At 42.6% G+C, this 84,459-nt stretch carries 81 protein-coding genes, 1 pseudogene and 1 other annotated feature; of the genes and pseudogenes, 79 read left to right on the forward strand and 3 right to left on the reverse strand.

Annotation, left to right across the window (positions count from 1 at the left end; all coding sequences use genetic code 11):
• The first annotated feature begins 173 nt into the window (after window positions 1-173).
• From PG766_RS10380 to PG766_RS10690, 64 genes and pseudogenes are all read left to right on the forward strand, one after another.
• Complete coding sequence (locus tag PG766_RS10380; RefSeq protein WP_243006402.1) at window positions 174-269, forward strand: DUF3791 domain-containing protein; 96 nt, start codon at window positions 174-176, stop codon at window positions 267-269.
• 52 nt (window positions 270-321) lie between these two features.
• The gene (locus PG766_RS10385; RefSeq protein ID WP_117823497.1) at window positions 322-3,303 is read left to right on the forward strand and encodes a type I restriction endonuclease subunit R, EcoR124 family; all 2,982 of its coding nucleotides are present in this window, start codon (window positions 322-324) and stop codon (window positions 3,301-3,303) included.
• A 62-nt stretch (window positions 3,304-3,365) separates the two neighbouring features.
• Entirely contained in the window at window positions 3,366-4,289 is a 924-nt protein-coding gene (locus PG766_RS10390) for a site-specific integrase (RefSeq protein WP_118199613.1), read from the forward strand.
• Between the two features lie 162 nt (window positions 4,290-4,451).
• Window positions 4,452-6,134, forward strand: a complete 1,683-nt coding sequence (locus PG766_RS10395) for a phospho-sugar mutase (protein ID WP_118199614.1) — start codon at window positions 4,452-4,454, stop codon at window positions 6,132-6,134.
• Between the two features lie 441 nt (window positions 6,135-6,575).
• On the forward strand, window positions 6,576-7,139 hold the full coding sequence (locus PG766_RS10400; RefSeq protein ID WP_117557718.1) for a manganese efflux pump MntP: 564 nt from the start codon (window positions 6,576-6,578) through the stop codon (window positions 7,137-7,139).
• A 112-nt stretch (window positions 7,140-7,251) separates the two neighbouring features.
• Complete coding sequence (locus tag PG766_RS10405) at window positions 7,252-7,932, forward strand: response regulator transcription factor (protein WP_022220129.1); 681 nt, start codon at window positions 7,252-7,254, stop codon at window positions 7,930-7,932.
• Window positions 7,929-9,389 carry a sensor histidine kinase gene (locus tag PG766_RS10410; RefSeq protein ID WP_117834948.1) on the forward strand — a complete coding sequence of 487 codons (1,461 nt, stop codon included), beginning with the start codon at window positions 7,929-7,931 and terminating at the stop codon, window positions 9,387-9,389. The genes PG766_RS10405 and PG766_RS10410 overlap by 4 nt, the downstream gene beginning before the upstream one ends.
• Window positions 9,390-9,532: 143 nt before the next feature.
• The gene (hisH, locus tag PG766_RS10415) at window positions 9,533-10,138 is read left to right on the forward strand and encodes an imidazole glycerol phosphate synthase subunit HisH (RefSeq protein ID WP_055249198.1); all 606 of its coding nucleotides are present in this window, start codon (window positions 9,533-9,535) and stop codon (window positions 10,136-10,138) included.
• 11 nt (window positions 10,139-10,149) lie between these two features.
• Entirely contained in the window at window positions 10,150-10,914 is a 765-nt protein-coding gene (hisF, locus tag PG766_RS10420) for an imidazole glycerol phosphate synthase subunit HisF (protein WP_118199615.1), read from the forward strand.
• Window positions 10,915-10,930: 16 nt separating this feature from the next.
• Entirely contained in the window at window positions 10,931-11,605 is a 675-nt protein-coding gene (locus tag PG766_RS10425; RefSeq protein WP_118199616.1) for a uracil-DNA glycosylase, read from the forward strand.
• Window positions 11,606-11,906: 301 nt separating this feature from the next.
• The gene (locus PG766_RS10430) at window positions 11,907-12,266 is read left to right on the forward strand and encodes an ArsR/SmtB family transcription factor (protein ID WP_022220999.1); all 360 of its coding nucleotides are present in this window, start codon (window positions 11,907-11,909) and stop codon (window positions 12,264-12,266) included.
• Window positions 12,267-12,305: 39 nt separating this feature from the next.
• A complete protein-coding gene (locus PG766_RS10435; protein WP_049938179.1) occupies window positions 12,306-12,860 on the forward strand; it encodes a tetratricopeptide repeat protein in 555 nt (184 codons plus the stop codon).
• Between the two features lie 60 nt (window positions 12,861-12,920).
• Window positions 12,921-14,162, forward strand: coding sequence for a GTPase HflX (gene hflX, locus PG766_RS10440; protein ID WP_022220997.1), 1,242 nt, complete (start codon window positions 12,921-12,923; stop codon window positions 14,160-14,162).
• A gap of 3 nt (window positions 14,163-14,165) precedes the next feature.
• Window positions 14,166-17,519, forward strand: a complete 3,354-nt coding sequence (locus tag PG766_RS10445) for a PD-(D/E)XK nuclease family protein (protein WP_118199617.1) — start codon at window positions 14,166-14,168, stop codon at window positions 17,517-17,519.
• Window positions 17,510-21,154: a helicase-exonuclease AddAB subunit AddA gene (gene addA / locus PG766_RS10450; protein ID WP_118199618.1), complete on the forward strand. Its 3,645-nt coding sequence runs from the start codon at window positions 17,510-17,512 to the stop codon at window positions 21,152-21,154. Before PG766_RS10445 ends, addA begins: the two co-directional genes overlap by 10 nt.
• Window positions 21,147-21,419 (forward strand): DUF1294 domain-containing protein, encoded by a 273-nt coding sequence (locus PG766_RS10455; protein ID WP_117557752.1) that lies wholly within the window; start codon window positions 21,147-21,149, stop codon window positions 21,417-21,419. The genes addA and PG766_RS10455 overlap by 8 nt, the downstream gene beginning before the upstream one ends.
• A gap of 545 nt (window positions 21,420-21,964) precedes the next feature.
• Complete coding sequence (locus tag PG766_RS10460; RefSeq protein ID WP_117557754.1) at window positions 21,965-22,288, forward strand: PadR family transcriptional regulator; 324 nt, start codon at window positions 21,965-21,967, stop codon at window positions 22,286-22,288.
• Entirely contained in the window at window positions 22,285-23,124 is an 840-nt protein-coding gene (locus tag PG766_RS10465) for a DUF1700 domain-containing protein (RefSeq protein ID WP_270590785.1), read from the forward strand. Before PG766_RS10460 ends, PG766_RS10465 begins: the two co-directional genes overlap by 4 nt.
• On the forward strand, window positions 23,121-23,993 hold the full coding sequence (locus PG766_RS10470; protein ID WP_182438655.1) for a DUF4097 family beta strand repeat-containing protein: 873 nt from the start codon (window positions 23,121-23,123) through the stop codon (window positions 23,991-23,993). The genes PG766_RS10465 and PG766_RS10470 overlap by 4 nt, the downstream gene beginning before the upstream one ends.
• Window positions 23,994-24,082: 89 nt before the next feature.
• Window positions 24,083-24,274, forward strand: coding sequence for a PspC domain-containing protein (locus PG766_RS10475; RefSeq protein WP_008372894.1), 192 nt, complete (start codon window positions 24,083-24,085; stop codon window positions 24,272-24,274).
• 142 nt (window positions 24,275-24,416) lie between these two features.
• Window positions 24,417-24,629 carry a small, acid-soluble spore protein, alpha/beta type gene (locus PG766_RS10480; RefSeq protein ID WP_022220993.1) on the forward strand — a complete coding sequence of 71 codons (213 nt, stop codon included), beginning with the start codon at window positions 24,417-24,419 and terminating at the stop codon, window positions 24,627-24,629.
• Between the two features lie 112 nt (window positions 24,630-24,741).
• Window positions 24,742-25,422 carry a WecB/TagA/CpsF family glycosyltransferase gene (locus tag PG766_RS10485; protein WP_182438656.1) on the forward strand — a complete coding sequence of 227 codons (681 nt, stop codon included), beginning with the start codon at window positions 24,742-24,744 and terminating at the stop codon, window positions 25,420-25,422.
• A gap of 228 nt (window positions 25,423-25,650) precedes the next feature.
• Entirely contained in the window at window positions 25,651-26,739 is a 1,089-nt protein-coding gene (locus tag PG766_RS10490; protein WP_055156356.1) for a PucR family transcriptional regulator, read from the forward strand.
• A 34-nt stretch (window positions 26,740-26,773) separates the two neighbouring features.
• Window positions 26,774-27,460, forward strand: a complete 687-nt coding sequence (gene ftsE / locus PG766_RS10495) for a cell division ATP-binding protein FtsE (protein ID WP_008372900.1) — start codon at window positions 26,774-26,776, stop codon at window positions 27,458-27,460.
• Window positions 27,450-28,358, forward strand: a complete 909-nt coding sequence (ftsX, locus tag PG766_RS10500) for a permease-like cell division protein FtsX (protein ID WP_118199623.1) — start codon at window positions 27,450-27,452, stop codon at window positions 28,356-28,358. Before ftsE ends, ftsX begins: the two co-directional genes overlap by 11 nt.
• 26 nt (window positions 28,359-28,384) lie before the next feature.
• Entirely contained in the window at window positions 28,385-29,557 is a 1,173-nt protein-coding gene (locus tag PG766_RS10505) for a murein hydrolase activator EnvC family protein (protein WP_270590786.1), read from the forward strand.
• Between the two features lie 29 nt (window positions 29,558-29,586).
• Window positions 29,587-30,795: a S41 family peptidase gene (locus PG766_RS10510; RefSeq protein ID WP_442872522.1), complete on the forward strand. Its 1,209-nt coding sequence runs from the start codon at window positions 29,587-29,589 to the stop codon at window positions 30,793-30,795.
• A 146-nt stretch (window positions 30,796-30,941) separates the two neighbouring features.
• The gene (gene pyrF / locus PG766_RS10515) at window positions 30,942-31,868 is read left to right on the forward strand and encodes an orotidine-5'-phosphate decarboxylase (protein WP_008372910.1); all 927 of its coding nucleotides are present in this window, start codon (window positions 30,942-30,944) and stop codon (window positions 31,866-31,868) included.
• A gap of 71 nt (window positions 31,869-31,939) precedes the next feature.
• Window positions 31,940-32,725, forward strand: a complete 786-nt coding sequence (locus tag PG766_RS10520) for a dihydroorotate dehydrogenase electron transfer subunit (protein ID WP_118199264.1) — start codon at window positions 31,940-31,942, stop codon at window positions 32,723-32,725.
• Entirely contained in the window at window positions 32,725-33,627 is a 903-nt protein-coding gene (locus PG766_RS10525; protein ID WP_118199265.1) for a dihydroorotate dehydrogenase, read from the forward strand. Before PG766_RS10520 ends, PG766_RS10525 begins: the two co-directional genes overlap by 1 nt.
• Before the next feature lie 30 nt (window positions 33,628-33,657).
• A complete protein-coding gene (gene pyrE, locus PG766_RS10530; RefSeq protein ID WP_008372917.1) occupies window positions 33,658-34,338 on the forward strand; it encodes an orotate phosphoribosyltransferase in 681 nt (226 codons plus the stop codon).
• A 12-nt stretch (window positions 34,339-34,350) separates the two neighbouring features.
• The gene (locus PG766_RS10535; protein WP_182438632.1) at window positions 34,351-34,503 is read left to right on the forward strand and encodes a hypothetical protein; all 153 of its coding nucleotides are present in this window, start codon (window positions 34,351-34,353) and stop codon (window positions 34,501-34,503) included.
• Between the two features lie 15 nt (window positions 34,504-34,518).
• The gene (locus PG766_RS10540; protein ID WP_008372920.1) at window positions 34,519-34,983 is read left to right on the forward strand and encodes a VanZ family protein; all 465 of its coding nucleotides are present in this window, start codon (window positions 34,519-34,521) and stop codon (window positions 34,981-34,983) included.
• Entirely contained in the window at window positions 34,964-35,326 is a 363-nt protein-coding gene (locus PG766_RS10545) for a DUF6142 family protein (protein WP_118199266.1), read from the forward strand. Before PG766_RS10540 ends, PG766_RS10545 begins: the two co-directional genes overlap by 20 nt.
• Window positions 35,327-37,363, forward strand: a complete 2,037-nt coding sequence (locus PG766_RS10550; protein ID WP_118199267.1) for an aminopeptidase — start codon at window positions 35,327-35,329, stop codon at window positions 37,361-37,363.
• Window positions 37,364-37,516: 153 nt separating this feature from the next.
• Window positions 37,517-38,029 (forward strand): 5-(carboxyamino)imidazole ribonucleotide mutase, encoded by a 513-nt coding sequence (gene purE / locus PG766_RS10555; protein ID WP_270590788.1) that lies wholly within the window; start codon window positions 37,517-37,519, stop codon window positions 38,027-38,029.
• A 43-nt stretch (window positions 38,030-38,072) separates the two neighbouring features.
• Entirely contained in the window at window positions 38,073-39,098 is a 1,026-nt protein-coding gene (gene purM, locus PG766_RS10560; protein ID WP_055156423.1) for a phosphoribosylformylglycinamidine cyclo-ligase, read from the forward strand.
• Window positions 39,092-39,718, forward strand: a complete 627-nt coding sequence (gene purN, locus PG766_RS10565) for a phosphoribosylglycinamide formyltransferase (RefSeq protein ID WP_022220988.1) — start codon at window positions 39,092-39,094, stop codon at window positions 39,716-39,718. The genes purM and purN overlap by 7 nt, the downstream gene beginning before the upstream one ends.
• Before the next feature lie 16 nt (window positions 39,719-39,734).
• Entirely contained in the window at window positions 39,735-41,006 is a 1,272-nt protein-coding gene (purD, locus tag PG766_RS10570; protein WP_118199268.1) for a phosphoribosylamine--glycine ligase, read from the forward strand.
• A 144-nt stretch (window positions 41,007-41,150) separates the two neighbouring features.
• Window positions 41,151-41,382: a binding site (T-box leader), on the forward strand.
• A 74-nt stretch (window positions 41,383-41,456) separates the two neighbouring features.
• Entirely contained in the window at window positions 41,457-44,111 is a 2,655-nt protein-coding gene (locus PG766_RS10575) for a valine--tRNA ligase (RefSeq protein WP_118199269.1), read from the forward strand.
• 182 nt (window positions 44,112-44,293) lie between these two features.
• Window positions 44,294-46,501, forward strand: a complete 2,208-nt coding sequence (locus PG766_RS10580) for an LTA synthase family protein (RefSeq protein WP_008372942.1) — start codon at window positions 44,294-44,296, stop codon at window positions 46,499-46,501.
• Between the two features lie 29 nt (window positions 46,502-46,530).
• Window positions 46,531-47,838 (forward strand): bifunctional folylpolyglutamate synthase/dihydrofolate synthase, encoded by a 1,308-nt coding sequence (locus tag PG766_RS10585; RefSeq protein WP_118199270.1) that lies wholly within the window; start codon window positions 46,531-46,533, stop codon window positions 47,836-47,838.
• On the forward strand, window positions 47,831-47,965 hold the full coding sequence (locus tag PG766_RS10590) for a hypothetical protein (RefSeq protein ID WP_022220983.1): 135 nt from the start codon (window positions 47,831-47,833) through the stop codon (window positions 47,963-47,965). Before PG766_RS10585 ends, PG766_RS10590 begins: the two co-directional genes overlap by 8 nt.
• An 11-nt stretch (window positions 47,966-47,976) precedes the next feature.
• Window positions 47,977-49,347 (forward strand): tetratricopeptide repeat protein, encoded by a 1,371-nt coding sequence (locus PG766_RS10595; protein WP_118199271.1) that lies wholly within the window; start codon window positions 47,977-47,979, stop codon window positions 49,345-49,347.
• Window positions 49,348-49,469: 122 nt separating this feature from the next.
• A complete protein-coding gene (locus PG766_RS10600; RefSeq protein ID WP_008372950.1) occupies window positions 49,470-49,784 on the forward strand; it encodes an STAS domain-containing protein in 315 nt (104 codons plus the stop codon).
• Window positions 49,784-50,254, forward strand: coding sequence for an anti-sigma F factor (gene spoIIAB, locus PG766_RS10605; protein WP_008372952.1), 471 nt, complete (start codon window positions 49,784-49,786; stop codon window positions 50,252-50,254). The genes PG766_RS10600 and spoIIAB overlap by 1 nt, the downstream gene beginning before the upstream one ends.
• A complete protein-coding gene (sigF, locus tag PG766_RS10610) occupies window positions 50,233-50,952 on the forward strand; it encodes an RNA polymerase sporulation sigma factor SigF (protein ID WP_008372953.1) in 720 nt (239 codons plus the stop codon). The genes spoIIAB and sigF overlap by 22 nt, the downstream gene beginning before the upstream one ends.
• Window positions 50,953-51,026: 74 nt before the next feature.
• Window positions 51,027-51,209 carry a hypothetical protein gene (locus PG766_RS10615; protein ID WP_044999057.1) on the forward strand — a complete coding sequence of 61 codons (183 nt, stop codon included), beginning with the start codon at window positions 51,027-51,029 and terminating at the stop codon, window positions 51,207-51,209.
• On the forward strand, window positions 51,193-51,828 hold the full coding sequence (locus PG766_RS10620; RefSeq protein ID WP_118199272.1) for a stage V sporulation protein AA: 636 nt from the start codon (window positions 51,193-51,195) through the stop codon (window positions 51,826-51,828). The genes PG766_RS10615 and PG766_RS10620 overlap by 17 nt, the downstream gene beginning before the upstream one ends.
• Window positions 51,818-52,234: a stage V sporulation protein AB gene (locus tag PG766_RS10625; protein WP_118199273.1), complete on the forward strand. Its 417-nt coding sequence runs from the start codon at window positions 51,818-51,820 to the stop codon at window positions 52,232-52,234. Before PG766_RS10620 ends, PG766_RS10625 begins: the two co-directional genes overlap by 11 nt.
• Before the next feature lie 12 nt (window positions 52,235-52,246).
• Window positions 52,247-52,705, forward strand: coding sequence for a SpoVA/SpoVAEb family sporulation membrane protein (locus PG766_RS10630; RefSeq protein ID WP_008372960.1), 459 nt, complete (start codon window positions 52,247-52,249; stop codon window positions 52,703-52,705).
• Window positions 52,706-52,721: 16 nt separating this feature from the next.
• Window positions 52,722-53,732, forward strand: a complete 1,011-nt coding sequence (gene spoVAD, locus PG766_RS10635; RefSeq protein WP_022220979.1) for a stage V sporulation protein AD — start codon at window positions 52,722-52,724, stop codon at window positions 53,730-53,732.
• A gap of 13 nt (window positions 53,733-53,745) precedes the next feature.
• A complete protein-coding gene (locus tag PG766_RS10640; protein ID WP_022220978.1) occupies window positions 53,746-54,102 on the forward strand; it encodes a SpoVA/SpoVAEb family sporulation membrane protein in 357 nt (118 codons plus the stop codon).
• 148 nt (window positions 54,103-54,250) lie between these two features.
• The gene (locus tag PG766_RS10645) at window positions 54,251-55,885 is read left to right on the forward strand and encodes a Na/Pi cotransporter family protein (RefSeq protein ID WP_118199275.1); all 1,635 of its coding nucleotides are present in this window, start codon (window positions 54,251-54,253) and stop codon (window positions 55,883-55,885) included.
• A 48-nt stretch (window positions 55,886-55,933) separates the two neighbouring features.
• A pseudogene (locus tag PG766_RS10650) lies at window positions 55,934-56,197 on the forward strand (ABC transporter substrate-binding protein); the annotation flags it as partial.
• A 13-nt stretch (window positions 56,198-56,210) separates the two neighbouring features.
• Window positions 56,211-57,677, forward strand: coding sequence for a glycoside hydrolase family 32 protein (locus tag PG766_RS10655; RefSeq protein ID WP_118199276.1), 1,467 nt, complete (start codon window positions 56,211-56,213; stop codon window positions 57,675-57,677).
• An 18-nt stretch (window positions 57,678-57,695) separates the two neighbouring features.
• Window positions 57,696-58,424 (forward strand): PfkB family carbohydrate kinase, encoded by a 729-nt coding sequence (locus PG766_RS10660; protein WP_270590789.1) that lies wholly within the window; start codon window positions 57,696-57,698, stop codon window positions 58,422-58,424.
• A 131-nt stretch (window positions 58,425-58,555) separates the two neighbouring features.
• Window positions 58,556-58,660 (forward strand): dockerin type I domain-containing protein, encoded by a 105-nt coding sequence (locus PG766_RS17245; RefSeq protein WP_082424237.1) that lies wholly within the window; start codon window positions 58,556-58,558, stop codon window positions 58,658-58,660.
• 120 nt (window positions 58,661-58,780) lie between these two features.
• On the forward strand, window positions 58,781-59,755 hold the full coding sequence (locus tag PG766_RS10665; protein ID WP_055248986.1) for an alpha/beta fold hydrolase: 975 nt from the start codon (window positions 58,781-58,783) through the stop codon (window positions 59,753-59,755).
• A gap of 98 nt (window positions 59,756-59,853) precedes the next feature.
• The gene (locus PG766_RS10670) at window positions 59,854-60,342 is read left to right on the forward strand and encodes a zinc ribbon domain-containing protein (RefSeq protein ID WP_182438630.1); all 489 of its coding nucleotides are present in this window, start codon (window positions 59,854-59,856) and stop codon (window positions 60,340-60,342) included.
• A 171-nt stretch (window positions 60,343-60,513) separates the two neighbouring features.
• Window positions 60,514-60,891: a sigma factor gene (locus PG766_RS10675; protein WP_182438631.1), complete on the forward strand. Its 378-nt coding sequence runs from the start codon at window positions 60,514-60,516 to the stop codon at window positions 60,889-60,891.
• 193 nt (window positions 60,892-61,084) lie between these two features.
• On the forward strand, window positions 61,085-61,405 hold the full coding sequence (locus PG766_RS10680; protein ID WP_118199279.1) for a zinc-ribbon domain-containing protein: 321 nt from the start codon (window positions 61,085-61,087) through the stop codon (window positions 61,403-61,405).
• A complete protein-coding gene (locus PG766_RS10685) occupies window positions 61,336-62,484 on the forward strand; it encodes a hypothetical protein (protein WP_118199280.1) in 1,149 nt (382 codons plus the stop codon). The genes PG766_RS10680 and PG766_RS10685 overlap by 70 nt, the downstream gene beginning before the upstream one ends.
• A gap of 264 nt (window positions 62,485-62,748) precedes the next feature.
• Window positions 62,749-63,516 (forward strand): pseudouridine-5'-phosphate glycosidase, encoded by a 768-nt coding sequence (locus tag PG766_RS10690; RefSeq protein ID WP_118199281.1) that lies wholly within the window; start codon window positions 62,749-62,751, stop codon window positions 63,514-63,516.
• A 171-nt stretch (window positions 63,517-63,687) separates the two neighbouring features.
• Here PG766_RS10690 and PG766_RS10695 read toward each other — a convergent pair whose 3' ends face one another.
• The gene (locus tag PG766_RS10695) at window positions 63,688-64,107 is read right to left on the reverse strand and encodes a DUF4418 family protein (RefSeq protein ID WP_118199282.1); all 420 of its coding nucleotides are present in this window, start codon (window positions 64,105-64,107) and stop codon (window positions 63,688-63,690) included.
• Between the two features lie 207 nt (window positions 64,108-64,314).
• Here PG766_RS10695 and PG766_RS10700 point away from each other — a divergent pair, with 207 nt between their 5' ends.
• The 14 genes from PG766_RS10700 (at window position 64,315) to PG766_RS10765 (ending at window position 78,175) form a co-directional block, all read left to right on the forward strand.
• Window positions 64,315-65,331 carry an ABC transporter permease gene (locus tag PG766_RS10700; RefSeq protein ID WP_118199283.1) on the forward strand — a complete coding sequence of 339 codons (1,017 nt, stop codon included), beginning with the start codon at window positions 64,315-64,317 and terminating at the stop codon, window positions 65,329-65,331.
• Between the two features lies 1 nt (window position 65,332).
• Window positions 65,333-66,121 carry an ABC transporter ATP-binding protein gene (locus tag PG766_RS10705; protein ID WP_117823543.1) on the forward strand — a complete coding sequence of 263 codons (789 nt, stop codon included), beginning with the start codon at window positions 65,333-65,335 and terminating at the stop codon, window positions 66,119-66,121.
• 66 nt (window positions 66,122-66,187) lie between these two features.
• Window positions 66,188-67,288 carry an ABC transporter substrate-binding protein gene (locus PG766_RS10710; RefSeq protein ID WP_243002820.1) on the forward strand — a complete coding sequence of 367 codons (1,101 nt, stop codon included), beginning with the start codon at window positions 66,188-66,190 and terminating at the stop codon, window positions 67,286-67,288.
• Window positions 67,289-67,452: 164 nt separating this feature from the next.
• Complete coding sequence (locus PG766_RS10715; RefSeq protein WP_118199284.1) at window positions 67,453-68,667, forward strand: ABC transporter permease; 1,215 nt, start codon at window positions 67,453-67,455, stop codon at window positions 68,665-68,667.
• Window positions 68,664-69,338: an ABC transporter ATP-binding protein gene (locus PG766_RS10720; protein WP_118199285.1), complete on the forward strand. Its 675-nt coding sequence runs from the start codon at window positions 68,664-68,666 to the stop codon at window positions 69,336-69,338. Before PG766_RS10715 ends, PG766_RS10720 begins: the two co-directional genes overlap by 4 nt.
• A 4-nt stretch (window positions 69,339-69,342) precedes the next feature.
• Window positions 69,343-70,563: a DUF401 family protein gene (locus PG766_RS10725; RefSeq protein WP_117557807.1), complete on the forward strand. Its 1,221-nt coding sequence runs from the start codon at window positions 69,343-69,345 to the stop codon at window positions 70,561-70,563.
• 288 nt (window positions 70,564-70,851) lie between these two features.
• Window positions 70,852-71,583, forward strand: a complete 732-nt coding sequence (locus tag PG766_RS10730; protein WP_117823547.1) for a GntR family transcriptional regulator — start codon at window positions 70,852-70,854, stop codon at window positions 71,581-71,583.
• Window positions 71,584-71,786: 203 nt separating this feature from the next.
• Window positions 71,787-72,671 (forward strand): PfkB family carbohydrate kinase, encoded by an 885-nt coding sequence (locus PG766_RS10735; protein WP_173700069.1) that lies wholly within the window; start codon window positions 71,787-71,789, stop codon window positions 72,669-72,671.
• A gap of 14 nt (window positions 72,672-72,685) precedes the next feature.
• Window positions 72,686-73,981, forward strand: coding sequence for an ABC transporter substrate-binding protein (locus PG766_RS10740; RefSeq protein ID WP_117823551.1), 1,296 nt, complete (start codon window positions 72,686-72,688; stop codon window positions 73,979-73,981).
• 38 nt (window positions 73,982-74,019) lie between these two features.
• The gene (locus tag PG766_RS10745) at window positions 74,020-74,895 is read left to right on the forward strand and encodes a carbohydrate ABC transporter permease (RefSeq protein ID WP_118199286.1); all 876 of its coding nucleotides are present in this window, start codon (window positions 74,020-74,022) and stop codon (window positions 74,893-74,895) included.
• A gap of 11 nt (window positions 74,896-74,906) precedes the next feature.
• A complete protein-coding gene (locus tag PG766_RS10750) occupies window positions 74,907-75,728 on the forward strand; it encodes a carbohydrate ABC transporter permease (RefSeq protein WP_117823555.1) in 822 nt (273 codons plus the stop codon).
• Window positions 75,729-75,733: 5 nt separating this feature from the next.
• Window positions 75,734-76,567 (forward strand): sugar phosphate isomerase/epimerase family protein, encoded by an 834-nt coding sequence (locus PG766_RS10755; protein ID WP_055297502.1) that lies wholly within the window; start codon window positions 75,734-75,736, stop codon window positions 76,565-76,567.
• Between the two features lie 12 nt (window positions 76,568-76,579).
• On the forward strand, window positions 76,580-77,560 hold the full coding sequence (locus PG766_RS10760) for a sugar isomerase (RefSeq protein ID WP_117823557.1): 981 nt from the start codon (window positions 76,580-76,582) through the stop codon (window positions 77,558-77,560).
• 63 nt (window positions 77,561-77,623) lie between these two features.
• The gene (locus PG766_RS10765) at window positions 77,624-78,175 is read left to right on the forward strand and encodes a YesL family protein (protein WP_173700067.1); all 552 of its coding nucleotides are present in this window, start codon (window positions 77,624-77,626) and stop codon (window positions 78,173-78,175) included.
• A gap of 81 nt (window positions 78,176-78,256) precedes the next feature.
• Here the strand turns inward: PG766_RS10765 and PG766_RS10770 are convergent, their stop codons facing one another.
• Together PG766_RS10770 and PG766_RS10775 are read right to left on the reverse strand one after the other, a co-directional pair.
• On the reverse strand, window positions 78,257-80,437 hold the full coding sequence (locus PG766_RS10770; protein WP_270590790.1) for a YhgE/Pip domain-containing protein: 2,181 nt from the start codon (window positions 80,435-80,437) through the stop codon (window positions 78,257-78,259).
• Complete coding sequence (locus PG766_RS10775) at window positions 80,434-82,974, reverse strand: YhgE/Pip domain-containing protein (RefSeq protein WP_118199287.1); 2,541 nt, start codon at window positions 82,972-82,974, stop codon at window positions 80,434-80,436. The genes PG766_RS10770 and PG766_RS10775 overlap by 4 nt, the downstream gene beginning before the upstream one ends.
• Window positions 82,975-83,178: 204 nt before the next feature.
• On the opposite strand from PG766_RS10775, the gene PG766_RS10780 reads away from it, so the two are divergent.
• On the forward strand, window positions 83,179-84,402 hold the full coding sequence (locus tag PG766_RS10780) for a PucR family transcriptional regulator (protein ID WP_118199288.1): 1,224 nt from the start codon (window positions 83,179-83,181) through the stop codon (window positions 84,400-84,402).
• Window positions 84,403-84,459: the final 57 nt, after the last annotated feature.

Consider the following 84,459-nt stretch of genomic DNA (forward strand, 5'->3'; position numbering starts at 1 on the left):
GCCAACCTCGACCACCTCATCACTCTTCACCAGCGTAAGTGTGATGAATTGCAAAGCATTAAGAAATTTATGTTACAAAATATGTTTATATAGAAAATAAGTCGTCATATTATGATTAGAACAATAATAGGTGACAGATAGACCTGGTTTTATGCCGAAAGGAAGTGGTTTTGATGAGTGAGCAGAAAAGAAAAATTGGTTTTACTATTGCATGTGTAAATGAATTTGCCCGTAAGTATCAGATAAGTAGCAAAGAGGCATTTCAGTAGGAAGAACCAGAAAGTATAATTTCCAATAACAATCATAAAGGAGAAGAAAATCATGCCAGAGTTGGAGTCAATGATAGAACAAAAACTGATCGATCAGCTGATTTACGGTGAGTCACAGTGGACATACAGGGAGGATTTGAAAACAGAGGCAGATTTATGGGCGAATTTCAGATATATCCTTGAACAGAATAACAAAGACAGGCTGAATGGGGAACCTTTGTCAGACTCAGAATTTGAGCAGGTAAAGAACCAGTTGCAGTTTTCTTCATTTTATAAAGCAGGTGAATGGCTGGTTGGAGAGAATGGGAAAGTGCAGGTTCATGTTCAAAGAGATACGGAAAGACTTCACCTGGTAGTGATGAATCATGAACATATTGCCGGTGGCAGCAGTGTTTATGAAGTAATCAATCAGTACAGTGCGTTAAAAACAGATGATGAAAATACCAGTTTGACAAGAGACCGGCGTTTTGATGTAACGCTGATGATTAATGGACTTCCAATGATACATATTGAATTGAAGAATAAGCAGCATTCTTACATGGAAGCGTTTAATCAAATTAAAAAATACATCAGCGAAGGAAAATTTGCTGGAATTTTTTCGGCTGTTCAGATGTTCGTTGTAAGTAATGGTGCTGATACCAGATATTTTGCAGCAGCCAGTGATACAGAGTTAAATCCGAAGTTTATGAGTGGCTGGGTGGATAAAGACAATAATCAGGTGGCAAATTATCTTGATTTTGCAAAAAGTGTTCTTCGGATTCCGGAAGCGCATGAAATGATTGCGAGATATACAGTGCTGGATGAGGATGCAAAACGTCTGATTTTGCTTCGCCCATATCAGATTCATGCAATTGAGTCGATCCGAGAGGCATCGAAGACGGGAAAATCCGGTTATGTATGGCACACAACCGGTTCTGGAAAGACATTGACTTCCTATAAAGCAACAAGAAATCTTTTGATGGATATTCCGGCAATTGATAAAGCGATTTTCCTGATTGATAGAAAAGATCTGGATACGCAGACTACAATGGCATTTCAGGCGTATGCAAATAATGACCTTGTAGATGTTGATGAGACAGATAATGTAAATGATCTTAAGAAAAAACTCAGGTCTGATGACAGACAGGTGATTGTTACAACGATTCAGAAGATGCAGATTCTTGTAAGCAAGAGACTTCAGGAAGGAACGCCAGAATATAATAAAATTAAAAATTTGAAAATTGCTTTTGTAGTAGATGAGTGCCATAGAGCAGTTACACCAAAAACAAAAAGAGAACTGGAACGATTTTTTGGCAAATCTTTATGGTATGGATTTACCGGCACACCGAGATTTGCTGAAAATCCTTATCCACAGATGGGAGATTTGCCGAGAACTACCGAAGAATTATATGGTGAACGTCTTCACCGTTATACAATACAGAATGCGATTCATGACAAAGCTGTCTTAGGATTCCAGGTAGAACATAATGGTCCGAAAAACATTGCAGATGAAACAGATAGTAGTGCATATGATAACGAAACACATATGTTAAGTGTATTAGATATCATTTTGAATAAATCTTATCACAAGCTTGGCTTTCAAAATGGAAAAGGTCAAACCTATGAAGGACTCCTTACTACGAGTTCTATTCAGATGGCACAGAAATATTATGATTTGCTGACAAAAGTAAAAAATGGAGACACTTCACTTGTGATTGATGAGAAAATCAAACAGGTATTACCGGATTTTCCTAAATTTGCAATTACTTATTCGGTAACAGAAAACGAAGAGGGATCACATGTAAACCAGGAGAAAATGCAGCAGTCTCTTGATGATTACAATGGAATGTTTGGCACTAAGTTTGAAATTTCACAGATTCAGGGATACAATAGCAATTTAAATAAACGGCTGGCAAGAAAAGATGCCAAATTCAAGAGCAGAAATGAACAACTGGATCTGGTTATTGTGGTTGATCGTCTTTTGACAGGATTCGATGCACCATGTATGTCGACTATTTTTATAGATCGTCAACCAATGGGACCACATGATTTGATTCAGGCATTTTCAAGGACAAATCGTATTTACGATAAAAACAAAACCTACGGACAGATTGTGACTTTTCAGGCACCACAGCTTTTTAAGAAATGTGTGGATGATGCGGTGAAGCTGTATTCAGCAGGAAGTACAGGAACAGCGCTTCTGGCAGAATGGGAAGAAATAGAACCGGCATTTCGTAAGGCGCTTGCAGCTTTAAAAGTATGTGCAGAAAATCCTTCAGACATTCCGAAAATGTCTATGAAGGAAAAGAAAGTATTTGCAAAAATGTTCCAGTCTTTTGACAGTCTGTTTGCACAGCTGAAATCATTTACCAAATATGATGACACCATGCTTGAAGAATATGGATTTACGGAAGAAGAATATGATGAGTATGTAGGTCATTATAAAAATGTTATGGAAGAAATTCATGAAGAAACTCCGGACGGTGGCGGCTCAGAAAAGGAATCAGGTGAAGAAATTGATCAGGACTATGAATTGATGGCGTACAGTAATACAAAGATTGATTACGAATATATTATCAATTTGATTCAGAATATTGTTACGCCAGTAGAAGAGGGAGAAGAAATATCGTCGGAGGAGAAACAAAGAAAAATTGCGGAAGTTCTGCAGTATGTTGAAGAACTGCGAAAGAGTAATGGCAAGGTAGCAGAAATCATGTGTGATCTGATTGGAGATATTGAAGAAGATGATACAAAGTACAGAGGAAAGTCAATCCTTAATATTGTAGAGAACATGAAAAGGAATTGTATAAATACGGTTATCGCAGATTTTTGCAGTACATGGTGTGCTTCAAAAGATGACGTTATGTATGCGGCAATGCATTATAGAAATGGTGAGATCCCGAATGAAAGTGCAATTAAAGCAACGGTTGATTACACAAAATATAAAGCGGGACAGGAAAAGCCACTTCCGAAGTTTAAATATTTTTCACAGATGATGGCAGATTTAAGGATGATTCTGGAAGAGGAAATTAAGCCATTGCTGATAACTGTATAGGTGTTTGGAAATTTATAGATGTTTGCATCAGCGTAAGTAATTTCAAGAAATGGAGGGAACTTATGCGAAGTGATACAAACAATCTGCTTTTTTGTGAATATTATGCTCAATGGATAGAAATCTATAAAAGAGGTGCGATCCGGGAAGCAACGATGGCGAAATATTTAATGACGCAAAAATGGGTAGAAAAATTGATACCAGAGTTGAAAGTTTCAGAATTGACAAGAACGGCATATCAGAAACTTTTGAATGATTATGCAAAAGATCATGAAAGGCAGACGACTTTAGACTTCCATCATCAGTTGAAAGGTGCGATTCTGGATGCTGTTGATGAAGGAATGATTGAAAGAGATCCAACCAGAAAAGCAATCATTAAAGGAAAAACACCAAGAGTAAAAAAGATAAAGTATCTGAATCAGTTTGAACTTCATACGCTGATTGATGATCTTGATATCGGAGAAGAACCAAACTGGGACTGGTTCATTCTTCTGGTAGCAAAGACTGGCATGCGTTTTTCAGAGGCACTTGCTATTACACCTGCGGATTTTGATTTTTCCAGACAGACATTATCGATAAACAAAACATGGGATTATAAAGGCAATGGTGGATTTTTACCTACCAAAAATAAATCCTCGGTAAGAAAAATTCAGATTGACTGGCAAATCGTAGTTAAATTTTCGGAGTTGACAAAAAGACTTCCTGAAGATAAACCTATTTTTGCAGGAAAATCAAAAATTTATAATTCTACTGTAAATGAAGCACTTACCAGACATTGCAAAAAATGTGGTATTTCTGAAATTTCAATTCATGGACTTCGCCATACACATGCGTCGTTATTGCTGTTTGCAGGTGTATCAATTGCCAGTGTTGCCCGTCGGTTAGGACATGCAAGTATGACGACAACACAGAAAACATATCTTCATATTATTCAGGAGCTGGAAAACAAAGATGTGGATCTGGTAATGAGAACTTTATCAGGATTGTAAAATGAAACAAATTATGAAAATACTTACGCTGAAATTTAGAGTGTTTTAACGGACTTTTCTCGCCCAAATCATTGCGGGTTAGTCAAAGATATGGTATATTTAAAGTATATTTTTGTCAAAATGTACAAAAATAAGAACAAATTATAGTAGGGAGTGGTCAAGATGTATCAGGAAGAGTACAAACGTTGGCTGGAAGCAGATCTGGAAGATGCCGATCTGAGTCCGGAATTAGCGAGAATTGAAGGAAATGACGAAGAGATAAAAGATCGTTTCGCTGTAGCTCTGAAGTTTGGAACAGCCGGACTTCGTGGAGTTCTCGGAGCAGGAACGAATCGTATGAATATTTATGTAGTACGTCAGGCAACACAGGGACTGGCGAACTGGGTTAAGACACAGGGTGGCACACAGACTGTGGCAATCAGCTACGACAGCCGTCTGAAGAGTGATGTATTTGCAAAGACAGCAGCAGGTGTTCTGGCAGCAAACGGAATCAATGTCAGAATCTATGACGCGCTGATGCCAGTGCCGGCACTTTCATTTGCGACACGTTATTATAACTGTAATGCAGGAGTTATGGTAACTGCATCCCACAACCCGGCAAAATACAATGGTTATAAAGCATATGGACCGGACGGATGCCAGATGACAGATGATGCAGCAGCAATCGTATATGCTGAAATCCAGAAGACAGATGTCCTCACAGGTGCAAAATACATATCCTTCGCAGAAGGTGTAGAAAAAGGGCTGATTCGTTTTGTAGGAGATGACTGCAAGAAGGCGCTTTATGAAGCAATCGAATCACGTCAGGTAAGACCGGGACTTTGCAAGACAGCAGGACTGAAGCTGGTATACAGCCCGCTCAATGGTTCAGGACTTGTTCCGGTAACACAGGTATTAAAAGACATCGGAATCACAGATATCACAATCGTTCCGGAACAGGAATATCCAAACGGATACTTCACGACCTGCAGTTATCCGAACCCGGAAATTTTTGCAGCTCTGGAGCTTGGACTTAACCTTGCAAAAGAGACAGATGCAGATCTGATGCTTGCAACAGACCCGGATGCAGACCGTGTAGGTATTGCAATGAAGTGTCCGGATGGTTCTTACGAACTGGTAAGTGGTAACGAAGTCGGTGTTCTGCTTCTCGATTACATCTGCGCAGGACGTATTGAAAAAGGAACCATGCCTGAGAAAGCAGTTGCTGTAAAATCAATCGTATCTACTCCGCTTGCAGATGCAGTTGCAGAGCATTACGGTGTAGAACTCAGAAGCGTACTTACCGGATTCAAGTGGATCGGTGACCAGATCGCACAGCTTGAAGAGGCCGGAGAAGTAGATCGTTTCATTTTCGGATTTGAAGAGAGCTACGGATACCTTGCAGGACCGTATGTACGTGATAAAGATGCTGTTATCGGATCTATGCTGATCTGCGAAATGGCAGCTTACTACAGAAGCATCGGAAGCTCACTGAAGCAGAGACTGGAAGAAATCTACGCGCAGTATGGACGTTATCTGAACAAAGTAGACAGCTTTGAATTCCCGGGACTTAGCGGAATGGACAAGATGGCAAGTATCATGGAAGACCTTCGTAAGAATCCGCTCACAGAAGTAGCCGGAATCAAGGTTGCATCTGTTACAGATTACACCAAACCGGAAGAAACCGGACTTCCTTCTGCGAATGTACTGATCTACAAACTGGAAGATGGCGAGACTGTTATTGTTCGTCCTTCAGGAACAGAGCCGAAGATTAAGATCTATTACACAACACTTGGAAAAGATCTGGAAGAAGCACAGGCAAAGAAAGACAAATTCGCAGAAGCATTAAAGCCGATCATGGCGTAGCAGTCAAAAGTTGATTTTGGAGAATGAGTCTGATCTGAATTTGGAGAGAATCAGGCTTGACAGAAAAGAACCTGCCCGATATAATAATTTTTATCGATAAGGGAGTAGTTGGCGCGATGACGTAGCTTTGTCAACATACTGACAGCAATGGCTGTCTGGCATAGCTTTAAATAATGAGACTTATTCGTAGTATTTTATGCTACGAATAAGTCTTTTTTTGTGCATACGATGAGCCAAGTGCAGATTTGTGCTTGCACAAGTATCTGCATTTGGCGAATGTACATCATCAAGCTGTTAAGCGAGATGGTGTACAAAGTATACAAATCGAGTAGGAGTCAGCCTGCTCGATTATATACGATGAGCCAAGTGCAGGCAAAGTACTGCCGCAGACAATTATTTTCACATTGGATAAGATGATTAGCTTTAAAAAGGAGAAAAATTATGGGTTTAATTGAATTGTTTTTGATTGCAGTAGGGTTGTCCATGGATGCATTTGCAGTTTCTGTCTGTAAAGGACTTGCTATGCCGAAGTGCACTTTCAAAAAGGCGGCTATTGTTGGCTTATGGTTTGGCGGATTTCAGGCATTGATGCCGGCAATTGGTTATATTTTAGGAGCGCAGTTCCAGGAAGCCATTGCTTCTATAGATCACTGGATCGCATTTGTATTACTTGCGCTGATTGGTGGAAATATGATTCACGAAGCATTGGACAATGACGAAGAGGAAGCCGATGCAAGCCTGGATGTGAAGACCATGTTCCTTCTCGCAGTAGCAACCAGCATTGATGCACTCGCTATAGGAATTACCTTTGCATTTCTTAAGGTAAGTATTATTCCGGCGGTCTGTTTTATCGGAATCGTGACCTTCATCATTTCCTTTGCCGGAGTAAAGATTGGTAACGTCTTTGGAGCCCGCTATAAGAACAAAGCCGAAATTGTCGGTGGGGTCATCCTTATTCTGCTTGGTCTGAAGATTTTGTTAGAGCATCTTGGCTTTTTAGGATAAAAATAAATACGAAACTACGATCCTGTTGTTCTTCTTTCACATAAAGAACACAATTATCTGCTATTCTGGTGTATAATTAGAAATAAAGTGATAAAAGGAGCCCGTGAGAGTTATGGATAAACTGAAAATTCTTGTAGTAGATGATGAAAGCCGTATGCGCAAATTGGTGCGCGATTTCCTGGAAAGAGAAGGATATGCGGTACTCGAAGCCGGAGACGGTATGGAAGCAATGGACATTTTTTATGAGGAAAAAGATATTGCACTGATCATCCTGGATGTCATGATGCCGCATATGGATGGCTGGCAGACCTGCCGTGAGATCCGTAAAGAATCAAAGGTTCCGATCATTATGCTGACCGCAAGAAGTGAAGAGAGGGACGAGCTTCAGGGGTTTGAACTCGGTGTGGATGAGTACATTTCCAAACCGTTCAGCCCGAAGATCCTGGTTGCAAGAGTTACTGCGATTCTGCGCAGAACCAATGCGCTTGCTTCGGATGATCTGCTTCATGCGGACGGGATCGAGATTGATAAAGCAGCACATATGGTGAAGATCGATGGAAAACCGATCGAACTCAGTTACAAAGAGTTTGAACTTCTGACATATTTTGTGGAGAATCAGGGGATCGCTTTATCGAGAGAGAAGATTCTTAACAATGTATGGAATTACGATTATTTCGGTGATGCCAGAACCATTGATACCCATGTAAAGAAGCTGAGAAGTAAACTTGGTGATAAAGGAGATTATATTAAGACTATCTGGGGTATGGGGTATAAATTCGAGGTACAGTCATGAAATATTCAATAAAAAGACAGATGATGACTGTTTTTGTAGGTCTGATTCTATTTATGATCGTTGTATTTATGATCGTCAACGGAAGCTTTCTGGAGAAGTATTATATTTCCAATAAGAAATCAGAATTTATAAAGGCCTATACAATGGTGCAGGAAGGTGTGGAGAACGGGACAATCGATTCTGAGACACCGGAAAAAGACCTGGGAAGATTTACAGAGAAAAATAATATTTCCATTGCAGTCATCGATTCAGAATACAATGTGGTTTATACTAATGTAAGAGAAAAACAGATGATGGTCGTACAGCTTTTCGGATATCTGTACGATAAGAATCATCAGGAGATTCTGGAAAAAACGGACAGTTATGATATCTGCAAGTCGGTTGATCCGCAAAATAATACAGAGTACCTGACCATGTGGGGAAACTTTGACAATGGTGATATCTTTATCATGCGAAGCCCGCTGGAGAGTATTCGTTCGGCAGTCATGATTTTTAACAGATTTATCGGAGTCGTCGGCGGATGTGTGATTCTTGTGAGTGTATTGCTTGCGTGGTATTTCTCAAAAAGGATCACGGAGCCGATCATGGAGCTCGCAACACTTTCACAGAAGATGGCCGATCTGGATTTTGATGCAAAATATACCAGCGGCGGAAGCAACGAAATCGGTGTACTGGGAGAGAACTTTAACCGGATGTCAGAAAGACTTGAGCAGACGATTTCCAATCTGAAAGAAGCCAACTATAAATTGCAGAAAGACATTGAGCAGAAAGAAAAACGAGAAAATATGCGAAGCGAATTCCTGGGGAATGTTTCCCATGAACTGAAGACGCCGATTGCCCTGATCCAGGGATATGCAGAAGGCCTGAAAGAAGGCGTCAATGATGATCCGGAGAGCCGGGAATTCTACTGTGAAGTCATTATGGACGAGGCAGGAAAGATGAACCGGATGGTGAAGAATCTACTTGCCCTGAACCAGCTGGAATTTGGTGAGGATGATGTACAGTTTGAACGGTTTGATATTACTTCATTGATTTCGGGTGTCCTGCAGAGTCTGGATATTCTGATTGAGCAGAAAGAAGCACAAGTGATTTTCCGCCACAAGAACCCTGTTTATGTCTGGGCAGATGAGTTTAAGGTTGAGCAGGTTGTCCGGAACTATGTCAACAATGCACTGAACCATGTCGATGGTGAGAAGGTGATCGAGATCAAGATCACCCAGGAAAATGATATGGCAAAAATTACCGTATTCAATACCGGAACGCCGATTCCGGAGGAAGATCTGCCACATATCTGGGAGAAATTCTATAAGGTTGATAAGGCAAGGACCAGAGAATACGGTGGAAATGGTATCGGGCTTTCCATTGTGAAGGCGATCATGGACTCCTTTGGAAAAGGATACGGTGCGATCAATCATACCAATGGTGTTGAGTTCTGGTTTGAACTGGACATGAAATAAACGCGAATCTTGCAATTCGCACTGTAACGTGGTACATTATAAAAGAGCTTATTACTGATTGACACAGGGAAGAAGATTGTGACATGAGCGGAAAAAGCTCTTTTGAATAACTACAAGAATATAAAAATCGTGAGGATATGCGGATGATAGCGATTATTGATTATGATGCAGGAAACATTAAAAGTGTAGAAAAAGCGTTAAAATATCTTGGTGAGGATGCGGTTATCACAAGGGACAGAGAAGAGATACTTTCTGCCGATAAAGTGATCCTTCCGGGAGTCGGTGCATTTGGCGATGCCATGTACAATCTGAAAAAATATGGATTGGATGAAGTGCTTCGCGAAGTAGCAAAGAGACAAATCCCGCTTCTTGGAATCTGTCTTGGGCTTCAGCTTTTGTTTGAAAGAAGTGACGAGACGCCAGGTGTGGAGGGGCTTGGTATTCTAAAAGGAGAGATCCTTAGAATTCCGGACTGTCCGGGACTTAAGATCCCGCATATGGGATGGAACTCTCTGAAGCTTCAGAATGACGGCAGATTGTTTAAAGATTTACCTGAAGAGCCGTATGTATATTTTGTTCATTCCTACTATTTGAAAGCAACAGATGAAAGTATTGTAAAAGCGACAACCGAGTACAGCACACATATTCATGCTTCGGTTGAACAGGGAAATGTATTTGCCTGCCAGTTCCATCCGGAAAAGAGCAGTGATACAGGACTTCAGATACTGAAAAATTTTGTAGAATTGTAGGAGGGCAGACAGTGTTTACAAAGAGAATTATCCCATGTCTTGATGTGAAGAATGGACGGGTTGTAAAAGGTGTGAATTTTGTGGATCTCAAAGATGCAGGAGATCCGGTTGAGATTGCGAAGGCTTATGATAAGGCAGGTGCGGATGAACTGGTATTTCTGGATATCACGGCATCTTCGGACGACAGAAGCACGGTGGTTGACATGGTGCGTAAAGTTGCTGAGTGTGTGTTTATTCCATTTACGGTAGGTGGTGGAATCCGGACCGTTGACGATTTTAAGGCATTGCTTCGGGAAGGTGCGGACAAGATTTCTATCAATTCTTCTGCAATCAATCGACCGGAACTGATCCGGGAAGCAGCGGAGAAGTTTGGAAGCCAGTGCGTGGTTGTCGCGATTGATGCGAAAAGAAGAGAAGACGGCAGTGGGTGGAATATCTATAAAAATGGCGGACGCATTGATATGGGGATTGATGCGGTCGAGTGGGCGAAAAAAGTAGAAGCACTTGGCGCAGGAGAGATTCTTTTGACCAGTATGGACTGTGACGGCACGAAGGCCGGATACGATCTGGAGCTGACAAGGATGATCGCGGAAAATGTATCAATTCCAGTAATCGCATCTGGAGGAGCAGGTAATCTGGAGCATTTCTACGAAGTACTCGGTGAAGCGGGGAAGGCAGACGCGGCGCTTGCGGCATCCTTGTTCCACTATAAAGAGCTGGAGATCAGAGAAGTAAAAGAATATTTGAGAGAAAAAGGCGTATCGGTACGTCTGTAGAGAAAAGGTGGGGAATATGGCAGCAATTAACAATGACTGGCTGGATGCACTGAAAGGTGAATTTTCCAAGCCATACTATAAGAAACTATTTGAGACAGTGAATCAGGAATACCGGACACACCGGGTATATCCTCCGGCAGATGACATTTTTAATGCATTTCATCTGACACCGCTTAAGGATGTCAAGGTTGTGATCCTTGGCCAGGATCCATATCATGGAGATGGACAGGCAGAAGGTTTAAGCTTTTCTGTGAAACCAGGGGTTGATATTCCACCGTCACTGGTGAATATTTATCAGGAACTGCATGATGATCTGGGATGTACAATCCCAAGCCACGGCAATCTGGTGAAATGGGCGAAGCAGGGAGTACTTCTTCTCAACACGGTTCTTACGGTAAGAGCGCATCAGGCTAATTCACATCGTGGAATTGGCTGGGAAGAATTTACAGATGCAGCAATCCGTGTACTCAATACCCAGGACAGGCCGATCGTATTTATCCTGTGGGGAAGACCTGCACAGATGAAAAAGAGAATGTTGACCAATCCAAACCATCTGATCCTGGAAGCACCACATCCGAGTCCACTTTCTGCGTATCGTGGATTTTTCGGAAGCAAACCGTTCAGCCAGACCAACAAATTCCTTGAGGCGCATGGTGTAGAGCCGATCGACTGGCAGATTGATGAACTGTAAAGAATAAAAAATAGAGATTTCGGGCAGACTGTGAAGATTTATTTGCAGTCTGTTTGTTTCTGTTCACTCCCGTGTCAATCACTACGCTGATTGGCACGGAGGATGCACTTTTATCTTGAATGGCATCTCGCCCATCGCCAAAGGCGATTTAAAATGGCGAGATGCGTTGCTGGTCACAGGTACTGTGAACAGTAACGTCTGTTTTTCCTTTGCATGCCAGAATCAATGGAAACAGTTGACCGTAAAGAGATCATTTGGCATAATAGATATATGAATACTTGTTCATATGAAAGGGGTAACTATGAAAAAGACAGAAGTAGAATGTTGTGATACATTTTGTATACACGAAGAACTTGTACATAAGGCAGAGGGGCATATACCGGATGAAGAGGTTTTGAAGGATCTTGCTGATTTTTTCAAGGTATTTGCAGATACCACGCGGATCCGGATTTTATGTGTTCTTTTTCAGTCTGAGATGTGTGTTTGTGATCTGGCGGAAGTTCTTGGAATGACGCAGTCCGCGATTTCCCATCAGCTCCGGATGCTCAAGCAGATGAAGCTTGTGAAGAACAGACGGGAAGGAAAAACGGTGTTCTATTCCCTTGCTGATGATCATATCCAGACCATCATGAACCAGGGAATGGAGCATATTCTGGAATAACAGATGATATATCAATATAGAAGGAAGGAAACGATAACAGTGACAGCAGGAAGAAAGAAAAAGGTAATCATAGGGATCCTTGTAGCGCTTTGTATGACAGTAACGGGATGCGCCGGTTCTGTAAAAAAAGGAACGAAGTATCTGGAAGAAAAAGACTATAAAAATGCAGAGGTGGAATTCCAGGATGCGGTAGACAAAAAGAAGAATCTGGGAGAGGCTTATCGCGGACTCGGACTCTGCTACTGGGAACAGAAAAAGTATGAAAAGGCAGAGAAGGCGTTGGAAAAAGCATTGAAGAATGGAACGGAAGAGACGGCAACTCTTTATAATATTCTGGGAATCTGCGATCTGGAACTGGATAAACCGGAAAAGGCAGTGTATTATTTTGAAAATGGGCAGGAGCTTTCAGGCGCAGGAAAAGAGCTGCTAAAAGAAATGGCATATAATCTGGTAGTTGCCTATGAAAAAGCAGGGGATTACCAGTCTGCAAAAGAGAAGCTGGACAGTTATCTGAAAGCAAATCCAGATGACAAAAAAGCGCTGAAAGAGCAGGAATTTTTAAATACACAGATTTCGGAAGGAGATCAGCAGTAGAGCGGATTGGATGAGCAGATTTGATCCGGGACGGAAAGAAATCTGGCAGGGGAGAATAATATGGCACTTTATGAAATAAAAGAAGAAAAGGAAAGGGTAATTCTGGTCGGTGTCAGTACAAGGGAGAACGATGACACGGAAGATTCTCTGGATGAGTTAAAGGATCTGGTGAAGACGGCAGGTGCGGAAGCGGTCGGACGGGTAATCCAGAAAAGAGAGCTTGTCCATCCGGGAACTTATGTCGGAAAAGGCAAGATTGAGGAGATCCGGGAGCTTTTGTGGGAGCTTGACGCAACCGGGATCGTCTGTGATGATGAGCTGTCTCCGGCACAGATGAACAATCTGACGGATATTCTGGATGTGAAGGTGATGGACCGGACGATGGTCATTCTGGATATTTTTGCAGGACGGGCTTCTACAAGTGAAGGAAAGATCCAGGTAGAACTGGCACAGCTTAAGTACCGGCAGTCACAGCTTACCGGGGCAGGAAGGGCGATGTCACGTCTGGGAGGCGGAATCGGAACCAGAGGACCGGGAGAAAAGAAGCTGGAGATGGACCGGAGACTCATCAAGAACCGGATCGCACAGCTGAACCGTGAACTCAGGGAGGTGAAGAGACACCGGGAACTGACACGTGAGCAGCGGACGAAGAACCGGATCCCTGTTGTGGCAATTGTCGGTTATACCAATGCCGGAAAGTCCACGCTTCTCAACACACTGACCGGAGCCGGTGTGCTGCAGGAGGATCAGCTTTTTGCAACTCTTGATCCGACGACAAGAAGCCGGAAGCTGCCAAGCGGACAGGAGATTCTTCTGACAGATACGGTAGGCTTTATCCGGAAGCTGCCTCATCATCTGATCGATGCATTTAAAAGTACGCTGGAAGAAGCGAAGTATGCGGATCTGATCCTGCATGTAGTCGATGCATCCAATCCACAGATGGACGAGCAGATGTATGTGGTGTATGAGACACTGCAGCGTCTGGAGGCAATGGACAAACCGGTGGTCACGGCATTTAACAAGATGGACAGGATCGGGGAAAGCCTGACGGTACGGGACTTTAAGGCAGACCGGATCGTACAGGTGTCTGCAAAGACCGGAGAAGGTCTGGAGGCGCTTCTTCAGGCAATAGAAGAGATCCTGCGGGAGCAGAAAATTTATATCGAACGAGTTTATTCCTATCAGGAATCCGGGAAAATCCAGCTCATCCGGAAGTATGGAGAACTGCTGGAGGAAGAATACAAAGAAGATGGAATCCATGTATCTGCATACGTGCCGAAAGAGCTTGACGGGAGGGTATAACAGATGGCTTTACAGTTTATTTTTGGAAATCCGGGTTCGGGCAAGTCACATTATCTATATGAACATATCATTCGGGAATCAATGAAACATCCTGATACTAATTATATTATTCTGGTGCCGGAACAGTTCACGATGCAGACGCAGAAGGAACTGGTCCTGCGGCATCCGAGACATGGAATTATGAACATAGACGTGCTGAGTTTTGCACGTCTTGCTTTTCGTGTTCTGGAAGAAACAGGGAATGGAAGCAGGGAGATTCTGGATGATGAAGGAAAGAATCTGATTCTCAGGCGACTCGCGGGGAAAAAAGAAGATTCGCTAAAGGTTTTAAAAGGAAATATCAAAAAGCCAGGTTACATCAGTGAGGTGAAATCCGTTATTTCCGAGCTGACGCAGTACAACATTTCCCCGGATGGCATGGATGATATGATCACGGAGGCAGATGAGTCTTCGTATCTTGCCTGGAAATTGAAGGATATCCAGGTGATGTATCAGGCATTTGAAGAATATCTTGCAGATAAATATATTACAAAAGAAGAAATTCTGGACATTCTCTGCAATGTGATGGACAAATCGAGAATGCTGAAGGACAGTGTGATCGCGCTGGATGGGTTTACCGGATTTACGCCGCTTCAGAACAAGGTGCTGGGGGAAATGCTGCATCATTGTCAGAAGGTGATGATTACTGTCACGATGGATAAGAGGGAAGATCCTTACGTGATGAAAGACAAGTATCAGCTGTTTGCGCTGAGTAAGCAGATGGTGACATCTCTTGTGAAGATTGCAGGGGAGGAAAAGGTGCTGGTCGAAGAGCCGGTCTGTCTGTATCAGGAGCCGATCTGGCGTTTTAGAAATGCACCGGCACTTGCATTTCTGGAGAAGGAACTGTTCCGTTACAGTGGCAGGACTTACAGGGAAAAGCAGTCAAATGTGCGAATTTATGCAGCGACAAATCCCAGGATGGAAGTAGAATGCGCTGCCCAGAGAATACGTTTTTTAATTCGTAAGAAAGAATATCGTTACCGGGAGATCGCGGTGATCGCAAGTGACATGAATCTCTATGCGGATGAGATCGAGAAGACCTTCCGGGAGTATGAGATTCCGGTTTTCATGGATTATAAGCGGAATGTACTTTTAAATTCTTTTGTGGAGTATATCCGGAGTCTTCTTGCGATGGCAGAACAGAATTTTTCGGCAGAAAGTGTGTTCCGGTTTTTAAGAACGGATCTGACCGGATTTACCGGTGAGGAACTGGATCTTCTGGAAAATTATGTACTTGCTCTGGGCATCCGTGGCTACAAAAAATGGCAGGAAAAATGGATCCGCAGAGCGAAGGATACGACCGAGGAAGATTTGGAGGTACTGAATCATCTTCGGGTACGCTTTGTGGAAAAAACAGAAGATCTGGTGTTTGTCTTAAAACAGCGTCAGAAGACAGTGCGGGATGTGACGCTTGCAATCTGTGAATTTCTGGAAAAAGAAGAAATCCAGAAGCAGGTAAAAGTATTGGAGAATCAATTTACAGAAGCAGGAGAGCTTGCACTTGCAAAAGAATATGCACAGATCTATCGTGTGGTGATGGAGCTGTTTGACAAGTTTGTAAGTCTTCTTGGAGATGAGCGGATTGCGCTCAAAGAGTACAGGGAGCTTCTGGATGCCGGAATGGAAGAGGCAAGGATCGGTGTAATTCCGCCAAGTCTGGATGAAGTGATGGCAGGAGATATTGAGCGAACGAGACTGAAAGATATCCGGGCGCTGATCCTTCTGGGAGTCAATGATTCTTTGATTCCGGGAAATGCATCCGCAGGTGGACTGATTTCAGACAGAGACCGGGAGCGTTTTGAAGAAAGAGGAATTGCGCTTGCACCGGGAACAAGAGAAAAAAGTTACATCCAGAAATTTTATCTGTATCTGCACATGACAAAGCCGACGGAAGAATTGATGCTGACCTACAGTAAAGTATCGGCCGATGGAAAGAGCAGGAGGGCGGCATATCTGATCGGGGATCTGAAGCGGATGTATACAAAGCTTCCTGTATTTAATATGGATCAGTATGGGATGGAGACAAAAGAAATGCTTCCACAGACCGGGATCGGGTCATTGATCGAAGGATTACAGAACCCGAAAAAGATGGAGGAAGGCAGCTGGCAGGAGCTGTACCGCTGGTATTGTGCGCAGGAGGACTGGAGCGAAAAGGTGCATGATCTGGCAAGGATCAGCAGATACCGCAGGCCAGAGGACGATCTGACTTTGCAGACCGCGCGGAAGCTTTATGGAGACTGGGCACCAAGCATTTCAAGACTGGAGAAATTTGCGGCCTGTGCCTGTGCGCATTTTCTGACCTATGGACTTCGCCTTAAGGAGAGAGAGGTATATGAATTTGCTGCTCTTGATTTTGGAAATATTTTCCATAAAGCACTGGAAAAATATGCCCGCCGGGTAGAACGGGAAGGTATGGAATGGACTGAGGTTACAAAGGAGCAGCAGGAACAGTTTGCGTCGGAAAGTGTGGATGAGAGTATCGTAGATTACAGCAATACCGTAATCTACAGCAGTGCGCGGAACGCGTATATCGTGCCACGTATGAAACGTATGATGAACCGGACGGTCTGGGCGATGACAAAGCAGCTTCGGAAGGGAAGCTTTAAACCGGAGGGCTATGAGGTAAGCTTTGGAAGCGGAAAGATTGACAGGATCGATACATGTGAGACGGAAGATCAGGTCTATGTGAAGATCCTGGATTATAAAACCGGGGCAAAGAGTTTTGATATGGCAGCTTTTTATCATGGTCTGCAGATGCAGCTGGTGGTGTATATGGAAGAAGCAGTCCGGCTGGAGGAAAGAAAGCATCCGGGTAAAAAGATCGTGCCGGCAGGCATTTTCTACTATCGGATGAAGGATCCGATCGTCGGGAAAGAGTTGGATGAAGAAAAACTGGAAGAGGCAATTTTAAAGGAGCTTCGGCTGGATGGAATCATCCGTCAGGAGGATGCAGTGATTCAGAGACTGGATGCGGATTTTTCGGGGAATTCGCTTGTGATTCCGGCAGGAAAGACGAAAAGCGGCTATTCCAAAGCATCTAAAATGCTCCTGCCGGAAGAGTTTGATGCAGTGCTGACTTATGCAGAGAAAAGACGGACGGATCTGCAGGGAGCAATGTACCGCGGAAAGGCGGAGGCACTGCCGTATGAGATGGGTACGCAAAATGGCTGTGCGTATTGCCCATACCGGGATATCTGCGGATTTGATGAGCAGATCGAAGGATATGAATACCGGAAGCTGGAGAAGCTTCCGAAGGAAATTGTAATGGAGAAAATTATGGCGAAGCTGGAAGAGGAGAATCAGACATGGGAGTAAAATGGACCGAAGAACAGCAGCAGGTGATCGACCTGCGTGATCATAATATTCTGGTGTCAGCAGCCGCTGGTTCCGGGAAAACTGCTGTTCTGGTGGAGCGGATTATTGCGAGGCTGACAAGGGATGCAAATCCGGTGGATGTCGACCATATGCTGATCGTGACCTACACTGAGGCGGCGGCTGCTGAGATGAAAGAAAGAATCGGTGCTGCGATTGAGAAGGAGCTGGAGGAGGATCCGTCAAGTGAACATCTGAAGCGGCAGTCTGCCCTGATCCATACAGCAAAGATTACAACGATCCACAGCTTCTGCCTGTCTGTGATCCGGGAGTATTTTCACACGATCGATCTGGATCCGGGATTCCGTATTGCGGAAGAAGGAGAATTAAAGCTTTTGAAGCAGGACGTGATGAAAGAGCTTCTGGAAGCAAAATATGAAGAAGGAAACGAGGATTTCCTGCGTTTTGTGGAGACTTTTGCAACCGGAAGGGAAGATCTGCAGGTGGAAGAAATCATCAGCAGACTGTATGAATTTGCCGGAAGTTATCCGGACCTGGAGGAGTGGCTGGATGGCTGTGCAAGGATGTACGAAGAGAGCGGGGAAAATGCCATCTATATTGAAAAGGTGATGGAGTATATCCGGAGAATAGTTGCGGATATGCAGATGCTGATGGAAAAAGCGGATCAGATCTGCATGGAACCGGACGGACCGTATATGTATGGAGAAATGCTGGAAGCAGATCAGAAAGTACTGAGAAAGCTTTTTGCGGCAAAGAGCTATGAAGAAATGTATGAGGCACTGAAAGAAAAGCCGGCATGGAAAACTCTGTCCAGAAAGAAAGATGACGCAGTAGATCCGACAAAAAGAGAGCAGGTAAGAACCTATCGGGATACCTGGAAGAAACTTATCGATGACATTCGAAACAATTATTTTTTCCAGCCGCCATCTGAGATGGAAGCAGACCGGAAAATCTGCATTCCGGTGATGCATGAGCTGGTCAGTCTGGTAAAAGAATACCAGAGGGTACTTGCAGCTAAAAAGGCAGAAAAAAATCTGATCGATTTCCGGGATATGGAACAGTTTGCCTTGCAGATCCTGACAAGAAAAGAAAACGGAAAAAGAGTGCCTTCTGAGGTAGCCAAGGAGTATCAGAATACATTTGAGGAAGTAATGATCGATGAATATCAGGACAGTAACCTGATCCAGGAGGCGATCCTGACCAGTGTGTCCCGGATCAGCAGAGGGGAAAATAATCTCTTCATGGTAGGAGATGTGAAGCAGAGTATTTACCGTTTCCGCTTGTCAAGGCCGGAGCTTTTCATGGAAAAATTCAATACCTACAGTCTGACGGACGGAGGAAACAGGCGAATCGATCTGCACAAAAATTTCCGAAGCCGGGCAGAAGTGCTGGATGCGGTAAACTTCATTTTCCGACAGATCATGACCGAAGAGCTTGGAAGGATCACATACGATGAGAATGCTGCACTTTATGTGGGAGCTTCTTACCCGGAATCCGAAAAGAATGAGACAGAAATCCTTCTTCTGGATACAAAAAGTGAGGAAGAGGATACCGGGCTTTCTGTGCGAAGCGGAAGCCAGACGGCAAAAGAGCTGGAAGTCCGTCTGATCGCACAAAGAATCGGAGAGCTGATGGAAAGTCAGCAGATTGTAGATAAAGAAACGGGAATGTTGCGACCGGTACGCTATCAGGATATTGTAATCCTGACAAGAAGCCCTGCAGGATGGACCGATACTGTTACACGAATTTTGCAGGAGGAGGGATTACCGGTTCTGGCTGAATCAGCAGATGGGTATTTTGAAACTCTGGAAATTGGATGGATGATGGACTATCTGCGTGTACTTGACAATTTTCGTCAGGACATCCCACTCGTTGCGGTGCTGAAATCTCCGTTTGGAAGAATGACAAATGAGGAACTGGCACAGATCAGAGAATTGAATGCAGAAGTACCATTTTATCAGAATGTACTGGAAACAGCGGATCCGGGAAAAAAGACCGATCTTCCGGCGGGCATTCTGAAAAAAGTGCGCGATGTATTTGGATGGCTTTTTTATTTCCGGGAGCGGATACCGTACACGGCAATCCATGATCTTCTGTGGGAGATCGTGAAAAAGACAGGATACCGGGATTATATCGCGGCAATGCCAGGAGGAAAAGGAAGGCGCGCGAATCTTGATATGCTGATCACCAGGGCAAAGGCATTTGAGGCAACCAGCTATAAGGGACTGTATCATTTTGTCCGTTATATTGATCAGCTCAAGAAATATAATGTAGACTTTGGGGAAGCCGGGCTTTACGATGAGCAGACGGATGCAGTTCGTCTGATGAGTATCCATAAGAGTAAAGGACTGGAATTCCCGGTTGTGATCGTGGCCGGAATGGGAAAGAGGTTCAACATTCAGGATACCACGGCAAGCGTTGTGATCCATCCGGATCTGGGGCTTGGAATCGATGCGATCGATCTGGAGCGGCGAACCAAATCTCCGACACTATTAAAGAAAGTTATTCAAAATGAAATCGGTCTGGAAAATCTTGGTGAGGAGCTTCGTGTGCTTTATGTAGCACTTACACGTGCAAAGGAAAAGCTGATTCTTACCGGAACGGTTCCACATGCGGCAGACAAACTGGAAGCCTGTCAGCTGGAACAGGAAAACAGTCAGAAAGAAACACTGGACTTTACAAAACTTGCACGTGCAACGTCTTATTATGACTGGATCCTTCCGGCGGCAGTGCGTAAAACAGAAGAAGTTCCAATCGAATTAAAAGTGATTGGTGTTGATACGCTTGTAGAAGGTGAAGTGGATAAGGAAGCAGCAGATTATCTGGAAAAAGAGGTGTTCCTTGAAAAAATAGAAGCAGAAGAACATCCGATGGCTGTGACGGATGAACGTTTTCGGGCAAAAATCGAGGAAGCATTTTCCTACAGATATCCGTATCAGGGTGAAGATCAGATGAAAATGAAGTACACCGTGTCAGAGCTGAAAAAATATGCGGCAGCTTCGGAAGAAGAAGATGGAGAAATACTGATTCCGGAAGAGGAGATTGTTCCAATCCTTCCGAATTTTATGAAAGAGGAAGAAGAGGTAAAAGGAGCAACAAAAGGAACAGCTTATCATAAAGTAATGGAGCTTCTCGATTTTACGAAAATATATACGATGGATTTACTGCGGGAAAACATAGAGAATCTGAAAAACGAAGGATACCTGGATGCGGGAACAGCCGGGTGTATTCAAAAAAAAGAAATTATGGAGTTTCTTAATACGAATGTCGGAAAAAGAATGCAAAATGCAGCCAGGGCAAAAACACTTTACCGCGAGCAGCCGTTTGTTCTCGGTGTAGATGCAAAAGAATTTTATCCGGATCAGAAAAAGGGTGAAATGGTACTGATCCAGGGAATTATTGATGCTTACTTTGAAGAAGACGGAGAAATCATCGTACTCGATTATAAAACCGACCGTGTACAAACCGAAGCAGAACTAAAAGACCGCTACCGGGAACAGCTCCGCCTTTACACCAAAGCCCTCGAACAGATCACCCGGAAAAAAGTAAAAGAACAGATCATCTACTCCTTCACCCTTTGCAAAGAAATCCACCTGGAGGGCTACAAAAATGATTAAAATAATACTCCTGGCATACCTGCTATTGATCAACATCATCACCTACTTCACCTACGCCGCCGATAAAACCAAAGCCCGCCAAAACAAATGGCGAATCCCCGAACGAACCCTCATCCTCCTGGCCCTTCTGGGCGGCTCCCCCGCCGCCCTCCTTGCCATGAAACACTACCACCACAAAACCCGCCACCTGAAATTCAAATTAGGAATCCCTATTATTCTAATCATTCAAATAATAATCACATTTTTTCTTTACCCAAATATTTAAAATATTTGATTCCCCAGCACAGTCGCCTTACAGGCGCTGTGCGTCCCCTTTATCCAAAACATAATACCAAACGAAACTCTCCCACTCAGGGACGCTGCGCCTCCTTTATATAACTTTCCTTCCTGAAAAATTTTGCAGCCGTCCCGTCCCCTTTCACAATCCTTCAAATTTCGTCCCAGCATCAGCCCAGGCAGCCCGCCCAAGCGGATGGCTGGTCATTCGATAACCTTGAGCGGCTTGCAGATAGAAATAAAGTTCACCACTTCCCTTGAGGGGCAATGGAGATGAGACTCAAACATTGTGGAAGCCATTGCTGACACAATGTTCGCATTCAGAGGCTCATCGGAATGCTTTCGCCCCGTGGGAAGCGATGGACTTTATTTCTATCCGCAAGCTGTCACAACCTCCCACCCATCCGTCCCCCACCCATTTCTTTAGGAAATCTTCAGAAAGTCTTATACAATACTATATTGACTCACTATATTATATAATGTATAATATGCTTAACAAAACAATATAACAAACAATAAAAGGATGTGAATCATATGGTATTTAACACCGGAGCTGCCCTCCTTGATGCGATCGTGCTTGCTGTTGTGTCGCGGGAGCAGGAAGGAACCTATGGATATAAGATTACCCAGGATGTTCGGAAAGTTCTGAATGTATCAGAGTCAACAATGTATCCGGTACTGAGAAGACTTCAGAAAGATGAATGTCTGGAGGTCTATGATATGCAGTTTGACGGAAGAAACCGCAGATACTATAAAGTTACAGAAAAAGGAATGGCACAGCTTAATTTGTATAAAGTCGAATGGAAGAACTACACAAGGAAGATTACAGAGATGTTCGAGGGAGGTGCAGCCGAATGAGCCGTACAGAGTATATGAGGGAATTAGATGCACTGCTTCATGGAATTTCGAAAGAAGAAAGAGAAGAAGCAATGCAGTATTACAATGATTATTTTGATGATGCCGGAAGCGAGAATGAAGAAAAAGTAATCGAAGAGCTGGGAAGTCCTGCAAAGCTTGCAGATACGATTCGCGCCGGGATAAATGGAAATGCCGATGAGGCGGAAAGTTATGGAGAGTACGGAGAGCGAGGATATCAGGACAGGCGTTTTGAAAGCAGTGAGTATCCGGCAGGAAGAGATGACTATTATAAAGATAGCTATTCGGAGACATATGGAGAAAGCCAGTCACAGAATGACAGGAATCCATTTTCGGAAAGACAGTATTCTTATACAGCTAATTCTAATCAGGGATATACATATGCGGGAAATCAGGGATATGGTGCGGGTCAGATGACAGAAATGCCACGGAAGAAATCCAGTGCCGGCAAGATCATTCTGATCATCTGTATCCTTGTGATTGGGCTTCCAATTGTAGTTCCGACAGCACTTGGTCTTCTTTTAGCGGCATTTGGAGTTCTGGTCGCACTTGCAATATCAGCAATAGCGATCTGGGTGGCAGCAGTTGCAACCGCAGCCGTAGGGATTCTGTTGGGGATTCACGGATTTGATCAGCTGTTTTATTCCCCGGCTCTTGGAATCGGAATGCTTGGTGTCGGCTGCCTGCTGCTGGCACTTGGGGCAGTATTTACAGTATTGATCGGATGGGGATGCATCAAACTGATTCCAATGATGTTCCGTGGATTTGTAAATCTTTGTCGCATACCATTTCAGAAAAAGAGAGGTGAATGCAGATGAAAAAAGGATGGAAGATTTTCTGGACAGTTATTATAAGCCTGACAGGGGCAGGAGTTGTATTTTGTATCATTGCGTTATGTCTTGGAGTCACATTTTCACAGTTTGAAAAAGCATATCCGAATGGAATTGGTATTATAAGAAAGGATTACGTTTCTTTCGAGGAAGATTGGGATGATGATGACGACGATGATGGGCCGGAAGAGACAGAAAATGTTGTATCAGGGGAGACATTTTCGAATGTAGAGAATCTGAAGCTTGATATCGGTGCAAGTGAGGTACAGATCAAGCCGGGGACGGATGATAAGATCCATGTGGATGATTCCAGGATGAAAACGGAAAATGTAGTGCAGAAAAGACTGTCCGATGACAGGAAAACTCTGGAAATAACAACGAAAATGCGCAGCAGTTTCGATTTCAAAAATATGAGAAACGTAAAGGGAACACTTGTGATCTATCTTCCAAGAGATTACAAGTTCGATCAGGTGGACATGGAATATGGTGCAGTAACAGCAGAGATCGATGGACTAAATGCGAAAAGCCTTAAGATTGAAAGCGGGGCATCAGGCTGTACAATAAAAAATGCAGATATAGAGGAGTTAGATGTAGAAACAGGTGCCGGAAGTCTGGATTTTTATGGAACAGTGGAAAAAGAAGTGGACATTGACTGTGGTGCTGGAAGCGTCACACTGAATCTGGAAGGAAAAGTGGAGGATTATAATTATGAACTGGATAGCAGTGCCGGTTCGGTAGAAATTGGAGAAGATATAGATCTTGGCGGCTTAAGCACAGAGAAGTCAATCGATAATGGCAGTAAACGCACGATTGAGATATCGAACGGAGCAGGCAGCGTGGAGATTCGTTTCCATTAGAATTAACATAGACAGAAAAATGTATCAGATGAAACACATATATAATAGAAGAAACACAAAAATAGGAGAAACTTTTAGGAGGAATTTTTATGGAACAGAAAAGATTATATAGATCCGTAACAAACCGTAAGATCTGCGGTGTATGTGGAGGCCTTGGAGAATATTTTAATATCGATCCTACATTGATCCGGCTTGGAGGTGTTTTGCTGGCTTGCGTAAGCTGTGGGACTGCCGTGGTTGCCTATTTTGTTGCAGCAGTTATCATTCCGGATCCGGAATAAAAAATAAGAGAGCTTTGCCGATAAAGAAAAGGCAGAAGGAGAAGAAGTCGGAAATAATGTTTTCGGCTTCTTTTATAATAATCAGGTATAAATGTATAAAATCCGTAATTGGGGAAACACTCTGAAAAAGGAGTTGAAAGGTATGAAAAGCACAAAGACAAAGAAAATCAGACGCGAAGATATCCCCAATTTGGAAACAAGTGAGCGGGTAAAATACGAGATTGCGGAGGAGCTTGGACTTCTCGATAAGGTTCTGGAAGATGGCTGGAAGAGTCTGTCATCAAAAGAAACCGGGCGGATCGGAGGAATCATTTCAAAAAAATCCAGAAAGAATGAGACTGGGAATTTACAATAATATTACAAATTTTAAAAAATGTGAATATTTTGCAACGTTTGTTGAAAAAGCACTGTATGTTTGATATAATCGCTTGACCGCAAAAACCGAGAAAATGGAACGGGTGAGGCAAATGAATGAAAAAATGAACGTACTGGACGTACAGCTTGATAATTGTACGGCAAAAGATGCGATGAAGATCATTGCAGAATATATGCAGACAGAAGAACTTAACACAGTAGATATTGTTACGGTGGATACCCTGATGAGAGCGACACAGCTTGACGGTATGAAAGAAGAGCTGGAGAAACTGGATCTTCTGCTTCCGGGAGATATGGCGATTCTTGAAGCTGCAAAGATCACAGATAGAAAGCGGATCCAGGAGATGGAGGATCAGACGCTGCTGAAGATGGTATTCCATTATTTTCATAAGAACCGCTGTAAGATATTTATACTGGCAGGATCTGAGGAAGAAGGAGACAGACTGCAGGGCTATCTGCATGAGGCATACAGTGGGATTCAGGTTGTCGGTATGAAAGCAGTACCGGCAGACGAAAGTGAGGATGACAGGATCACCAATCTGGTCAACGGCGGAGAAGTAGACTGTGTGATTGCCAGCATGGATTTCCCTTGGCAGGAACAGTTTGTTTACCGGTGCAAAGAGCAGCTGAATACCAGAATGTGGTTTGGAACAGGACATAGTATTGCTTCCTTTGCAAATGGTGAGAACTGGGCAGATCACCTGAAAAATTTTATCGGTAAAAGGATTTTAAAACGGGAGATCAAAAAAGAGCAAAAAAGAAAAGAAGTATAATTGAAGCGACAAAAGACTGAAAATAATAAAAAAAATCAAAAAATCTTTTTTGATAGAATAAATTTTATAATAAACTCAATTGAGGAAATGCATAAAAAAATGTGATTTCCTCTTTATTTTTTTGGTAATATGTATTAAAGTATTATATGTATATGGCTAAGTCCACAGTTGCGGGGGATGAAGATTGTACAAAGTGTATAGAACCACGGAGGATGGAGGAGAGAGAATATGATATCAAATCAGATACTGCAGAATACGATTGAAGGGTTGAAATCAATTACAAGGATTGATCTTGGAGTGATGGATACAGATGGAAAGACTTTGGCGACAACATTTCCGGAGCCTGGAGATTATGAGAATGCCGTTCTTTCGTTTGTAGAATCTCCGGCAGAAAGCCAGGTGATTCAGGGGTATCAGTTTTTCAAAATTTATGATGAACACCAGCTGGAGTACATTCTGATCGCCAATGGCGGCAGTGAAGATGTTTATATGGTTGGCAAAATTGCAGCCTTCCAGATCCAGAATCTTCTGGTAGCATATAAGGAGCGTTTTGACAAGGATAATTTCATCAAAAACCTTCTTCTTGACAACCTTCTTCTGGTGGATATTTATAATCGCGCCAAAAAATTACATATTGACACAGAGGTAAAACGTGATATCTTTATAGTTGAGACTTCTCGGGAGAGAGATGTCAGTGCGCTTGACAGTCTCCGTTCTGTTCTGGGTGGAAAGGGCAAGGACTTTATTACAGCTGTTGATGAGAAGAACATCATCGTAGTAAAAGAATTAGGTCCTGGCGATGGATATCCGGAGATGGACAAGACTGCGCATGAGATTCTTGATCTTCTGAAAGCAGAAGGAGAAGAGAATGTCCGTATCGCATATGGTACGATCGTCAATGACATCAAAGAAGTATCCAAGTCTTACAAAGAAGCGAAGCTTGCGCTCGATGTAGGAAAGATCTTCTTCGACGAGAAGGAAGTTATTGCATATAGTGCGCTTGGAATCGGACGACTGATCTATCAGCTCCCAATTCCGCTCTGCAAGATGTTTATCCGCGAAATTTTTGAGGGGAAATCTCCGGACGAATTTGATGAAGAGACGCTCACGACCATCAATAAGTTCTTTGAGAACAGCCTGAATGTTTCCGAGACATCAAGACAGCTGTATATTCACAGAAATACACTGGTGTACCGTCTTGACAAACTGCAGAAGAGCACAGGACTGGATCTGCGCGTATTTGAGGACGCAATCACATTTAAGATCGCGCTGATGGTAGTCAAATATATGAAATACATGGAAACACTGGAGTATTAAGTTATATCGGAGTATGGATAATTAGGAGGAGCATATGATAGAACTTAAAGAAGTTACCAAGGAATACTCGAAGGGTATTGCTGCACTCAATGGTATCAACCTTCGGATCGAACAGGGAGAGTTCGTATTCGTAGTTGGAGACAGCGGTTCCGGAAAGTCCACGTTGATACGTCTTCTGATGAAGGAGATCGAACCAACGTCAGGTACGATTATTGTCAACGGTCAGAATCTGAATCGTATGAAACATCGCCAGATTCCGCAGTACAGAAGAGGAATCGGCGTTGTATTCCAGGATTTCAGACTTCTGAAAGACCGCAATATTTATGAGAATATTGCATTTGCACAGCGGGTTACAGAAAAATCAACCCGTGTCATCAAAAAGAAAGTGCCGGCGGCTCTGTCACTTGTCGGACTGGCACAGAAGTACAAAGCGTTCCCGAAGGAATTGTCCGGTGGGGAACAGCAGAGAGTTGCAATTGCCAGAGCTGTTGTAAATGAGCCTGCCATTTTGCTGGCTGACGAACCGACAGGAAACCTGGATCCAACCAACTCATGGGAGATCATGAAACTTCTTGAAGAAGCGAACGAGAGAGGAACTACAGTTCTGGTAGTTACTCACAACCAGGAAATTGTAAACGAGATGAAAAAGCGCGTTATTACGATGAAGAAGGGTGTCATTGTCAGCGACGAACAAGAAGGTGGGTATAAGCATGAGGATTAGTACAGTTGGATACTCCGTGAAACAGGGAGTTAAGAATATTGGAAGAAATAAGATGTTTTCACTGGCATCTGTTGCAACTATGGCTGCATGTATCTTTGTGTTCGGACTGTTTTTCTCAATTATTATGAACTTCCAGTATATTGTACACAAAGCAGAAGAAGGCGTGGCAATCACTGTATTTTTTAATGATGATGCAACGCAGGAGCAGATTGATAATATTGGCGCACAGCTTAAAAAGCAGGATGGTGTAAAAGAGATCAAGTATGTGTCTGCGGACGAAGCATGGGAGACATTTAAAGATCAGTATTTTGGCGAATCAAGTGATCTTGCAGAAGGATTTAAAAATGATAACCCTCTGGCAGGATCTGACAACTATGAAGTATATATGACAGATGTGGCTTCACAGAAGAAGCTGGTTTCTTTTGCGGAAAGCCTTGATGGGGTTCGCAAGGTTAACAAATCAGATACCGTAGCCAATACACTGAACAGCGTGAACAAGCTGGTATGGTATGTATCGGTTGTTATCATCGCGATTCTTCTGGCAGTATCCATTTTTCTGATCAGCAATACGGTCACAATGGGTATTACTGTCCGAAGGGAAGAGATTGCAATTATGAAATATATCGGTGCGAAGGATGGTTTTGTACGGGCACCGTTCATCATTGAAGGTATCCTGATCGGTCTTGTCGGTGCGGCGATTCCGCTTGGTATCCTTTATGTACTTTATAATAAAGCAATTACTTATATTCTTACAAAATTCAGTCTGCTGAATAATATTCTGGATTTCCTTCCGGTGGGACAGGTATACAAGACACTGCTTCCGGTCGGACTTTTACTGGGAATCGGAATTGGTTTTGTGGGAAGTTTCTTTACGATTAGAAAGCACTTAAGAGTCTAGTCGCATAATATTTAAGGGAGACGAATATGATAAGAGGGAAAAAGATACTTGGGGCGTTACTGACGTTTACGCTTTGCTTCAGTATGGTAATTCCGGCACAGGCTGATGATATTTCGGATGCGAAAAAGAAGCAGCAGGAGCTGGAACAGCAGAAGAATACGGCTGAGGCGGAGAAGTCGGAACTTTCTTCTGAACTGGATTCCATTGTATCAAAGATGGAGAAGACACAGTCAGATCTGACTGCAAAAGAGAATGAAATCAATGATGCAGAGACAGAGCTGGTAACTGCGAAAGCCAACGAAGATGACCAGTACCAGACGATGAAGCTGCGTATCAAGTATATGTATGAGAACGGGAGCAATGAATTCCTGGAAATCCTGATGGAAGCTAACAGTATTGCAGATCTGCTGAACAAAGCAGAATACATCAACAAGATTTCCAAATGCGACCGTGAACTTCTTGTAGAATACGAAGATACAAGAAAAGATGTCGAGAACAGAGAAAATGCACTTAAAAAAGAGTATGCAAAGCTGGAAAGCCTGCAGGATGAACTTGCAGGAGAACAGGCAAATGTAGAAAAGCTTCTTGCTGATAAGAACATTCAGATCAATAACCTGACATCTGAGATCAGCAGTAATGCTGACAAGCTGAAGCAGCTGATTGCAGAAGCAGAGGCGGCAGAAGTCCGCAGAAAAGAAGCAGAAGCAACGGCAGCCGCTCAGGCAGCACAGGCAGCGGCGGCAGCTCAGGCATCAGCTTCGTCAGGCACAAGCAGCTCAGGCAATACGAGCAGCAATGCAAGTGCAACGGGAACCGGATCACTTACACATCCGGTACCGGGAGCAACGATTACCAGTGGCTTTGGCGGACGTGTGGCACCGACTGCAGGTGCAACAACCGGTCATGACGGAATCGATTATGGTGCAGGATACGGAGCTGCGGTTTATGCGGCTGATTCTGGAACTGTTATTACCGCACAGTACAATAGTGCACGTGGAAATTACATCGTAATCAATCACGGTAATGGAATGCAGACATGGTATCAGCATCTGAGTTCGATGAATGTTAGCGTGGGACAGACGGTGGCAAGAGGTCAGGTGATCGGAAATGTCGGTACGACCGGAATTTCCACAGGACCACATCTTCACTTTGAAGTTCATGTAGGTGGTGTACCGGTCAATCCACTGAACTATCTGTAAGATAATACATAACAGGTATGAAAGAGTAAATGATGGAAAATAATAAAAAGAATTTTTGGAAGGGGGCGCTTGCAGGCGCCCTCGCCATGTTTATGGTAGGTGCTGCGGCACTTGGAATTATGAATGTCGCAGGTGTAGACCTTGGGACCAGTCAGGAAAAGGTCGTAAATGCGCAGGAAGAGAAAAAACTGAATAAACTGAAAAAGCTGATTGATGAAAATTATCTTTATACAGATGATTTGAAAGAAGAAGATCTGGAGAACGGACTTTACAGTGGATACATTAATGCACTGGGAGATCCATATTCCGTATACTATGATGAAGAACAGACCAGATCCCTGCAGGAATCAACTTCGGGAGAGTATTCGGGAATCGGAGTTGTTTTTTCACAGAATCAGGAAACTAAGGTGATCACTGCAGTTCAGGTTTATGAGAACAGCCCGGCGAATGAAGCAGGTATCCAGGTAAATGATATTCTGTATAAGGTTGGAGATAAGGACGTAAGTGGAACGAATCTTTCCGATGTTGTACAGCTGATCCGCGGTGTAGAGAATACGACTGTTGATATCACAGTTCTGCGTGGGGATGATGCGAAGGAAGTGACAATGACGGTTACCCGGAGAAAAATCCAGGTGGAGACAGTCAAGTCTGAAATGAAGGATGACCAGATCGGTTATATCCGGGTTACGGAATTTGACAGTGTGACCTATGAGCAGTTCAAGAGTGCACTCGGCAGTCTGGAGGACCAGGGGATGAAAGGACTTGTGGTTGATCTTCGGGCGAATCCGGGAGGCAATCTTGCGACAGTCACACAGATGCTGGATCTGTTACTGCCAAAAGGTACGATCGTGTCAACAAAAGACAAGAGTGGTCACGAAGAGGTGATCTCATCGGATGATGAACACCAGTTTACGAAGCCGATGTCGGTTGTTGTTGACGGCAACAGTGCAAGTGCTTCCGAGATTTTTGCCGGAGCGATCCAGGACTACGGACTTGGATCGATCGTCGGAACAACAACTTACGGAAAAGGAATCGTTCAGCAGATTTTTGATCTTGGAGACGGAACCTGTGTGAAGCTGACAATGGCTGAGTACTATACTCCGAATGGAAGAAATATTCACAAAAAAGGAATTACGCCGGACGTAGAAGTTGAATATCAGCAGGATGAGAATAATCCGAATGCAGATAATCAGCTTGATGCAGCATTGGAACAGGTGAGAAATAAAATCAATCAATAACAGAAATCCGGAGGGAATGCCGAAAACGGCATTCCCTTTTAGTTTTTAATATGATATCATAAGTAAAGAATATTTTTTTTCAGGTAACAAAAGGACAATACTTTCTGTTACAGCAAAAATATAAATAGAAAACTGGAGGGAATAAGATGATTAACAAATTAGTCGCTAACATTAAAAAAACAGGAGCACCTATCGTTGTCGGACTGGATCCGATGCTTTCCTATGTACCAGAGCAGGTACAGAAAAAGGCATTTGCAGAGTATGGCGAGACTTTGGAAGGAGCAGCAGAAGCTATCTGGCAGTTCAACAAAGAGATCGTGGATAAGACTTATGATCTGATCCCGGCAGTTAAACCGCAGATCGCTATGTACGAACAGTTCGGAATTCCGGGACTTCAGGCATTCAAGAAGACGGTAGACTACTGTAAAGAAAAGGGACTTGTTGTTATCGGAGATATCAAGAGAGGTGATATCGGTTCTACTTCAGCAGCATATGCTGTTGGACATCTTGGAAGAGTTCAGGTAGGAAGCAAATCCTATGTACCGTTCGATGAAGATTTCGCTACTGTGAATCCGTATCTTGGATCTGACGGAGTAAAGCCATTTATCGAAGTATGTAAAGAAGAGAAGAAAGGTCTTTTTATCCTTGTTAAGACATCCAATCCATCCAGTGGAGAATTCCAGGATCGGCTGATCGATGGTCGTCCGCTTTACGAACTGGTCGGAGAAAAGGTTGCCGAGTGGGGAGCAGACTGCATGGGTGATGATTATAGCTACATCGGAGCAGTTGTGGGAGCTACTTATCCGGAGATGGGAAAAGTCCTTCGTAAAGTAATGCCGAAATCCTACATTCTGGTTCCAGGATACGGTGCACAAGGTGGAAAAGGAAAAGATCTGGTTCATTTCTTCAATGAAGATGGACTTGGAGCAATCGTAAACTCATCCAGAGGAATCATTGCAGCATATAAGCAGGAAGCTTATGCAAAATACGGTGCAGAGAACTTTGGAGATGCATCCCGTGCAGCAGTAGAAGCCATGGTAGCAGATATCAAAGGCGCGCTTGAGAACAGATAAGAGAAAAGAATGAGCCGGTGTGACAGAAGCTTCTGACATACCGGCAAATCCGGATTATAGGAGAATAGAAGATGACTACAAAGAAAAAAGAACAGGTAAAGGTTGTATCGCAGGAGCAGCTTGCTGATGGAATCTTCAGTATGTGGATCCAGACAGAAGCAGCAGGGAGTGCAAGACCGGGGCAGTTTATTTCCATGTATACCAATGATGGAAGCAAGCTTCTTCCGCGCCCGATCAGTATCTGTGAGATCGATAAAGAAGGTGGAAAACTTCGTGTGGTTTACCGTGTAACAGGGGGAAAAACCGGAACAGAAGAATTTTCACAGATGAAGGCAGGAGATACAATTCCGGTGATCGGACCACTTGGTAATGGATTTCCATTTGAGAAGGCCGAAGGAAAGAAGGTATTTCTGATGGGAGGAGGAATCGGTGTGCCGCCGATCCTGGAGCTTGCAAAACAGATGGAATGTGAGAAAAAGCAGATTGTGGTTGGATACCGTGATGCACATACTTTCCTGAAAGAAGAATTTGAACAGGCAGGAGAGCTTTATATTTCAACCGAAGATGGCAGTGTCGGAACAAAAGGAAATGTCATGGATGCAATCCGTGAGAATGCGCTGGAAGCAGATATGATCTATGCCTGTGGACCAACTCCGATGCTCCGTGCGATCAAACAGTATGCAGAAGCAAACGGAATCGAATGCTATATTTCTCTGGAAGAGAGAATGGCATGTGGAATCGGTGCCTGTCTTGCGTGCGTGTGCAAGTCAAAGGAAAAGGATGCGCACAGCAATGTGCACAACAAACGTATCTGTAAAGACGGACCGGTATTTCTTTCTACGGAGGTGGAAATCTAATGGATATGCGTGTAAATATTGCCGGAGTAGAATGGAAGAATCCGGTAACAGTGGCATCAGGAACCTTCGGATCAGGAGAAGAGTTTTCTGAATTTGTAGATCTGAACAGGCTTGGAGCTGTGACAACAAAAGGTGTGGCAAATGTACCGTGGCCGGGCAATCCGACTCCGCGTGTAGCCGAGGTTTACGGCGGAATGATGAACGCCATAGGACTTCAGAATCCGGGAATCGATCTGTTCTGTAAAAGAGATATTCCGTATCTGAAAAACTATGATACCAAGATCATTGTGAATGTCTGCGGACATGCACCGGAAGAGTATCTTGAAGTGGTAGAACGCCTTGCGGATGAACCGATCGATATGATGGAGATCAACATTTCCTGCCCGAATGTCAATGCAGGATTCCTTGCTTTCGGACAGGATGCAAAGCATGTAGAAGAGCTGACCGGACAGATCAAGAAGATCGCAAAGCAGCCGATCATCATGAAGCTGACACCGAATGTAACCGATATTACTGAGATAGCAAAAGCGGCAGAAGCAGGCGGTGCGGACGCAGTTTCCCTGATCAATACACTGACCGGTATGAAGATTGATATCAATCGTAAGACATTTGCAGTGGCAAATAAGACCGGAGGTGTATCAGGACCGATCGTCAAACCGATCGCTGTCCGCATGGTATATCAGGTAGCACAGGCAGTGAACATCCCAATCATCGGGATGGGCGGTATTTCCTGCGCAGAAGATGCGATCGAGTTCCTTCTTGCAGGAGCAAGTGCCGTATCCGTAGGAACAGCCAACTTTCACAATCCGGCAGTGACGATGGAAGTGATCGATGGAATTGAAGTCTACATGAAGAAGAATGGCTTTGAGTCTGTGAAAGATATGGTTGGAATTGTAAAATAAAGAACATATAAGAGATGGAGGATAAATAAAATGGAAAGCTACAAACAGGAATTTATTGATTTTATGGTAGAAAGCCACGTTCTTAAATTTGGAGAATTTACACTGAAAAGCGGAAGAAAGTCCCCTTTCTTCATGAATGCAGGAGCTTATGTGACAGGATCACAGCTCAAAAGACTCGGTGAATATTACGCAAAAGCAATCCATGACAAATACGGGGATGATTTTGATGTATTATTCGGACCTGCTTACAAAGGAATCCCGCTTGGAGTTGTAACCGCGATCGCTTACAGTGAATTATACGGAAAAGAGATCCGTTACTGCTCAGACCGTAAAGAAGAAAAAGATCACGGAGCAGATAAGGGAAGCTTCCTCGGAAGCAAGCTTCAGGACGGAGACCGCGTGGTTATGATCGAAGATGTTACCACATCCGGCAAATCCATGGAAGAGACTGTACCGAAGGTAAGAGGAGCCGCTGATGTAACAATTGTTGGACTGATGGTATCCCTTGACCGTATGGAAGTAGGAAAAGGCGGTGTGAAATGCGCACTCGATGAAGTAAAGGATCTTTACGGATTTGAAACTAATGCAATCGTAACCATGAAGGATGTAGTAGAGCATCTGTACAACAAACCATGCAATGGTGAAATTGTTATCGATGACAAGATCAAGGCTGCAATCGACGCATACTATGAGCAGTATGGTGCAAAATAAGGAGGAGTTACAGTGACAGAAAAGACATATAAGGTGATGGGACTTACCGGCGGTGCCAATATTGCGATCGGAATTATTTCTATTGTTGTTGGTGTGACAACCGGGATCATTTTGCTTGTCAGCGGTGGAAAGCTGCTTGGTGCGAAAAAGGGACTGACATTTTAGGAAGGGCGCTTTAAGTTGAAAGCAAAGAACAGAAAAAGACTTCGGGTTCTTGGGAAGATTTTATTTGTCCTGTATATTGGATTTTTATTTTACTTTCTGATTTTTTCTGACTGGTATGGACGGGAAGGAACCGGGGAATATCATTATAACCTGGTTCTTTTCTGTGAAATAAAAAGATTTTGGCTGTATCGAGATGTTTTGGGATGGGTATCTTATGCAAATCTGTTCGGAAATGTCCTGATTTTCATACCATTTGGATTTTTTATGCCGATGGCAAGCCGGTATCGCAGCTTTTTTCTTACCCTTTTCTACAGTTTTGGAGTGAGCTTCTTTGTGGAGTGCTTTCAGCTGGTAACAAGAGTGGGGAGTTTTGATGTGGATGATATGCTGCTCAACACCCTTGGCGGTGTGATCGGGTATATCGTCTTCGCGATTTGTAATATGATAAGGAGATGGCACGATGCGAAGCAGGAGAGATAAAAAAAGAGCACGTGAAAGAGATAGAAATAAAAGAAACCGGAAGTATGGTCAGATAAAAAGAAAGCATTCCCGCAAGGGAATCTGGTCCTGTGTGATGGCAGTACTTGTTACGGCAGTGATAGCGGGATTGATTGTAATGGCATTTTTGAATAAAGGGAAATCAGCAGCGATGGCAGGAAGCTTTGGGGTTTTCAATATGATTCTTGCCTGCATCGGTATTGTAACTGGTGTAAAAGGATTTAAAGAAAGAGATAAAAATTATCTGACCTGCAAGATCGGAATCGTTGTAAACGGACTTATTTTACTTGCCCTGATCTTAGTATTTATAAGAGGATGTGTATAAATGGAAGAAAGATATAATCTGGCAATTGACAGAATGAAAGCAATAATAGAAGAAAAAACAGTAGCAGAGCCATATCGGGAGTATTTCCAGCATGTGGCTCGGTTTATTTTAAAGCTTGATGAGCTGAAACAGAATGTGGAAAGCGGAAAGCAGAAAGAGATGTCAGAAGAAGAGCTGCAGGAAGAGATGAAGGATCTTTATGCAGACGAACTGGAAGCAAACTATGAGAAATCTTATGCAAATCCGGCTTATGCGGTTTTGGTACTGGGAGGAGAACTGGGAAGCTTTTTGTCTGCGGTTTACACCGAGATCCGCGGAAGCATTTCTTATGTTCAGGAACAGCGTATGGAGTATGTTGTGATCGGAGCAGAGCTTTTGATTGAAATCTACAATAAATTTGAAGAAGAAAAGCAGCCGCAGCCGGAAAGCCTGAAGGAAATCTTTTACTGGTATGCAAGTGATTACTGCGATGTATTTGCGGCAGACCGCATCAAAGACCAGATCGATCCGGAAAGAGGATGCTTCATTGTGAATATGATCATGAATGAAGATCTTTCCGATCTGCGTTATCTCTACCGTATGGGAGAATATGTGGGGGTAAATGAAAGAGAGACAGCCGCATACTTAAATTCACTTTCACAGGAGAAGATTGATAAGATGGCAGATACCTTCAGTGAAGGATACAGGATTGGTTTTGTAAATACCGGAAAAGACCTGTCAAAAAAATCTGTAGTCAACATTTACTATGCAATGGGATTTGAACGGATCGTAAAAAAAGCCATTGAGAATTTTGCCAAAATGGGATTAAAGCCGAGTATTTTCCGGACAAGTCACAGCGTGATCACAAGAGGACGCAACAGCCAGATCGGATTTTTCAATATTTCCGGCAACAAGCAGTATGTCTATGACCACAGAGATGATATCGGGCTTGTGATGGATAAACAGTATGTAGAGCGAAAGCTGGAAGTGATGCGTACCACTTACGAGCAGAATAAAGAGATTGCAGCAGGCTATGCAGGACCGGCAGTGATCGACATTTTCGGAGAAAAGACTTTTGTTCCGCAGGCTAAACCAGAGGCAGTTAAATTAAGCGAAAAGCAGGAAGAACTTCTGGTTGCGATGAATGGAAGGGCCGGACGTCTGACCAATGAATATCTTCCGGGAGATGAGAGAAGCTTTACGATCATTTCCTGGCCGGTTCCGGAAATCGGAGAGCAGTATCATGAGATCTTTGATGAAACGATCAAGATCAATACTCTGGATTACAAGCTTTACCAGAAGGTGCAGCAGACAATGATCGATGCACTGGATAAAGGAGAGTATGTAAAAGTAACAGGCTCAGGCGAAAACCAGACGGATCTGAAAGTGATGCTTCATCCGCTTGCCGATCCGGCAAAAGAGACGATCTTTGAAAACTGTGTTGCCGATGTCAATATTCCGGTAGGTGAGGTGTTCACTTCTCCGGTACTGGAAGGAACAGAAGGTACCCTTTTTGTGAGCAAGGTATTCCTTCACGGACTTCCGTATTACAATCTGAAGATCAGTTTTAAAGAAGGAAAGATCACAGAGTATACCTGCACCAATTTTGATTCAGAAGAAGAAAATAAAAAATATATTTTCGATAACATTCTGCACAATCATCAGACACTTCCGATCGGCGAGTTTGCGATCGGAACCAATACCACAGCTTATGCGGTTGCGAAGAAATATGATATTGCAGATAAATATACGATTCTGATCGCTGAAAAGACGGGACCGCATTTTGCAGTAGGGGATACCTGCTACAGCTGGGCAGAGGATGTAAAGGTTTACAATCCGGATGGAAAAGAGATTATTGCAAGAGACAACAGCATATCGATCTTGAGAAAAGAGGATCCGTCGAAAGCATATTTCCAGTGCCATACCGATATCACCATCCCTTATGATGAGCTGGGAAGCATTGTTGTAGTGGCGAAAGACGGAACAGAGACAGAAATTATCCGTGATGGACGGTTTGTTCTTCCGAGAACAGAGATTCTCAATGAACCTCTGAATTAGTATTAGTTATGGATTTTCAATAATACCAATAAGTAAAATTAAATAATGGTCAGATAAGTAACGGTTGACATACCGCAACAGACTTAGTAAAATAACTTATAAGTGGTTAGCTATTTATTAAAATACTTATAGATAAAAGAAAAGGAGATCATTATGCCAAAAGTTGGAATCGTAATGGGCAGCGACTCAGATATGAAAGCAATGGGAAAAGCTGCTGACATGCTGGAAAAGTTTGGAATCGATTATGAGATGACGATCATCTCGGCACACCGTGAGCCTGATGTATTCTATGAATATGCGAAGTCTGCAGAAGCAAAAGACTTCAAAGTAATTATTGCAGGTGCAGGTATGGCAGCACATCTTCCTGGAATGTGTGCAGCAATCTTCCCGATGCCGGTTATCGGAATCCCAATGTCAGGGAAGAATCTGGAGGGTGTCGACGCACTCTATTCAATCGTTCAGATGCCGCCTGGAATCCCGGTTGCCACAGTTGCGATCGACGGCGGAGCAAACGCAGCAATTCTGGCTGCAAAGATTCTTGCAACCTCAGATCCTGAGCTTCTTCAGAAACTGAAGGATTACACTGCAGAAATGAAAGAAACCGTCCAGAAAAAAGCAGAAAAGCTTGAAAAAATCGGACACAAAGAATATATCAAGCAGATGTAGGCATACAGATGTCAGTGAAAATACCAGGAGGATATAGAAAATGTTGGATTATAAGACAGCCGGCGTAGATATCGAGGCAGGATATAAATCAGTAGAACTTATGAAAAAGCATGTAAAAGAAACCATGAGACCGGAAGTATTAGGTGGACTTGGCGGTTTTGCAGGTGCATTTGATTTAAGTGGAATCAAGAATATGGAAGAACCAGTACTTCTTTCCGGAACAGATGGATGTGGAACAAAGGTGAAGCTTGCATTTGTAATGGACAAGCATGATACGATCGGTATTGATGCCGTTGCCATGTGTGTGAATGATATCGCATGCTCTGGTGGAGAACCGTTATTCTTCCTGGATTATATTGCCTGTGGCAAGAATTACCCGGAAAAGATCGCTACGATCGTAAGCGGTGTGGCAGAGGGCTGTAAGCAGTCAGGATGTGCACTTGTAGGTGGAGAGACAGCAGAACATCCGGGACTGATGCCGGAGAATGATTACGACCTTGCAGGTTTTGCAGTCGGAGTTGTAGATAAGAAAGACATTATCGACGGTTCTGATATTAAGCCAGGTGATGTACTTGTTGCAATGCCGTCTACAGGTGTTCACAGCAATGGATTTTCACTGGTTCGTAAGGTATTCGACATTACAGAAGAATCCTTAAATACATACTATGATGAATTAGGAAAGACACTTGGCGAAGCACTTCTTGCTCCGACCAGAATTTATGTAAAAGCACTGAAGAACGTAAAAGAAGCCGGTGTAAGAGTCAAAGGATGCAGCCATATCACAGGCGGTGGATTCTATGAAAATATTCCGAGAATGCTTCCGGAAGGAATCCGTGCAGTGGTAAAGAAGGACAGCTATGAAATCCCTGCAATCTTCAACCTGATTGCAAAGACTGGCAACATTGCAGAAGAGATGATGTACAATACCTTCAATATGGGTATCGGTATGGTTGTCGCTGTCGATGAAAAGGATGTAGATGCTACAATTAAGGCAATGAAAGAAGCTGGAGATGAAGCATTTGTGGTTGGTTATGTAGAAGCAGGAGAAAAAGGAGTTACTTTATGTTAAGAGTTGCTGTACTTGTATCCGGAGGCGGAACCAATCTGCAGGCAATCATTGATGCAGTGGAAAATGGCACGATCACCAATACAGAGCTGGTCGGTGTCATCAGCAATAATAAGAACGCATATGCACTCACAAGAGCCGGGAATCATCAGATCCCGGCACAGTGCGTTTCGCCGAAGGATTTTGAGACAAGAGAAGAGTTTAACAAAGTTTTTCTTGAAAAGGTAGACGAACTGAAACCGGATTTGATCGTTCTGGCGGGATTTTTGGTTGTGATCCCGGAAGAAATGATCAGCAGATACCGGAATAAGATCATCAATATCCATCCATCTCTGATCCCGTCATTCTGCGGAACGGGATACTATGGACTGAAGGTTCATGAGGCAGCACTCGCCAGAGGGGTAAAGGTGGTTGGAGCGACCGTACATTTTGTAGACGAAGGAACGGATACCGGTCCGATCATTCTCCAGAAGGCTGTCGAAGTAGAAGAAGGCGATACACCGGAGGTTCTGCAGAGACGTGTGATGGAGCAGGCGGAGTGGAAGATCCTTCCACATGCGATCGACCTGATCGCAAATGGAAAAGTAACAGTAAAAGATGGCAGAGTGTCAATTGCCCGTTAGAGAAGGAGGAGCACCAATGAAAGTATTGATCGTAGGCGGTGGCGGAAGAGAACACGCAATTGCATATTGTGTAGCAAAGAGCAGCAAGGTAGAGAAGATGTACTGTGCACCGGGAAATGCCGGGATTGCAGAGCTTGCAGAATGCGTACCGATTGGTGCGATGGAATTTGACAAGCTGGTTACATTTGCAAAGGAAAAAGAGATCGATCTGGCAATCGTAGGAATGGATGATCCGTTGGTTGGCGGCCTTATAGATGAATTTGAAAAAGCCGGGATCCGCGCATTCGGACCAAGAAAAAATGCAGCAATCCTGGAGGGAAGTAAGGCATTTTCAAAAGATCTGATGAAAAAATATGACATCCCGACCGCAGCATATGAGAATTTTGACAATGCAGACGAAGCGCTGGCTTATCTGGAGACAGCCAAATTTCCGATCGTTCTGAAGGCAGATGGTCTGGCACTTGGAAAAGGTGTACTGATCTGTAATACGTTGGAAGAAGCAAAAGCCGGCGTGAAAGAGATCATGCTGGACAAGAAATTTGGTGCATCCGGTAATACCATGGTTGTAGAAGAATTCATGACAGGACGTGAGGTTTCTGTTCTTTCCTTTGTAGATGGAAAGACCATCAAGACTATGACAAGCGCGCAGGATCACAAGAGAGCCAAAGACGGAGACCAGGGATTGAATACCGGTGGTATGGGAACTTTCTCACCGAGCCCTTTCTATACAAAAGAAGTTGACGAATTCTGCCGGAAATATGTGTACCAGAAGACGGTAGATGCAATGGCAGCAGAGGGAAGAGAGTTCAAGGGGATCATTTTCTTCGGACTGATGCTTGCCGAAGAAGGACCGAAGGTTCTGGAATACAATGCCAGATTCGGAGATCCTGAGGCACAGGTTGTTCTTCCGCGTATGAAGAATGATCTGATCGATGTGATCGAAGCCTGTATCGACGGAACACTGGATCAGGTAGATCTTCAGTTTGAAGACAATGCAGCAGTCTGTGTGGTACTTGCATCTGACGGTTATCCGGTCGCTTATGAAAAAGGACTTCCGATCACAGGTCTTGACGAGTTCAAGAAGCATGAAGGATACTATTGCTTCCATGCCGGAACCAAATTCGACGGAGACCAGATCGTGACAAACGGAGGACGTGTCCTCGGTGTGACAGCCAAAGGAGCAACGCTCAAAGAAGCCCGTGCCAATGCTTACAAAGCAACCGAATGGGTTCAATTTGATAACAAATATATGCGCCACGATATCGGAAAAGCGATTGACGAGGCTTAGGAATTTAGGGCGGGATCTTTCTTATTCAGAGGGATTTCGCCTTTTTTGAGTTAAGTGAAAAATTTAATCTTTAAGAAGTTCTAAAGATTTCATGAACTTCTTGACAAATCGGACTTTGAATACTATGATTATCAATAGTTATGGGAAAAGGCAATGAGAAAGAGGAGTATGCAGACTGGTCCGAAGAAGAGAGAACCGTTCACAGGCTGAGAGACGGTTTACGGGAAGTGGTTGCAGAAGGTAGCTTTGGAGCCGGGTATCTGAAAAAGGGCGAGTAGGATATCACGGGGTGGTTTCCGTTATAGAACTGTGAGAGATACGAGATGGATTTATTTCGTGGAACAAAGGTGGTACCGCGTTTATACACGCCCTTTACATATTGTAAAGGGCTTTTTTTATTCTTTATAGAGAGAGCAAAAGTGCGCGGTGGACTTATAAGAGGAGGAAACAATGAGTAAGAATCTTGAAAAGACCTACAATCCGAAAGAGATTGAAGCGAAACTTTATGAAAAATGGTGTGAAGAAAAGTATTTTCACGCTGAAGTTGACAGAAGTAAGAAACCATTTACAACGGTAATGCCGCCACCGAATATCACCGGTAAGCTGCATATGGGACATGCTCTCGATAATACGCTTCAGGATATCCTGATCCGTTACAAGAGAATGCAGGGATATAATGCACTGTGGATCCCGGGAACAGACCACGCTGCAATTTCAACAGAAGTAAAGGTTACAAACCAGTTAAAGGCAGAGGGAATTGATAAGAAAGAACTCGGAAGAGAAGGATTCCTTAAGAGAACCTGGCAGTGGAAAGAAGAGTACGCAGGAACCATCGAAGGTCAGCTGAAAAAGCTTGGTGTATCCTGTGACTGGGACAGAGAACGTTTCACCATGGATGAAGGATGCTCGAATGCGGTCAAAGAAGTATTCCTTCGTCTTCACGAAAAAGGATTTATCTACAAAGGTTCCAGAATCATCAACTGGTGTCCGGTATGTAAGACTTCCCTTTCTGACGCAGAAGTTGAGCATGAGGAACAGGCAGGACATTTCTGGCACATCAAGTACCCGATCGTAGGAACAGAACGTTTCCTTGAGATCGCAACTACACGTCCGGAAACTCTGCTTGGAGATACAGCAATCGCCGTACACCCGGACGATGACAGGTACAAAGATATCGTAGGAAAGAATGTCATCCTTCCGTTAGTTGGAAGAGAAATCCCAATCGTGGCAGACGCTTACGTTGATAAAGAATTCGGAACAGGTGCGGTTAAGATCACACCGGCACATGACCCGAATGACTTTGAAGTAGGAAAGAGACATAATCTTCCGGAAATCAACATCCTGAATGATGATGCTACCATCGTAGAAGGATACGGAAGATATTCCGGAATGGATCGCTACGAAGCAAGAAAAGCAATCGTAGAAGATCTGGAAAAAGAAGGATACCTTGTAAGCATCGAAGAACATGTACACAACGTTGGAACACATGACAGATGTAAGACAACCGTTGAACCGATGATTAAACCACAGTGGTTTGTTAAGATGGATGAGCTTGCCAAACCGGCGATCAATGCGATCAAGACCGGCGAATTAAAATTCGTACCGGAACGTTTTGGTAAGATCTACCTGAACTGGCTGGAAAATATCCGTGACTGGTGTATTTCACGTCAGATCTGGTGGGGACACAGAATTCCGGCCTACTATTGTGATGAATGTGGAGAAGTGGTTGTTGCACGTGAGATGCCGGAAAAATGCCCGCATTGCGGATGCACACATCTGACACAGGATGAAGATACACTGGATACCTGGTTCAGTTCAGCACTGTGGCCGTTCTCAACACTTGGATGGCCGGAAGAGACAGAGGACTTCAAGTATTTCTATCCGACAGATGTACTGGTAACCGGTTATGATATTATTTTCTTCTGGGTAATCCGTATGGTATTCTCCGGATATGCACATACTGGAAAAGCACCGTTCCATACTGTTCTGATCCATGGACTGGTAAGGGATTCCCAGGGACGTAAGATGAGTAAATCTCTTGGAAATGGTATCGATCCGCTGGAGGTCATTGATGAGTACGGTGCAGATGCACTCCGTCTGACTCTGATCACAGGAAATGCACCAGGAAATGATATGCGTTTCTACAACGAACGTGTAGAATCCAGCCGTAACTTTGCCAATAAGGTATGGAATGCATCCAGATTTATCATGATGAACATGGAAGATAAGGTAATTTCCAAACCGGATGAGGCAGACTTTGAAGTAACCGATAAATGGATTTTATCCAAGGTAAATACACTTGCAAAAGATGTAACTGAGAACATGGATAAATTTGAACTGGGTATTGCAGTACAGAAAGTATATGACTTTATCTGGGATGAATTCTGTGACTGGTACATTGAGCTTGTAAAATACAGGATCTACCATTCTGATGAAAATTATAAGAGCGCCAATGCAGCACTTTGGACACTGAAGACGGTTCTTGGTAATGCACTGAAGATGTTACATCCATTTATGCCATTTGTAACAGAAGAAATCTACAGCGCACTGGTACCGGAGGAAAAATCTCTGATGATGTCAGACTGGCCGCAGTTTAGCGAAGACTGGTGCTATGCAGACGCTGAAAATATAACAGATCATATGAAAGAAGTTATCCGTGGTGTCAGAAATGCGCGGGCAGAAATGAATGTACCGCCGAGCCGTAAAGCAAAGGTTTATGTAGTATGCGAAGATGAGAAGCTCTGTGAAGGATTCGAAGAGCTGACAACATGCGCATGCCCGCTTATGAGTGCTTCTGAACTTGTTGTCCAGGTTGATAAGGCAGGTATTGCGGATGATGCCGTATCGATCGTAGTACCGGATGCTTCTGTATATGTACCACTGGAAGAGCTGATTGACTTCGAACAGGAAATCGAGCGTCTGACAAAAGAAGAAGAAAAGCTTACAAAAGAAATCAACCGTGCAAAAGGAATGCTTTCAAATGAAAAATTCGTCAGCAAAGCACCACAGGCAAAGGTTGATGAAGAAAAAGCAAAGCTTGAAAAGTATACACAGATGATGGAACAGGTGAAAGAACGTCTGGAGGCTTTAAAGGCAGGAAGATAATCACTGCAGGAAAGTACTAAGGCATATTCTTTTTTAGCCGGATATACCGTCAGGCGCAGCATAAACTGCGCCTGACGGTACAGAAACACGTAAGGGGTTAAAAGACGATGAAGGAAATTCATTTTAAAAAGATTCAGTGGAAAAAACCGGATCTGAAAGGAAAATGGCAGAAGCTGAAGAATATGAAGCCAGGAGATATAAAGGCGCATTTAAAAAAGCAGCATGAGCGAAGACAGCAGATTCTTGAAAAGCGGCGAAACAGCAAATTCGCAAAAAAGATGGCACCGTACTATAAGATAATGAACCGGTTCTCTTTGCCGCTTCAGGCACTGTGGGCTTGTATCATTAACTTTATCATTGAAGCACTGTCCAGACATTCTGCAATTGCAGCTTGGCAGTATATGACAGGAACACCGCTGGTATTTTTGTACAATGCCGGAATGATTTTCGTTACACTTTTAATCGCTTATCTGGTGCGGCGCCGGGTGTTTACACGACTGATCATCAGTGCATTGTGGCTCTTTCTGGGTGTTGTCAACGGAGTGATGCTGGCAAAGCGTGTTACGCCGTTTAATGCACAGGATCTAAAGACATTTACAGAAGGACTGTCACTGTTTACAAACTATTTCTCGGTGGCAGAGCTTGTGATGATGGGAATTGGTGTTCCGGCACTGCTCATCTGGCTGGTTGCCATGTGGAGACGTGCCGGACAGTATGAAGGAAAGATGCACAGGATCCCGATGCTGATTATTGTTGTTGCAGCGTTTTTTGGATATTCTGTACTGACAAATGTTGCTGTAGATAAGAGGATTATTTCTACTTACTTTGGAAATATCGCATTTGCTTATCAGGATTACGGACTTCCGTATTGTTTCTCGGCCAGCCTTTTTAATACAGGTATTTCAGAACCGAATGATTATAACAAAGACACGATCGAGAAGATCACGGATAATAGAGAGATGACAGAGAGCACATCCGACAATGGTGTGAGACCGAATGTCTTGTTTGTACAGCTGGAATCTTTCTTTGATCCTATTGAATATGAGGATCTGCAGATGTCAGAGGATCCGATTCCGAATCTGCGCAAGATGTTTGAAAATTATTCTTCCGGATATTTTAAGGTTCCTTCGGTAGGGGCCGGAACAGCCAATACAGAATTTGAAGTGCTGACAGGTATGAACCTGCGTTATTTCGGACCGGGCGAGTATCCTTATAAGACAAAGCTTAAGAATCAGGTATGTGAAAGTGCAGCAACTGCATTTTCTGCATTCGGTTACGGAACCCATGCGATTCACAACAACGGTGGTAATTTCTACAGCCGTGCGAAGGTATTTAACAATATTGGTTTTGACAGCTTTACAAGTAAAGAGTTTATGAATATTCTCCAGACAACAGAGAATGGATGGTCGAAGGATGATATTCTTCTGACACACATCAAAGACGCTCTGGACTCTACCGAGCAGGAGGATTTTGTATTTACAGTCAGTGTACAGGGACATGGAAATTATCCGACAGAAAAGGTGATTGAGAACCCGAAGATCACCGTAACAGGAGCACCGACAGAAGAGAAGAACAATGCCTGGGAATACTATGTGAACCAGGTATATGAGATGGATCAGTTTGCCGGTAATCTGGTAAAAATGATGGAAGAACGCGGTGAGCCGACTGTGGTCGTATTCTATGGTGACCATCTGCCGACAATGGGACTGGAAGCAAAGGATATGAAGAACCGTTATCTGTACAATACAAATTATGTGATCTGGGACAATCTTGGACTTCAGAAAGAGGACCGGAACATTCCGTCCTACCAGATCATGGCGGATGTGATGGACCGCCTGGGATTACATTCCGGTACGGTATTCAACTATCACCAGCAGAGACGCCAGACAAAGGATTATCTGAAGGATCTGGAGCTGTTACAGTATGATATTCTGTATGGAGACCAGTATGTATACAATGGTAAGCCGCCGATCACAGAAGGCCATATGCAGATGGGGATCAAGGAGGTTACGCTCACGGATCTTGTAGAAAATCTGGATGAGACCTACAGCCTCTACGGAACAAACTTTACTAAATGGAGCAAGGTTTACATCAATGATGAAAAGCAGGAATCTACTTTCCTCAATAATACAAGGATCGAACTTCCGGACAGTAAGCTGAAGGATGGAGACATCATTACGGTCAGCCAGGTCGGATCAAGCAATACCATCTTCAGGACTTCAAGAGAATATATTTACATGGATGGAAAAATCCTGGAATATACAGATGAAGTAAAAGAACAGAAGAATTCTGCAAAGACGGACGGCGATCAGCAGAAGACAGAAAATGCCGGACAGTCCGGAGAACAGCAGGATCAGAATAATAAAGAAGAAAAGAGCGGGCAGCAGTAGAGTTCCGCTTAAGAAAGACGGGAAAGATTGTGAAGTATGAAGAAGTAGTCCGATATATAGAGGACATACCAAAATTTACAAAGAAGCATACGCTTTTGCATACCCGTGAATTTATGAGAAGATTGGGGAATCCCTGCCAGGGAAGAAAGGTTCTTCATGTGGCAGGGACGAACGGAAAGGGAAGCGTCTGCGCATATATGCAGGCGATTCTTCTTTTTGAGGGAAAGCGTGTCGGATTTTTTACATCACCACATCTGGTGAAGCTCAACGAGCGGATCCGGATCAATGGAAAAGATATTGACGATGATACCTTCTGCCGGATTTTTGCAAAGGTGCGGCAGGTGGCAGAAGAACTGGAAAAGGAAGGGATGGAACATCCTTCTTATTTTGAATTCCTGTATGGAATGGGGATGCTTGCATTTGAAGAGAGTGATGCAGAGTATATTGTACTGGAGACAGGACTTGGTGGAAGGCTGGATGCGACTAATTCCTTCGAGCATCCGTTCCTGAGCGTGATCACATCGATCGGACTGGATCACACAGAGATCCTTGGAGATACGATTGAAAAGATCGCGGGAGAAAAAGCCGGAATCATCAAAAAAGGCGTACCGGTATTTTTTGACGGCTCTGATGAAAGAAGTAGTCGGGTTATAGAAGAAACTGCCGAAAATGTAGAAGCACCGTGGTATAAAATGGAAAAAGATGCGTTGAAAATTCAAGAAATTACAGACAAACATATTGCTTTTTCTATTTTGGATGAGTATGATAATAATACCGTATGGCAGGTGGCGAGCACCGGAATCTATCAGGTGATGAACGCAGCACTTGCAATCCGGGCGATGAGATATACATTTGGCGACAAGGCAGAAATCTGCAAATGGCAGAAGGTGGTTGCATCTGTTAAATGGCAGGGAAGAATGGAAGAGGTTCTTCCCGGAGTTATCTTTGACGGGGCGCATAATCTTGCGGCAATCCGTGAATTTACAAAGAGTATCCGGCTGCAAAGAGAGGCGGAAGGGGAAATCCATCCACTGATAATCCTTTTTTCAGCCGTTGCAGATAAGGATTACAGTCATATGATCGAGCTTTTATGCAGAGAATTGAAAGCAGATGCTTATGTCATTGCCAAAGTAGACAATAAAAGGGGAGCGCAGGCAGATACACTTGCCGCGTTGTTCCGGAAGTATACAGACAGACCGGTCTATCGGGAGGACACGCTTGCTGATGCATTTACACGTGCACTGAATGAAAAGGGCAGCGAAGGGAAACTTTACTGTCTGGGGTCGCTCTATCTGGTAGGGGAGTTAAAAGAACTGATAGGAGGAGAAGATGCTTAATTTTGAAGAAGAACTTAAGAAGTTCAAACCAAGTCTGGAAGTAGAAGATATCGAGAATGCAGTATATCAGGAGGATCTGTCTGATATGACAGATATCTTAAGAGAGATGATGGATCAGAAAAAATAGGGGAGATTTTGATGGACTATAAGCAGAAACTCGAGTACCAGTCGAACTACTGGTACAATGATGGACTGAAGAAAGCGCAAATCCGGGATCTGTCCGGGGCAATTGTGTCGTTAAAAAGAAGTTTGCAGTTTAACAGAGAAAATATCACAGCGAGGAATCTTCTCGGACTTGTCTATTATGGACGTGGAGAAGTAGCGGAGGCTCTTGTAGAGTGGATCATCAGTAAAAACTTCAGGGCTTCAGAGAATATTGCCAGCTACTATATCAGTAAGGTTCAGGATAATCCAAGTGAGCTGGAGAAGGTGAATCAGGCAGTTCACAAATACAACCAGTGTCTTGGATACTGTAGACAGAATGGAGAAGATCTTGCGATCATCCAGCTGAAAAAGGTGGTTGTGGCACATCCGTCTTTCCTGAAGGCATATCAGCTTCTGGCACTTCTTTATATGCATTCCGGACAGTATTCCAAAGCAAGACAGAGCCTGAAGACGGCACTCAAGCTGGATGTGACGAATGATATTACGCTCCGGTATATGCATGAGCTGAACCGTCAGCGGAATCGGCAGGTTGCACATATTAAAGAGGAAAAGCATGGCAGACAGTCGGTTGTCACATACAATCTGGGAAATGAGACGATCATCCAGCCTGCAGCAACACTGCGAGACAATGCGGCAGTGATGACAGTTGTCAATATTCTGATCGGTATGGTGGTTGGAGCGGCAGTGGTGTGGTTCCTGATCGCTCCGGCGGTAAACCAGACAAAGTCGTCTACAAAAAACCGGAATGTCATTGCACTAAGCGAGCAGATAGCTTCACAGAAGACACAGATCCAGACGCTTAAGGATGAACTGGAGGGATACCGTAACAGCAGTGATGAGGTAGAATCGGCAAAGCAGACCGCCGCATCCACACAGGACAGCTATGATGCCCTGATCAAGGTATATCAGCAGTATTATGGCGGAACAACGAGCAATGCGGATATGGCAGATACGTTGCTTGGACTGAACAGGGATTCGTTGGGAGAAGAGGGACAGAAAATCTACGATTCGATCTCCGGTTCCGTGTTCCCGCGAGTATGTGTGAGCCTGTATTCGACCGCGCAGTATGAAGTGCAGAGTGGAAATTATGATGATGCCATTTCGGATCTTGAAAAGATCCAGAAGATGGATGACTCTTATAGTGATGGTGGTGTGTACAAGCTTCTTGGAGACGCGTATGCCGGTAAAGGTGATAAGGACAATGCAAAGAGCAATTACGAAAAAGCAGCGACCGATTATCCGGGAACACAGGCAGCATATTCGGCACAGAGCGCACTGGATGCAATGGGATCAGATGGAACTTTGGAGAATACTTCCGGTGGAACAGGCACCCAGGGACAATAAAATATAAAAAGCACAAAAGAGAAAGTAGCGAAAAAAGGCGTTACTTTCTCTTTTTTATAAATCCATCAAGGCTATTGGCGTATTTGTATAAATAAAAAAGACAGAAAGGGGTTTAAGCAAAAATGCAGTATCAGATCAAAGAAAATTGTCTTACGATTTTTCTTCCGGCGGAGGTGGATCATCACAATGCGGAGGAGATCAAACGGGAGGCGGATAAGGTGATCGAGGAGCAACATATCAAATATGTGATCTTTGATTTTGGAAGAACGAATTTTATGGACAGTTCCGGGATTGGAGTGATCATGGGACGGTACCGGCATATCTTTCTTCTTGGCGGGGAAGTATGGGCGATACATACAAGTGAACGGATGCGGCAGATTCTGAATATGTCCGGCGTGACGAAGATCATACAGATTTATGAGGAGGGAATGATGTAATGGAATATTTTAACGAGATGGAAGTAGTTTTTGACAGCAGATCGGAAAATGAGGGATTTGCAAGGGTGGCAGTGGCTGCGTTTATGACGCAGATGGATCCGGTTCTGGAGGAAGTGGCAGACGTGAAGACAGCGGTCTCCGAAGCAGTGACGAACAGCATTATTCATGGATATGAGGGCCGGACGTCCGGAAAGATCACGGTCTGGTGCGGGATTGAAAAAGATAAGAAGACCATTCTGGTCACAGTGAAGGATCAGGGCATCGGTATCGAAAACGTGGAGCAGGCGATGGAGCCACTCTATACGACCAGGCCGGATATGGATCGGTCCGGGATGGGATTTGCATTTATGGAGGCATTTATGGATGAAGTACAGGTGGAATCTGTGCCTGGAAAAGGGACTACGGTTTGGATGAAGAAAACGACAGGAGGGGAAAAGAAGGAAGCTGTATGGACCACACAATCGCATTGATCAGACGGGCTCACGAAGGGGATGAAAATGCGAGGGCACAGCTTGTGGAGGAAAACACCGGTCTGATCTGGTGTGTGGTGAAAAGATTTTACGGACGGGGCACAGAGGCAGAGGATTTATTTCAGATCGGAAGCATCGGGCTTTTAAAAGCGATCGATAAGTTTGATCTGGGCTATGATGTGAAATTTTCAACCTATGCAGTTCCGATGATCACGGGAGAAATAAAGCGTTTCCTGCGTGATGATGGGATGTTGAAGGTCAGCCGTTCCTTAAAAGAGATTGCATATAAAGCATATCAGGCAAAGGAGGCGCTCACGGAAAAGCTTGGAAGAGAACCGCTGCTGGAAGAAATTGCGGAAGAAACGGGTGTGGAAAAAGAGGAGCTGGTGATGGCGATGGAGGCAGCAGGAGAAGTGGAATCGCTTCACAGACCGGTCGGTATGAAAGATGGAAATGAAGTAATGCTGCTGGAAAAGATTGCAGATACAGGCGGTGCAGAAGAAAAGATCCTGGATCATCTTCTGCTTACAGAGCTGATAAAAGAATTAAAAAAAGACGAGAGAAAGCTTCTGTATCTGCGCTATTTTGCAGATAAGACGCAGACAGAAATCGGCGAAGAACTTGGAATTTCCCAGGTGCAGGTATCGCGGATGGAGAAAAAGATCCTGAAAACCATGCGGGAACACGCAAAAGAATAAAAGGATGTATGTTTTCTGGAAAAACAGGGATACTATTTCCTATCTGAAACAGATCACAAAGGAGGCGGATGCGATTGGAAAGAAGAAAAAAATATATCTGGGGCTGTGTTCTTTGTGCCCTGCTGACAGCTGTTCTGATCGGAATGATCTACTATTATAATGACGTCCGGGGGACAGACCAGGTAAGTGAAGGAACGCTGATCTGGCAGGCGCTACCGGTAAAAGAAAGGACGGATACAGATGTCTTCGGGAAATGAAATACTTTATATCAAAGGGGAAAAGAATACCGAGGTGAAAGAACCAAATGTGACATTAGGAGATATCCTGACAATGGAATGCAGCAATTCTTCCATCATGAACAGGATTAAACCACTGCGGATCCTGAAAATCCCGAAAAAAGAACAGCACAGATATGTGGTGTCTATTCTGAAAATCATAGAATGTATCCATCGGGAAATTCCCGGACTACAGATTCAGAACGAAGGAGAAAGTGACCTGATCATTACCTATGAAGGGGAGAAAAAACGAAATGCTATCTGGCAGGGAATTAAAGTGGTTGTAGTTGCGGGAATCACATTTATCGGAGCAGCATTTTCCATCATGGCATTTAACAATGATGTGTCGGTGACAAAGATGTTTTCCCGGATTTATCTGCTTCTTACCGGAGAAGAATCGAATGGATTTACCCTGATAGAGCTGACTTACTGCATCGGGCTGATCGTAGGGATCCTGATTTTCTTCAATCATTTAGGAAGAAAGAAATTTACAGCAGATCCGACGCCGATGGAAGTGGAAATGCGTTTGTATGAAAATGATATTCAGGAAACTTTGATCGAAGCTTATGCGAGAAAGGAAAAAGAAGTCGATGTGGATTAGGCAGATTCTGGTGGCGGTGGTTGGTCTTGCATCCGGATTTGCAGTCGCGGCAGGACTGTTTTCATTTATTATCGGACTTGGCGTAGTGTCAGATTTTGCAGACCGGACACATACCGGGAAGCATGTCATGCTGTATGAAAACTGCATTATGGCAGGTGGGATCCTTGGAAATATTTTCTGGGTATACGGGCTCGCGATGCCTGGCGGCAAATGGATCGTTCCGGTGTTTGGACTTTTTTCCGGAATTTTTGTTGGTTGCTGGTCAATGGCACTTGCGGAAATCCTGAATATTTTTCCGATTTTTATCCGGAGGATCAAAATTCTGAAATGTGTGCCATGGCTGATTTTGGGGATGGCGCTTGGGAAAAGCCTTGGAGCACTTCTGTTTTTCTATAAAAGATGGTAACTGGAGGAGAAAATGAAGCAACAAGAGAAAGAAAAAGAGTATGAAACATATGTAAAAGAGAAAACACCGGTCAGGAAGCCTGGACCTGCGATGGCAAAAGCATTCGTGACCGGCGGGATCATCTGTACGATTGGACAGACGATCTTAAATGCGTGCGAAAAGGCGGGAATGTCAAAGGATATTTCTGCAAGCTGGTGTTCACTGATCCTGATCCTGGCAAGTGTGGTGCTGACCGGATTTGGAATCTATCCAAAGATCGCGAACTGGGGAGGAGCGGGAGCACTGGTGCCAATCACCGGATTTGCCAATTCCGTTGCGGCGCCGGCAATTGAATACAAAAAAGAGGGGCAGGTTTTCGGAATTGGCTGCAAGATATTTACGATTGCAGGACCTGTGATCCTGTACGGAGTTTTCACCAGCTGGGTTCTGGGACTGCTCTACTGGATTGGGACGCTGATCGGAATTGTGTGAGCAAGGAGGGATGGACATGAATGCGATGAAAGGGACACAGAGTATTGCATTTTCGGAAAGTCCGTATCTGGTAAGCGCCGGATCGGTTGCCGGAAAAAAAGAAGGAGAAGGACCACTTGGAAAATATTTTGATATTGCATCGGAGGATGACCTTTTCGGAGAGAAAACCTGGGAGCTTGCAGAAGGAACAATGCAGAAGCTTGCGTGTAAGCTGGCATTGAAAAATGCGGGAGTACAGCCGGAGGAGGTACGCTATCTCTTTGGCGGCGATCTTTTAAGACAGGGAATTGCTACATCGATGGGGGCGGAAGAACTTCAGATCCCGGTGTTTGGTCTTTTCGGCGCATGTTCCACATCCGGAGAGGCACTTGCCCTTGCTGCAATGACTGTGGCGGCAGGCTATGGAGATCTGGTGCTTGCTGCAACATCGAGTCATTTTGGAAGTGCAGAAAAAGAATTCCGTTTTCCACTTGGCTATGCGAATCAGAGACCACTTTCTTCTACCTGGACAGTGACAGGAAGCGGAGCCTTTCTGGTAGGAAAAAAGAAAAGCCGGGTGCGGATCAGTGGAGTGACGATTGGGAAAATTGTGGATTATGGGCTGAAGGATTCACAGAACATGGGAGCGTGTATGGCACCGGCAGCGTGTGATACGATTCTGCAGAATCTTATGGATTTTGGAAGAGGTGAAAAGGATTACGACCGGATCATTACCGGAGACCTGGGCTATGTGGGGCAATCGATTTTATTTGACCTGCTTCGTAAGAAAGGGCTGGATATCAAAGAAAATCATATGGACTGCGGAATGACGATATTCGATCAGCAGACACAGCATACCAATTCCGGTGGAAGCGGCTGCGGCTGCGCGGCGATCACTCTTGCAGCATATATTATGCCACAGCTGATATCGGGGGAGTGGAAAAGGATTCTTTTTGTACCAACGGGGGCGCTGATGTCGACGGTCAGCTTCAATGAAGGAGAAAGCGTTCCGGGAATTGCACATGGAATTGTGCTGGAACATTGTTAAAGGAGGAAAGAAAATGGACTATATCAATGCATTCTGGGTAGGAGGACTCATCTGTGCACTGGCGCAGATCCTGCTTGACCGGACGAAAATGATGCCGGGAAGAGTCATGGTAAGCCTGGTGGTACTTGGCTGCATTCTTGGTTTTGTACAGATATTTAAACCATTGCAGGAGTATGCGGGGGCAGGCGTGAGCGTGCCACTGCTCGGTTTTGGAAATACTTTATGGAACGGGGTAAAAGAGGCAGTCGACAAGGAAGGATTTATCGGAATTTTTCTTGGAGGATTCAAGGCAAGTGCGGCAGGAATCAGCGGCGCATTGATTTTTGGGTACATTGCATCATGGATATTTGAACCAAAGATGAAGGGGTAATGGAAATAATTTTCGTCAGAACTACGAAAGAAAATTTATTGTACAGAGAGAAAAATGATGTTAAGATGAAATCGTGGCTGTGTAAATGGCTTGTAAAATAAGAATCAGAGTGAAAAAGAAAAAGTACATAAGAGGAGATAACACGACTATGAAGTACACAAGTATCATTATTCCGTTTGTCGGAGGCCTTGGTATGTTCATTTATGGAATGCAGATCATGGCACAGGGGCTGGAGAATGCTGCCGGCAACCGGATGAAGTCATTGCTTGAAGCACTTACAAAGAATAAGTTCTTCGGCGTATTGCTTGGAGCGTTCATTACCGCAGTGATCCAGAGCTCATCTGCGACGACCGTCATGGTAGTCGGTTTTGTAAATGCCGGTATCATGAACCTTCAGCAGGCGATGGGAGTTATCATGGGTGCGAACATCGGTACAACAGTTACCGGATGGCTGGTATCCAGTGTGGAATGGGCCAAATTTTTAAGTCCGTCCAATCTTGCACCGGTTGCGATCATGATCGGTGTGATCATTATGCTGACCGGAAAGAGGCGTTCGACAAAAGATATCGCAAGTATTGTGGTTGGTTTCGGACTTTTATTTGTCGGGATTTCATCCATGTCCTCAGCGGTGGAACCACTGAAAGATAATGCAGCATTCTGCAATATTTTCGTATCACTGGGACACAATCCGTTGCTTGGAATTGTGGCGGGTGCAGCAGTTACGGCGATCATCCAGAGCTCATCTGCATCGGTCGGAATCCTGCAGAGCCTTGCAGCAGCAGGTCTTGTACCGTTTGGCGCAGCAATCTATATTATCATGGGACAGAATATCGGTACCTGCGTAACTGCAATTCTGTCCAGTGTGGGTGCAAAGAAAAATGCGAAAACCGCAGCGCTGATGCATCTGATCTTTAATATCATCGGAACGATCATTTTCAGTATTATTGCGATTGCATATCTGAGTATTGTGAATCCGGCATGGGCGCATGGAAATATTACCCAGACACAGATCAGTATGGTGCATACGGTATTCAATATTGTGACAACCGTTCTGCTGTTCCCGGTTTCTGACTGGATCATCAAGCTTGCCAAGAAGATCGGACATGTGGAAGAAGAGGTACAGGATGAAAGTGTAGTCCTTCTGGATGACCGTATGCTGGAGACCCCTGGTATCGCGATTCAGTCAACCGTTTCCGAGCTTGTCCGAATGGGACATGTGGTTGCGGATTCTCTGGAGGTTGCAAGAAAAGTTATGTTCGAACGAAAAGAAGAACAGATTGCGTTCCTGAAGGAAGAAGAAAGCAAGGTAGACCGGTTAAGTGCCGGTATCACATCCTATGCGATCAAGCTGTCGACTCTGCAGATCAATGAACGTGAGCATGAAGAGGTGGCGCATATGCTCCAGATCGTGTCGGATATGGAACGTATCAGTGATTACTGTGAAAACATTTCTGAGTTCGCGGAAACGCTGCAGGAAAAGCAGGTGGATTTCTCCGAGGTTGGAGTGGAACATCTGAACAAGATGCTGGATGTCTGCATTGCAAGTTATCTGTATGCGTTGGAAGCCTTTGAGTCCAATGACCGCGAAAGTGCGTTAAAGACCATCGAGAAAGAAACAGAGGCAGACGGGCTGGAGATTTCCCTCCGCGCAAAGCATATCAAGCGTCTTACCAACCAGCAGTGTAACACAGAAGCCGGAGTGGTATTCCTTGATTCTCTGGTATGCCTGGAAAGAATTTCCGACCATGCCAGAAATATTGCGGAAGAAGTGCTGGCGGAATAGAAGATAGGAAAATGCAAAAGTGCATGTGGCCTGACGGCTGCATGCACTTTTCTGAAAGATATGAACAGCAAATATGTATATCCAAATGTATTCATGAGTATCGAAGATACCAATAAAGTGTCACAGTATGATACCGACATTAAAAAATATGCAGAGCAGAAGAAAGCCGACTGGATCTTAAATGGTGGAATCGAAAAAGAGTGGGATTCTTACCTTGATAAAATGGAAAAGTACGGACTTTCCGATTATCTGGCTATTAAACAGAAATATTTCGACCAGTACCAGAAATCGCTTTCAGAAGAGAATAAGTAGCAGGAGAAAATACATGAGTGAGATGTTAGAAAAAGCAAGAAATTATGAGACAGAAAAACAAGTGTATGTAAAGAAAACGACCAAACCACTGTTCCATGTTACGGCACCGACCGGATGGATCAATGATCCGAATGGTTTTTCCGTATATGATGGGAAAATACATTTGTTCTATCAGTACAATCCATATCAGAGAGAGTGGGGACCAATGCATTGGGGACATAGTGTGACTGATGATATGGTCCGCTGGGAGCAGCTTCCGGCAGCGATTGCACCGGATCAGGAATATGATAAGGCAGGATGTTTTTCCGGAAGTGCGATCGAAGCAGATGGAAAGCATGTACTTGTATATACCGGAGTTACCAGAGTAAAGCAGGCAGATGGAAGTGAGCAGGAACGGCAGAATCAGTGTATTGCATTTGGTGATGGAAAAGATTATGTAAAGTATGAAAAGAATCCGGTTGTGACAGGTGAGATGCTTCCGGAAGGATGCAGCCGGATTGATTTCCGTGATCCGAAGATCTGGAAAGAAAACGATACCTATTATCTGATTGTTGGAAATAAGAATGATAATCAGGTTGGGCAAGTTGTGCTTTATTCGAGCAAAAATCTGACAGACTGGAAATTTGAGACAATTCTGGCATCAAATGAAAATGGTGATATAGGAACGATGTGGGAATGCCCGGATTTCTTTGCTTTAAAAGACAGACATGTGCTGATCTGTTCGCCACAGGATATGAAGGCGCGGAAATATGAGTTTCACAATGGACATAATTCGGTGTATTTTTTGGGAGACTATGATGCAAACAGATGCAGATTCAGCAAAGAACAGCCGCATACACTTGACTATGGTATGGACTTCTATGCTCCACAGACAACAGAACTTCCGGATGGCAGACGGATCATGATCGCATGGATGAAATCATGGGATGCCTGTGTGATACCGAATTCGCAGGACTGGCAGGGAATGATGACATTTCCGAGAGAATTGGAGATAAAAGAAAACCGTATCTGGCAGAATCCGGTGAAAGAACTGGAAAATTATCATCAGAATCCATGTTGCTATGAACACGCAGAAATCGAAGGCGAGACAGTGATTGCAGGAGTAGAGGGACGCACAATTGATCTTACGGTGACACTGGAAGATGGAGAAAATACAATCTTTTCTATCAAACTGGCAGCAGATAGTGAGTATGAAACGAGTTATACCTATAATAAGGAAACCAGACTTCTGGAAATCGACCGTACATACTGCGGTGTTACAAAAGATGTGGTATGTGTACGAAAATTCAGAATTGAGGATCCGGCAGGGCTTAAAAAGATGCGTTTTATCCTGGATTATCATTCGATCGAACTTTTTATTAATGATGGACAGCAGACGGCGACCACTGCAATCTGTACGCCTCTGGATGCGAAAGATATTTATTTTTTCAGCGATAAGAAAATGACAATGAGTGTTGAAAAGCATGATATTATAATGTAAAAAGCAGGAGAATAAGAAATGGACGTAGTAGCTTTAGGGGAATTGCTGATTGATTTTACAGAAAATGGTATTAGTAGCCAGGGGAACCCATTGTTTGAGGCAAATCCGGGAGGGGATATGATGCTGACAGAAGAGGAAATTCCAGAGGAATTAATTCTTGAGACACGGATTTTTCATTTTGGAACCCTGTCTATGACACATGAGAACGTACGCAGAGCGACAAAAAAAGCAGTTGCAATTGCAAAACAGGCTGGTGCGATCATTTCATTTGATCCTAATATACGTGAGCCACTGTGGAATTCAATGGATGAGGCAAGAGAGCAGGTATTGTATGGTCTGGGACAGTGTCATATCCTGAAAATTTCAGATAATGAAATTCAGTGGCTGACAGGAAAAAATGACTATACAGAGGCTGTAAAATGGATCAGGGAGAAATATGATATCCCGCTTATCCTGGTATCTATGGGAAAAGAAGGCAGTAGAGCTTATTATCAGGACAGGATGGTTGAAAAAGCACCTTTTATAAACGAAAATACAATAGAAACAACTGGTGCCGGAGATACATTTTGTGCATGTGTTTTGCATTACATATGTAAATATGGACTAGAAAATCTGACTGAGAAAAATTTAAAGGAAATGCTGACTTATGCAAATGCTGCCGCATCAATTATCACAACACGTAAGGGAGCATTGCGGGTGATGCCACGACCGGAAGAAATTGAGGCATTGATTGTAGGACATCACTAAATGTGGAGAGAAAGGGGCTGTGAAAAAAGAATAGTCCCTCAAAAAAAGAAAGACCAAGAGTTTAGAATGAACTCAAGGTCTTTCTTTCTGTTATAATTAACTTGTGATGCATATGATATTTAAGCCAAAGGATATTCGAAAGTCATGCAGCGGATATCAATGGAGATGGAAACGTAACGATTACAGATTTAATGCGATTGTTGAATTATGTAAGTGGAAAAAGCGCAACTTTATAATTTTGAACAACTTTAAAGAACTGTATACAGAAATCCTATAGCAGAGAGTTCCCCTCTCTGCTATAATCATATCAGAAAATAAAAAGTACGAACCAAAATCTATCGGGGAGGTTATCACACATGCAGACACCTATTTTACAGGAAAGTAACTACAAAGAAGAAATGCAGACCATCGTAGAACCGTATCTTGTATCTATCGGAACGGAATTCTATCTGGAAAGACATGCAGGGCAGAAGATCCACTGTATGCATTATGTTCCGGAGAACCCACATGCGGTTGTGATGTTGTCACATGGATTTATTGAAAACGCGGAAAAATATAAGGAGATCGCCTATTATTTTGCAAAAGAAGGTTTTAGCGTATATCTTCCGGAGCACTGTGGACATGGCTTCAGCTATCGTCTGACAGAAGATGAATCCCTGGTGCATCTGGACAGCTTTGAACGTTATGTAGAGGACTTTATCTTTGTAACCAAGAAGGCAAAAGAGGACAATCCGGGGATGAAGATTTATCTGTACGGACATTCTATGGGAGGCGGAATTGCGGCAGCAGTTGCGGCAAGAGCACCGGAAATGTTTGAGAAGGTAATTCTGTCGTCACCGATGATCCGCCCACTGACCGGAGGGGTGCCGTGGCATGTGGCAAAGGCGATCGCAAAGACATCCTGCAAGGTGGGAAGGAATAAAAAATATGTAGTCGGTCAGAAGCCATACAAGGAGCCAGGAAAATTTGAAGAGAGCTGCTCCCTTTCCCGTCCGAGATTTGAGTATTATGAAGAAAAAAGGACGAAGGAAGCCCATTATCATCTGAACGCACCGTCTTATGGATGGCTCGGAAATGCAATGCGTCTGAACCGGTATCTGGAAAAGACCGGATGGAAGAAGATCGAAGCACCTGTCATGCTCTTTTCGGCAGGCAAGGATAATCTGGTGTCGAATGCAGCGCAGGAACGTTTTGTGCGAAAACTAAACAAGAACAGACCGGAAAGTGCCGAGCTTGTGAAGTTCCCGGAGTCCAAGCATGAGATATTCAATGCGGAAAATACGATTGCGGAAGAATATTGGAAGAAAGTGTTTGATTTTTTTGAATCATGATTTTTAAAGATTGTAAAGAAGCTGTAAATTATACAAATTGCTTATTGATAAATGCAAGAAAAGTGGTAAGATAAAATTTACAGAAAGGAATGAGACAAATGGGATTTTTTGATAATCTGAAAAGTAGCCTGGCAGAAACCGGTCAGGATTTATCACAGAAGGCAAAGGATACAACAGAGATTTTCCGCCTGACAAATTTAAATAAGACAAAAGAAAAAGAAATTGAAAAAGTCATTTATCAGATAGGCAGTACATATTATGCCAATTACCGGAACGAATGCGTGGAAAAGATGCCGGAGCTTGCCGCACAGATCAAATCCCTGCAGGATGAGATCGCGGCCAACAAAGAGATAATTGAAAAATTATCGACAGAAGAGATCTGCCCGCAGTGTGGAAAGAAAGTGAACCCTGGAAGTAAATTCTGTATTTACTGTGGAGCGGCACTGGAAGCACCGACAGAACAACCGGAGGAAAAGGCAGAAGTGAAAGTGTGCAAGGCCTGTGGAAAGCCGCTGGAAGAGGGGGCTGTATTCTGTACAAACTGTGGAACAAAAATAGAAGATGATAAGGCAACTGAGGAAAACTAGAAGGCAAAGCATCGAGTGATGAAACGCAGGTCAGAATATGAAAAAATGAAAGAGTATATGCAAAAAGCCGGATAGGAGTTATTCTATCCGGTCTTTTATGTATATGACAAGCCAGTCACAGAGTTGTGCTTATACAGGAACGACCGGTTGATGCATTGGAGGACAGAAAACATGTATTGCACCAGATGTGGGAAAGAAATCAGGAGTGATCAGAAGTTCTGCGGAAAATGTGGAGCGAAGAATGTCAATTATCAAGAAAAAAATGATCTGAAAGAGATGATAGAAAAAGCTGCCGCCGGAGAAGAGAACGCTCTGGAGAAAATTTACAATCTGACTTATGTGCAAGGGTTTGCAATCGCACTTCAGATGGTGAAAAATGAGCAGGATGCAATGGATATCATGCAGGATGCCTATATTTCTGCATTCCGTAATCTGAAGCAGATTGAGGATCCAAAGCGGTTGAAAAGCTGGTTCAACTGCATTGTGGCAAACAAATGTAAAGACTGGCTGAAAAAGAAGTCACAAAAAAGAAATATGAAAAGAAATTAAAGAAATTGTTTGGAAACAGAAAGCCGGAAGCACTGGGCAATGAAGCTGTTTCATACCATGAGATCATCAACCAGATCAGTCATTATTAAAAAAATAAAAATTTTTTCTTGTTTTTAAAACCAAACTAGATTTTGACTCATCTTAATAATATAAACGAGAAAAATATAGCATACAGAAAGGATGTAAAAGAGATATGAGGTGCAAAAATTGTGGAACTGAGAATCCAGATGGTTCAAGATTCTGTGCAACATGCGGAAAACCACTGGAACAGGAAGAACCTGCTAAAAATGTAGCAGAACAGAAAGAAGAGGCTGTCCAGAATGCAGAAGAGCAGAAAGAAGAGGTCGCCCGGAATACAGAAGAGACGCTAACAAGTACAGCAGAAACAAAATCACTCACACATAAAAAATCAAGAGGACTGAACAAGTTCCTGATCGGTCTGGCATGTGCGGTTGTCGTTGTAGTGATCGCAGCAGGGTTTTTGATATCGCGTGCAAGAGAACAATCGATCTGAACAAGTATGTTACCTTTGAAACAACAGGATATAACGGATATGGAAATGTATATCCGCAGATCGACTGGGAGAAGATTCAGAAAAAATATGATTCCAGACTGAAGTTTACAAAAGAATTTGAAGAACAGTATGGAAAAAATACAGATTCCATATCACCGGTAGCGGGACTGCAGTCCTATGTCAGTGTGGAAATGAAATCAGACAGCAATCTTTCCAACAAAGACAAAGTCAAATACAGCTGGAACGTCAATAAAGATTATGCAAAATATGTGAAATGCAATCTGAAATATAAAAATAAAACCTATAAAGTAAAAGGGCTGGAAGAGGTTAAGACATTTGATGCATTCAAAGACCTGCAGGTATCATTTAACGGAATAAGTCCGGGAGGAGCCGTTTCATTTGATTATACAGGATCTGATCTTACATCTGCCGATTTTCAGACAGATGCATCAAATGGAACATTGGCAAACGGAGACAAGATTAAAGTATATCTGGATAAATCTATGGCAGACAGCTATGCCGCCAACATAGGAAAGCTGCCGGAAAAATGGGAAAAAGAATATACCGTAAAAGGACTGTGGTATTATGTCACATCAGCCAGTGACATCGATGATGATACAATGCAGCAAATGAAGGACCGGGCGGAACAGGAATACAATGATCATGTGGAGAGCAGCTGGGTAGATTCCGAATCTTTGGAGAGCCTTACTTATATGGGAGATTATCTGCTGGAGCCTGTTGTGGGCAATGGAAATGAACTGTATCTTATTTATCATGTAAAAGTACGGGATCAGTACAGTAATGATGATGGATCTTATGACAAGGTGAATGATGTTTACTGGTATATGCATTATGGAACAATTCTTGCAGACGGGGAAGGAAATACAGATATTGATCTGTCTGACTATGGAACACCTGGCAATTTCTTTAAGATCAAGACTGATGCAAAGACAGACGGTATTTCCAGCATGGTATGGAAATATTATGGATACCCGACACTGGATGATCTGTACGCAGATGTTGTGGGCGATAATGCCGATTACTCTTTGGTGGAGGATGCGGTAGACAATACAAAATAGAAGCCTTTGGCGGAAAAGAAGGTGGACTATGAAATGGGACGAATGGTTGAAAAAGATCATTAAAGAGATAACGTCAGATTATACGATTTCAGAAGAAACCTCAAAAAGCTTTTTTGAAGAGCTGATGCAATTGTTGAAATAATACAGGAACCGGGTAGAAATGCAAATTTTTATCCGGTTTTTTAATTTGAGCTGTAAAAGTATGATATGATGAGAAAAAGTACGGGATTGATATCCAGAAGGAGAAAGGTGGAATAACAACAGATGGAATATTTAGTAGAATCAGCATTATTGACACATGGATTAAAATCGGTATCAAATGAAACAATAAAAAAAGAATGGCAAGATCCGGGAAAAAAGATCACCTGGATTGATCATGGGGAAATTAGGATCGGGGATATCGATGAGTTTCTTGAATTTAGAAGCCGGGCATCCGCTTATCCAAGAATTGACTGTGATCTGCTGGAAAAGGCATTAGTGGAAAAGCAATCAGGCGCACTTACCGCTTCCGGGACAATGGCGGTCTGTGTGAAAATGGGAATTCCGGTTGCAATTACCTGTGGAATGGGTGGAATCGGGGACATCAAAGGAGAAGAACTCTGCCCGGATCTTCCGGCTCTTCAGCAGATTCCGGTGATCCTGATCTCGGCAGGACCAAAAGATATGCTGGACCGGAAAGCAACGATCGATTGGCTGATATCGCACGGAGTGAAGGTGATCGGAACAGAAAGAAATTACTGTACCGGCTATGTATTTTGTGGAGAAAAAGTTGAACTGCAGGGAAAGGCAGAAAACGGTACAGAAACGGTAAAGCCACCAATGCTCATCATCAATGAAATCCCGGAAGAAAGGCGGATAGAAGACAGGGAGATTTTGAGAGAAGCAATTGCCGAGGGAAAGAGAGCGGAGAAAGAAGGACGCTATTTCCATCCTGCGGCAAATGGAAAGATTGATGACTGTACTGATGGATATTCTTCATTGATTCAGCTGCGGGGACTGATTGCAAATATGAAAGTGGCAGAAACACTTTAAAGAGCGAAAAAAGAAGCTGGGATCTGGCTGATAACAGAAAAGCCTGAATATAGGCAGTTGTGTTATCGGTCAGACTCCGGCTTCTTTGCGTACACAGAAAGTTTTGACTCCTGATTATAGATTACAGGAAAGGTAATCAGATATTCTGTTTGAAATGTTGTTGCGTGAATCCTAATTCGCCTGTGGCATCTGTGATTTATGTACAAAGAGACTGATTCCGGCACCGATGATTGCCAGAACAGCACCAATTCTTCCCCAAAGAGCAGTTTTGTGGCACATCATACCTGCCTTGGCACAAATACCAATGCCAATTGAAGTATTGCTAAGAAGCAGGATCAGAACAGCAGTGATAATGATGACAACCGGTAATTTAAAATCGTGTGTTCCGAAGAAAAGAAGAACGGATTCTGCAAGCAGGAGCAGACCGAAAAGAAACAGTGCAATTCCATAATAATGACACCGCATCATGCATTCTCCTCCGTTTGTAAGTTCCATGGTTCCTTTGCATACCGGGGCAAAGATCTTATCTGCTGCAAGAATAAGAATTGCTGCAAGACAGGAAACTGCTCCGGATAATTTTTGTGAATTCATAATTCATATCTCCTTTAAAAATTTATTGTATTTAGTATAACATACTTATGGTTAATAAGTTTACTTTTACCAGATAAAAACTATAGAAAATTGTAATAAATCAAATTGTATATAAGAAATAACAATTTTACATTTGTGCAAAATGCTGATATAGTTAAAAAGCATTTAAAGGAAATGGTAAAAATTTACAAAGGAGTCAAATGAAAAATGGAGAGTAAAAGACAGCTTACGAGAGAAGAGTTGCTAGAAATGGAAAGTGCTCCGAAGACGAAGATGCAACATATGTTGGATGTGGTAATTTGTTTTTGTCCGTATTTTGCAGCGATAATTATGTTTTTAATATATTATCTGATGCCGGATGCCGTTCAGAATTTTAATCCGCATGTGTTTACTATTGTCGTCTGCTTTTTTTTGGCATTATATCTGATCATGGTAGTGAGAGGATTACTGAATAAAAGTTATTTTGCAAAAGTACGTCATAAAGCACCGCTTTACTCTGTGATCATACTGGTAATTATGCTGTATGATTTTCTGACGGTTAAGACAGGTATTTTAAAACAGCCGTTCTTCCCATGTGTGAATACGATTTTGTGTGCGATCATTGATGACCGGGCACTGTTATTGAAAAGTACATTGTACTCACTGCGATTATTATTCACGGGATATTTTATTGGAGCGATCCTTGGACTGATCACAGGTGTTGCCTGTGGATACAGCAAAAGGATTAACTACTGGGTTTCACCGATCATTAAGATGCTTGGACCGATCCCTTCCACAACATGGATTCCGATCATCATGGTTCTGGTATCCTCACTGTTTAAAGGAAGTGTATTTATCATCGCTCTTGGTGTATGGTTTGCACTTACGATCGCATCGTCAACCGGTATCCAGAATGTAGACAAGGCATATCTGGAAGCGGCCAGAACATTAGGTGCCAAAGGTCACCAGCTGGTATTCCGGGTGGCAATCCCACATGCAATGCCAAACATTCTTCAGGGGATGACACAGGGAATGAGTTCTGCCTGTACAGCACTTCTGGTTGCTGAGATGATGGGAGCCGAGGCAGGTCTTGGATGGTATATCCAGTGGCAGAAATCATGGGCGATCTATTCTAAAATGTATGCAGCTATCGTTTTAATTTGTCTTATTTTCACAGCAGTTACCTTTATACTGAATGTGATCAAGAGAATAGTGCTTCGCTGGCAGGAAGGAGTTGTGAAATAAGATGGCATCAGTGGATGAGAAGCAGGGACACGGGCGTGTCCTGGAGTTTGACAAAGTAACAAAGAGTTTTGCAAAGACAGACAGTAACGAGATCACACATGCGCTGGCAGAGGTGAATCTGACGATCCAGCCGGGTGAGTTTGTCAGTATTGTTGGAACAAGTGGATGTGGAAAATCAACGATTTTGCGATTGATCGCAGGACTGATCAGACCGACTACCGGTGAGATCAGACTTGGCGGAAAACCGATTGTTGGAGCCGGACCGGATCGTGGAATGGTATTCCAGAAAGCAACATTGTTTCCGTGGCTTACGGTAGAGAAGAATGTATCCTTCAGCTTGCGTATGCAGAAAAAGCAGGATAAAGAACTGGTAGAGCATATGCTGAAAATGGTAGGACTTGAAGATTTCCGAAAAGACTATCCACATCAGCTCTCCGGAGGTATGGCGCAGAGAGTGGCGCTGGTAAGATCGCTGATCAATCATCCGGATATTCTGCTTCTGGACGAGCCTCTTGGCGCACTGGACGCATTTACCAGAATGAATATGCAGGATGAGATCCTGAATATTTGGAGAGAACAGAAACAAACGGTCGTCATGGTTACACATGATGTAGAAGAAGCAATTTATATGGGAACAAGAGTGCTGGTTATGGAGCCAAGACCGGGACGTGTAAAGGCAGATATACCGATTGAACTGGCTGAACCAAAGCAGAGAGACAGCGAAGAGTTCCAGGCATATCGGAACAGGATTCTGAAGATGCTTGATCTGAAGCATCATACAGATCATTAAATGGATATTTATTAAAAGATAAATATAAAAGCAACAAAGTAAAAACACGAAGAGGAGAAAAGAATTATGAAAAAAAGATTGTTTGCAACGTTACTTGCATGCGCAATGACCGTATCACTGGTTGCATGTGGCGGTTCATCAAGCTCAGCAGAAAAGAAGGAAGACACAAGTGATTCCAAAAAACAGGAAGCTTCTACAGAGAAAGAAGTGACTGATATCACAAAAATGTCAGATGATGAAATTAAAGAAGCAATGAAAAAAGAGCCGGCATGGGGAACAACCATCACAGCCGAATATGATGGTGGTGACTGTACATCAGGACCTAGCATGGCAAAAGCACTCGGATACTATGATAATTGGGGATTAGATGTTCAGATCGCAGCTGGTACTGAAATCACAGAAGCACTTGGAACTGGAAAAGCTCAGTTTGGAGTACACCATATTGCACATATGTTAGTTCCGATCACAAACGGAATGGACATCGTATTTACAGGAAGTGCGCAGACAGGATGCAAATCATTATATGTACTTGCTGATTCAGGAATCGAATCAACAAAAGACCTGGAAGGCACAACTGTTGGTATGGATAGCCCGATCGGTGGATCTTCACACAACATGATCATCCGTTTCTTCCTTGCAGATGGATTGAAACAGGATGCAGCAACATGTGTACAGGTTGAATCAAGTGCAGCAATCCAGTCTCTTCAGTCAGGTGACATCAAAGCTTGCCTTCTGAGTGACCGTTTTGCAAAGAAATTCGTAGATGACGGAACATTAAAAGTTCTTCGTTCTATCACATGGGATGATGATTTCAAAGATGAAACATGCTGCGTAATGGCTATGAGCGGAAAATTCGTAAAAGAAAATCCGGTAATCTCTCAGGTACTTACAAAATGTGTAATGGATGCATATATGTACATTGCAGAAAACAAAGACGAAGCTGCACAGATCATGCTTGATGAGGGTATGGTATCTGGTGACATCGAGCTTACAAAATACATGCTTGATCAGCAGAACTGGGCAGTATCCAATGCAGATACAAAGGAAACAATTAAAGCTGTTGCAAAGGACTACATTGAGGCAGGAATCATTACCTCTGACTGGACTGTAGATAAAGTCGTAGAGACAGCATGGCAGCCACTTGCTGAAAAAGTAAGCACAAAATAATCAGACACATAAATGAATGAGGTGGAGGAGCTTTGAACTCTGGGATGAGTGGAAGCTCCTCTTTTGTCTTATATATTAGGAAAGTGCCAAGGCACATTCCTTATTTTAATTGGAAAATTACGGGGGTTTTCCGAACAAAATGTTAAAAAAGGAAGGAAAGAAAAATGGAACAGAAAATGTTGACTGTACCTGGACTTGCAGTCAGAAATCTGCGGCATCGAAGAGTCAGGACGATGTTTCTGGCAGCACTGGTGCTGATTTTATCGGCAGCGCTGTTTACCAGTAGAGTATTGACAGAAAGTATGAAAACTTGTATTGATAAGACAGTAGATCGGATTGGGGCGGATGTGATCGTAGCACCGGGAGAATATGAATCAGATTTAAGCGATTCTCTGTTTTCGGGAGGGTTGTGCAGTTTCTATTTTGAAAAGTCTTTGATGGATCAGGTGAAAAAGACGGATGGAATTGACAAAATTTCTCCGCAGCTCTACATTGCATCACTGGATGCGGCATGCTGTTCAGTTCCGGTACAGATTGTTGCTTTTGAACCGGAAAGTGATTTTATTGTACAGCCGTGGATGTCTGGAAGCAATGTGAGTGAATTGAAAAAGGGTCAGACTGTTGTTGGAAGCAGGATTACGGCAAAAGCGGGAGATAAAATTTCTTTCTTTGGACAGGAATACGAGGTTGCAGGAAAACTCGAAGAAACAGGAACCAGTTATGATAACTGCGCATTCATGAATTTTGAGACGGCATATACATTATTTGACAGTTTTCAGATCAAGTATGTGACGGATCTTACAGAACCGCAGAAATATGTTTCCCTTCTGACGATCCGGACGAAAGACGGAGCAGATCCGAAAGAAGTGGCGAACACAATCAACACAAAGATGAGAGATTCCGGACTGAAAGCTTATACGGCAAAAGCAATGTCCGGAAAAGTTTCAGATACACTGGAACAGATGCGGTCTTACAGCGCGCTTCTGATCGGACTGTTGTTTTTAATGGCAGTCCTGGCACTGATCTGCATTTTTAACATTACTGTGAATGAACGTTTGAAGGAGTTTGGGGTACTACTTTCTATTGGTGCACGAAAAAGCCAGATTTTCCAGATGCTTCTTCTGGAAGCAGGAATGATCGGTGTGCTTGGAGGATTTCTTGGAGTGGTGTTCTCCGGAGGCGGAATCCTGTTATTTAAAGACGTGATCATGGAAAGTATGAATATGCCGTATCTGAATGTAAATGTTTCCCAATATGTGATTCTTGCATTGCAGAGTCTGGGGCTTGCTGTTGGTGTTAGCCTTCTTGCTACCTTATATGCGGCAGTCAGAGCGAATCGTATGGAACTATATAAACTGATCCAGGAGGTGGAATCATGATTGTAAAGACAGAAAATCTGAGTCGGGAATTTGTACGTGGAAAGAATCAGTTTTATGCAGTAGACCACGTGAATCTGGAAGTGGAAGAAAAAGAACTGGTTGCGATCATGGGACAGTCGGGAAGTGGAAAATCCACCCTCTTCCATATGCTGACCGGGATCCTGAAACCGACAGAAGGAAAGATCACAGTACTGGATCATGAGATTGAAAAAATGAATGACAGACAGTTATCGGTTCTGCGGGGAGGCGACCTTGGGTATATCATGCAGGGACAAAATCTTCTCCAGAATCTGACGGTCATGGAAAATATCCTGCTGCCACTTTCGCTGGGGAAAAACCGGAAACCGGATAAAGAAAGGATCACGTATCTGACGGAGCTTCTTGGAATCCAGAATATGCTTTCCGAATATCCGGCAAATCTGTCCGGCGGAGAGCAAAGACGTGTGGCGATCGCAAGGACATTTGCGCAGAACCCGAAACTGGTAGTCGCAGATGAACCGACAAGCAGTCTGGATATGGAAAATTCAGAGATCATTATGAAATATTTTCAAAAAATGGCAAAAGAAGGAACGACAATCCTGGTCAGTACCCACGACAGAGAATTTGCAAATTATGCGGATCGGTGTCTGTGGATGAAAAAAGGGAAATTAGAAAAAAGAGAATTGGAGTAAAGAGATGCAGACCGAATTTATAAAGCTTGCAGTGATTTTTATTGTCATTATGGTGATGGTCCTGGCAAAATTAAAACTGCGTGATGCGATGATCGTTGCCATTTTGCTGACTGTGATCCTGTTTGGAATTCCGCTTGGGGATGCAGCAAAATTGATGATACAGTCGGTTTATGAAAAGGATACGCTGCTGGTGGTCGGAAGCTTTATTCTTGTAACCTTTTTGCAGCGGATTATGGAGAACCGGAAACTTCTGGAAAGAGCGGAGATGGCACTGCAGAGGCTTAGCGGAGACAGGCGTATGGTGTGTGTAATTGCGCCGGTGATCATTGGATTCCTTCCGTCTGCAGGAGCTGTCAATATCTGTGGGGCGATCGTAGATAAGGCGACAGGAAAAGATCTGGATGTGGAAGAAAAGACGTTTGTGACCAGTTACTACCGCCATATTTCAGAAAGCTTTTCGCCGACTTATAATGCAATTCTGCTGGCACTTTCCATTACAGCGGTATCAACCGGGCAATTTGTACTTTTTATGGCGCCGATGGTTGTGGTGCTTCTGGTACTGGGATATGTATTTTATCTGCGGAAGCTTTCGAAAGGATATGAAGCAAGTGAGGATGAAATGATAGACAAAAAAGAAGAATTCAAACAGCTTCTATACTGTTTCTGGCCACTGGTGCTTTGTATTGTGCTTGTGATCGCACTGAATCTTTCTGTGATCAAGGTACTGCCGTTTATTATTGTGCTTTCGATTATTGTATATCGGTTAAGTCTGAAGGAAGTGCTGGATTTTGCAAAGACATCGGTAGAGTGGAGAATCATCTTCAATACGATCATTCTGATGATGTTCAAGAACATTCTTACCTATACAGGGGCAATCGGAAAACTTCCGGATTTGTTTGCAGGATCTGCAATTCCACAGTTTGCGGCATTTGGAATCATTATGTTTCTTGGAACGATTATCAGTGGAGCAAATTCTATGATTGTGCTATTGATTCCGTTGGCATTTGCAAGCATACCGCATGCAGGAGCCGGACTTCTGGTGTACCTGATGGCACTTTCTTATGCGGCAATGCAGATTTCGCCGACGCACATCTGCCTTGCGATCATTACGGAATATTTCCGGGTATCCTGGGGGCAGCTGATGAAGAAGACAATCCCGGTTATTGTGGTGTTTGTAGTGATCTTGACAGGATATTATGTATTGCTGAGTGGATTTGGAATATAAAAAATATGCTATATTTTTTTGGATTGTTTTGATCGTAGCAGGAACTACTGCCTGTGGTGGAAAGGATACGGTGTCTAAAAAAGATCGTATAAAGGATATAGAAGTATATGATGATAACAATGAACCGGTAACGCTACAGGAAACTGAAATTATAATGATAATATGTTATAAGACGTGTCTTTGTATAAAAAGAGCATATATTCCATTATTCCTTGCAAATACATAACTTTAGTTGTATTATGATAATATCAAAATAGATACATGTATAATACAAGCTAGGGGGATATAATGACTAAAATTCAATCACAATCAAATTCTATACCATTATATTTACAGGTGAAAAATAAAATCAAACAGGAAATAAGATCTGGAATATTAAAAGCGGGGGACAAACTTGATTCAGAGGCAGAAATGCAAAAAGAATATGGTATGAGCCGGGTAACTGTTCGTAACGCGATGGCAGAATTAGAGAGAGAAGGATATATTATCAAGGTGCAAGGAAAAGGAAGCTTTGTTGCACAGTCAGATATGTTAAGACTGCCTGTTGGAGTAACCAGTTTTACTGGAGATGCAAAGATGCAAGGGGCAGATTTAAAATCCAAGATTTTAAAAGTTGGCTTGGAACCGGTAAAAACGGAAATGGATAAAGAATTTTTTGGAATTAATGATGGAGAAAACATTTTAATTGTTAAAAGATTACGGTGTGTGAATAATGTTCCGCTTTTAATCGAGGAGAATCACTTATCTGCAGAATTAGATGGGTTAATGAATGAGGACTTAACCGGATCGCTTTATGCGATTCTGCAGGAAAAATATCATATGATTCCGTCAATTAAGGGAAGGAGAAGTGTAAAAATTATATTTGCAACGGAAGAAATAGCACAATTGTTGAAGCTTTCGGTTGGAACTCCGGTTATAGAATCGGAAGTATGTGTGTTTGATATTAATGGAGGACCAATTCATACGGTCAAAGATATTGTCAGAGGAGATAATGATAATATTTTGAAATGGTATGTATAAAAGAATAACAGTAAACTAGAAGATATCTAAAAAAGGTATCTTCTTTTTTTACAAAAATATTTAAAGTTATTTGTACAAAATACCTAAAAATAATAAAAATCAGAAAATATATTGACAATAATTAACAACAATAGTATTCTTGTAGCAAGACGAGTTAATACAAGTTAAAAAAACAGGAACAAGATAATACGAGGAGGCACATGATGGAGAGCGTAAGTATCATAGGAATTGGCATAGCTACTATGGATATTTATTGTTATAAAAATAAGATGTATCCAGGCGGAAATGAATATAACATTGCATACAATGCAAAAAAACAAGGAGCAAAGGCTGCATTTATGGGAGTTTTTGCAAATGATAAGGTTGGAGAAATATTAGAGGAAACTTTGCAAAAAGAGCAGATAGATACCAGCCATTCACATCATGAAGAAGGATCCAGTGGATATGCGTTAGTAGATTTGAAAGATGGAGACAGAGTATTTATTGATTGGAATAAGAAAGGTGTAACGGATTTATATCCATTTGAATTTACAAAGGAAGAAATTGAATATATTAAAGAATTTGATATCGCATGTATCAGTTGGGGAGCCAGAGTTAATCATGAAAAGATAAAGAAACTGGCTAAGTATGGAGTTAAGATTTGTTATGATTTTTATGATAATTTTACTTTAGATGATATCCGTGAAATTGGATCTAATATAAAATATGCGTTTTTATCATGTGGGCAGCTGTCTGAAGAAGAAACAAAAGAAACTTTAAAAGAAGTAATAAGCACCGGATGTGAGATAGCAGTAGGAACAAGAGGAGCAGATAAGACAATAGCTTATGATGGAAAAGAATTTTATATGCAACCGGTGAAAAAAGTAAAAGCAATAGATACGATGGGAGCAGGCGATTCCTATATTAGCGCATTTCTAATGAATTATTTACAGATGAAGGCTGACGAGTCGATGAAATCTGAAAATAATATAAAACAGGCACTTGAAAAAGCAGCAGAATATGCAGCAACGATAGTGGTAAAAGAGGGAGCTTTGGGAATCGGATACGACGTCAATCCGAAAAAGCTGTCAGAGATTATTAACATTTAAGGAGGTAATTGGTTATGAAAAGAAAAGCAATAGCAATGTTAATGATTGCATCAATGACGGTAGCGTTATTTGCCGGTTGTGGTAGCAAATCAGATGAATCGGATAGTGGAAAAGTTAAATTAACTTTTCTTGATAAACATCCGGAAGACGAATATAAAGGATATTTTGAAGAAGCAATCGCAGATTTTGAAAAAGAAAATCCAGATATTGAAATTGAATATGAAAATATCAGTGATCAGGCAATGAAAGAAAAGTTGAGTGTTCTGGCAGCGGGGGGAGATCTTCCGGATATCTTCTTTTGTTGGGGCGGTGAATGCTTAAATCGATTTTCAAGATCAGGTAAAATTTTAGATCTTACCTCTTACATGGATGAAGACGCGGAATGGAAAGACAGTTTTCTTCCGGCATTTCTTAGCAGTAGTGTATATGAAGGAAAAAACTATGCTGTACCTTACAGGAGCTCTGTATTATATATGCTTTATAATAAGCAGGTATTTGCAGATAATAATTTAGATGTTCCTACTACATGGGATGAATTTATTGATGTATGCGATACTTTGAAAAATAAAGAGATTACACCAATTGCATTTGGTAATTCAGACAAATGGTATACCATGTGGTATGTTGGTCAGTTTAATGCAAATTTTGTAAATAAGGATGTTCGAACCGCGGATTATAACCCAAGTAGTGGTGCGTTTACCGATGAAGGATATGTAAAAGCTGTCCAGACATTTTTGGATTTGAATGATGCCGGATATCTTGGCAAAAATGTAAATTCAAAAGATTATTATCAGGTAAGAGAAGAATTTGCTGCAGGTAAGCAGGCGATGATCCTGGATGCGACAAGCCAGTTTTCATTCTATACGGGTGCAATGGGGGAAGACGGATATGGTTATTTTAAGATTCCGATTCCGGATGGCGCAACAGGAGATGAGGCGTCAACAATTGTAACAGGTGGATCAGAAAATTATGCAATTTCTGCTGAAACAAAACATCCGGATGAAGCAGTTAAATTCCTTAAATTTTTAACAAAGAAAGCACAGGCTGAAAAACAGACCAAAGAGACAGGACTTCCGAATGCAATTATTGGAGGTATTACAGAAGATAATTCAGATGCTGTAATTGCAGCGGCTTATAAAACATCAGAAGACTATAATGCGATTGCCGAATGGCTTGATCAGTGTGTTGATGGAAATGTTTCTAATACCTATATGGCAAGCTTACAGGAAGCTTTAGATGGAAAGTTGGCAGAAGATGTCATGGCAGATGTGCAAAAAGCAGCAAAAGAAGTTGCTGATGCAAATAAATAGAGGGGCATAATATTGCTCCTCTGAAAGGAAGATTAAATATGCGGAAAGATAACAAAAGAACAATTGCATTATATATGTTTCCTGCGATTTTAATGATTGTTGTACTTTTATATTTACCAATTTTTATCAATTTGTATGAAAGCTTCTTTAGTTGGGGAGCAATGAGTTCCAGTCATAAATTTGTAGGAATTGGCAATTATATAAAAATGTTCAAAGACGAAGTGTTTTATACAGCACTGAAAAATAATATGATTTTCATGATTATGTCAGTTATTTTTCAGATAGGTCTTTCTTTAATTATTGCCAATACGCTTGAATCCAAGTTTATGCGAAAAACACAGAACATTTTTCAGTCAATTTATTTCATTCCTTCATTGCTTATGGTGACGGTAGTGGGTATTGCATTTAAGATGATTTGCAGTCCATCTATCGGAATTATGAATCCTCTGTTAGAGCTGATCGGAATAAATACAGAAAATATTGATTTGCTTGGAAATGCAGGAAGTGCGACTTTTTCTATTGCCGCAATGTCACAATGGCAATATATAGGTTATACAGTAGTTCTTTTTGTGGTTGCAATTCAGAATATACCGGCTGATTTATATGAAGCAGCAGATATAGATGGCGCGAGTGCGTTAAAGAAGTTTTTCTATATTACACTTCCGGAGATTAAAGATACAATATTGATCAATATGATTATTATGATTACAGGATCTATCCGGGAATATGATGAAGTTTTTGTAACAACAAATGGTGGACCGGGATATGCCTCAGAAACTTTAGCGACTTATTTGTATAAAGTTGGATTTAGAAACGACCAGATGGGATACGCCTCTGCAATAGCATTCTTTATCTTTATTGTGACATTCGCAATCGGGTTATTGCAGATGAAAGGATATAAATTAGACGAATAGGAGGTGGGAAGATGAAAAAGAAAATCGTTCATATTATTACATATATTTTATTTATTTTGTTTGCGTTGATTATCATCTTTCCACTTATATGGATGGTAATTACAGGATTTAAAACAAATCAGGAATTATTTTTATCACCATTTTCACTGCCGGAGACATGGCATTGGGAAAACTATGTAAATGCGTGGAATAAAGGGATTGGAGTATATTTATCCAATAGCGTGATTATTACAGTAGCAGCAACTGCTTTATCAACATTTTTAAGTTGTCTTGCAGCATATCCTTTATCAAGATTAAAATTTAAAACAAAAAAGTTATGGGTTTATTTAATATTAGGAGGATTAATGCTGGCACCACAATCTTCATTAATCTCTTTGTTTAAGATGGTCAAAATTGCGGGATTGTATGATACGAGAATTAGTTTGATTTTGATTGATGCAGCATTTAGAATTCCATTTGCTACATTTTTGATTATGACATTTTATAAAAGTATTAGTTATAGCCTGGATGAATCTGCATATATAGATGGAGCAACTACATGGCAGATATTTGTAAAAATTATGTTGCCACTTAGTAAACCGATTATTGCTTCGTGTTCCATTGTAAGCTTCAGAGCAGTATGGAATGAATTGATGTTTGCTAATGTATTGTTACAGAGTACAGATAAAAAAACAGTACCGGTTGGTCTGATGAATTTTCAGGGAATGACAACAACAAACTGGACACTTGTGATTTCAAGCATGGTTATAGCATCACTTCCTCTGATTATCGCATTTCTGTTGCTTCAAAAGCAATTTGTAAGAGGATTGACGGCAGGTAGTGTGAAAGGATAAGAGTCATGAAAAATTTAAAGAGATCTCAAATTTTAACGTCGAACTATCCGTATTACAAATATTCCCTGAACTATGCATTGGATTCTTTACATAGGATGGGAGCGGAACAAATTGAATTTTATGCATGTTTTCCGCATTTTCATATGGATGATATTACATACAGAGATATTAAAAGTTTGAAGAAAAAACTGAAAGACTTCGGATTAAAAGCAATGTGTGTAACACCGGAACAATGTTTGTATCCTGTAAATATTGCAGCGTTTGATATTGCGGCAAGAAATCGAAGCATTAACGTCTTCAAAAAAACAATTGAAACAGCAGCTGAACTGGAAGCAGATACAATCGTTACTTTATGCGGATATGGGACAATTGATGAGAAGGATGAAGATGTATGGAAACGTTCTGTTGATTCAATGAGAATACTTGGTGATATGGCAGAAGCATATAACATTGAAATGGTATTGGAAACTTCACCGCGCGAATATACAACAACTCATACTGCAAAAGAAGCAGTACGAATGATTGAGGAAATAGGGTCACCTGCGGTGAAAGGCATGATAGATACGGCAACTCTGGGGTTTTCAAAAGAAACAATGAAACAGGCAGTTCAAGATTTGGGAAAGTATCTAAGGCATGTGCATGTTGCGGATGGAATCCCTAATGGGCATTTGATTCTTGGAGAAGGAGAATTGGATATCAGGGGAATGTTGCATGAGTTGGATGAGGTAAATTACCAGGGAATGTTAAGTCTGGAAATCTTAAATGATAAGTATATGAGAACACCACATGAAGCAATGCAAATATCTTTTGAAATGTTAAAAAAATATATAGATCAATAGGAGGAAAAGAAAATGGAAATCAGAGAGCTTATTGAAAAAATTGTCAAAGAAATGGAAGAAAAAGGTGGTCTTAAAAATGTTGTATGGGTTGCGGCTGGCGGCTCAAATGATGGACATTATGCAGCGCAGTATTTTATGGACAGGGAATCTACAGCAGTACGTTCGCAGATGATCACAAGCAGTGAATTTGAATTTGCAGCACCGAAATGTATAGGAGAAAATACGATTGCAGTTATCACATCTATGAGGGGAACGAAGGAAACAATAGAGGCTGCAAAAGTCGCAAAAGAACTTGGAGCTGTTACAATCAGCCAATATGTTGATGAATCAGGGCTTACAGAAGTTTGCGATTATAATGTTCAGTATGGAAGTATCTGGGAAGACGATGAGGATCAGGGAAGAACGAATGCGGGAAATGCACTGCGAATTGCAATGGCAATTGTAGATGTTACAGAAGGATATAAAAATTATACAGATGCAATGGATGCTTTTGAAAAAATTCAGCCGGCTTATGTGAGAGCAAGAGAATATTGCAGACCGTTAGCAAAGAAATGGGCAGATCAGGTTAAAGATGAAAAAACAATTACAGTAATCGCAAGTGGACCAGCTTATGGTTCTGGTCATATTTTTTCAACTTGTAATATTCTCGAAATGTTACAGATTCAATCTCCAACATTTAACAGTTGTGATTTTTTCCATGGACCATTTGAAATTACAGATAAAAATGGAGCATTTTTCCTCCTTGTTGCAGATGGAAGAACCAGAAAAGCTGATGAGCGTGCAATTACATTTTTAAAGAAATATGCAGGTGAAAAAGTATATATTCTGGATGCAAAAGAGCTTGGTCTTGATAATCTAAAAGATTCAGTTTCAGAATATTTTAATCATCTTTTGTTTACACCTATTTTGAATAATGTTTATATGAAAGCATTGTCAGAAGCAACAGGAATAGATTACACAACTCGTCGATATATGTGGAAGGTAGAATATTAAACAAATAATATGACAGATAATAGAATCATTCGTATACTCACGACATTATGTGATTTCCTTATTTTGAATATTTTGTGGTTGGTATGTTCAGTACCTGTTATTACAGCAGGGGCATCCACAACCGCATTATATTCTGTAATGTTTAAAATTATAAAGAAGGAAGAAGGGTATATTATAAAAAGCTTTTTAAAAGCATTTCGTCAAAATTTTAAGCAAAGTACAATTATCTGGCTTCTGTTAATTGGGACAGGATATATTGTTGGATATGACTGGTATATAGCAGTAACATATATCAAGTTGAATCGACAGATAATAAATATTCTGGTAGCAGGAATCATCATATTTTTATTATGGGGATGGATATTTGTATTTCCGTTGATAGCTTGTTTTGAAAATACAATAAAGAATATGATAAAAAATGCTTTTTTAATACCAATATCACAACTGCCGTATGCAGTAATTATTATATTATTTGATATTGTGTGTATTGGAGGAACACTTTATAATTACAGAACTCTTTTTTATGGAAGTATATTCTGGAGTAGTATAGGCGGAAGCCTTCTGGTATATGTGAATTCTATTTTTATGAGTAAAATATTTGAACCATATAGGTAATAAAACTCTCTTATGAAAGATCGTTAAATCATTCATAAGAGAGTTTTTTAATGTAAATGTAAAAGACAAGTACTTCTATTTTTACATAATCTTCGTCTCTTCCAGCTTCTCTGAGAACGCCTCATTCACCTTAATGATCGGCTTCCTAAGCACCAGTCCCATGATCAGGAATACAACAAGGAAGATACAAAGCTTTCCAAGATCGATCCAGTAATCCATACCATACAGTCCACCAACTGCTTCGCGCAGTGCTGCCATACTGTGAGTAAATGGAAACAGTGAATACACCGCTTTGAAGAATCTCGGTGCGACTTCGATCGGGAAAGTTCCGCCGGTTCCGGCTACCTGCATAACCAGAAGCACAACACTGATCGCTTTTCCGATATCGCCGAAGGAGACAGTCAGCGTGTAAATGATGTTGACATATACGATGCTGGATATCCATCCGGCAAGGAGGAAGAGGAACGGGTGCCTGCACTGGATGCCAAGGTAGAACAGATCACCGAGGCAGATAAGGGTGCTTTGCAAAAGCCCGAGAATCAGGAAGATAAGGTATCTTCCAAGATAAATCTGATGGAGCTTCAGATGTTTAAGCCCGGTGGTGCCGTTTTCGGATACAGTGACCTTGAGCATGGCAACCAGGACAATTCCGCCGATCCAGATGGAAAGTGTAGAGTAGAATGGGGCCATGGAAGAACCGTAATTTTCAATCGGGTACACTTTGTTGGTTTTCAGCTCTACCGGTGCAGCGAGGAAGGAGCTGATGCTGTTCTTATCGCCGGAAATCAGGTCTTCCAGTTCGGAAAAGTCTCCGGTTGCCTCCATCTGGCTTAACCTGGAAGTTGTATCGGTAATCTTTTTGGATGCTGTCTCCAACAGATCAGAAGAGGTCTCCAGAGCCTTCTGGATTTGTGACAGATCAGAACCTGCGGAGGAGGCAAGGGTATAAATTCCATCTGCACTTGCACCAAGCTGGGAGAGCAGATCGGACAGATCATTTTTGGTAGAACCAAGGGAGCCAGACAGCTGTTTTAGAGAACCGGATACATTGGTTTCATAGTCAGATTTGACAGCAGTAATTCCTGAAATGCTGGAACTGATCAGATCATCTAGCTCTTTTTTGGAGGTCGTTACGCTGCCGGCTGTATCGCGAAGAGAAGATGCTGCGTTTGTGAGTTTATCACGAAGTTCTCCCTGAACAGCTATGGAGTCATCCCACTTTGCAAGGATTGGTGCGGTAAGATCAGACAGCTCCGGGTGTGCATCTGCAATCTGTGCAATGCTGTCACGGATTCCCTGGTAAGACTGTACGATCGCATTGACACGGTCGCTAAGAAGGTCAAGGGTGCTGGCAACAGAAGAAGCATCCTGTGACTGCGACTGGAATGCCTGATCGATCGTCTGTGACATCTGCTCGTAAAAGCTTTTGGTAGAGGTCAGCGCAGTATTGATTCCGTCTGTAGCTCCGTCCAGAGTCTCCTGAATCCCGGAGAAGGACTGCTGTGTACCGGAAAGAGTATCTGCATTTGCAGAAGCCTGTTCTTTCGTTACTTTTAAGAACCCGGCAGTTGTGTCCAGGAGCTGCTGCGCAGAATCGGTCATCTGTGAGAAGGAATGCAGAGTCGTCGAAGAAGCAGACAGATCAGAACCGATTTTATTCAGGTTTGTGATCAGTGTACCTGCAAGCTCATCCGAATCCCTGGAGTCTGCGGTATTTGCAACAGTCTGAAGTGCAGTCAGCACCGTATCGGAAATGGTTTCGATAAATACTTCGTTGACCTGTGTCTGGACTGCGGTTGCTCCTTTGTCTGTTACCTTCGGTGCAATGGCATTTTCTTTTGCATTGGAGTAATAGGTAATTTCTGGTTTCTTAATATCACTGGAAAATACACTCATCAGGTTCGTACTGAAATCTTCCGGGATTACGATCGCTGCGTAATATTCTCCGGATTTTACACCCTTCATTGCTTTACTTTTGGTTGTAAATACCCAGTTGAGCTGTGTATTCTCCCGAAGAGCAGACAATACCTGATCGCCAAGATTCAGCTGGAGCGGGATCAGGTTTCCGATATAGCCTTCGTCTACGCTTGCCACGGCGACCTTCAGATTCCCGGTATTCCCATAGGGATCCCAGCTTGCCGCAATGTTGTACCATGCATAAAGGCAGGGAACCACTGTGACGCCAAGAACGACGATCAGAGCAATGACATTTGTTCTTATTTTCCGGATATCTCTTGTGAAGATGGTCCATATATTTCTCATTTGTCTTTTCCCTCCTTTACTTTTTTAAAAAATTCTTCCTCAGACAGATGGATATAGGAAAGCTGTCTGGAGGTCTTGTCGTGAATATATTCCACACAGATCAGATAGACGGCGAGCACGATCAGGGAAATGATCCACAGTGTCAGGTATATGATCTTGGATTCCAGACTGAACATCAGAAGAAGAAAGATCAGTGGAATTACAAGGATCAGGATAAAACCGGTACGGATCAGCTTTGGATACCGTTTTTCGAAGCGGTTGGCATGTCGGATAAAATCAGCCCGTCCGTATTCATCCTGCATCATGGTTTTCATCATCAGTGTAAGCTGTGGGCGGGAGAGCTCACCGGTTGCAGTCTCTCCCAGCATCAGATCTGTCTCGGCAAGACGTTTGTCGAACAGATGGTTCAGATTCATCAGAAGTGGTCTCAGTAGCAGTCCGATGAAGAATGCAAGGAGAAGGAAAAGCAGCAGGGTCAGCAGATCCTTTGCGTAGTTATTTTTGTAAAATCCGGCAATACACTCACGCATAGCGTCAATTCCGTAAGAGAACGGCAGAAGCGGATGCAGTCTCTGGAAAAAGACCGGTGTCATCTCGATCGGATAGGTTCCGGAAGAACCAGGGATCTGCAGGATGACCAGGACAACGGCAAGTGCTTTTCCGATGTGCTTGAAGGTCAGCGCCATTGCATAGATCAGATTGACATACACAAAGGAGCAGAGCATACCAGCGCACACAAATGCAACCGGGTGGACACACTGTACTTTCAGAAGCAGCAGATCGCCCATGCACACAATGAATCCCTGGATCAATCCGACCACGACAAAGAGCATCCAACGTCCGAAATAAGCAGTTGTCGGAGTAAAACGGGAAATGGTTTCGTCTTTGTCTACTTCCTGTTTCAGGATGGATACCAGGATCAGTCCGCCAACCCAGAGTGCCAGATTAGTGTAAAACGGAGTCATTCCGGAACCGTAATTTTCCACATCATAAAATATCTTTGAATTGATCGAAACCGGTGAGGACATAAAATCAGAAATGGAATCTGAGTCGATGCCTTCCAGTGAGATCAGATGCTGGTAGGTTTCGGAGCTCTGCAGAGCTTTTAGATCAGCGGTAATATTTTCCAGAGCAGTATCTACGCTTTCAAGAGTTCCTCCGGTCTGACCAAGTGCGTCTGCACTTTCGTTTAAACTGCTCTTTAACTGGGTAAGGATCACCTTTAACTGTGTGATCGTCGGATTTACCCCGGTTAAAGTAGAAGAAAGGCTTCCGCTCAATGTGGCAAGCCTGTCAAGTGACTGGTTCAGCTGTGGCAGAAGCGACTGGTTCAGACTGTTTCGGTAATTCTGCAGAGACTGTCGGTTCTGGGCAGTGAGTGTCTCAAGAGAACTTCTGGTATTACTTGCTGTAGTCAGTGCATTTCCTATGCTGGAATTGCTGTTCCCAAGAGAATCAATGAGTTCCTGAAGAGAATCATTCTGTGCCTGGAGTTCTGCAATTTTTTCGCTGACGATACTGGACAGGGAAGAATCACTTCCGATCTGCTGCTGAAGGGCGGCAAGCTTTTCCAGAATTTCTGCTTTTTTCTTATTTAAAGAGCTGGCAGAAGAAATACTGTCTCCGATCGCAGTGTTGACCTGTGTGGCTTTTGTCTCAAAAGTTCCGAGCTTTAAGGCTGCGGAGGTGTAGACATTGGTTAAAAGCGTCTCGCCATCTGACAGGCTGGTAGAAAATTCTGTGGAAAAGGTTCCGATTGCTGTCCGACTGGTGGCAAGCAGATCTGATGAATCTGCAAGGGCAGCAGAACCGGAAGAGGCAACAGCATTTACAGAGTCCAGTGTTTTCAGAGTGTCATCGATCAAAGAACCGGAATCTTTTACCGCAGCCTGGAAATCCTTCAGGGCGTTCTGATAGTCAGCAAGATTCTTACGGGTATCGGTAAGCGCCTGCATCAGCGTAGAATTTGTTCCGTCAAGCTTGCCGGTCAGTGTACCGGCCGATTTCTGCACGATCTTCGCAATGGAGTCAGCGGCAACGGACGAAAAGGTGTCATTGATCTGCTGCTGGATCGTGCTTGCGCCGGTAGCGGTGATCTTTGGAGCGATCGCGTTTTTCTTTTCATTAATATAATAGTCGAGCTGCGGCTGTTTTAAATCCCCGGAAAGGATGCTGAGGAGAGACTCGCTGAAATCCTCCGGGATTACAATGGCAGCGTAGTATTTGCCGGAACGGACACCGCTTTTGGCTTTCTTTTCATCAACAAAGGTCCAGCCAAGCTGGTGATTTTTTTTCAGATTCTGTACGATGGTGGCTCCGGCATTCAGATCCATCGAACCGGTGTGTCCACCGGTGTCACAATTTGCAATCGCCACTTTTACATTTTTTGTATTGCCGTAGGGATCCATGTTGGCGGCAATGTTGAACCATGCATAGAGAGAAGGGAGAATGCAGACTCCCACCATGACGAGAGCAGCAGCAGGGCTACGTAAGAGTCTCTTTAAATCTCTCTGAAATATTTGAAGCACTTTCTTCATGTGAACCTCCTGTGTAATGTCGTTAATAGTGCCAGTATTGAGAATAGTATAGCAAAAAGTGTGGAAAAAATCCATGAGAAAAAATGACGTTCGGTCAGAAACGCAATCTGGATAAAGTTAAGCGTAAGATGATATTTGAAAAAACAGTGTTTTATGATATTCTATATTTATCTATAATACAAATAAAAAGGGATGGAATAGAAAGTGTCAATAAAAGTAAAAGAGGTATTAGAGCTGGCACAGTCGAAAGGATGTACATTAGCAGCCGGAGAAGGTGGAATTGATAGGATTGTTCGCTTTGTGGATTGTATGGAAATACCAGATATGAAAGCATGGATGCGCCCAAATGTTTTGTATATTACAACTGGATATGCATATAGTGACACAAAAGAAGAAATAATGAATCTGATAAGAAATTTGTATGAAGCAAAGGCAGCTGCGCTCGCGACAAAATATAGATATATTGGTTGTTTTTTGGATGATGCGATCAAATTGGCTAATGAATTACAGTTCCCAATCATTTTGTGGCCGGAAGATTTGCCTTTCATAGAAATGAATTATCTTGTGATGGAGGCATTGATAAAATCACAGAATAATTTGATGGATAGCATTTATTCTCGAATTGAAAAATATAACCGTCGGGAAATGGATAAAAGATTGTTTATTGATCTTTTGACAGGAAATATCACATGTAATGAAGAAGGAAACTATCGGATCGAAGAACAAAAATGGCCATCACCTCCGTACCAGATCGTTTATATTGAAATTGATGGAATTAAACAAAAATTACATGAATTACAGGAAGAGATTGTTCATGAAAAAATTGAGAAAATCGAAAATATGATAAAAGAATCTTTTGGCGAGGAAAAAGTAATTGTTTTGTCGAATAATGATAATTTTCAATGCATATTAAAACGGACAAAAGAGAAAACTATAACGAAAGAGTATTTCGAGAAGATTCAGAAAAATATTTCGGAAAAGACAGGATATACTGCAGCGATAGGTGTTTCGAAAGTCGAAAATTCCTACCAACGTTTCGGAAAGGCTTATCAGGATGCAAGGGATGCAGTAGAAATTGCAGTGTGCCAGGAATTCAATTCAAAAGTACTTTGTATAGAAGATGCAGGCTTTTGGAGAATCATGAAAGAAATCAGTAAGCATGAGATGTGTCAGGAGTTTATGGAGGACAAGTTGAATGCGTTTATTGAATATGATCAAAAAAATGAAAGTGAACTTTTAGAAACGCTGGAAGTTCTCGTGAATAATTTAGGGGCAAGAAATGTAACAGCAAATGCACTTCATTTGCATCGAAATACTTTGATATACAGAATTAAAAAAATTGAAAACCAGACAGGATATGATTTGTCAGATCCGAATAGTATTCTTGAGATAGCGCTTGCGCTTCGAATAAAGAAATTTTTGAAATAAAAGATGCCTTTTCGGGCAATGTCATTAAGTTAAGGAAAAATAATTAGATTCTTATAT

The organism is Coprococcus sp. LG101-27 (genome assembly GCF_027695515.1).
Lineage (GTDB): Bacteria > Bacillota > Clostridia > Lachnospirales > Lachnospiraceae > Allocoprococcus > Allocoprococcus comes.

Coding starts and splice junctions, on each gene's coding strand:
- PG766_RS10380 (WP_243006402.1), top strand. CDS start 174: ATGAGTGAGCAGAAAAGAAAAATTGGTTTTACTATTGCATGTGTAAAT.
- PG766_RS10385 (WP_117823497.1), top strand. CDS start 322: ATGCCAGAGTTGGAGTCAATGATAGAACAAAAACTGATCGATCAGCTG.
- PG766_RS10390 (WP_118199613.1), top strand. CDS start 3,366: ATGCGAAGTGATACAAACAATCTGCTTTTTTGTGAATATTATGCTCAA.
- PG766_RS10395 (WP_118199614.1), top strand. CDS start 4,452: ATGTATCAGGAAGAGTACAAACGTTGGCTGGAAGCAGATCTGGAAGAT.
- PG766_RS10400 (WP_117557718.1), top strand. CDS start 6,576: ATGGGTTTAATTGAATTGTTTTTGATTGCAGTAGGGTTGTCCATGGAT.
- PG766_RS10405 (WP_022220129.1), top strand. CDS start 7,252: ATGGATAAACTGAAAATTCTTGTAGTAGATGATGAAAGCCGTATGCGC.
- PG766_RS10410 (WP_117834948.1), top strand. CDS start 7,929: ATGAAATATTCAATAAAAAGACAGATGATGACTGTTTTTGTAGGTCTG.
- hisH (WP_055249198.1), top strand. CDS start 9,533: ATGATAGCGATTATTGATTATGATGCAGGAAACATTAAAAGTGTAGAA.
- PG766_RS10425 (WP_118199616.1), top strand. CDS start 10,931: ATGGCAGCAATTAACAATGACTGGCTGGATGCACTGAAAGGTGAATTT.
- PG766_RS10430 (WP_022220999.1), top strand. CDS start 11,907: ATGAAAAAGACAGAAGTAGAATGTTGTGATACATTTTGTATACACGAA.
- hflX (WP_022220997.1), top strand. CDS start 12,921: ATGGCACTTTATGAAATAAAAGAAGAAAAGGAAAGGGTAATTCTGGTC.
- PG766_RS10445 (WP_118199617.1), top strand. CDS start 14,166: ATGGCTTTACAGTTTATTTTTGGAAATCCGGGTTCGGGCAAGTCACAT.
- addA (WP_118199618.1), top strand. CDS start 17,510: ATGGGAGTAAAATGGACCGAAGAACAGCAGCAGGTGATCGACCTGCGT.
- PG766_RS10455 (WP_117557752.1), top strand. CDS start 21,147: ATGATTAAAATAATACTCCTGGCATACCTGCTATTGATCAACATCATC.
- PG766_RS10460 (WP_117557754.1), top strand. CDS start 21,965: ATGGTATTTAACACCGGAGCTGCCCTCCTTGATGCGATCGTGCTTGCT.
- PG766_RS10465 (WP_270590785.1), top strand. CDS start 22,285: ATGAGCCGTACAGAGTATATGAGGGAATTAGATGCACTGCTTCATGGA.
- PG766_RS10470 (WP_182438655.1), top strand. CDS start 23,121: ATGAAAAAAGGATGGAAGATTTTCTGGACAGTTATTATAAGCCTGACA.
- PG766_RS10475 (WP_008372894.1), top strand. CDS start 24,083: ATGGAACAGAAAAGATTATATAGATCCGTAACAAACCGTAAGATCTGC.
- PG766_RS10480 (WP_022220993.1), top strand. CDS start 24,417: ATGAAAAGCACAAAGACAAAGAAAATCAGACGCGAAGATATCCCCAAT.
- PG766_RS10485 (WP_182438656.1), top strand. CDS start 24,742: ATGAATGAAAAAATGAACGTACTGGACGTACAGCTTGATAATTGTACG.
- PG766_RS10490 (WP_055156356.1), top strand. CDS start 25,651: ATGATATCAAATCAGATACTGCAGAATACGATTGAAGGGTTGAAATCA.
- ftsE (WP_008372900.1), top strand. CDS start 26,774: ATGATAGAACTTAAAGAAGTTACCAAGGAATACTCGAAGGGTATTGCT.
- ftsX (WP_118199623.1), top strand. CDS start 27,450: ATGAGGATTAGTACAGTTGGATACTCCGTGAAACAGGGAGTTAAGAAT.
- PG766_RS10505 (WP_270590786.1), top strand. CDS start 28,385: ATGATAAGAGGGAAAAAGATACTTGGGGCGTTACTGACGTTTACGCTT.
- PG766_RS10510 (WP_442872522.1), top strand. CDS start 29,587: ATGATGGAAAATAATAAAAAGAATTTTTGGAAGGGGGCGCTTGCAGGC.
- pyrF (WP_008372910.1), top strand. CDS start 30,942: ATGATTAACAAATTAGTCGCTAACATTAAAAAAACAGGAGCACCTATC.
- PG766_RS10520 (WP_118199264.1), top strand. CDS start 31,940: ATGACTACAAAGAAAAAAGAACAGGTAAAGGTTGTATCGCAGGAGCAG.
- PG766_RS10525 (WP_118199265.1), top strand. CDS start 32,725: ATGGATATGCGTGTAAATATTGCCGGAGTAGAATGGAAGAATCCGGTA.
- pyrE (WP_008372917.1), top strand. CDS start 33,658: ATGGAAAGCTACAAACAGGAATTTATTGATTTTATGGTAGAAAGCCAC.
- PG766_RS10545 (WP_118199266.1), top strand. CDS start 34,964: ATGCGAAGCAGGAGAGATAAAAAAAGAGCACGTGAAAGAGATAGAAAT.
- PG766_RS10550 (WP_118199267.1), top strand. CDS start 35,327: ATGGAAGAAAGATATAATCTGGCAATTGACAGAATGAAAGCAATAATA.
- purE (WP_270590788.1), top strand. CDS start 37,517: ATGCCAAAAGTTGGAATCGTAATGGGCAGCGACTCAGATATGAAAGCA.
- purN (WP_022220988.1), top strand. CDS start 39,092: ATGTTAAGAGTTGCTGTACTTGTATCCGGAGGCGGAACCAATCTGCAG.
- purD (WP_118199268.1), top strand. CDS start 39,735: ATGAAAGTATTGATCGTAGGCGGTGGCGGAAGAGAACACGCAATTGCA.
- PG766_RS10575 (WP_118199269.1), top strand. CDS start 41,457: ATGAGTAAGAATCTTGAAAAGACCTACAATCCGAAAGAGATTGAAGCG.
- PG766_RS10580 (WP_008372942.1), top strand. CDS start 44,294: ATGAAGCCAGGAGATATAAAGGCGCATTTAAAAAAGCAGCATGAGCGA.
- PG766_RS10590 (WP_022220983.1), top strand. CDS start 47,831: ATGCTTAATTTTGAAGAAGAACTTAAGAAGTTCAAACCAAGTCTGGAA.
- PG766_RS10595 (WP_118199271.1), top strand. CDS start 47,977: ATGGACTATAAGCAGAAACTCGAGTACCAGTCGAACTACTGGTACAAT.
- PG766_RS10600 (WP_008372950.1), top strand. CDS start 49,470: ATGCAGTATCAGATCAAAGAAAATTGTCTTACGATTTTTCTTCCGGCG.
- spoIIAB (WP_008372952.1), top strand. CDS start 49,784: ATGGAATATTTTAACGAGATGGAAGTAGTTTTTGACAGCAGATCGGAA.
- sigF (WP_008372953.1), top strand. CDS start 50,233: ATGGACCACACAATCGCATTGATCAGACGGGCTCACGAAGGGGATGAA.
- PG766_RS10620 (WP_118199272.1), top strand. CDS start 51,193: ATGTCTTCGGGAAATGAAATACTTTATATCAAAGGGGAAAAGAATACC.
- PG766_RS10625 (WP_118199273.1), top strand. CDS start 51,818: ATGTGGATTAGGCAGATTCTGGTGGCGGTGGTTGGTCTTGCATCCGGA.
- PG766_RS10630 (WP_008372960.1), top strand. CDS start 52,247: ATGAAGCAACAAGAGAAAGAAAAAGAGTATGAAACATATGTAAAAGAG.
- spoVAD (WP_022220979.1), top strand. CDS start 52,722: ATGAATGCGATGAAAGGGACACAGAGTATTGCATTTTCGGAAAGTCCG.
- PG766_RS10640 (WP_022220978.1), top strand. CDS start 53,746: ATGGACTATATCAATGCATTCTGGGTAGGAGGACTCATCTGTGCACTG.
- PG766_RS10645 (WP_118199275.1), top strand. CDS start 54,251: ATGAAGTACACAAGTATCATTATTCCGTTTGTCGGAGGCCTTGGTATG.
- PG766_RS10655 (WP_118199276.1), top strand. CDS start 56,211: ATGAGTGAGATGTTAGAAAAAGCAAGAAATTATGAGACAGAAAAACAA.
- PG766_RS10660 (WP_270590789.1), top strand. CDS start 57,696: ATGGACGTAGTAGCTTTAGGGGAATTGCTGATTGATTTTACAGAAAAT.
- PG766_RS10665 (WP_055248986.1), top strand. CDS start 58,781: ATGCAGACACCTATTTTACAGGAAAGTAACTACAAAGAAGAAATGCAG.
- PG766_RS10670 (WP_182438630.1), top strand. CDS start 59,854: ATGGGATTTTTTGATAATCTGAAAAGTAGCCTGGCAGAAACCGGTCAG.
- PG766_RS10675 (WP_182438631.1), top strand. CDS start 60,514: ATGTATTGCACCAGATGTGGGAAAGAAATCAGGAGTGATCAGAAGTTC.
- PG766_RS10680 (WP_118199279.1), top strand. CDS start 61,085: ATGAGGTGCAAAAATTGTGGAACTGAGAATCCAGATGGTTCAAGATTC.
- PG766_RS10685 (WP_118199280.1), top strand. CDS start 61,336: ATGTGCGGTTGTCGTTGTAGTGATCGCAGCAGGGTTTTTGATATCGCG.
- PG766_RS10690 (WP_118199281.1), top strand. CDS start 62,749: ATGGAATATTTAGTAGAATCAGCATTATTGACACATGGATTAAAATCG.
- PG766_RS10695 (WP_118199282.1), bottom strand. CDS start 64,107: ATGAATTCACAAAAATTATCCGGAGCAGTTTCCTGTCTTGCAGCAATT.
- PG766_RS10700 (WP_118199283.1), top strand. CDS start 64,315: ATGGAGAGTAAAAGACAGCTTACGAGAGAAGAGTTGCTAGAAATGGAA.
- PG766_RS10705 (WP_117823543.1), top strand. CDS start 65,333: ATGGCATCAGTGGATGAGAAGCAGGGACACGGGCGTGTCCTGGAGTTT.
- PG766_RS10710 (WP_243002820.1), top strand. CDS start 66,188: ATGAAAAAAAGATTGTTTGCAACGTTACTTGCATGCGCAATGACCGTA.
- PG766_RS10715 (WP_118199284.1), top strand. CDS start 67,453: ATGGAACAGAAAATGTTGACTGTACCTGGACTTGCAGTCAGAAATCTG.
- PG766_RS10720 (WP_118199285.1), top strand. CDS start 68,664: ATGATTGTAAAGACAGAAAATCTGAGTCGGGAATTTGTACGTGGAAAG.
- PG766_RS10725 (WP_117557807.1), top strand. CDS start 69,343: ATGCAGACCGAATTTATAAAGCTTGCAGTGATTTTTATTGTCATTATG.
- PG766_RS10730 (WP_117823547.1), top strand. CDS start 70,852: ATGACTAAAATTCAATCACAATCAAATTCTATACCATTATATTTACAG.
- PG766_RS10735 (WP_173700069.1), top strand. CDS start 71,787: ATGGAGAGCGTAAGTATCATAGGAATTGGCATAGCTACTATGGATATT.
- PG766_RS10740 (WP_117823551.1), top strand. CDS start 72,686: ATGAAAAGAAAAGCAATAGCAATGTTAATGATTGCATCAATGACGGTA.
- PG766_RS10745 (WP_118199286.1), top strand. CDS start 74,020: ATGCGGAAAGATAACAAAAGAACAATTGCATTATATATGTTTCCTGCG.
- PG766_RS10750 (WP_117823555.1), top strand. CDS start 74,907: ATGAAAAAGAAAATCGTTCATATTATTACATATATTTTATTTATTTTG.
- PG766_RS10755 (WP_055297502.1), top strand. CDS start 75,734: ATGAAAAATTTAAAGAGATCTCAAATTTTAACGTCGAACTATCCGTAT.
- PG766_RS10760 (WP_117823557.1), top strand. CDS start 76,580: ATGGAAATCAGAGAGCTTATTGAAAAAATTGTCAAAGAAATGGAAGAA.
- PG766_RS10770 (WP_270590790.1), bottom strand. CDS start 80,437: ATGAGAAATATATGGACCATCTTCACAAGAGATATCCGGAAAATAAGA.
- PG766_RS10775 (WP_118199287.1), bottom strand. CDS start 82,974: ATGAAGAAAGTGCTTCAAATATTTCAGAGAGATTTAAAGAGACTCTTA.